This window comes from Pararhodobacter sp. SW119 (assembly GCF_017811755.1).
Classification (GTDB): Bacteria; Pseudomonadota; Alphaproteobacteria; order Rhodobacterales; family Rhodobacteraceae; genus Pararhodobacter.
In genome coordinates, this window is the sequence record NZ_JADDJF010000010.1 from 1 (window position 1) to 111,658 (window position 111,658).

104 protein-coding genes are annotated in these 111,658 nt (G+C 67.6%); 58 read left to right on the plus strand and 46 right to left on the minus strand.

The features are described from left to right. Nucleotides 1-67: 67 nt before the first annotated feature. The 3 genes from IM708_RS08265 to IM708_RS08275 all read right to left on the minus strand — a co-directional run bounded on the left by IM708_RS08265 (nt 68) and on the right by IM708_RS08275 (nt 3,494). Nucleotides 68-772: a GNAT family protein gene (locus tag IM708_RS08265; RefSeq protein ID WP_209425928.1), complete on the minus strand. Its 705-nt coding sequence runs from the start codon at nt 770-772 to the stop codon at nt 68-70. 1 nt (nt 773) lies between these two features. After that, on the minus strand, nt 774-2,552 hold the full coding sequence (gene aspS / locus IM708_RS08270) for an aspartate--tRNA ligase (protein WP_209425929.1): 1,779 nt from the start codon (nt 2,550-2,552) through the stop codon (nt 774-776). A gap of 96 nt (nt 2,553-2,648) precedes the next feature. Beyond that, nucleotides 2,649-3,494: an AAA family ATPase gene (locus tag IM708_RS08275; RefSeq protein WP_209425930.1), complete on the minus strand. Its 846-nt coding sequence runs from the start codon at nt 3,492-3,494 to the stop codon at nt 2,649-2,651. A gap of 271 nt (nt 3,495-3,765) precedes the next feature. Here IM708_RS08275 and IM708_RS08280 point away from each other — a divergent pair, with 271 nt between their 5' ends. From IM708_RS08280 to IM708_RS08315, 8 genes are all read left to right on the plus strand, one after another. Next, nucleotides 3,766-4,428, plus strand: a complete 663-nt coding sequence (locus IM708_RS08280) for a rhomboid family intramembrane serine protease (RefSeq protein ID WP_209425931.1) — start codon at nt 3,766-3,768, stop codon at nt 4,426-4,428. Between the two features lie 78 nt (nt 4,429-4,506). Next, the gene (locus IM708_RS08285; RefSeq protein ID WP_209425933.1) at nt 4,507-5,295 is read left to right on the plus strand and encodes an ATP-binding cassette domain-containing protein; all 789 of its coding nucleotides are present in this window, start codon (nt 4,507-4,509) and stop codon (nt 5,293-5,295) included. A gap of 41 nt (nt 5,296-5,336) precedes the next feature. After that, nucleotides 5,337-6,065, plus strand: a complete 729-nt coding sequence (locus IM708_RS08290; RefSeq protein ID WP_209425936.1) for a transporter substrate-binding domain-containing protein — start codon at nt 5,337-5,339, stop codon at nt 6,063-6,065. Between the two features lie 51 nt (nt 6,066-6,116). Then, on the plus strand, nt 6,117-7,001 hold the full coding sequence (locus IM708_RS08295; protein ID WP_209425938.1) for an ABC transporter permease subunit: 885 nt from the start codon (nt 6,117-6,119) through the stop codon (nt 6,999-7,001). Between the two features lie 16 nt (nt 7,002-7,017). Further along, nucleotides 7,018-7,869, plus strand: coding sequence for an ABC transporter permease subunit (locus IM708_RS08300; protein WP_209425940.1), 852 nt, complete (start codon nt 7,018-7,020; stop codon nt 7,867-7,869). 3 nt (nt 7,870-7,872) lie between these two features. After that, nucleotides 7,873-9,207: a glutamine synthetase family protein gene (locus tag IM708_RS08305; RefSeq protein WP_209425942.1), complete on the plus strand. Its 1,335-nt coding sequence runs from the start codon at nt 7,873-7,875 to the stop codon at nt 9,205-9,207. A gap of 7 nt (nt 9,208-9,214) precedes the next feature. Further along, nucleotides 9,215-9,892: a type 1 glutamine amidotransferase gene (locus IM708_RS08310; protein WP_209425944.1), complete on the plus strand. Its 678-nt coding sequence runs from the start codon at nt 9,215-9,217 to the stop codon at nt 9,890-9,892. A gap of 32 nt (nt 9,893-9,924) precedes the next feature. Next, nucleotides 9,925-11,286: a glutamine synthetase family protein gene (locus IM708_RS08315; RefSeq protein ID WP_209425946.1), complete on the plus strand. Its 1,362-nt coding sequence runs from the start codon at nt 9,925-9,927 to the stop codon at nt 11,284-11,286. 230 nt (nt 11,287-11,516) lie between these two features. On the opposite strand, the gene IM708_RS08320 is transcribed toward IM708_RS08315, so the two are convergent. The 4 genes from IM708_RS08320 to mtgA form a co-directional block, all read right to left on the minus strand. Beyond that, nucleotides 11,517-12,395, minus strand: coding sequence for an RNA polymerase factor sigma-32 (locus tag IM708_RS08320; RefSeq protein ID WP_209425948.1), 879 nt, complete (start codon nt 12,393-12,395; stop codon nt 11,517-11,519). A gap of 109 nt (nt 12,396-12,504) precedes the next feature. Beyond that, the gene (gene queG / locus IM708_RS08325; protein ID WP_209425951.1) at nt 12,505-13,551 is read right to left on the minus strand and encodes a tRNA epoxyqueuosine(34) reductase QueG; all 1,047 of its coding nucleotides are present in this window, start codon (nt 13,549-13,551) and stop codon (nt 12,505-12,507) included. Between the two features lie 99 nt (nt 13,552-13,650). After that, the gene (locus IM708_RS08330; RefSeq protein ID WP_209425953.1) at nt 13,651-14,316 is read right to left on the minus strand and encodes a glutathione S-transferase family protein; all 666 of its coding nucleotides are present in this window, start codon (nt 14,314-14,316) and stop codon (nt 13,651-13,653) included. A 56-nt stretch (nt 14,317-14,372) separates the two neighbouring features. Then, nucleotides 14,373-15,104: a monofunctional biosynthetic peptidoglycan transglycosylase gene (mtgA, locus tag IM708_RS08335; protein ID WP_209425954.1), complete on the minus strand. Its 732-nt coding sequence runs from the start codon at nt 15,102-15,104 to the stop codon at nt 14,373-14,375. A gap of 135 nt (nt 15,105-15,239) precedes the next feature. Between mtgA and IM708_RS08340 the strand changes: the two genes are divergently transcribed. The 5 genes from IM708_RS08340 (at nt 15,240) to IM708_RS08360 (ending at nt 19,082) form a co-directional block, all read left to right on the plus strand. Continuing rightward, entirely contained in the window at nt 15,240-15,524 is a 285-nt protein-coding gene (locus IM708_RS08340) for a hypothetical protein (RefSeq protein WP_209425957.1), read from the plus strand. A 2-nt stretch (nt 15,525-15,526) separates the two neighbouring features. Continuing rightward, on the plus strand, nt 15,527-16,141 hold the full coding sequence (locus tag IM708_RS08345) for a glutathione S-transferase (RefSeq protein ID WP_209425959.1): 615 nt from the start codon (nt 15,527-15,529) through the stop codon (nt 16,139-16,141). Nucleotides 16,142-16,328: 187 nt separating this feature from the next. Continuing rightward, entirely contained in the window at nt 16,329-16,892 is a 564-nt protein-coding gene (petA, locus tag IM708_RS08350) for a ubiquinol-cytochrome c reductase iron-sulfur subunit (RefSeq protein ID WP_209425961.1), read from the plus strand. 13 nt (nt 16,893-16,905) lie between these two features. Then, nucleotides 16,906-18,261 carry a cytochrome b N-terminal domain-containing protein gene (locus tag IM708_RS08355; protein ID WP_209425963.1) on the plus strand — a complete coding sequence of 452 codons (1,356 nt, stop codon included), beginning with the start codon at nt 16,906-16,908 and terminating at the stop codon, nt 18,259-18,261. A gap of 17 nt (nt 18,262-18,278) precedes the next feature. Beyond that, nucleotides 18,279-19,082, plus strand: coding sequence for a cytochrome c1 (locus IM708_RS08360; protein ID WP_209425965.1), 804 nt, complete (start codon nt 18,279-18,281; stop codon nt 19,080-19,082). Between the two features lie 376 nt (nt 19,083-19,458). On the opposite strand, the gene IM708_RS08365 is transcribed toward IM708_RS08360, so the two are convergent. From IM708_RS08365 to pobA, 5 genes are read right to left on the minus strand one after another with little or no spacing between them, the layout of a single operon-like run. Beyond that, nucleotides 19,459-20,307, minus strand: coding sequence for a 3-keto-5-aminohexanoate cleavage protein (locus IM708_RS08365; protein WP_209425967.1), 849 nt, complete (start codon nt 20,305-20,307; stop codon nt 19,459-19,461). Nucleotide 20,308: 1 nt separating this feature from the next. Continuing rightward, on the minus strand, nt 20,309-20,908 hold the full coding sequence (pcaG, locus tag IM708_RS08370; RefSeq protein ID WP_209425968.1) for a protocatechuate 3,4-dioxygenase subunit alpha: 600 nt from the start codon (nt 20,906-20,908) through the stop codon (nt 20,309-20,311). Between the two features lies 1 nt (nt 20,909). Further along, complete coding sequence (gene pcaH / locus IM708_RS08375; RefSeq protein WP_209425970.1) at nt 20,910-21,635, minus strand: protocatechuate 3,4-dioxygenase subunit beta; 726 nt, start codon at nt 21,633-21,635, stop codon at nt 20,910-20,912. Further along, nucleotides 21,628-22,011 carry a 4-carboxymuconolactone decarboxylase gene (pcaC, locus tag IM708_RS08380; protein ID WP_209425972.1) on the minus strand — a complete coding sequence of 128 codons (384 nt, stop codon included), beginning with the start codon at nt 22,009-22,011 and terminating at the stop codon, nt 21,628-21,630. Before pcaC ends, pcaH begins: the two co-directional genes overlap by 8 nt. A gap of 10 nt (nt 22,012-22,021) precedes the next feature. Next, entirely contained in the window at nt 22,022-23,188 is a 1,167-nt protein-coding gene (gene pobA, locus IM708_RS08385) for a 4-hydroxybenzoate 3-monooxygenase (protein WP_209425973.1), read from the minus strand. Between the two features lie 53 nt (nt 23,189-23,241). On the opposite strand from pobA, the gene IM708_RS08390 reads away from it, so the two are divergent. The 4 genes from IM708_RS08390 (at nt 23,242) to IM708_RS08405 (ending at nt 28,701) form a co-directional block, all read left to right on the plus strand. Then, the gene (locus tag IM708_RS08390) at nt 23,242-24,159 is read left to right on the plus strand and encodes a helix-turn-helix domain-containing protein (protein WP_209425975.1); all 918 of its coding nucleotides are present in this window, start codon (nt 23,242-23,244) and stop codon (nt 24,157-24,159) included. Between the two features lie 94 nt (nt 24,160-24,253). Next, the gene (locus IM708_RS08395) at nt 24,254-25,285 is read left to right on the plus strand and encodes a zinc-binding dehydrogenase (protein ID WP_209425976.1); all 1,032 of its coding nucleotides are present in this window, start codon (nt 24,254-24,256) and stop codon (nt 25,283-25,285) included. Nucleotides 25,286-25,471: 186 nt separating this feature from the next. Continuing rightward, nucleotides 25,472-26,644: a glutamine-hydrolyzing carbamoyl-phosphate synthase small subunit gene (carA, locus tag IM708_RS08400; RefSeq protein ID WP_209425978.1), complete on the plus strand. Its 1,173-nt coding sequence runs from the start codon at nt 25,472-25,474 to the stop codon at nt 26,642-26,644. 248 nt (nt 26,645-26,892) lie between these two features. After that, nucleotides 26,893-28,701, plus strand: coding sequence for a glycosyltransferase family 2 protein (locus IM708_RS08405; protein WP_209426109.1), 1,809 nt, complete (start codon nt 26,893-26,895; stop codon nt 28,699-28,701). A gap of 22 nt (nt 28,702-28,723) precedes the next feature. Here the strand turns inward: IM708_RS08405 and IM708_RS08410 are convergent, their stop codons facing one another. Further along, nucleotides 28,724-29,383: a GntR family transcriptional regulator gene (locus IM708_RS08410; protein WP_209425980.1), complete on the minus strand. Its 660-nt coding sequence runs from the start codon at nt 29,381-29,383 to the stop codon at nt 28,724-28,726. A gap of 99 nt (nt 29,384-29,482) precedes the next feature. Here IM708_RS08410 and IM708_RS08415 point away from each other — a divergent pair, with 99 nt between their 5' ends. The 3 genes from IM708_RS08415 to IM708_RS08425 all read left to right on the plus strand — a co-directional run bounded on the left by IM708_RS08415 (nt 29,483) and on the right by IM708_RS08425 (nt 31,737). Then, nucleotides 29,483-30,133 (plus strand): pyrimidine 5'-nucleotidase, encoded by a 651-nt coding sequence (locus IM708_RS08415; protein WP_209425982.1) that lies wholly within the window; start codon nt 29,483-29,485, stop codon nt 30,131-30,133. A gap of 94 nt (nt 30,134-30,227) precedes the next feature. Beyond that, nucleotides 30,228-30,488, plus strand: coding sequence for a hypothetical protein (locus IM708_RS08420; RefSeq protein ID WP_209425984.1), 261 nt, complete (start codon nt 30,228-30,230; stop codon nt 30,486-30,488). 58 nt (nt 30,489-30,546) lie between these two features. Continuing rightward, nucleotides 30,547-31,737 (plus strand): UbiH/UbiF family hydroxylase, encoded by a 1,191-nt coding sequence (locus IM708_RS08425; RefSeq protein ID WP_209425986.1) that lies wholly within the window; start codon nt 30,547-30,549, stop codon nt 31,735-31,737. A gap of 34 nt (nt 31,738-31,771) precedes the next feature. On the opposite strand, the gene IM708_RS08430 is transcribed toward IM708_RS08425, so the two are convergent. The 14 genes from IM708_RS08430 to IM708_RS08495 form a co-directional block, all read right to left on the minus strand. Beyond that, entirely contained in the window at nt 31,772-32,143 is a 372-nt protein-coding gene (locus IM708_RS08430; RefSeq protein ID WP_209425988.1) for a hypothetical protein, read from the minus strand. Nucleotides 32,144-32,164: 21 nt separating this feature from the next. Next, a complete protein-coding gene (gene recN / locus IM708_RS08435) occupies nt 32,165-33,826 on the minus strand; it encodes a DNA repair protein RecN (protein WP_209425991.1) in 1,662 nt (553 codons plus the stop codon). 22 nt (nt 33,827-33,848) lie between these two features. Next, nucleotides 33,849-34,709, minus strand: coding sequence for an outer membrane protein assembly factor BamD (locus tag IM708_RS08440; RefSeq protein ID WP_209425993.1), 861 nt, complete (start codon nt 34,707-34,709; stop codon nt 33,849-33,851). Between the two features lie 141 nt (nt 34,710-34,850). Next, nucleotides 34,851-35,777 (minus strand): UDP-3-O-acyl-N-acetylglucosamine deacetylase, encoded by a 927-nt coding sequence (gene lpxC, locus IM708_RS08445; RefSeq protein WP_209425994.1) that lies wholly within the window; start codon nt 35,775-35,777, stop codon nt 34,851-34,853. A gap of 447 nt (nt 35,778-36,224) precedes the next feature. Next, nucleotides 36,225-37,946: a cell division protein FtsZ gene (ftsZ, locus tag IM708_RS08450; RefSeq protein WP_209425996.1), complete on the minus strand. Its 1,722-nt coding sequence runs from the start codon at nt 37,944-37,946 to the stop codon at nt 36,225-36,227. 233 nt (nt 37,947-38,179) lie between these two features. Beyond that, nucleotides 38,180-39,514, minus strand: coding sequence for a cell division protein FtsA (gene ftsA / locus IM708_RS08455; RefSeq protein ID WP_209425998.1), 1,335 nt, complete (start codon nt 39,512-39,514; stop codon nt 38,180-38,182). Continuing rightward, nucleotides 39,511-40,761, minus strand: a complete 1,251-nt coding sequence (locus IM708_RS08460; RefSeq protein ID WP_245243078.1) for a cell division protein FtsQ/DivIB — start codon at nt 40,759-40,761, stop codon at nt 39,511-39,513. The genes ftsA and IM708_RS08460 overlap by 4 nt, the downstream gene beginning before the upstream one ends. Further along, nucleotides 40,749-41,642: a D-alanine--D-alanine ligase gene (locus IM708_RS08465; RefSeq protein WP_209426000.1), complete on the minus strand. Its 894-nt coding sequence runs from the start codon at nt 41,640-41,642 to the stop codon at nt 40,749-40,751. Before IM708_RS08465 ends, IM708_RS08460 begins: the two co-directional genes overlap by 13 nt. A 119-nt stretch (nt 41,643-41,761) precedes the next feature. After that, complete coding sequence (gene murB, locus IM708_RS08470) at nt 41,762-42,694, minus strand: UDP-N-acetylmuramate dehydrogenase (protein WP_209426001.1); 933 nt, start codon at nt 42,692-42,694, stop codon at nt 41,762-41,764. Next, nucleotides 42,691-43,125, minus strand: coding sequence for a hypothetical protein (locus tag IM708_RS08475; RefSeq protein WP_209426002.1), 435 nt, complete (start codon nt 43,123-43,125; stop codon nt 42,691-42,693). The genes murB and IM708_RS08475 overlap by 4 nt, the downstream gene beginning before the upstream one ends. Before the next feature lies 1 nt (nt 43,126). Next, nucleotides 43,127-44,524 (minus strand): UDP-N-acetylmuramate--L-alanine ligase, encoded by a 1,398-nt coding sequence (gene murC, locus IM708_RS08480; RefSeq protein ID WP_209426113.1) that lies wholly within the window; start codon nt 44,522-44,524, stop codon nt 43,127-43,129. Next, a complete protein-coding gene (locus tag IM708_RS08485) occupies nt 44,521-45,645 on the minus strand; it encodes a UDP-N-acetylglucosamine--N-acetylmuramyl-(pentapeptide) pyrophosphoryl-undecaprenol N-acetylglucosamine transferase (protein WP_209426003.1) in 1,125 nt (374 codons plus the stop codon). Before IM708_RS08485 ends, murC begins: the two co-directional genes overlap by 4 nt. Then, nucleotides 45,645-46,820: a putative peptidoglycan glycosyltransferase FtsW gene (locus IM708_RS08490; RefSeq protein ID WP_209426004.1), complete on the minus strand. Its 1,176-nt coding sequence runs from the start codon at nt 46,818-46,820 to the stop codon at nt 45,645-45,647. The genes IM708_RS08485 and IM708_RS08490 overlap by 1 nt, the downstream gene beginning before the upstream one ends. A gap of 152 nt (nt 46,821-46,972) precedes the next feature. Then, a complete protein-coding gene (locus IM708_RS08495) occupies nt 46,973-49,165 on the minus strand; it encodes a primosomal protein N' (protein WP_209426005.1) in 2,193 nt (730 codons plus the stop codon). A 94-nt stretch (nt 49,166-49,259) separates the two neighbouring features. On the opposite strand from IM708_RS08495, the gene fsa reads away from it, so the two are divergent. From fsa to IM708_RS08515, 4 genes are read left to right on the plus strand one after another with little or no spacing between them, the layout of a single operon-like run. After that, a complete protein-coding gene (fsa, locus tag IM708_RS08500) occupies nt 49,260-49,913 on the plus strand; it encodes a fructose-6-phosphate aldolase (RefSeq protein WP_209426006.1) in 654 nt (217 codons plus the stop codon). A 43-nt stretch (nt 49,914-49,956) separates the two neighbouring features. Next, nucleotides 49,957-50,670 (plus strand): DUF484 family protein, encoded by a 714-nt coding sequence (locus IM708_RS08505; protein WP_209426008.1) that lies wholly within the window; start codon nt 49,957-49,959, stop codon nt 50,668-50,670. Then, nucleotides 50,667-51,644 (plus strand): tyrosine recombinase XerC, encoded by a 978-nt coding sequence (locus tag IM708_RS08510; RefSeq protein WP_209426010.1) that lies wholly within the window; start codon nt 50,667-50,669, stop codon nt 51,642-51,644. Before IM708_RS08505 ends, IM708_RS08510 begins: the two co-directional genes overlap by 4 nt. 14 nt (nt 51,645-51,658) lie before the next feature. Then, a complete protein-coding gene (locus IM708_RS08515) occupies nt 51,659-52,396 on the plus strand; it encodes a CDP-alcohol phosphatidyltransferase family protein (protein WP_209426012.1) in 738 nt (245 codons plus the stop codon). A gap of 1 nt (nt 52,397) precedes the next feature. Here IM708_RS08515 and IM708_RS08520 read toward each other — a convergent pair whose 3' ends face one another. Together IM708_RS08520 and ileS are read right to left on the minus strand one after the other, a co-directional pair. Beyond that, nucleotides 52,398-53,234 (minus strand): EamA family transporter, encoded by an 837-nt coding sequence (locus tag IM708_RS08520; RefSeq protein WP_209426014.1) that lies wholly within the window; start codon nt 53,232-53,234, stop codon nt 52,398-52,400. Between the two features lie 311 nt (nt 53,235-53,545). Next, nucleotides 53,546-56,503: an isoleucine--tRNA ligase gene (ileS, locus tag IM708_RS08525; protein WP_209426016.1), complete on the minus strand. Its 2,958-nt coding sequence runs from the start codon at nt 56,501-56,503 to the stop codon at nt 53,546-53,548. Nucleotides 56,504-56,722: 219 nt separating this feature from the next. On the opposite strand from ileS, the gene hpaR reads away from it, so the two are divergent. Continuing rightward, nucleotides 56,723-57,235, plus strand: coding sequence for a homoprotocatechuate degradation operon regulator HpaR (hpaR, locus tag IM708_RS08530; protein WP_209426018.1), 513 nt, complete (start codon nt 56,723-56,725; stop codon nt 57,233-57,235). A gap of 5 nt (nt 57,236-57,240) precedes the next feature. Here the strand turns inward: hpaR and IM708_RS08535 are convergent, their stop codons facing one another. After that, a complete protein-coding gene (locus tag IM708_RS08535) occupies nt 57,241-57,804 on the minus strand; it encodes a YqgE/AlgH family protein (RefSeq protein WP_245243080.1) in 564 nt (187 codons plus the stop codon). Between the two features lie 121 nt (nt 57,805-57,925). Between IM708_RS08535 and IM708_RS08540 the strand changes: the two genes are divergently transcribed. Then, nucleotides 57,926-58,771, plus strand: a complete 846-nt coding sequence (locus IM708_RS08540) for a protein-disulfide reductase DsbD domain-containing protein (protein WP_209426021.1) — start codon at nt 57,926-57,928, stop codon at nt 58,769-58,771. Between the two features lie 277 nt (nt 58,772-59,048). On the opposite strand, the gene IM708_RS08545 is transcribed toward IM708_RS08540, so the two are convergent. The 4 genes from IM708_RS08545 to IM708_RS08560 form a co-directional block, all read right to left on the minus strand. After that, entirely contained in the window at nt 59,049-62,456 is a 3,408-nt protein-coding gene (locus IM708_RS08545; RefSeq protein ID WP_209426023.1) for an efflux RND transporter permease subunit, read from the minus strand. A 3-nt stretch (nt 62,457-62,459) separates the two neighbouring features. Next, nucleotides 62,460-63,920, minus strand: coding sequence for an HlyD family efflux transporter periplasmic adaptor subunit (locus IM708_RS08550; protein ID WP_209426025.1), 1,461 nt, complete (start codon nt 63,918-63,920; stop codon nt 62,460-62,462). 78 nt (nt 63,921-63,998) lie between these two features. Further along, nucleotides 63,999-64,556, minus strand: a complete 558-nt coding sequence (gene moaB / locus IM708_RS08555; protein WP_209426028.1) for a molybdenum cofactor biosynthesis protein B — start codon at nt 64,554-64,556, stop codon at nt 63,999-64,001. Next, on the minus strand, nt 64,553-65,359 hold the full coding sequence (locus tag IM708_RS08560) for a uracil-DNA glycosylase (protein WP_209426030.1): 807 nt from the start codon (nt 65,357-65,359) through the stop codon (nt 64,553-64,555). Before IM708_RS08560 ends, moaB begins: the two co-directional genes overlap by 4 nt. A 121-nt stretch (nt 65,360-65,480) precedes the next feature. On the opposite strand from IM708_RS08560, the gene IM708_RS08565 reads away from it, so the two are divergent. The 4 genes from IM708_RS08565 to IM708_RS08580 all read left to right on the plus strand — a co-directional run bounded on the left by IM708_RS08565 (nt 65,481) and on the right by IM708_RS08580 (nt 68,335). Next, the gene (locus tag IM708_RS08565; RefSeq protein ID WP_209426032.1) at nt 65,481-66,440 is read left to right on the plus strand and encodes an aspartate carbamoyltransferase catalytic subunit; all 960 of its coding nucleotides are present in this window, start codon (nt 65,481-65,483) and stop codon (nt 66,438-66,440) included. A gap of 515 nt (nt 66,441-66,955) precedes the next feature. After that, nucleotides 66,956-67,624: a CDP-diacylglycerol--glycerol-3-phosphate 3-phosphatidyltransferase gene (pgsA, locus tag IM708_RS08570; protein ID WP_209426034.1), complete on the plus strand. Its 669-nt coding sequence runs from the start codon at nt 66,956-66,958 to the stop codon at nt 67,622-67,624. Continuing rightward, nucleotides 67,621-67,872, plus strand: coding sequence for a molybdopterin converting factor subunit 1 (gene moaD / locus IM708_RS08575; RefSeq protein WP_209426036.1), 252 nt, complete (start codon nt 67,621-67,623; stop codon nt 67,870-67,872). Before pgsA ends, moaD begins: the two co-directional genes overlap by 4 nt. A 19-nt stretch (nt 67,873-67,891) precedes the next feature. Next, a complete protein-coding gene (locus IM708_RS08580; protein ID WP_209426038.1) occupies nt 67,892-68,335 on the plus strand; it encodes a molybdenum cofactor biosynthesis protein MoaE in 444 nt (147 codons plus the stop codon). A 288-nt stretch (nt 68,336-68,623) separates the two neighbouring features. Here IM708_RS08580 and IM708_RS08585 read toward each other — a convergent pair whose 3' ends face one another. The 3 genes from IM708_RS08585 to ubiA form a co-directional block, all read right to left on the minus strand. Further along, entirely contained in the window at nt 68,624-68,947 is a 324-nt protein-coding gene (locus IM708_RS08585; RefSeq protein ID WP_209426040.1) for a hypothetical protein, read from the minus strand. A gap of 24 nt (nt 68,948-68,971) precedes the next feature. Then, complete coding sequence (locus IM708_RS08590; RefSeq protein ID WP_209426042.1) at nt 68,972-70,897, minus strand: OmpA family protein; 1,926 nt, start codon at nt 70,895-70,897, stop codon at nt 68,972-68,974. Nucleotides 70,898-71,010: 113 nt separating this feature from the next. After that, nucleotides 71,011-72,027 carry a 4-hydroxybenzoate octaprenyltransferase gene (gene ubiA / locus IM708_RS08595; protein ID WP_209426044.1) on the minus strand — a complete coding sequence of 339 codons (1,017 nt, stop codon included), beginning with the start codon at nt 72,025-72,027 and terminating at the stop codon, nt 71,011-71,013. Between the two features lie 12 nt (nt 72,028-72,039). On the opposite strand from ubiA, the gene IM708_RS08600 reads away from it, so the two are divergent. The 13 genes from IM708_RS08600 (at nt 72,040) to IM708_RS08660 (ending at nt 84,785) form a co-directional block, all read left to right on the plus strand. Beyond that, nucleotides 72,040-72,801 (plus strand): 16S rRNA (uracil(1498)-N(3))-methyltransferase, encoded by a 762-nt coding sequence (locus IM708_RS08600; RefSeq protein ID WP_209426046.1) that lies wholly within the window; start codon nt 72,040-72,042, stop codon nt 72,799-72,801. 124 nt (nt 72,802-72,925) lie between these two features. Continuing rightward, nucleotides 72,926-73,459: a hypothetical protein gene (locus tag IM708_RS08605; protein ID WP_209426048.1), complete on the plus strand. Its 534-nt coding sequence runs from the start codon at nt 72,926-72,928 to the stop codon at nt 73,457-73,459. 30 nt (nt 73,460-73,489) lie between these two features. After that, nucleotides 73,490-74,860, plus strand: a complete 1,371-nt coding sequence (locus IM708_RS08610; RefSeq protein ID WP_209426050.1) for a glutamate--cysteine ligase — start codon at nt 73,490-73,492, stop codon at nt 74,858-74,860. Nucleotides 74,861-75,039: 179 nt separating this feature from the next. Next, on the plus strand, nt 75,040-75,912 hold the full coding sequence (gene ttcA / locus IM708_RS08615; protein ID WP_209426052.1) for a tRNA 2-thiocytidine(32) synthetase TtcA: 873 nt from the start codon (nt 75,040-75,042) through the stop codon (nt 75,910-75,912). 71 nt (nt 75,913-75,983) lie between these two features. Continuing rightward, nucleotides 75,984-77,525: a bifunctional diguanylate cyclase/phosphodiesterase gene (locus IM708_RS08620; RefSeq protein WP_209426054.1), complete on the plus strand. Its 1,542-nt coding sequence runs from the start codon at nt 75,984-75,986 to the stop codon at nt 77,523-77,525. Nucleotides 77,526-77,757: 232 nt separating this feature from the next. Further along, nucleotides 77,758-79,548 (plus strand): membrane protein insertase YidC, encoded by a 1,791-nt coding sequence (yidC, locus tag IM708_RS08625; RefSeq protein ID WP_209426056.1) that lies wholly within the window; start codon nt 77,758-77,760, stop codon nt 79,546-79,548. After that, nucleotides 79,545-80,303, plus strand: a complete 759-nt coding sequence (locus IM708_RS08630) for an MOSC domain-containing protein (protein WP_348524954.1) — start codon at nt 79,545-79,547, stop codon at nt 80,301-80,303. The genes yidC and IM708_RS08630 overlap by 4 nt, the downstream gene beginning before the upstream one ends. Then, nucleotides 80,297-80,941 (plus strand): CatB-related O-acetyltransferase, encoded by a 645-nt coding sequence (locus IM708_RS08635; RefSeq protein WP_209426058.1) that lies wholly within the window; start codon nt 80,297-80,299, stop codon nt 80,939-80,941. The genes IM708_RS08630 and IM708_RS08635 overlap by 7 nt, the downstream gene beginning before the upstream one ends. Continuing rightward, the gene (gene yihA / locus IM708_RS08640) at nt 80,938-81,588 is read left to right on the plus strand and encodes a ribosome biogenesis GTP-binding protein YihA/YsxC (protein ID WP_209426060.1); all 651 of its coding nucleotides are present in this window, start codon (nt 80,938-80,940) and stop codon (nt 81,586-81,588) included. Before IM708_RS08635 ends, yihA begins: the two co-directional genes overlap by 4 nt. Nucleotides 81,589-81,606: 18 nt before the next feature. Then, nucleotides 81,607-82,491, plus strand: coding sequence for an acetylglutamate kinase (argB, locus tag IM708_RS08645; RefSeq protein WP_209426119.1), 885 nt, complete (start codon nt 81,607-81,609; stop codon nt 82,489-82,491). Beyond that, on the plus strand, nt 82,475-83,125 hold the full coding sequence (locus IM708_RS08650) for a ferredoxin (RefSeq protein WP_348524955.1): 651 nt from the start codon (nt 82,475-82,477) through the stop codon (nt 83,123-83,125). Before argB ends, IM708_RS08650 begins: the two co-directional genes overlap by 17 nt. Then, nucleotides 83,122-83,628: a histidine phosphatase family protein gene (locus tag IM708_RS08655; protein WP_209426062.1), complete on the plus strand. Its 507-nt coding sequence runs from the start codon at nt 83,122-83,124 to the stop codon at nt 83,626-83,628. The genes IM708_RS08650 and IM708_RS08655 overlap by 4 nt, the downstream gene beginning before the upstream one ends. Before the next feature lie 461 nt (nt 83,629-84,089). Next, nucleotides 84,090-84,785 carry a hypothetical protein gene (locus IM708_RS08660; RefSeq protein WP_209426064.1) on the plus strand — a complete coding sequence of 232 codons (696 nt, stop codon included), beginning with the start codon at nt 84,090-84,092 and terminating at the stop codon, nt 84,783-84,785. A 245-nt stretch (nt 84,786-85,030) separates the two neighbouring features. Here IM708_RS08660 and IM708_RS08665 read toward each other — a convergent pair whose 3' ends face one another. Then, complete coding sequence (locus IM708_RS08665; RefSeq protein ID WP_209426066.1) at nt 85,031-87,691, minus strand: cation-transporting P-type ATPase; 2,661 nt, start codon at nt 87,689-87,691, stop codon at nt 85,031-85,033. 83 nt (nt 87,692-87,774) lie between these two features. Between IM708_RS08665 and IM708_RS08670 the strand changes: the two genes are divergently transcribed. Continuing rightward, nucleotides 87,775-88,326 (plus strand): thioredoxin family protein, encoded by a 552-nt coding sequence (locus IM708_RS08670; protein WP_209426068.1) that lies wholly within the window; start codon nt 87,775-87,777, stop codon nt 88,324-88,326. Between the two features lie 34 nt (nt 88,327-88,360). Here IM708_RS08670 and IM708_RS08675 read toward each other — a convergent pair whose 3' ends face one another. From IM708_RS08675 to IM708_RS08685, 3 genes are read right to left on the minus strand one after another with little or no spacing between them, the layout of a single operon-like run. Next, nucleotides 88,361-89,572: an HlyD family efflux transporter periplasmic adaptor subunit gene (locus IM708_RS08675; protein ID WP_209426070.1), complete on the minus strand. Its 1,212-nt coding sequence runs from the start codon at nt 89,570-89,572 to the stop codon at nt 88,361-88,363. Between the two features lie 9 nt (nt 89,573-89,581). Beyond that, on the minus strand, nt 89,582-91,945 hold the full coding sequence (locus tag IM708_RS08680) for an ABC transporter permease (protein ID WP_348524956.1): 2,364 nt from the start codon (nt 91,943-91,945) through the stop codon (nt 89,582-89,584). Then, entirely contained in the window at nt 91,942-92,667 is a 726-nt protein-coding gene (locus tag IM708_RS08685) for an ABC transporter ATP-binding protein (protein ID WP_209426073.1), read from the minus strand. The genes IM708_RS08680 and IM708_RS08685 overlap by 4 nt, the downstream gene beginning before the upstream one ends. A 284-nt stretch (nt 92,668-92,951) precedes the next feature. Between IM708_RS08685 and IM708_RS08690 the strand changes: the two genes are divergently transcribed. Further along, nucleotides 92,952-94,874: a D-alanyl-D-alanine carboxypeptidase family protein gene (locus tag IM708_RS08690; RefSeq protein ID WP_348524957.1), complete on the plus strand. Its 1,923-nt coding sequence runs from the start codon at nt 92,952-92,954 to the stop codon at nt 94,872-94,874. A gap of 4 nt (nt 94,875-94,878) precedes the next feature. Here IM708_RS08690 and mnmH read toward each other — a convergent pair whose 3' ends face one another. Together mnmH and IM708_RS08700 are read right to left on the minus strand one after the other, a co-directional pair. After that, on the minus strand, nt 94,879-95,937 hold the full coding sequence (mnmH, locus tag IM708_RS08695) for a tRNA 2-selenouridine(34) synthase MnmH (RefSeq protein ID WP_209426075.1): 1,059 nt from the start codon (nt 95,935-95,937) through the stop codon (nt 94,879-94,881). Between the two features lie 67 nt (nt 95,938-96,004). Next, a complete protein-coding gene (locus tag IM708_RS08700) occupies nt 96,005-96,661 on the minus strand; it encodes a hemolysin III family protein (RefSeq protein WP_209426077.1) in 657 nt (218 codons plus the stop codon). A 208-nt stretch (nt 96,662-96,869) separates the two neighbouring features. Between IM708_RS08700 and IM708_RS08705 the strand changes: the two genes are divergently transcribed. The 10 genes from IM708_RS08705 (at nt 96,870) to IM708_RS08750 (ending at nt 106,873) form a co-directional block, all read left to right on the plus strand. Continuing rightward, nucleotides 96,870-97,403: an acyl-CoA thioesterase gene (locus tag IM708_RS08705; protein ID WP_209426079.1), complete on the plus strand. Its 534-nt coding sequence runs from the start codon at nt 96,870-96,872 to the stop codon at nt 97,401-97,403. Between the two features lie 80 nt (nt 97,404-97,483). Next, nucleotides 97,484-97,657, plus strand: a complete 174-nt coding sequence (locus IM708_RS08710; protein WP_209426081.1) for a hypothetical protein — start codon at nt 97,484-97,486, stop codon at nt 97,655-97,657. Between the two features lie 125 nt (nt 97,658-97,782). Beyond that, nucleotides 97,783-98,340, plus strand: a complete 558-nt coding sequence (locus IM708_RS08715; RefSeq protein WP_209426083.1) for a hypothetical protein — start codon at nt 97,783-97,785, stop codon at nt 98,338-98,340. Between the two features lie 235 nt (nt 98,341-98,575). Further along, the gene (locus IM708_RS08720; RefSeq protein ID WP_209426085.1) at nt 98,576-100,138 is read left to right on the plus strand and encodes a 2-isopropylmalate synthase; all 1,563 of its coding nucleotides are present in this window, start codon (nt 98,576-98,578) and stop codon (nt 100,136-100,138) included. Between the two features lie 183 nt (nt 100,139-100,321). Next, nucleotides 100,322-101,359 (plus strand): rod shape-determining protein, encoded by a 1,038-nt coding sequence (locus IM708_RS08725; RefSeq protein WP_209426087.1) that lies wholly within the window; start codon nt 100,322-100,324, stop codon nt 101,357-101,359. Nucleotides 101,360-101,388: 29 nt separating this feature from the next. Then, the gene (gene mreC, locus IM708_RS08730) at nt 101,389-102,318 is read left to right on the plus strand and encodes a rod shape-determining protein MreC (RefSeq protein ID WP_209426089.1); all 930 of its coding nucleotides are present in this window, start codon (nt 101,389-101,391) and stop codon (nt 102,316-102,318) included. Then, entirely contained in the window at nt 102,311-102,850 is a 540-nt protein-coding gene (locus IM708_RS08735; protein WP_209426091.1) for a rod shape-determining protein MreD, read from the plus strand. The genes mreC and IM708_RS08735 overlap by 8 nt, the downstream gene beginning before the upstream one ends. Beyond that, nucleotides 102,847-104,796: a penicillin-binding protein 2 gene (gene mrdA / locus IM708_RS08740; protein ID WP_209426093.1), complete on the plus strand. Its 1,950-nt coding sequence runs from the start codon at nt 102,847-102,849 to the stop codon at nt 104,794-104,796. Before IM708_RS08735 ends, mrdA begins: the two co-directional genes overlap by 4 nt. Next, entirely contained in the window at nt 104,793-105,941 is a 1,149-nt protein-coding gene (gene rodA / locus IM708_RS08745) for a rod shape-determining protein RodA (protein WP_209426095.1), read from the plus strand. Before mrdA ends, rodA begins: the two co-directional genes overlap by 4 nt. Beyond that, a complete protein-coding gene (locus IM708_RS08750; protein ID WP_209426097.1) occupies nt 105,938-106,873 on the plus strand; it encodes a glyoxylate/hydroxypyruvate reductase A in 936 nt (311 codons plus the stop codon). The genes rodA and IM708_RS08750 overlap by 4 nt, the downstream gene beginning before the upstream one ends. A gap of 106 nt (nt 106,874-106,979) precedes the next feature. On the opposite strand, the gene IM708_RS08755 is transcribed toward IM708_RS08750, so the two are convergent. The 3 genes from IM708_RS08755 to IM708_RS08765 are packed head-to-tail and all read right to left on the minus strand — an operon-like array spanning nt 106,980 to nt 109,037. Further along, entirely contained in the window at nt 106,980-107,786 is an 807-nt protein-coding gene (locus IM708_RS08755) for an iron chelate uptake ABC transporter family permease subunit (protein ID WP_209426125.1), read from the minus strand. Beyond that, nucleotides 107,779-108,543, minus strand: a complete 765-nt coding sequence (locus tag IM708_RS08760) for a metal ABC transporter ATP-binding protein (RefSeq protein WP_209426099.1) — start codon at nt 108,541-108,543, stop codon at nt 107,779-107,781. The genes IM708_RS08755 and IM708_RS08760 overlap by 8 nt, the downstream gene beginning before the upstream one ends. Beyond that, the gene (locus tag IM708_RS08765; RefSeq protein WP_209426101.1) at nt 108,540-109,037 is read right to left on the minus strand and encodes a Fur family transcriptional regulator; all 498 of its coding nucleotides are present in this window, start codon (nt 109,035-109,037) and stop codon (nt 108,540-108,542) included. The genes IM708_RS08760 and IM708_RS08765 overlap by 4 nt, the downstream gene beginning before the upstream one ends. Before the next feature lie 121 nt (nt 109,038-109,158). Here IM708_RS08765 and IM708_RS08770 point away from each other — a divergent pair, with 121 nt between their 5' ends. The 3 genes from IM708_RS08770 to IM708_RS08780 form a co-directional block, all read left to right on the plus strand. Beyond that, the gene (locus IM708_RS08770) at nt 109,159-110,208 is read left to right on the plus strand and encodes a zinc ABC transporter substrate-binding protein (protein WP_209426103.1); all 1,050 of its coding nucleotides are present in this window, start codon (nt 109,159-109,161) and stop codon (nt 110,206-110,208) included. Nucleotides 110,209-110,250: 42 nt separating this feature from the next. Next, the gene (locus IM708_RS08775; protein WP_209426105.1) at nt 110,251-110,922 is read left to right on the plus strand and encodes an SOS response-associated peptidase; all 672 of its coding nucleotides are present in this window, start codon (nt 110,251-110,253) and stop codon (nt 110,920-110,922) included. A gap of 34 nt (nt 110,923-110,956) precedes the next feature. Continuing rightward, the coding region (locus tag IM708_RS08780; RefSeq protein ID WP_209426107.1) for a transposase at nt 110,957-111,658 on the plus strand (702 nt) is incomplete at its 3' end.

Genomic DNA, 111,658 nt, shown 5'->3' on the forward strand with positions numbered 1-111,658 from the left:
ACGGCGACGACTTAACGCGTGAAATCAAGCGCTTGGAAAATTGTGCACGCGTGCACACCCTTCGGTTTCAGCCGCCATTTCCGGCCAGAAGCGGGTCGCGGGCGACCAGGACGGGAGCTGTCAGCACCGCCAGGCTTTCCTTCTGCCGGCCCGCCGCGTCGAAATTCGCGGGATCGAGCCAGCGTTCATAGGCCGCCTGCAGCGCGGGCCAGTCGCTGTCGATGGCGGCGAACCAGGCAGTGTCGCGGTTGCGGCCCTTGACGACGCCCGCCTGTCGGAAGACCCCCTCATAGCTGAAGCCGAACCGCTCCGCCGCCCGGCGCGACGGCAGGTTCGCGGCGTCGCATTTCCACTCGAACCGCCGGTAGCCCGCCTCGAACGCCCAGCGCATCAGCAGCCAGACCGCCTCGGTCGCTTCGCGGGTGCGCTGCAGGCGGGGGGCGAAGGTCAGCCAGCCGGTCTCGATCGAGCCGGCGCGCGGGTCCATCCGCATCAGGCTCATCGTCCCGCCCAGCCGCCCGTCCGCCATGCGGATCGCGTAGTGCAGCGGGTCGTGCAATAGCCGCGCCGCGTCCAGCCAGCCGCCATAGGCCGCCAGATCGGCGAAGGGGCCGACCGGCAGGTAGCGCCACATCGCGCCCTCGGTATCCTTGGCGAAGGCGTCGAAAAGCCCCGCCGCGTGGTCGGGCATCAGCGGCTCCAGCCGGACATACCGCCCCGCCAGCGGCGCGCGGGGCGGCAGGGGCGGCGGGGTCCAGCCGGACAGGTCCATCTCACGCCTCGGGCGGCAGGACGCGCAGGCGCAACTCGCGCAACTGCTCGTTCGAGGGTTTGCTGGGCGCGCCCATCATCAGATCCTCGGCGCGCTGGTTCATCGGGAACATGATGACCTCGCGGATATTCGTCGTGCCGGCCAGCAGCATCACGATCCGGTCGATCCCCGCCGCGCAGCCCCCATGCGGGGGCGCCCCGTAGCGGAAGGCCTTGACCATGCCGCCGAACCGCTTCTCGACCTCCGCGCGTCCGTAGCCGGCCAGTTCGAACGCCTTGAACATGATCTCGGGCTTGTGGTTGCGGATCGCGCCCGACAGGATCTCGTAGCCATTGCAGGCGAGGTCGTACTGGTAACCGTTGACCGCCAGCGGATCGCCCGACAGCGCCTCCAGCCCACCCTGCGGCATCGAGAACGGGTTGTGCGAAAAGTCGATGGCGCCGGTGTCGGCGTCCTTCTCGTACATCGGGAAATCGACGATCCAGGCGAAGCGGAAACCGCTTTCTTCGCTCAGCTTCAACTCGCGCCCGATCTCGACCCGCGCCTTCGCCGCGACCGGCTCGAAGCTTTCGGGCTTACCGCCGAGGAAGAACGCCGCGTCGCCCGCGCTCAGGCCCAGTTGCCGTCGGATCGCCTCGGTCCGCTCGGGGCCAATGTTCTTGGCGATGGGACCGGCACCCGTGGTCTCGCCGCCCTCCTCGCGCCAGAAGATGTAGCCCATGCCCGGCAGACCCTGCGCCTGGGCAAAGCTGTTCATCCGGTCGCAGAACGCGCGGCTGCCGCCGGTGGGTGCGGGGATGGCACGGATCTCGGTGCCGGCGTTTTCCAGCAGCTTCGCGAAGATGCCGAAGCCCGAGCCGCGGAAATGCTCGCTCACCTCCTGCATCTCGATCGGGCAGCGCAGGTCGGGCTTGTCGGTGCCGTATTTCCGCAGGCTTTCGGCAAAGGGGATGCGCGGCCAGTCGGCATGGACCGTCTGCCCGTCGGCGAACAGTTCGAAAACGCCCTGGATGATCGGCTGCATCGTGGCGAAGACATCCGCCTGCTCGACGAACGACATCTCGACATCGAGCTGGTAGAAATCGGTGGGCGAGCGGTCGGCGCGCGGATCCTCGTCGCGAAAGCAGGGCGCGATCTGGAAGTACTTGTCGAAGCCCGCGACCATGATCAGCTGCTTGAACTGCTGCGGCGCCTGCGGCAGCGCGTAGAACTTGCCCGGATGCAGCCGCGACGGGACCAGGAAATCGCGCGCGCCCTCGGGCGAGCTGGCGGTGATGATCGGGGTCTGGAATTCGGTGAAGCCGGCATCCCACATCCGGTCCCGGATCGACCGAACGACGTTCGAGCGCAGCATCATGTTGGCGTGAAGCGTCTCGCGCCGCAGGTCGAGGAAGCGGTAGCTCAGGCGCGTTTCCTCGGGGTAGTCGGGCTCGCCGAAGACGGGCAGCGGCAGCTCGTCGGCCTGCCCCAGCACGCGCAGCTCGCGCACGTAGACCTCGATCGCGCCGGTCGGGATCTTGGTGTTGACCAGGCTTTCGTCGCGCGCCTTGACCGTCCCGTCGATCGAGATGACCCATTCGGCGCGCACCTTTTCCATCGCCTTGAAGGCCGGGCTGTCGCTGTCGGCCAGCACCTGGGTGACGCCGTAGTGGTCGCGCAGGTCGATGAACAGCACGCCGCCGTGGTCGCGCACGCGATGTACCCAGCCCGAAAGGCGCACGTCCTGTCCGACATGTTCGGACCTGAGGGCGGCGCAGGTGTGGCTGCGGTAGGGGTGCATCGCGGGCTCCGTTCGACTGGGTCAAGGCTCGCCGCGATACACCCCGGCAGACCGCCGGAGTCAAGCCCGGCACGGCGGGCACGGGGCGGCCCGCGCTCAGCCCTCCTCGCCCAGGGCGTCCGGTCGGAAGCCGAAGAAGACGCCATCCTGCAGGACCTCGACCACGGTGGCGCGGCGCACATCGGGCGCCTCTGCCGCCGCGGCGTAGGTCAGCGCCAGATCGCAGAGCTGGTTGACCGGCCGCGGCAATCCGCCAGTGGCGCGATGCACCATCTCGGCAGCCTGCCGGCTGAACATGGCGGGGCTGCCCCCGGCGGCCTGCAGGCGCGCGGCGATATACCCGCCCACCCCGTCCAGATCCAGCGCACCAAGGTGCCGGCCGACCGAAACCCGCTGCGCGAAGGCGGCCATTTCCGGCGCCCGGATAAGTCGGGCCAGCGGCGGCTGACCGACCAGGAGCAGCTGAATCCCCGCCCCGTCATCCGTCGCCAGGTTCCCCATCAGGCGCAAGTCCTCCAGCGCGGCGGGGCTCAGGTTCTGCGCCTCGTCGATGACGACCAGGATGCGGCGGCCGGCGCCGGCCTCGGCCTCCAGCGCCGCGCCCAGCAGGTCGAACGCATCGCCGCTGGTCGCGTCCAGGTCCAGGGCCGCGCCGACCCGGTCCAGAATTCCCGCCTGTCCGGGCCGCGGCGTCGTGATCACGCCCGCGGTCACGCTGTCGTCCAGTTCGGTCAGGAACTGCGCCAGCACCGTCGACTTGCCGCTGCCGATCTCGCCGGTCAACACCGTCACCGGCGCACCCGAGGTCAGGCCGAAGTCGAGCACCGCATAGGCCATCCGATGCGCCGGCGACCAGTACAGGAACGCCGGGTCCGGCGCGGCCCCAAAGGGCGGCGCAGCCAGGCCGAAATGGTCGATGTAGTGCTGGCCTGCCTGTCGCATCGTCCCCGGGAGCCTTGCTGCCGCCGCTCTCCGGCGGTTGCTCTGCCTTCGTGTCTATCGGACGCACTGCCGATGACAAAGCCTTGATCGCGGCGCTTTCCGCAACTTCGTGGCGGGAAGTGCCCCGCAGAACTACGTCCGGTTGCAGGCCGGCGTGCGGGTGCAAACCTTGCGCGAAAGCGGGCCTTGCGCGCGATATGTTGAGGTGATCGATTCATCCGACGCGGCGCCGCATCTTGCGCCGACCGCAAGCGCCTGTCATGGCTTGCGGATGAACCGACGCTTCCGCTCATCGGCCGACAGCCACGCCCCGATCGTGCTCTGGATCGTGGCGCTCTGCGCCCTGCCCGAGGTCGTCTTCACCCTGCTCGAAACCCCGCTTTTCGACCTGCCCGATGTTCGGCGTGCGGCGCTGCTCGCTTTCGCCTTCTGGCCGCCGCTGCTGTCCGGGGGCTGGCAGACGCTCTGGCCGGGGCAGTCGGTCTCGATGTTCGTCACCTATGCGTTCCTCCACGTCGGCTTCCTGCACCTTCTGTTCAACATGCTCGTGCTCGTGCAACTGGGCCGCGAATGCGTCGGAAGGCTGGGGGAATGGGGCTTTTCGGTCCTCTACCTCCTTTCGGCGATCGGCGGCGCGGCGGGCTTCCTCCTGCTCCCCTCATCGTCGGGTCCGATGGTCGGCGCCTCGGGCGCGATCTTCGGGCTTTTCGGCGCGGTGCAGTACTGGGACTGGCAGCGCCGGCGGGCGACGGGCGCGTCCCTGGGCCCGTTCTGGAAGGTGATGTTCGGGCTTGTGCTGATGAACGTGCTGCTCCTGCTGCTGGTCGGCAGCTACCTCGCCTGGCAGGCGCATCTGGGCGGCTACATTGCCGGATTTCTGGTCGCGCGCCTGGTCACGCCGACCCTTGGGCACCGCGCGCGCGGATTTCATTGACAAACACGGCAAAGATACGTTGCATTCCGGCAAGGAATGCGCGCTAAACAAAATATGATCAAAAACTGACGGTGCCTCTTGACCGCCCCTGCCCCCGGAACGACCCCGGTCATCGCCATTCGCGGATTGCACAAGCGCTATGGCCCGCTCGAGGTGCTCAAGGGCATCGACGTGACGGCGTTGCCGGGGCAGGTCATCTCGCTGATCGGGTCTTCCGGTTCGGGCAAATCCACCCTGCTGCGCTGCTGCAACCTGCTGGAAGACAGCCAGCAGGGCGAGATCCTGTTCGAGGGCGAACCGGTGCGCTGGCGCGGCAGCGGGCTGCATCGCCACCCCGCCGACAAGGCGCAAGTCGTCCGGATCCGCACCAACCTGTCGATGGTCTTCCAGAGCTTCAACCTCTGGTCGCACATGACCGTGCTGCAGAACGTGATGGAGGCGCCGCTTACCGTGCTGAGACAGGACCGCGCGGAAGTCGAGGCCCGGGCGCGGGAATTGCTCGACAAGGTCGGTATCGGCGACAAGGCCGATGTCTACCCCGCGCAGATGTCCGGCGGCCAGCAGCAGCGCGCCGCGATCGCCCGCGCGCTCTGCATGGAGCCCCGCGCGCTTCTGTTCGACGAACCCACCTCCGCCCTCGACCCCGAACTGGAGCAGGAGGTGGTGCGCGTCATCAAGGCGCTGGCCGAAGAGGGGCGCACGATGCTGCTGGTCACCCACGACATGCGGCTTGCAGCGGATGTATCGGACCACGTCATCTTCCTCCATCTGGGCCTGATCGAGGAAGAAGGGCCGCCCGAAACGCTTTTCGGGGCGCCACGCTCGGCGCGGCTGAAGCAGTTCCTCAGTGCGACCGAACCCGCCTGAAGAAGAAACGAAGAAAAACGCTCGAACCAAGGGAGACACACATGAAGAAACTGATCCTGACCCTCGGCGCGCTGGCGCTGGCAGCCACGACCGCCACCGCGCAGGACGTGATCCGCATGGGCACCGAAGGCGCCTATCCGCCGTTCAACTTCATCAACGACGCGAACGAACTCGAAGGCTTCGAGATCGATCTGGGCAACGAGCTGTGCGCCCGTGCCAACCTGAACTGTGAATGGATCGTCAACGACTGGGACACGATCATCCCCAACCTGGTCGCCGGCAATTATGACACGATCATCGCCGGCATGAGCATCACCGACGCCCGGCGCGAGGTGATTTCCTTCACCCAGGAATACAAGATGCCCGACCCGTCGCTCTATGCCGCGCTGGAAGGCACCGATCCATCGGTGATCGAGAATGGCGTGATCGCGGCGCAGTCGAACACGATCCAAGCGGGTCATGTCGCCGAAACCGGCGCCGACCTGCTGGAATTCCCGACACCGGACGAGACCATCTCGGCCGTCCGCTCGGGCGAGGCCGATGCGGTGCTGGCCGATGGCGACTTCCTGCGGACGATCGTGGGCGAGGCGGCGGATCTGGAGTTCATCGGCGATCCGGTCTTCGTCGGCGGCGGTGTCGGCATGGGCCTGCGCCAGTCCGACACCGAGCTGCGCGAGACCTTCGACGCGTTGATCTCCGAAATGAAGGCGGACGGGTCGCTCAACGAAATGCTGATCAAATGGTTCGGTGAAGAGACGCCGACGTTCTGATCCGTAACCGGGTGGCGGGGCCCTGCGCCCCGCCACCTGCGCAGGTGCGCGATGTTCCATTTCTGCGCCGATCCCTCGATCCTGCCCGACTGGCAGTGGTTTGCGTGCTACCTGACCAGTGGCACGCACCTTGCGTTCTACCGCTCCTTTCTGGTGGTGATCGTCCTGTTGCTGGTCGTCGCGCCATTGGCCTTGGGCATGGGCATGCTGGGGGCACTGGCGCAGCGCTCGCAAGTGCTGCCGCTGAGCCTGCTGGGCCGCGGCTACGTCAACCTGGTACGCGGCGTGCCCGACATCGTCTTCTTTCTGTTCGTGCCCATAGCACTGGGTCAGGGGATCGAGTGGGTCCTGCACCAGGTCAACTGCCCCGACTGGGACCAGCCGATCCGTCAGGGCGACGATTTCGTCGTCTGCCGCGAGGCGAAGATGCCGCCCATCGGTGCCTCGGCCTGGGTGCGCAATGTCTATGGATTTGCCATGGCGGCTGTTGCCTTCGCCCTGGTCTTCGGCGCCTTTGTCGCCAACACGCTCTATGGCGCCATGCAGGCCGTCCCCCGCGCGCAGATCGAGACGGCCGAGGCCTATGGCCTGACCCGCGCGCAGGCCTTCCGCCGGATCGTCCTGCCGCAGATGTGGGTCTTTGCCCTGCCGGGCCTGTCGAACATCTGGCAGATCCTGATCAAGGCAACGCCGCTTCTGTTCCTTCTGGGCATTCAGGATGCGGTCTTCTGGGCGCGCGAACTGGGCGGCGCCAAGACGTCCCTGTTCACCTATCCGCATCCGGACTGGCGGGTCTGGTATTTTCTGGTGCTGCTGGTCTTCTACCTGCTGCTCACCTGGGCGAGCGAGCGCGGATTCGGATGGCTGACGACCCGGGTGTCGCGCGGCCAGGCCACCGCCGAGGGCGAACGCCAACGCCGGAGGGCCGCCGCATGACGGCGCGCGCCCGTCCATGAGAACCTGCGCCGAAAGCTTCGCCGGCTACTTCCTGCGTCCGCTGGGCCGGGAGCATGGCGAGAACCTGCTGCCGCGCGGGCTCGACATCACCTTCTGCGACCAGGCCTTCCTGATCGCGGGCGGGCTGATCTGGAACCTCTATTTCGCCGGGATCGCGATCCTCGTCGGCTTCTTCCTGGCGACCGGCGTGGCGCTGGCGAAATTCTCGGAACGCGCCTGGCTCAACCGGCCGGCATCGGCCTTCGTCTTCGTCTTTCGCGGCTCGCCGCTCTTCATCCAGTTCTTCTTCTTCTACTCGGCCTTCGTGCTGCTGCCGCGGGCCGGGCTGGAAATCCCGCTGGGTTTCACGACCCTCACGCTGCATACCTCGGCGCTGACGACGGCGCAGGTGGGGGCGCTGATCGTGCTGATCCTCAACACCACCGCCTATTCGGCGGAACTCTTCTACGGCGCGTTGCGCGCCATCCCCAAGGGCGATCTGGAGGCCGCGGATGCCTACGGGCTGACCGGGCTGGGGCGCTTTCGTCGCATCGTCTGGCCGAACATGCTACGCCTTGCCTGGCCCAGCTACACGAACGAGGCGATCTTCCTGACCCATTCCACCACGCTGGTGTTCCTTTCCGCCTTTCCCGCGCGCCAGCAGTCGGGCGAGGCGTTCTATTATGCACGCTATTTCGTCGACCAGACCTTCAACCCCTTCGTGGCCTACCCCCTGGTCGCCTTCTACTTCATCCTGCTCACGCTCGCGATCATCGCCGGCTTCGGCCTTGTCAACCTGCGCCTCAACCGTCATCTGCCGCGCCCGCAGCGCGCGCGCATCCGCTTCCGTCCCCAATACATCAGGTAGATCATGCGTGACTGGTTCCGCCACCACCCCGACGTCAAGACCATCCGTATCGCCGCCGCCGACCTCAACGGCCAGGCCCGGGGCAAGCGCGTGCCGGTCCGCTTTGCCGAGAAGATCGTGAAGGAAGGCACGCGGTTTCCCTATTCGGTCCTCAACCTTGACATCTGGGGCGAGGATATCGAGGACAGCCCCCTGGTCTTCGAGACCGGCGATGCCGATGGCGTCCTGAAACCGACCGAACGCGGCTTCATGCCGATGCCCTGGCTGGAGGCGCCGACCGCCCTTCTGCCGATCTGGATGTTCCACGAGGACGGCAAGCCCTTCGCCGGCGATCCGCGCCATGCCCTGGCGCGGGTGCTGGAACGCTACGCGGCGCGCGGCATGCACCCGGTCTGCGCGACCGAGCTGGAATTCTACCTGATCGACGATTCGGGGCGCGAGCTGCGCGTCCCGCCCTCGCCCCGGTCGGGCAAGCGCCGCCCCGGCGCCGACACGCTGGCCCTGCGCGCGCTCGATGCCTTCGACCGCTTCTTCACCGACCTCTACGACGCCTGCGAGGCGATGGACATCGACGCCGACACCGCAATCTCCGAAAGCGGCATCGGCCAGTTCGAGATCAACCTGCTGCATTCCCCCGACGTGCTGAAGATCGCCGACGACACCTGGCTCTTCAAGATGCTAGTCAAGGGCGTCGCGCGCCGCCACGGTTTCGCCGCCAGCTTCATGGCCAAACCCTATGCCGAACAGCCGGGCAGCGGCATGCACATGCATTTCTCGGTCATCGACACCGAGGGGCGCAACCTTTTCGACGACGGCGGCGCGAAGGGGTCCCCGCTTCTGCACCAGGCCATCGCCGGGTGCCTGGCCTTCATGCCCGACATGATGCTGCTTCTGGCGCCGCACGCCAACAGCTACGAACGCATGCAGCCCGGCGCCCATGCCCCCACCGGCGTCAGCTGGGCCTACGAGAACCGCACCGCGGCGATCCGCGTGCCCTCGGGCAGCCACAAGGCGCGGCGGATCGAGCATCGGGTTGCAGGCGGCGACATCAACCCGTATCTGATGATGGCCGGCGTTCTGGGCACGGCGCTGATCGGCATCGAGGACGAAATGACCCCGCCGCCGCCGATCACCGGCAATGCCTACGACCTCGACCTGCCGCAACTGCCCACAACCTGGGCCGGCGCGCTGGACAGCTTCGAGCAGAGCGCCGCGATGAAGCGCATCTTCGCGCCGCAACTGATCGATAACCTGGTCCGCACCAAGCGCCAGGAGATTCACTACATGGCCGAGCTTTCCGAAGCGGAGGTGCTCGACCTCTACCTGGAAACCGTCTGAGGCCAGAATGCTGATCGGAATACTGCAGACCGGCTACGCCCCCGACGCGCTGCGCGCGCAGGGCGACTATCCGGACATGTTCACCCGGCTGCTTGCCGGCAAGGGGTTCGACTTCCGCACCTGGCCGGTGGTCGATGGCGAATTCCCCGAAAGTGTGACCGACGCCCAGGGCTGGCTGATCACCGGCTCGAAGCATGGCGTCTACGAGGGTCACGCCTTCATCGCCCCGCTTGAGCAGTTCGTGCGCGACGCCTTTGCCGCCGGCGTACCGGTCGCGGGCATCTGCTTCGGCCACCAGATCATGGCGCAGGCGCTTGGCGGCAAGGTGGAAAAATACGCCGGCGGCTGGTCAGTCGGGCCGACCGAGTACGATTTCGACGGCGAAATGCTGACCCTCAACGCCTGGCACCAGGACCAGGTGGTGGCACCCCCGCCGGGGGCGCGCGTCATCGCATCGACCCCGTTCTGCGCCTACGCCGGCTTCGCCTATGACGACCACGGGATCTCGGTCCAGCCGCATCCCGAATTCGCCGACGATTTCGTCGCCGGCCTGATCGAAACCCGCGGCCGCGGCCTCGTCGAGGACGACCTGCTGGACGCCGCCCGCGCCCGGCTCGGCCGACCGCTGGACGCCGACCGGATCGCCGACCGGATCGCCACTTTCTTCCGGGCCAGCCGCAACTGACCGACCCGCCCCACCGGGCCAGAGGACCGACCATGTCAAACTGGACGAACAAGATCCCCGAAGCCGCGCGCGACTATCTTGCCGGCCGACGCCTTGATGAAATCGAATGCATCCTGCCCGACATCGCCGGGGTTGCCCGCGGCAAGGCGATGCCCGCCTGGAAATTCGACAAGCAGGCCAGCTTCTACCTGCCGACCACGATCTTCCTGCAGACCATCACCGGCGACTGGGCCACGTCGCCCAAGGGCGAGGACGAATACAAGGAACCCGACATGACGCTGGTGCCCGATTTCGGCACCGCCACCGCGGCGCCCTGGACCGCCGACGTCACGCTGCAGATCATCCATGACGCCAGGGATACCGCGGGCGATCCGATCCCGACCGCGCCGCGCAACGTCCTCAAGCGGGTGATGAAGCTCTATGCCGACAAGGGATGGCGCCCGGTCGTCGCGCCCGAGATGGAGTTCTTCTTCGTCGCCCGCAACACCGACCCGAACAACCCGATCATCCCGCCGGTCGGCCGCACCGGCCGCCGCGCGGCGGCCAAGCAGGCCTATTCCATGTCCGCCGTCGACGAATACGGCAAGGTGATCGACGACGTCTACGATTTCGCCGAGGCGATGGGACTCGAGATCGACGGCATCCTGCAGGAAGGCGGCGCCGGCCAGGTCGAGATCAACCTGGCGCACGGCGACCCGGTCGCGCTGGCCGACAACATCTTCTACTTCAAGCGGATGATCCGCGAGGCCGCGCTGCGCCACGACTTCTTCGCCACCTTCATGGCCAAGCCGATCGAGGGCGAACCGGGCTCGGCCATGCACATCCACCATTCGGTGGTCGGCATCGAGTCGGGCGGAAACATCTTCACCGGCGCGGACCAGGCCGAGACACCGGCCTTCATGCAATTCATCGGCGGCATGCAGCGCTATCTGCCCTCGGCGGTGGCGCTGATGGCACCCTATGTGAACAGCTACCGCCGCTACGTCCCCGACTTTGCCGCGCCGATCAATCTGGAATGGGGGCGCGACAACCGCACCACCGGGCTGCGCGTTCCCCTCTCCACACCCGAGGCCCGCCGGGTCGAGAACCGCCTCGCCGGAATGGACTGCAACCCCTATCTCGGCATCGCGGCCAGCCTTGCCTGCGGCTATCTCGGGCTGCTGAACGACAGCAAGCCGCGCGCGGAATGCGTCACCAACGCCTACATGGGCAACGACGAACTGCCGCTGACCCTGGGCGACGCGATCGACCTGCTGGACGAGGATCAGGACCTGCGCGAGGTGCTGGGCGGCGAATTCGTGGACCTCTACGTCGCGGTGAAGCGCCACGAGTACAAGGAATTCCAGCAGGTCATCAGCCCGTGGGAACGCGAGCACCTGCTGCTCAACGTCTGAGCGCGCGCCCCGAACGAGCCCCGTCGCGCACTCCGGCCAAACGCCACGCCAGGGCATGACCCCCGGTATCCTTGCGCCGGGCAGAAGTTTCGTTTCGGTTAACGACGGTCGTTTATGCGTTAAAATTCAACGCCTTGGGGGGGGGCTGCACAAATTTGTGCGCCCCTCCGGCCAAGCTAGGGTCCTGACCGTACCGGGGGCGCCCCCGCCCTCCGACCGGATTGCACGCCTCAAGCCAGCAGCGTCTGCACCTCGCGCGACTGACCTTCCAGGTTCTTGCGCATCTTGGCAAAGGCCGCGGCCTCGATCTGGCGGATGCGTTCCTTCGACAGGCCCAACTCGTCGCCCAGCGATTCCAGCGTCCGCGCCTCCTCGCGCAACTTGCGCTCGGTGACCACGTAGCGCTCGCGCTCGCTCAGCGCCATCATCGCCTTCGCCAGCCAACTCCGCAGCGTCTCGCGATCATGGCTGACTTCAACACGGTCGGCGGCTTGCGTGGCGTCGTCCTCGATCGTCTCGATCCACTCGCGCCCGTCCTCGTCGTGCGACTGGACCGCGTTCAGCGACAAGTCCGATCCCGCAAGCCGGCCCTGCATCATCTCGACATCCGCCAGCGGCACGCCGATCGACTGCGCGATTCGCTGGCGCAACTGGTGCCCGTCCAGTTCCTCGCCCGTGCCCTGCGCCTCGCGCAGCAACTGGGCCTGAACGCGGCGCATGTTAAAGAAAAGCGACTTCTGGCTCGAGGTCGAGCCGGTGCGCACCATCGACCAGTTGCGCATCACGTAATCTTGGATCGAGGCCTTGATCCACCAGACCGCATAGGTCGAAAACCGCACGCCACGGTCGGGGTCGAACTTGTCGGCCGCCTTCATCAGGCCCAGCCCGGCCTCCTGGATCAGGTCGTTCATCGGCGCGCCGTAATGGCGGAACTTCGACGCCATCGAAATCGCAAGCCGCATGTAGGCCGTGATCAGCCGGTGAAGCGCCGCCTCGTCGCGCTCGTCGCGCCAAGCGTAGGCAAGCCGCAATTCGGTCTCGGCGTCCAGAAGCTCGGCGCGCATCGCGGACCGCGAAAAACGGCGCTGTTCGATCCCGTCAAGTGCCATCTCGATCTCCCCGTGTTTCCCAAGAATACGGGACGCAGCGCAGATCGGTTCAAAAAGCTGATTGAATTATTCGTGAACGATCCTCACGCGCCCTTGAAGCGACACCCGCCTATCCCGAAACCGCCGAAAGCCGCGCGACGGCCCAGTGGGCCGCATCTGCGACCGCGGAATCGGGATCATCGCGCAGCGCCAGGGCGGCGGGCAAGAGCCGCGCACTGCCGGAATTGCCGATCGCGTAAAGCACGTTGCGCACGAAGCGGTCGCGCCCGATCCGCTTGATCGGCGAGCCGGAAAAGCGCGCGCGAAACGCCGCATCGTCCAATCCCGCCAGTTCGGCCAGATCCGGACCGACAAGATCGGGCCGCGCGGCATAGCGAATTTCGGAGGAGGTGCGGGCGAACTTGTTCCAGGGGCATATCGCCAGGCAATCATCGCAGCCGTAGATCCGGTTGCCCATCATCGGTCGCAACTCGGGGTCGACGGGGCCGCGCTGCTCGATCGTCAGGTAGGAAATGCAGCGGCGCGCATCCAGCTGGAACGGCGCGGGAAAGGCCCGCGTCGGACAGATGTCCAGACAGGCCGTGCACGACCCGCAACGCTCCCTCGCCGGTTCATCGACCGGCAATTCGAGCGTGGTGAAGATCGCCCCCAGAAAGAACCAGTTGCCCAGATCGCGCGACAAAAGGTTCGTGTGCTTGCCCTGCCACCCCAGCCCGGCGACGGCCGCAAGCGGTTTCTCCATCACCGGCGCGGTATCGACGAAGACCTTGATCTCGCCCCCCGCCGCCGCGATCAGCCAGCGTCCCAGACGCTTCAGTCGCTTCTTGACCACGTCGTGATAGTCGCGACCCATCGCATAGACCGAGATCGCGCCGGCCTCGCGCGCCTCCAGCAGCTTCAGCGGGTCGACCTCGGGCGTGTAGGTTTCCGCCAGCATGACGACCGACCGCGCCTCGGGCCACAGCGCGCCAGGGTCCGCGCGCCAATCGATCCTGTCTTCCATCCAGCCCATCTGCCCGTGTCGGCCCTCGGCGACGAACCGGCGCAACCGCCCGCCCGCCTCCGGGATCGCATCGGGCCGGGTCACGCCGATCGCCGCAAAGCCCTCGGCGCGCGCCTGTTCGGCCAGCGCCGATTTCAGCGCCGCGCCGTCCATGATCCATTTTCTGTCGTCAAGTATCCTCGGGGGGTGAACGGGCCGCAGGCCCGGAGGGGGGCAGACAGCCCCCCTGCGCCCTCGCGGCAATGCGCCACCTCAGAAATCCAGATCGGCATAATGCCGCGCCGGCTGAAACCCCGGCACCTGGTCGGCCAGAAGCGTGCGAAAGCAGGGGCGCGACTTGATCTTGGCATACCACTCGCGCACCACTGGCTGGCGGTCCCAGTCCACGTCTGCGATGTAGTCCAGACAGGACAGATGCGCCGCGGCGGTGAAATCGGCCAGCGACATCGCATCCCCGGCCAGCCAGCGCCGATGCTCCAGCAGCCAGCCCATGTAATCGAGGTGGTACTTGATGCGTGAGGCCCCGGCCTTGATCTTCTGCGAATCCGGATAGCCGCGCCCCATCAGCTTCTTGTTGACCCGCTCATAGAGCAGGTTGGCCGTCACCTCGCGGTGGAACCCGTCGTCGAACCAGCCGCAAAGCCGCCGCACCTCGCACCGCGCCAGCGGCTCGGTGGGCATCAGCGGCGGTTCGGGATGGGTCTCCTCGATGAACTCGCAGATCGCCTGGCTTTCGGTCAGGGTCCGCCCGTCGTAGCGCAGGACCGGCACCTTGCCGGCGGGATTGCGGCGCAGGAAGTCGGCGCTGGGTTCCCAGTAGCGTTCTTCCACCAGTTCCACCTCCAGCCGCTTTTCGGCCAGCGTCAGGCGGATCTTGCGGCAGAAGGGCGACAGGGGAACGTGGAACAGGCGCAGCATGGGCGACGATCACCAAAGGAAAACTGTGTCCGTTCTGCACGCACCGCGTGCAAAGTTCAACCGCCGAAGCAGGCGGCGCGTCCATCCCGCGCAATGGTCGCGGCGCCGTCCTCGATGGCGCGCGCGCGCCGCGTGACGCGGTCGGTCGGCCGCGACGCGCTGCGCGCCTGCGGCGCGGGCAGGATCGCGGCCAGAAGCGCGGCCTGGCGCGGGGTCAGATCGGCCGCCGCGCGGTTGAAGTAATGCTGCGCCGCCGCCTCGATCCCGAAGACGCCGGTGTCGAACTCGGCCACGTTCAGATAAACCTCCAGCACCCGCTCCTTGGACCACATCAGCTCCATCACCGGCGTGATCCCCGCTTCCAGAACCTTTCTTGGCCAGCTGCGACCATGCCACAGGAAGACGTTCTTCACCACCTGCTGGCTGATGGTCGAGGCCCCACGCGTCCCCCCCGCCTCGATCGCCGAGCGGATCGCCACAACATCAAAGCCCCAGTGGCGGCAGAAATTGGCATCCTCGGCGGCGACGGCCGCGCGCGCCATCACCGGCGCGATCTGCAGCATCGGCACCCAGCGACGCTCGATCGCGCCGAGCCTGCGCCATTCCTGCCACATGTAAAGGCCGCCGGGCGGATCGACGAAGCGGTAGACCCCGATCCAGGCGATCAGCAGCAGTACCAGCGCCACCGCCGCGACCACCATCCAGCGCAGCGTCCGCCGGATCGCGCGGGCGAGCCGGTCGATCGGGCCGCCGCGCGGCGATTTGCGAGAGGTCTTGCGTCGGGGCATGGCGGCGCTCAAACCATGCCGCGCAACCGATGGTCAAGCGAATTGCTCCCGCACAGCCTGTGCCTCGCCCGATCGCGCCTTGATTGCGGCGCCCGCTCCGGTATCCTCTGCCCGAACGCGCCAACGGAGAAGCCCATGCCCCTGCCCCTCGTCCCCCTCGCCGGCACGGCGCTGAAGATCGGCGGTGTCGCCCTCGCCGCCTGGTTTGTCACCCGCCATGTGCAACTCGCGCGCATCGACCAGCGCGCCGAAGACGCGCTCGACGACCTGCCCGACGGGTTGGCCGCGCGCCACGTCGCGGACCGCGAGCAGGCCAACATGACCGGCCGCCTGCGCCGCACCATCCGCCTCGCCCGGTCCGGCCGCGCGATCGAGATCGATGCCGCCTTCATGGCCCGCCTGCGCACGCGGAGGGTCTGAGCATGTACACCCTGCATTACAGCCCGACCTCTCCCTACGTGCGCAAGGTCATGATCGTGCTGCACGAAACCGGGCAGCTGGACGCGGTCACGCTGGCCACGGCAAGCGGCACGCCGCTCGCGCCCGGCTCCATGCCGGTCGGCCACAACCCGCTGGGCAAGATCCCCGCGCTGGAACGTCCGGACGGCTGCACGCTCTACGACAGCCGGGTGATCTGCCGCTTCTTCGCCGAAAGCGCCAAGGACGGCCCCGCGTTCTACCCCAAACCACCCCGCCTGTGGGAAGTGCTGACCCTCGAGGCCACGGCCGACGGCATCCTCGATGCCGCGATCCTGATGCGCTACGAGACCGCCCTGCGACCCGAGGAAGGCCAGCTGCCCGACTGGATCGAAGGGCAATGGGCAAAGATAGCGCGCAGCCTCGATGCGCTCGAATCGCGCTGGATGGGGCATCTCAACGGCCCCCTCGACATGGGCCAGGTCGCCGTCGCCTGCGCGCTCGATTATCTCGACCTGCGCCACGACGCGCGGCGCTGGCGCGCGGGTCGCGACACCCTCGCCGCCTGGCATGCCACCTTCGCCGAACGCCCCTCAATGCAGGCAACGCGACCCGAGTGACCCATCAGCCAGACCACGCCACGCAGGCGCCTTATCGCGCCCATCCGCCCCCCAGGTGCGGCTTTTTGCCCGAGATTGCGGCTGGACGCCCCCAATATTCACCGCTAATTACCCGCAGGGGCCGCTTTCGTTTTGCGCGGCACTTTCGGGCATTGCGCCGGAAACCTAACTGGAATGGAGAAGATCCGTGTCCCACGCAGAAGACAACGCAGGCACTCGCCGGGATTTTCTGTACTACGCCACGGCCGGCGCCGGAGTGGTGACGGCGGGCGCGGCGGTCTGGCCGCTCGTCAACCAGATGAATCCTTCCGCTGACGTGCAGGCGCTCTCGTCGATCTTTGTCGATATCAGCGGTGTCGAGGAAGGCAGCCAGTTGACCGTGAACTTCCTCGGCAAGCCGGTCTTCATCCGGCGCCGCACCCCCGAAGAGATCGAAGAAGCGCGCGCCGTGTCGCCGGACGATCTGTCCATCGACCGCCAGTCGCGCAACCCCAACCGCCCCGGCTCGGACGCCAGCGACGCCAACCGCTCGCTCGACGAGGCCGGCGAATGGCTGGTGATGACCGGCGTCTGCACCCATCTCGGCTGCGTGCCGCTGGGCAATGGCGCGGGCGATTTCAACGGCTGGTTTTGCCCCTGCCACGGGTCGCACTACGACACGTCGGGGCGCATCCGCCGCGGCCCCGCGCCTGAGAACCTTCATATCCCGGTGGTCCAGTTCGTGGACGACACCACCATCCAGCTCGGCTGATAGGGAGTAGCCCATGTCCGGAATTCCGCACGATCACTACGAGCCGAAATCCTCGGGTGAGAAATGGCTGCACCGTCGGTTGCCGGTCGTCTCGCTGCTTTATGACACGCTGATGATCCCGACCCCCAAGAACCTCAACTGGATGTGGATCTGGGGTGTGGTTCTGGTCTTCTGCCTGGTGCTGCAGATCGTCACCGGCATCGTGCTGGCGATGCACTACACGCCGCATGTCGACATGGCCTTCGCCTCGGTCGAGCATATCATGCGCAACGTCAACGGCGGGCACATGCTGCGCTACATCCACCAGAATGGCTCGATGCTGTTCTTCCTCGCCGTCTATCTGCACATCTTCCGCGGCATGTACTACGGCAGCTACAAGACCCCGCGCGAGGTGACGTGGATCATCGGCATGCTGATCTACGTGCTGATGATGGCCACCGCCTTCATGGGCTACGTGCTGCCCTGGGGCCAGATGTCCTTCTGGGGCGCGACGGTGATCACCGGGCTCTTCGGCGCGGTTCCCGGCGTCGGCGAGGCGCTGCAGACCTGGCTTCTGGGCGGCCCCGCGGTGGACAACGCGACGCTCAACCGCTTCTTCTCGCTGCACTACCTCTTGCCCTTCATCATCCTCGGGCTGGTGATCGTGCACGTCTGGGCGTTCCACACCACGGGCAACAACAACCCCACCGGGGTCGAGGTGCGCCGCGCCTCGAAGGAAGAGGCCGAGAAGGACACGCTGCCCTTCTGGCCCTACTTCGTGATCAAGGACCTCTTCGCCCTGGCCGTGATCCTGATCATCTTCTGGGCCGTCGTCGGCTTCATGCCCAACTACCTGGGCCATGCCGACAACTACATCGAGGCCAACCCCCTGGTCACGCCCTCGCATATCGTGCCGGAGTGGTACTTCCTGCCCTTCTACGCCATCCTGCGCGCCTTCACCTCGGACGTGTGGATCGTGATGGCCGCCAACTGGGTCAGCTTCGGCATCATCGACGCCACCTTCTTCGGCGTGCTGGCCATGTTCGGCGCGATCTTCGTGCTCGCGCTGCTGCCTTGGCTCGACACCTCGGCGGTCCGCTCGGGCCGGTACCGGCCGGCGTTCAAGATGTGGTTCTGGCTCTTCATCATCAACTTCGTGGTCCTGACCTGGGTCGGCGCCATGCCGGCCGAGGGGATCTACACCACGATCGCGCTGATCGGGACCACCTACTGGTTCGCCTACTTCCTAGTGATCCTGCCGCTTCTGGGCGTGCTCGAAAAACCCACGGTGCCCCCCTCGACCATCGAGGAGGATTTCAACCAAACCCTGGGCAAGCCCGCACCGAAGGGTGGCAAGCGCCTCGATCCCGAACCGATCCCGGCCGAATGAGAAAGGACATGCCCATCATGACCATCAGACAGCTTGCCCTCTCGGCGGTCGCGGCGCTCGCGCTCGGCACGGGTCCGGTGCTTGCCGCCGGCGGCGATGGCGATATCACGGACTTCTCCTTTCCGTTCGAAGGGCCATTCGGCAGCTACGACCGGGCGCAACTCCAGCGCGGGCTTCAGGTCTATACCGAGGTCTGCTCGGCCTGCCACGGCCTGCAGTATGTCCCGTTCCGCACTCTGACGCAGGAAACCGGCCCTGCGATCTCGCCCGAGGCGATGCGCGCCTATGCCGGCACGTTCGAGATCTTCGATGCCACCCTTGACGATTGGCGCCCGGCCGACGGCCCGGATCACTTCCCCGGCTCGCAGATGGAAACGGCCCCCGACCTCAGCCTGATGGCCAAGGCCAGGGTCGGCTTCTCCGGCCCCTACGGTCTCGGCATCAACCAGTTTCTTTTCGGCATGGGCGGCCCGGAATACATTGCCTCGTTCCTGCTCGGCTTCGATGGGCGCGAGGAAATGCAGGCGGGCACGATGTTCTACTACAACACCGCCTACGACGGCTGGGTCTCGATGGCCCCGGTCCTGTGGGAGGATGGCGTGGAATACGCCGACGGCACGCCGGCCACGGTCGAGCAGCAGGCCCAGGACCTCGCCGCCTTCCTGATGTGGACGGCCGAGCCGCATCTGACGGAACGCAAGCGCGCGGGCCTCGTCGGCGTCGTCTTCCTGACGCTGCTCGCCTCGCTCCTCTACCTCACCAACAAACGCCTCTGGGCGCCGGTCAAATCGGCAGCCAAGGGCAAGAACCGGGAAGCCTGAGACCCCGGCAGCGCCTGATCCTGGAAACGCGCCCCCCTCGGGGCGCGTTTTGCCTTGGCGGCGGCAGGCAATCCGCCCCGGACGCCGGACGCCAGCGCGAGCGAGATCCCGCGCGCCGCCCTGGCCGGCCCCGAGCTGAAAACGGCCGATCGGCCCCCCACCGGCCTTACCCCGCCCCTTCAGGCGCGGCGCCTTGCACCAGGTTTCCATCCGGTTAATTATTTGACCGAGATCCCATGATTTCAGATACTTGATCGGCGGTCCACGCGTGGACCGTGCATCGCGCGACCTTCCCAACCCCCGCTTGAACGAGATCCAGAACGCTTATCCCGCGCATGAGCCGCGCCGCGCAGGCTCCCTCGGCAGAGCGGCCGGTTCACTGCCGCAGCGGCAGCGCCAGTATCTCGCGCGCCTGCTGCCAGCTGGCGACCGGACGGCCATGCTTCTCGCACAGTTCGACCGTCCGGTGCACCAGCGCCGCGTTCGACGGCGCCAGCGTCCCGCGGTCCAGCCGGACGTTGTCCTCCAGCCCCGTGCGCGCATGACCGCCCGCCCCGATGCACCAGTCGTTGAGCAGGATCTGCCCCGCCCCGATGCCCGCCCCGCACCACTGCGCATCGGGCGCCAGCCGCTTCAGCGTCGCCACATAGAAATCGAAGACCTCGCGGTCGATCGGCATCGCGTTCTTCACGCCCATCACGAACTGCACGTAGAGCGGCGACTTCAACCGCCCGTCCTGGCTCATCTTCACCGCCTGGAAGATGTGGCTCAGATCGAAAGCCTCGATCTCGGGCTTCACCCCATGCGCAATCATCTCCTCGGCCAGCCAGTCGACCAGATCGGGCGCGTTCTCGTAGACGCGCGTCGGAAAGTTGTTCGACCCCACCGCAAGCGACGCCATGTCGGGCCTCAAGGGCAGCATCCCCCCGCGCGCCGCCCCCGACCCCGACCGACCACCGGTCGAGAACTGGATGATCATGCCCGGGCAGTGCTTCTCCAGCCCTTCCTGCAGCCGCGCGAACCGCTCAGGGTCCGAGGTTGGCTTGCCCTCGTCGTCGCGCACATGCGCATGCACGATCGTCGCGCCCGCCTCGAACGCCTCCTGCGTGCTCTCGACCTGCTCGTCGATCGTGATCGGCACGGCGGGGTTGTCGGCCTTCGTCGGAACCGACCCGGTGATCGCGACGCAGATGATGCAGAGGTCGGATGTGTCAGTGCTGGGCATGTCAGAGATCCAGAAAAACGGTTTCGGTTTCGCCTTGCAGGCGGATGTCGAACCGATACTGGCCCGGCGCGGTCTTCTTCGCAACCAGCGTCTGGACGCGCTGGCGTTGCTCGATCCGGTTCAGAAGCGGATCGGCGCTGTTGTCGGCGTCCTCGAAATAGATCCGTGTCTGCAGCCCGATGTTGATCCCGCGCGCGACGATCCACAGCGAGATGTGCGGCGCCTGCCACCTCCCGTCCGGCAGAAGTACCGACCCCGGCCGGATGGTCCGCAGGGTGAATTCGCCCGTGTCGGCATCGGCGGCGAACCGGGCGAAGCCCGTCACTTTCGGATCGGCCCCTGCCTGCCCCGGAAAGCGGCCGGCGGCATCGGCCTGCCAGCTTTCCAGCATCGCGTCGCGCATCGCCCAGCCGGTCCCGTCGAAGACGGACCCGGTGACCGTGGCGACTTCGCCCTCGGCACCCTCCGCGAAGGGGCTTCGGCCCAGATCCTCGGGGTAGATGCCCGTCAGCCCCGCGAAACTCGGGATGCAGCCGATATGCACATAGGGCCCCGCGGTCTGCGAGGGCGTCTCGTCCAGCCAGTCGAGTTTCTGCACCATCTCACATCCCCTCGGGCCGGTTTTCGAACATCGTCTGCCGCAGGCCGCGCAGCACGATGTCGAACTTGTAAGCCAGAAAATCCAGCGGGCGCGCCTGCCCCATGTCCAGCGGCGCCACCAGCCGGTCGATCTGCGCACGCGACTTGATCGTGTGGACGATGGGGCAGCGGTCGATCAGCGGATCGCCCTCGAAATACATCTGGGTGATCAGCCGCTGCCCGAACCCGTGCCCGAAGACCGAGAAATGGATATGCATCGGCCGCCAGTCATTGCCACGGTTGGGCCAGGGGTAGGCACCAGGCCGGATGGTCAGGAACTGGTAGCGCCCCGCCTCATCGGTCAGCGTTCGCCCGCAGCCCCCGAAATTCGGATCGAGCGGCGCCATATAGCTGTCCTTCACATGCCGGTAACGCCCGCCGGCATTGGCCTGCCAGATCTCGACCAGTGTCTCGGGCACGCCCCGGCCGGTCTGATCCATGATCCGGCCATGCACCAGGATCCGCTCGCCGATCGCCGGCGCCGCGCCCTTGGTCCAGTTCAGGATCAGGTTGTTGTCCAGAGGCCCGATCAGCGACGCCCCGAAGCGCGGGCCGGTCTCCTCGGCCGGGGTCGCGTCCATCGACAGAAGCGGCAGGCGCGGCGCACGCACGACACTGGTCTTGTAGTCCGGATCCAGCGGCACCGGGTGCACGCTGCGGTCCCGCGGGATCAGCGGGCCGTCAGCCATCGGCCTGTTCCATCTCGGCAAAGACCGCCTTGGCGATCTTGATCGCGCTGTTGGCGCGCGGCACCCCGGCGTAGATGGCGACGTGCTGGAACGCCTCCATCACGTCGCGGGGGCTGGCGCCGGTGCGCGCGGTTGCGCGGACATGCATCGCGATCTCCTCGGTATTGCCGGTCGCCGCCAGAATCGCCAGCGTCAGCATGGAGCGTTCGCGCGCGCTGATCGCGTCCGAGGCCCAGAGGTTGCCCCACGCCGCCTCGGTGATCAGCACCTGGAATGGCTTGTCGAGCGCGGTCATTGCCGCGTCGGCGCGGTCGACATGCGCGTCGCCCAGCACCGCCCGGCGCACCTGCACGCCCTTCAGGTATCGGTCGTTCATCGCTTCCCCCTCAGTACGGCAGCCCCGTGTAGTTGCGTGCCATGGCGGCCTGCGCGCTGGCAAGCGTTTCCAGCTGCCGCAGTTCTGCCTCCTGGATCTTCTGATCGAAATCGGTCTGGTCGGGAAAACGGTGCAGGATCGAGGTCATCCACCACGAAAACCGCATCGCCGCCCAGATCCGCGTCAGCGCCCGGTCGGAATACGCCTCCAGCGCCGCGCCGTCGCCGGCAAAGGCCGCGATCAGCCCCTCGGACAGGTAATGCACATCCGACGCGGCCAGGTTCAGCCCCTTGGCCCCCGTCGGCGGCACGATATGCGCGGCATCCCCGGCCAGGAACAGCCGTCCCCAGCGCATCGGCTCGGTGACGAAGCTGCGCAGCGGCGCGATGGACTTCTCGATCGACGGGCCGGTTTCCAACCCCTCTGCCACCTCGGCGGGCAGGCGGCGGCGCAACTCGTCCCAGAAGGCCGCGTCCGACCAGTCCTCGGCCCGGTCGGTCAGCGGCACCTGGATGTAGTAGCGCGACAGCGTCGGGTTGCGCATCGAGGCCAGCGCGAAGCCACGCGGGTGGTTGGCATAGATCAACTCCTCCGCCGCCGGACGGGTGCGCGACAGCACGCCCAGCCAACCAAAGGGATAGACGCGCTCGTATTCGGTTCGCTTGTCGCGCGGGATCGCCTGCCGGCTGGGCCCGTGGAACCCGTCGCAACCGACGATGTAGTCGGCGTCGATCCGCTGCGCCTCCCCGCCCCTTTGAAACGTGACATAGGGCGCCTCGGTCGTCAGGTCGTGCAGTGCCACCTCGGACACCTCGTCCAGGATCGTCGCGCTCGCCGCATCCTGCGCGGCATACAGATCGCGCGTCACCTCGGTCTGCCCGTAGACGGTGACCACCTCGCCGATCCGCGCCTTGAAATCGACGCGGAACATGCCGCCGGCGGTCGACAGCATCGTGCCCTCATGCACGATCCCCTCGCGGTCCAGCCGCGCGCCCACGCCCGCGCGGCGCAACAGCTCGACCGTGCCCTGCTCCAGCACCCCGGCGCGGATGCGGCCCAGCACATGCGCCCGCGTCTGGCGTTCCAGCACGACTGTCGCGATGCCGGCGCGCATCAGAAGCTGTGACAAAAGCAGCCCCGAAGGCCCGCCGCCGATGATCGCGACCTGAGTCCGCATGCGCCCCCTCCCCTGCATCAAGGGGGAAGATACGCCATCGACCCGCCAATTGAATGGATGATCGCCGCAATCGCTGGTACTATCCGAACATGACGCAGCCCGCCGCGATCCCCGCCTTCGGCCTTTATGGCGAGGGGCAGAGCCTGCCCGACGTACTGCATTGCGAGCGCATCCGCGAGCGCGCCCGCCTGCACGACTGGCAGATCGCGCCGCACAGCCACCCCAACCTGCACCAGACGGTATTGATCCGGCGCGGCGATGCACGGATCACGGTCGACGGGCGCACGCGCGAACTGGCACTGCCGGTCCTGCTGAACATCCCCCCCTGGGTGGTGCATGGCTTCCGCTTCGCCGCCCGAACCGAAGGCTATGTCCTGACCCTGCCCGCCGACGCCTTCCCCGAGCTTCTGGGCGAACACGCACTGCTCGCCCAGGCTTTGTCCACCTGGGGCGCGGTCGCGGCCGATGCGGACCTCGACCCCCTGTTCGAGGCCTTGCTGGACGAACAGGCCCGCGACGATCCCGCCCGCGCCCCGATGCTGCGGGCGCTGGCGACGCAAGTCCTCTGCCGGGCGGCACGAAGCCTTTTCGCCACCGCGCCCGGTGCAGTGCCGGCGCGCTACGCGGGCTACATGCAGGCGTTCGACGCATTGGTGCAGCGCCACTTGGGCGAGAACAGGCGCGTGTCCGACCATGCCGCCGAACTGGGCCTGACCGCCACGCATCTCAACCGCATCTGCCGCGCGCTGGCCGGTATGTCCGCCGGCCGCTACATCGAGGCGCGGCGCCTGCACGAGGCGCAACGCCTTCTCGCCTACACCCGCCAGCCCGTGGCCGAGGTCGGCTACGCGCTGGGATACGACGACCCCGCCTATTTCTCGCGCGTGTTCCGCCGCCAGATGGGCGAGACCCCCTCGGCCTGCCGGTTGCGCCTCGCAGGGTCGGATCTGCCGCCGCTGACCCCGCGCTGACCGGCTGCCGTCGCGTCGCGCGCCAAACGGCGTTGCCGCGCCGCGCGCGCCTGATAGGATCGCCCGAAACAGGACCGATCAGAAGGACGCCCCGATGACCCTGCCCCGGACGACCACCGCGCTGGCGCTGCGCGACGGCGGCTTCGCCAAGACCCCCGTGCCCCAGGTACCCGAAACGCTCTCGCCGCATCTGGAACTGCGCGAGGTGCCGCTACCCGACCTGACCGATGGTCAGGTCCTGATCGAGGTGACGTTGGCGCCGGTAAACCCCTCGGACCTGTTCTTCGTGCAGGGCGGCTACGGCCAGCCGCGCACCGCCGGGCTCGCCGCCGGGTTCGAAGGCGTGGGCCGGGTGGTCGCCGGCAAGGGCAAGACAGCCGAGGCGCTGGTCGGGCAGCGCGTGTCGTTTCTGGGCACGCGCACCGGCACCTGGGCCGCGCATGCGATCAGCGACGCCGCGCTCTGCATCCCCCTGCGCAAGGACCTGCAGGACACGGACGGCGCGGCGCTGATCGTCAATCCGCTGACCGCCGTCGCGCTTCTGGAGACGGCGCGCGACAGCGGCGCGAAATCCTTCATCGTCAACGCTGCGGGCTCGCAACTCGGTCGGCTGATCCTCGGGCTGGCGCGCGACGAAGGTCTGCAACCCATCGCCTTGATCCGCCGCCCCGGTGACCGCGAAGCGCTGCACGGCCTCGGCGCCGCCGAGGTGCTGGTGTCCGGTGAAGGCGACTTTGCCGAGGCCGCGCAGAAGGCGCTGAAGGACCACAAGCCGCGCGTCCTTCTCGACGCGGTGGGCGATCAGATCACCGCCGATCTCTTCTTCGCGATGCCCCGCGGCGCGGTCTGGGTCAGCTACGGCAAGATGGGGTCCGAAGCGCCGCAGCTCACACAGATGGGGCAGTTCATCTTCATGGACAAGCGGATCGAGGGGTTCTGGCTCTCGACCTGGCTGCCGGCGAAATCGGCTGCGCGGCGCGCAGAGCTGATCGCCCGCGTCCAGAACCGCTTCGCCAGCGGCGCCTGGTCGACCCGTATTGCCGCGACCCTGCCGCTGCCCGACGCGATTGAGGGGATTCTGCCGGCCTACCGCAAGAGCGCGGGCAAGGTCTTGCTGGCGCCCTGATCCGACCCCGATCCGAGCTGCGGGGGCGTTCATGAAAGGTTTCCGGGGGCTTTCCAGGCTCCTGCTCGACGGTTACGGGGCATGAACGTGATCCCTAGGCGGTCGCCCACGCCCCAGCGGCAACGGGCGCGCTTGATTCCGCCCCCCACAAGGCATAGTCAGTGCCCGACAACGCCGGAGACGCCCATGCCCGCCCCCCTTGTTTTCAACGCCCAAGCCCGCCCCACTGCCTGCCTGGCGCTTGCCGACGGCACCGTCTTCTACGGCCGCGGATTCGGCGCGACGGGTGAGACCGTTGCCGAACTCGTCTTCAACACCGCCATGACCGGCTACCAGGAAATCATCACCGACCCCTCCTATGCCGGGCAGGTCGTGACCTTCACCTTTCCGCACATCGGCAACGTCGGCGTCACCCCCGAGGACGACGAAACCGCCGATCCCTTCGCCGCCGGGATGGTGGTGAAATGGGACCCGACGGCTCCTTCAAACTGGCGCGCCGCGGGCGATCTGGCGGATTGGCTGGCGCGCAAGGGGCGCATCGGCATCGGCGGAATCGACACCCGCCGGCTGACCCGCGCCATCCGCCAGCAAGGCGCCCCGCACGTCGCCCTGTCCCATGATCCAGAAGGGAAATTCGACATCGAAGCCCTGATCGCCAAGGCCCGCGAATGGCGCGGACTTGTCGGACTCGATCTGGCAAAGGATGTCTCCTGCCGACAAAGCTATCGCTGGGACGAGATGCGTTGGGCCTGGCCCGAGGGCTATCGCCCGCAAACCGCGCCGCGTCACCGGGTGGTGGCAATCGATTATGGCGCGAAGCGCAACATCCTGCGCTGCCTCGCGTCGGCCGGCTGCGAAGTGACCGTGCTGCCGGCCACCGCCACCGCCGAGGACGTGCTGGCGCTGAACCCCGATGGCGTCTTCCTGTCGAACGGGCCCGGCGATCCGGCCGCGACCGGCGACTATGCGGTGCCGATGATCAAGGGGGTCCTGACACGCGACATGCCCGTGTTCGGCATCTGCCTCGGCCATCAGATGCTGGCGCTGGCCCTGGGGGCGAAGACGGTCAAGATGAACCACGGCCATCACGGCGCCAACCACCCCGTCAAGGATCTGGAAACCGGAAAGGTGGAAATCACCTCGATGAACCACGGTTTCACCGTGGACAGCCAGACCCTGCCTAAAGGCGTCATCGAGACGCATGTCAGCCTTTTCGACGGCTCGAACTGCGGCATTCGGCTGGCGGATCGTCCGGTCTTTTCGGTTCAGTATCACCCCGAAGCCAGCCCCGGCCCGCAGGACAGCTACTACCTGTTCCAGCGTTTCGCGGCGGCGATGGAGACGCGCAAGGTTGCCTGATCGCCGCACGCCCCGTTAACCTTGCGTTAAAGTCCTGCACGACAGCCTGAGCGTCCTCCGCTAGCTTGGCGAGTATTGTTTCCGGGGCGTGCAAGACGATGGGATTTGGCCGGACAGGCACGACGCAACAGACCGTCTGGCAAGCGGCCACGCCGGCCCGGCCGGTCCCGCTGGACGTTCCGCGCGCGCCGCCTGAGCCGCCGCGACTCGATCCGCCCCAACCGCCGGCCTGGAAAACCCCATTGGGCATGTTGCTGGTGAAAGCCGGTGATCTTGGCCCAGCCGACCTGATGCGCGCCCTCAAATCCGCGGATGGGGACGAGGTGCGCCTGCGCGATATCCTTCGGCTGGAGGGGCTTGTCGGCGAAAGGTCCCTGACCCAGGCCTTGGCCACGCAATACCGTACCACCGCGATGGACCCCGATCTGACGCCACCGGACCCAAGGCTCTTTGACCGACTGGACGCGTCGGAATGGCTGCGCCGTGGCTATCTGCCCTGGTGCCGTATCGGCGGGGCGACGCTGATTGCCACAACCCGCCCCGAGGCCTTCGCGGCGGAAAAGGAAGGGCTCCAGCAGCTGTTCGGCCCGCTGGCGATGGCGCTGGTCAGTGAACGCGATCTGCACCGTGCCATCGCCGAGATCAGGGGCGGTAGCCTCAAGCAGAGCGCCGAAACCTGCGTCGCGGCGCGCGAAAGCTGCCGGACCTGGAAGGCCAGTCGCTTCGGCTTGGGCCTGTGGTCCTTGATTGCCGCCGGCCTTTTGGCGACAGCGCTTGCGCCCCTCGCGGTCTTCCTGACGCTGCTGGCGATCGTCGGCCTAGCCCTTTTGGCGGGAACCCTGCTGAAGATCGTCGCGGCGGCCACCATGCTACGCGCGCGCGCCCGGCCGCGCCCGACCCCGCCCCTGCCTGGCCGGGAACGCCCGGTGATCTCGATCCTCGTGCCGCTTTATCGCGAACCCGACATCGCGCCGCGACTGGTTGCCCGATTGGGCGCCCTGACCTGGCCCCGCGAAAAGCTCGACGTGCTGCTGGCCATCGAGGAGAACGACCACCTGACGCGCAATGCGCTGCGCCGGGCGCGGCTGCCGGCGTGGATGCGCGTGATCGTCGTCCCCGATTCGAAGCTGAAGACGAAGCCCCGCGCGATGAACTACGCGCTCGATTTCGCCCAGGGCAGCATCGTCGGCGTCTACGATGCCGAGGACGCCCCGGCCCATGACCAATTGCACCGCATTGCCGCGCGCTTCGCCGAGGCCGGACCGGACCTCGCCTGCATCCAGGGCGTGCTCGACTACTACAATCCTCGCACGAACTGGATCGCACGCTGCTTCACCATCGAATACGCCTCATGGTTCCGCCTGATGCTGCCGGGTTTCCAACGCCTCGGTCTGGCGGTGCCACTGGGGGGAACGACGCTCTTCTTCCGGCGCGAAATCCTTGAGAAACTGGGCTGCTGGGACGCCCACAACGTGACCGAGGATGCCGATCTCGGCATACGCCTCGCACGCCACGGCTACCGCACCGAACTGATGGAAACCGTCACGCTGGAAGAGGCGAACTGCGGGATCGTGCCGTGGATAAAGCAGCGCTCGCGCTGGCTCAAAGGCTACGCGATGACCTACGCGGTGCACATGCGCGATCCGGTCCTTTTGTGGCAGCAGTTCGGCTGGCGGAAGTTCCTGGGCTTTCAACTGGTCTTCCTCGGAATGCTCATCCAGTTCCTTTTCGCGCCCGTTCTCTGGACTTTCTGGCTGCTCCTTGTCGGCTTCGGTCACCCACTCTCCGCGGTCGTGCCGGTTCTCGCGCTGACCGGGCTTTTTCTGGTGGCCGAACTCACCAGCCTGACGGTCAATCTCTGCGCGCTGCACGCGCGCGACCACCGCGGCCTGCGCCCTTGGGTGCTGATGATGCCGCTCTACTTCCCCCTCGCGACGTTCGCGGCCTGGAAGGGACTGTTCGAGATGGGCGCGCGTCCGTTCTACTGGGACAAGACCACCCACGGCCTGCATGACAGCGCGCTCCAGCCGGCGCTGGCCGGCGGTCAGGGCAGCTGATACCCTTCCCCCCTGTGCCCCCTTAGGCGTCGCCCAGCCGACGCAGGTCCCCTGACTCGAGCTTCAACCTTGTTTCGAACGCACGCGAAATATGCTGCTTGAGCGCCTGCGCCGCCGCATCGCCGTCCGAGCTGGCGATCGCTTCGACGATCGCGGCATGCTCATCCAGCGTCTCCGCCCCCCGCCCCTCCGCCGCGAGCGAGGTCGAGGCCAGCAACGCCATGGAGCGATGAACCAGATCGAGTTGCCGAACCAGAAACCGGTTGTGCGAGGCAAGGTGGATCTGGCGATGAAAGCGCTTGTTCGCCCGGCTCAGCGCGCTCGGCTCCGCGACAAGCGCGCGGTCGGCCGCCACCATGTCGCGCAACAAGCGTACTTCCTCTATCGTTGCGTGCCGCGCGGCCAGTCGCGCGGCCAGCCCCTCCAGTTCCGCGCGCACCACGTACAACTCCGCCAACTGGTTGTGATCGAGTGAGGCCACGATCAGCGAACGCCCGTCCCGCGTGAGAAGTGACTGTGTTTCAAGCCGCTGCAATGCCTCCCGGATCGGGGTTCGTGAAACGCCGAAACGTTCCGCCAGCTCCGATTCGACCAGTCGGTCGCCGGGCCGGTAGACCCCTTCGTCGATTGCGGCCAGGACCATCGAATAGGCGTCAGCCTGTGTCGGGCGGGTTTCCGTCATGTGCAACTCCATCGCACCAGCTTAGCCCCGCACCGACCTGCCGCAACCGCTTTTCACGCCAAACTTGCGACGATCCCGTTTTCGCACTAGCTGTCGGGCATGGTTGCCGATGCCTTTACACATGTCCGGGCCTGGGTCTTCGATCTGGATAACACCCTCTACCCGCCCCAGGCGCGCCTCTTCGATCAGGTCGATCGGCGGATGACGGACTATGTCATGCGCATGCTCGGTCTCGACCACGCCGAGGCCGACCGGCTGCGCAAGCAATACTGGCTCGACTATGGCACCACGCTGGCGGGATTGATGATGCACCACGGTATCGACCCCGCCCCCTATCTGGTCGACGTGCACGCGATCGACTTCTCGGTCCTCAGCCCCGATGAAAGCCTGCACGCGGGCATCTCGCGCCTGCCGGGTCGGCGGATCGTCTATACGAACGGCTCGGCCCCCTACGCCGAACGCGTGATCGAGGCGCGCGGCCTTGCCGGTCTTTTCGACGCGGTCTACGGGGTCGAGAATGCCGGATTTCATCCCAAGCCCCGGCGCGAGGCCTTCGACACGGTTTTCACCGCCGACGGCCTGAACCCGCGCGCGGCCGCGATGTTCGAAGACGATCCGCGCAATCTGCGCGTGCCACATGAACTGGGCATGCGCACCGTCCATGTCGCGCCCGAGGCCCTGCCGGCTGCGGACGCCGCGCATATCCACCACCACACGAACGATCTGAGCGGGTTCCTCCACCGGCTGTGACCCCGGCGCGACGCGTTGCCGCATCGCCGCACTCCCGACTTCACCCCGAGTAGGGAAAACCTACATCAAATACCAGAGTTTACCGGAGGCCGAGATGAGCGTTCAAACCGATCCGCAGACCCGTTCCCCGAGCCGCAGGCAGCGCGAACCCTTTCTGCGTCGCATTCCGCTGATCGGCCCCATCGCACGCGAACTGGCCGAAGGGCATGCCGACTTCCCCTTCTACCTGCTGCTCGCCTTCGGCACCGCCTGGGCAAGCGCGGTCCTGATCTGGGGCCTGCCGGCGCTCTACCTGCCGGCGCTCGGGCTCGCCCCGGCGGTGATGCTGATGCTCATTGCCATCACCCGCGGCTGAATGCACCCTCGCCCCGCCTGTCGCCCCAGACTATAACGCGACCAGACGGAGGATCGGCATGCGCGCAACAACGGATATCCTGGTTTCGGGCGGCGGAGTGGCCGGACTTGCCGCGACCGCGGCCTTCGGCGCGGCGGGCTACCGCGTCATCTGTGTCGACCCGGTCGCCCCCGTTACCGCGCAGGACGCCCCCGACGCCGATCTGCGCACGACCGCGTTTCTGCAACCCTCGGTGCGGGTCCTGCAGGCAGCCGGCCTCTGGGATCGACTTGCCCCGCATGCCATGCCGCTGCAAACCATGCGCATCGTCGATGCCGGTGGCGACATGCCGGTGCCGCGCGTCGCCCACGACTTCGACGCAGCCGATATCTCCGACCAACCCTTCGGCTGGAACCTGCCGAACTGGCTGCTGCGGCGCGAATTCCTTTCCCGCCTGAACGAGCTGCCGACAGTCGACTTCCGGCCCGGCGTCGGGACGGCGCGACTGTTCACGCGCGAAGGCGAAGCCCGTGTCACGCTCAGCGACGGAACCTCGGTCTCGGCGCGACTGCTGATCGCCGCCGACGGGCGCAATTCACCGATGCGGCAGGCGCTGGGGATCGGCGTCAAGACCACGCGCTACCGGCAAAAGGCGCTGGCCTTCACCGTCACGCATCCCCAACCGCATCAGATGGTCTCGACCGAGATCCATCGCTCCGGCGGGCCTTTCACGCTGGTTCCGTTGCCCGATCGGGACGGCAAGAACGCCTCCGCGGTGGTCTGGATGGAAACCGGCACCGAGGTCGCGCGCCTTCAGACCCTGTCGGTCACCGCGTTCGAGGCCGAGATGACGCAACGCTCCGGCTCGGTCTTGGGTGCGTTGTCGCTGGATTCGCCGCTGACTGTCTGGCCGATCATCAGCCAGATCGCCGATCGATTCTCCGGCGAACGGACCGCGCTGATGGCCGAAGCCGCGCATGTCGTGCCACCCATTGGGGCGCAGGGCCTGAACATGAGCCTTGCTGACCTGAACGTCCTGCTCGACCTTGCGACACCCGACACGCTCGGCAGTGCCACGATGCTCGACGCCTACCACCGCCGCCGCTGGCCCGAGGTGAGGATGCGGATCGCCGGAGTGGACGTGCTGAATCGCGCCTCGATGCTGGGGGCGCGCCCCCTGCGCGACATGCGCGCCGCGGCGCTGAACCTGCTTTATGGCGTGGCGCCGGTGCGCCGCGGGATCATGAAACTCGGCATGGGACTGCGCTGAACGGCGGCACGAGGTGCCAGGCGGGGGTTTCCCGTCAGAGTGTCATGATGCGGGCTGCGGCGCGCGCGTAATCATAGTTGCAGCGCACATCGAAGACCTGCTGGCCGCGCGCGATCCGCAACATCACATCGCGCGAAGCGGGCTGGCCATCGCTGCCGGACACCTCGCGCGTGCCGACGACCGATCGCACATTCATGCCCTGCGATTCGCCCTGCGCGACACAGGCGGCTTCCGCTGCGCCAGCGGCGCGCCGGATCCCGATATCGCCCATCGGCGACATCGGCGCGGGCGCGGACTGCACCGGCGCCACGGCGCGGGGTTGTGTCTGGCGCAGATCGGGAAAATCCGCGCAGCCGGCCAAGGCGAACGCCCCGCCGAGTACCGCAAGCGTGATGGATCGCCGCATATGTCCCTCCTACTTCTTTTTTCAGGCCGCCGCATCGGGTTCGATCAGCGCGCGGGCGGCTGCGCGGGCCGCCTCGGTCACGGTGTCGCCGGACAGCATCCGCGCGATTTCATCAACTCGCGCCGCGGCGGATAGTTCCGTCACGCGGCTGAATGTCGCGCTATCGCGGACCTGCTTCTCTACCCGCCAGTGATGCGCGCCGCAGGCCGCGACCTGCGGGCTGTGGGTGACCACCAGCACCTGCCCGTCGGCGGCCAGCGCGCGCAAGCGCCGGCCGACCGCGTCCGCCGTCGCGCCCCCGACGCCGCGATCGATCTCGTCGAAGATCAGGGTCCGGTCATTCCCTGCCCGGCTCAGGCAGACCTTGAGGGCAAGCAGAAACCGCGACAACTCCCCGCCCGAGGCGATGCGGTTCAACGGTCCCGCCGGCGCCCCGGGGTTGGTCGCAACCTCGAAGGTCACCGCATCGCTGCCCTCGGGCCCGGGTTCGGCATCGGTGAGCTGCGTGGAAAACACCGCGCGCTCCATCTTCAGCGGCGCGAGCTCGGCGGCCATCGCCGCATCCAGCGCCCGCGCCGCGCGCGCGCGGGCCTCACGCAGCGCCCGGGCCGCGTCACGATATGCGGCCTCGGCGTCGGTCTCGGCGCGGGCAAGGGCGTCGTCGCGACTGTCCGAGGCATCGAGAAGCGCAAGGCGTTCACGCAGCACCCCGGCATGCGCGCCCAGATCGTCGGGCAGGACCCCGTGCTTGCGGGCCAGCGCGCGCAGGGCGAAAAGCCGCTCCTCGGCGGCTTCCAGCGCCCGCGGGTCCATGTCCAGCGCGTCCAGGCAGCCGTCGACCTCGACCTGGGCGTCACCCAGTTCCGTCAGCGCGCGTCCCAGCGCCGCGATAGCCGCGTCAAGCCGTCCGTCCACACCCTCGGCGGTGTCCTCCAGCCAGCGCATCGCATCCAGGATCTGCCGTTCCGCCCCGTCCTCGCCCATCGCGGTGCGCGCGCGCTCGACGTCGCCGCGCAGCCGTTCCGCCGCCTGCATCAGGCGACGGCGCGCGTCCAGTTCGGCCTCCTCGCCGGGTTGCGGGTCAAGCTTGTCGAGTTCGCCGACCGCGTGACGCAGCCAGTCTTCCTCGGCGCGCAGGGACGCCAGCCGCTCCCCGGCTTCGGCGCGCGCCTTCCGCGCCGCCTGCCAGTCCCGCCACGCCGCCCGCGCGCGAGCCAGAAGCGCCTCGGCGCCGGCAAACGCGTCCAGAAGCTGGCGATGCCCGCGCGGGTTCAGCAATCCGCGATCGTCGTGCTGACCGTGCAGCTCGACCAGCGTGTCCGACAGCCCGCGCAGCACCTCGCCCGATGCGCGGCGGTCATTGATCCACGCGGTCTTGCGTCCGTCGGGGGTGTTGATCCGGCGCAGGATCAGCTCATCCTCGGCCTCGATCCCCGCCTCCAGCAGGATCGCGCGCCCGGGGTGATCCGGCTCCAGATCGAAGACCGCCTCGACCTCGCCCTGCGCGGCCCCGGCGCGCACCAGTTCTGCGCGCCCCCGCCAGCCCAGCACGAAGCCCAGCGAATCGAGCAGGATCGACTTGCCCGCCCCGGTCTCGCCGGTCAGCACGTTGAGCCCCGGTCGAAACTCCAGTTCCAGCCGATCGATCAGCAGCATGTCCCGGATTGCGAGGGTTCGAAGCATCTCCCTGCCCTGGCCGCGGCAGTCAGAGCCACTCGCCGCGGATGGTCTGACGATAGATCGTGCGCAGCCATCCTTCGCCGCGCGCCTCGGGGGCCAGCCCGGCGCGGGTCAGCAGGCGGAAGCTGTCCTCGTAGAACGGATTGGCGCGGAAGTTGTGCCCCAGGATCGCGGCCGCCGTCTGCGCCTCGTCGCGCAGACCGAGCGCGAGGAAGGATTCGACCAGCCGGTGCAGCGCCTCGGGCGTGTGGGTGGTGGTCTGGAAATCCTCGATGACCACGCGGAACCGGTTGATCGCCGCCGGGTAGTTGCCGCGCCGAAGGTAGTAGCGCCCGATCTCCATCTCCTTGGCGGCCAGATGGTCGAAGGCCAGATCGAACTTCAGCACCGCAGAGCGGGCGTATTCGGTGTTCGGGTATTCCTCGATCACGCGGCGCAGATGCACCAGCGCCTGGAACGTCAGCCCCTGGTCGCGGCCGACATCCTCGATCTGGTCATAGAATGTCAGCGCCAGGATGTAGGCCGCCCAGGCCGCATCGGGATCGCCCGGATACTGGTCCAGGAAACGCTGCGCGCTGGCGCGCGCCTCCTCGTAGTTGCGATCGCGGTGATGCGCGTAGGCCTGCATGATGATCGCCCGACGCGCCCAGTCGGTGAAGGGATAGATCCGCTCCACTTCCTGGAAGTAGCGCAACGACGGCTCCGCGCGCGATCCGGTCTCCAGCAGGAATTCACCGCGTCGATAGATTTCCTCGGCGCTGAAACCGTCCAGCGGCTCGCCGCGTCCGACCCCGTCGCCGCAGGCGGCCAATGCCATCACCAGCGCCGACGCCAGAATTGTGGCCCGCCTTGCGGTCCTGCCGCGTCCCGCCCCCGTCCCAGTCATTGCACGCACCCTGCCTGACACATCTGCTCCACCTGCGCGGCCTTTTCAGGTGGCCTGCGGCATGCGGTTCGAGGTTCTCGTAGCACAGAAAAATCGGACACGCAAAACGCCTTTGCGCCCTTGTGCATAGCTGTGGCGGCTTCAGGCGGCAGCGTGCAAGGCACCATGATCGATGCCGATTCCGGGCAGGATCGCCGCGGTCTTGGCATCGACAGGCATGCGCTCGTAATTTGCGGGGTCGGCAAGCAGCGCGCGAACGAGTCGCCCGGTCAGCGTATGTCCTGCCCGGTGGCCCGTGTAGCGCCCCAGGATCGGCGCGCCGGCCACGGCCAGGTCGCCCATCGCGTCCAGCATCTTGTGGCGCACCGGTTCGTCCGGGTGCCGCAGGCCACCCGGGCTGAGAACGCGCGCGCCGGAAACGACCACGGCGTTCTCGTAGGTTCCGCCAAGTGCAAGGCCCTGCGTCCGCATGGTTTCGACATCCGACTGCCGGCAGAAGGTGCGGCTGTCGCTGAGTTCACGCACGAACGCACCATTGCGCAACGAAAGATCCAGGACCTGCCGACCGATCGCGCGGTCTGGAAAGTCGATCTCGAAGGCAATCGACAGCTCCGGCGCCGGGTCCAGCCGGGCGCGCGCGTCGCCCATCCGCACCTCGACCGGTCGAAGGACGCGGATCGCGGCCAGCGGCGCGGCCAAGCGGCGAATGCCGGCGCGCAGGAAGCTGTCGACGAACGGGCGGGCCGAACCGTCGAGGATCGGCACTTCCGGCCCGTCGAGCGTGATCAGCGCATTGTGGATGCCGCAACCGGCCAATGCCGCCATCAGGTGCTCGATGGTCGACACGGTCACGCCGTGCGCGTTCCCGATCCGCGTGCAGAGGTTCGTCTCGATCAGCGCGTCGATCGAAACCAGGACGCGGCGCGCAGCGCGCGGCATCGCCAGGTCGAGGCGTTCGAAAACGATCCCGGTATCGGCCGCCGCCGGACGCACACACAGCGTCACGGTTGCGCCGGCGTGAAGCGCCACGCCCGAGAAGCTCACGGCTGTCTGAATGGTTGTCTGCACGGCGGACCTGCTCTTTGTTACGGCCCCTGCTCGTTGCGGACCGGGAAATGCTGCGCGGCGTTTGGCCGTCGCCTGGCGGGGTTCATCCCCTTCTTCTTGACGAATATGTAAACATCCCCCGTTCGGGGCTCAATTCACGCTTTGCGACAGGCTGAAATACGTCGCCTGCCGGCTACAGCGGTACGTTCGCAGGGGCATGAAGCGCACAATTGACGCCCCCCGGCAGAAAGTTTCATTGCGGTTAATTCGCGCGATTCCGAATTCAATTTCAAGTGGTTAGGAAAGTGTCCACGCGTGGACGCTTCGCTATTTTCTGCCTCACGCGCGCCTACACGGGGGCCGGGGCAGTCTGCCTGCATCCCCGCGGACCGGATTGAAACAGTCGCCGGAAAAAGAAGAAGCCGGCTTTCGCCGGCTTCAGTCAGGCGGTTTCGCTGCTCGAACGGCTCAGTTCGCCTGGCGGCGGAGGAAGGCCGGAATTTCGATCCGGTCCTCGGCCTCGCGCATTTCCGGGTCCTCGTCGTAGGAACTGACCGGCGGCTGGTGCCTCGGGGCGGTCGCCTCGGCGCCGGTGCCGGCCATCTTGTTGATCAGCGCCCCCAGCCCGAAACGCGAGCTGCGCTCCCCCGCGTGCTGCGGATGCTGCGGGGGCTCGGGTGCGCGGCGCTGATAGCCCTGCGCCGGTTGACGCGACACCGCCTCACGCAGGCGGGCCAGCGTCTCAGGCGAGGGGGTGCCGGGTGTGCGCGGCTGGCCCTCGGCGACCGGCGCCGGCTGCACGCGCGGTTGCGGTGCCGCGGGGCGCTGCACGTTCTCGCGCACCCGCGCGATCGCGGCTTGATGCGCATGATGGTGGTGCAGATCCAGCTCGTCCTGCACAGGCTCCGGGGCGTAATTTTCGTAGACCTCCGGCTCCTGCGCGACCGGGCGCGGATCGGCCGCGGGCTGCGGGCGATGATAGCCCGCCGCCGGGCGCGCCGCCGGGCGTTCGCGCATCGGCTCGGGCGGCACGCTGGCCGCCGGCGCGGCTTGCGCAGCCGGGGCATGACGCGGCTCGTGCCGCGGTTCCGGCCGCATCTCGGGCTGCATCTGCGGGCGCGGCTCATGGCGCGGCTCGGGCTGGTGCGCCTGCTCGGCCTGGGTCACGGGCACAAGCGGTTCGGACAGCTTGCGCCGCGGCACGTCCAGGGTCAGGGCGTCGGCCTGCGCCTCGATGCCGGTCGCGACAACCGACACGCGGATCGCGCCTTCCATCTCGGGGTCCAGCGTGGAGCCGACGATGATGTTGGCGTCCGGATCGACCTTGTCGCGAATGATATTCGCGGCCTCGTCCAGCTCGAACAGCGTCATGTCGTAGCCGCCGGTGATGTTGATCAGCACGCCCTTCGCGCCGTTCAGGCTGATCTCGTCCAGCAGCGGGTTGGCGATCGCCTTCTCGGCGGCCTGGCGGGCGCGGTCCTCGCCCTCGGCCTCGCCGGTGCCCATCATCGCCTTGCCCATCTCGTCCATCACCGCGCGCACGTCGGCGAAGTCGAGGTTGATCATGCCCGGCCGCACCATCAGGTCGGTGACGCCCTTGACGCCTTGGTAGAGCACATCGTCGGCCATCGCGAAGGCCTCGGTGAACGTGGTTTTCTCGTTCGCCAGTCGGAAGAGGTTCTGGTTGGGAATGATGATCAGCGTGTCGACCACCTTCTGCAGCGCCTCGACGCCTTCCTCGGCTTGGCGCATCCGCTTCGCGCCTTCGAACGCGAAGGGCTTGGTGACGACGCCGACGGTCAACACGCCAAGTTCGCGCGCGGCCTGGGCGATGATCGGCGCGGCGCCGGTGCCGGTGCCGCCGCCCATTCCGGCGGTGATGAAGCACATGTGCGCGCCGGCCAGGTGATCGACGATCTCCTCCAGCGTCTCCTCGGCGGCCGAGGCGCCGACCGACGGCCGCGCGCCGGCGCCCAGCCCCTCGGTCACGCGCACGCCCAACTGGACGCGGGCCCGTGACTTCGACTGCTGCAAGGCCTGCGCGTCGGTATTGGCCACGACGAACTCGACCCCTTCGAGGTTCTTCTCGATCATGTTGTTGACCGCGTTGCCACCGGCCCCGCCCACGCCGAAGACCGTGATCCGCGGGCTCAGTTCGTTCGTCTGGTTCTCAATGAAGTTCAATGCCATCGCTATGTCCGCCTGTCTCTTTTCCGCCTGGTCTCGCGCCTGCCGTCCGTGGCCGTTTCGGCCGTTTTCCGGTTCTCCCAAGGACGGCGCCAAGGTTGTCCGGTGATTTGCCTAATTTCCGATCCTACCCGCTGCCCGGGCAGTCGTCACCAGAAAAAGGGTAAACGCCACCATATCTGGAGCACTTTTTCGCAACTTTCCGCTCATCTCGGTCGCCTCCCCAAGGGTTGTGGTTACCAATTGTCCCGGAACCACCGGATCGCCCGGCGCAACGGCCGCGCCGCGAAGCGATCGGCAGGGATGTCGAAGTCCCACCATTCGTCCTGCGGATGCGCCGCGAACATGCAAAGCCCCACCAGCGCCGAGAAGGCCGGCCCCGTCGTCACTTGCGGAAGACCGTGCACGCGTATCGGACGGCCCAGGCGCACCTGCTGGCCCAGGATCCGCGTCGCCAGACCGTCGAGGCCGGGCACCTGGCTCGCGCCACCGGTCAGCACGATCTGCTGACTGGGCAAATGGTCGAAGCCTGCCGCATCGAGGCGGGCGCGCACATCCTCCAGCATCTCCTCGACGCGCGGACGCATGATCCCGATAAGCTCCGAGCGCGTGATCCGCCGGCGGTCCTTTTCCCAGTCGCCCGAATCCGCCCCGATCTCGATCAGTTCACGGTCGTCCTTGCCCGTCGCGTGCACCCCGCCGTGCAGGCACTTGATCCGCTCGGCCGTGGAATGCGGGATCTGCAGCCCCTTGGCGATGTCCGAGGTGACATGCGCGCCGCCCAGACGCACCGCATCGGCATAGATCATGTGCTTCTTGATGAAGACCGAAACGCCGGTCGACCCGCCGCCCAGATCGATCAGCGCCGCACCCAGTTCCTGCTCGTCCTCGACCAGCGCCGACAGCCCCGCGACATAAGTCGAGGCCGCAAGGCCCGCCACTTCGACATCGCAGCGCTTCATGCAATGGACCAGGTTGCGCACCGCGTCGGCCTCGACGCTCAGAAGGTGCATGTCGCTGCTCAACCCCTGTCCGGCCTGCCCCCGCGGGTCCGCCAACCCCGATCTATGGTCGAGCGTGAAGTTGACCGGCTGCGCGTGCAGAACCTCGCGCCCCTGGCCGATATCGGGCAGTTCGCAGGCGGCCAGAACGCGCGCGATGTCCTGTTCGCTCACTCGTTGGCCTTCCAACTCGACCTGTCCCTCCAGCCCGTAGGATCGCGGCTCGCCCCCGGCGAAGGCGACGATGGCGTGATCGACACGGACCTGCGCCATCTTCTGCGCGCTCTGCAATGCGGTACGCACCGCGCGCTCGGTTTCGGCCATCGCGGCAATCTCGCCGAAGCGCACGCCCCGCGACCGCGTCGTCCCGGCGCCGATCACGCGAAAGCGGGCCTGCCCCGCCATCGCCCCCACGCCCGATCCCTCGGCGGGGGCCGCGAACTCGTCGAACTTGAGGATCAGCGCGGCGACCTTGAAGCTGCCGATGTCCAACACCGCTATGACACCGCGCTGCATGGCGATCCGCCGCAGGTTCCGCATGGCGCGCTGTGTCTGGTAAAGGTCGGTCATGGGCGGGAAGCTCCGGTCGAGACACCCCGGATCTGATGGAGGGCTTCCATCGCGGCCGGGGTCATGCGGATGGTGGGGCGCGACGGGTTGCGCAGATCGACGATCTCGATATCCCGCGACAGAAGGTCCTGCGCGGCATGCAGCGCCAGCACGCGCTCGAGCGCCTGAAGCGCGCCGCTTTCGGGCAGCATGATGCGCTGGTCGCGATCCAGGACCAGGTCCCAGCGCCGCTCTCCGACGCGCAGAAGGCCCCGCACGCGATGCTGGATCGGCCCTGCCGCGGTCAGCAGGATGCGCGCCTCGGAAATTGCCGCCGTCGCCCCCTCGCCGGCGATCAGCGGCAGATCGGGGCGCGCGGCGCGCGTCGTCAGCAGCGCCACCCGGTGGCCTTCGGCATCGACCAGTTTCAGCCCGTTCCGGCTGCGCCAGACCATGACCGGCACGCGCTCCTGCGCGGCGACCTCCAGCATGCCGCCACCGCGAATGCGCAGCCGCGCGCTTTCGACCGCGTCCAGCGCCTCGGCGCGCGCGCGCAGATCTTCCATGTCCAGATGGAAGGAGGAAATCGGCAACTCCAGCGCCAAACGTTCGGCGATCGCGCTGGCGACAGCCGGCGTCTCGCTGTGCACACTCAGCGTGCGGACCTGAAACTCGGGGCGGTTTTCGAAGGCCAGGCGCATCTCGCGCAGGCTTTCGGCGATCGCCAGGCGCCGCCCCTCATCGGCGAAGGTGACAACGATCAGCGCCGCCAGGGCAAGGGCCGGCACCCCTGCCTTCAAGGCTATACGCACCGCCGGCGTCAGCCAGAGCCGGTGCATCCGGTAGACCAGCCGGCTGGGTGAGGGATCGCGCGGTGTCGCAGTGTCCTTTGGCGCAGGGTGCACACGCCGCCGTGAACGCGGCCCGGAGGGCCTCGATCCGGGCACGACGAGCGGGGGGTCGATCCTTGCAGGCGCGCCAAGCGCGGCGGGGGCGCTGCTGCTGCGCAGGCCCTCGGCCGGGCTTGTGACCGGTGCGTCCTGGCTCAAGCGCATCGCATCCGGCAACGGCCCGTCGACCGGCTCCGGGGCGAGCCCGTCCCAGGGCCTCACCGGGTTGTCGTCCTCGTCATGGATCAGGCGCAGGTCGACCGGCGTGTCGAAGGGCCGCGGCGGCGGCGCGGCCGGAAACGGAATGGTCGCGGCGTTGCCCTCGGCGCGCTTGCGCGGGGGCTCGGTCGAAAGCGGCGGCTCGCTCAGCGGTCGCATGAGGCGTCCTCCACCAGGCGGCGACAGAGATCGGGAAACGAAATGTCGCAATGCGCCGCCTGCTCGGGCGTCAGCGAGGTCGGCGTCATCCCCGGCTGGGTATTGGTTTCCAGCAGCACCAGACCTTCCATCCCGCGCGCCTCGTCCCAGCGGAAATCGGTGCGGGACAGGCTGCGGCAGCCCAGCACCCGATGCGCGGTCAGCGCGTGATCCATGCAAGCGTCGAAGATCCGCTTCGGCAATTCGGCCGGCAGGACATGCCGGGATCCCCCCGGGCGGTACTTGGCGTCATAGTCGTACCAGCCGTCGGTCACGATGTCGGTCACGGTCAGCGCCCGGCCGTCCAGCACGCTGACGGTCAGTTCCCGGCCCGGCGCGTAGGCCTCGACCATCACCGTCGCGGGCATCTCGGCGGCAAGCCGGGGCGGGCGGTTCGCGCCCTCCATCACCAGGTAGACGCCGACCGAAGAGCCTTCATTGTAGGGCTTGACCACATAGGGCGGGGCCATCGGATGCGCGGCCTCGACCTCGGCGCGGGCGGCAAGCCGGCTCTCGGCGACCGGCAGGCCCGCGGCGCGGTAGACGGCCTTCGTGCGCTCCTTGTCCATGGTCAGCGCCGACGCCAGCACGCCCGAATGCGTATAGGACAGGCCCAGCCATTCCAGCACCCCCTGCACGCAGCCATCCTCGCCCCAGCGGCCATGAAGCGCGTTGAAGACGACATCCGGAGAATGCTTGAGCAGAACATGTGGAAGATCGCGGCCGGCATCGACCTCGACCACCGGGTATCCGGCCTCCCGCAGGGCGGCGGCGCACATGCGCCCCGAAGACAGGGACACCTCGCGCTCGGCCGAGATGCCACCCATCAGTACCGCCACCATGGGGGCTGTCCTGCTCGACCTGCCCGCCACCTTTGCCTCATGCGGCCCATTCGGGCCAATGGGGGCTTTGCGCCCCGCTTTCGTTGCTTGCGCCCGGGTTGGCCCCGGTGCGTCTTTGTTTATCCGCGCGCCGGTTCACCAACGCGCATGATTTCCCATTCTAGCGAAATCCCACGCTTTTCCAACACCCTTTTTCTTACCAATTCCCCAAGACCCTCCAGATCGGCGGCCGTCGCCCCTCCGGTGTTGATCAGAAAATTCGCGTGCATTTCCGACATCTGCGCCCCGCCCAGCCGCGCGCCGCGCATGCCCGCGTCCTCAATCACCTTCCAGGCCTTCAACTCTTGGGTGTCGTCGGCGTGCCCGGTCGAGCTGAACCCGGCCGGATTGCGGAAGGTCGAGCCCGCGGTGCGTTCCTTCGTCGGCTGGGTCGCATCGCGCTTGGCGAGCTGGTCTTCCATCCGCGCGGCCAGTTCGGCCGGGTCCCCGCGCGGCGCTTGAAACGTCGCGGCGGTGATCACCCAGCCCTCCGGCAAATCCGACTGGCGGTAGCGCAGGTTCAGATCCGCGGCGGGAAGCGTGAGGATGCGCCCGTCGCGGGTCACCGCCCTGACCTCGACCAGCCGGTCGGCGACATAGGTGCCGTAGCAGCCGGCGTTCATCCGCACCGCGCCGCCGATGGCGCCGGGGATGGTGCGCAGGAAAGTCAGGTCCAGCCCGGCTTCAGCCGCCTTGCGCGCCACATGCGCGTCGAGCGCGGCAGCCCCGGCCGTGACGCGGTTGCCTGCGATCTCGATCGCGTTGAACCCGCGGCCCAGTCGGATCACCACCGCCCGGATACCGCCGTCGCGGACGATCAGGTTGGATCCGACGCCCATCGGAAAGACCGGACACTCCGGCGGCAGCGCGCCGAGGAACCCGGCCAGATCGGCCTCGTCCGCGGGCTGGAAGAGCCAGTCGGCCGGCCCGCCCACGCGCAGCCAGGTCAGACCGTCGAGCGGACGGTCAGGGATCAGCGTGCCGCGCACGGGAATGTCGGAAGGCAGGGTCATGCGGGGGAGCTATCCTTCACCCAGCGGTCTGTCCAGCGGTGCGCGCGCCCGCGGCAGCCGTCATCGGAGCGTGACGGCAGCACCCCGGAGCAATGCCGGGCCGCAGGGTCCACGCGTGGACCATCGGCCAAGGCACTGATTTCAATAAACAAGGTATTTTCTGTCAACCGGATTTTAACCGGCCGAAGGGCCTGTTCGGTCACCGCCGCCACTTGACCCATATCCCGGCCAACGCCGCGCCCAGGCCGGCCGGCGCGGCCATGAAGACCCTGCGCCGCGCGCGCCGCCACGATCAGCGCAACCGCCGCCACTGCCAGGGCGGACGCGAGCCACCAGGCAGCCCGCGCCCCCCGCCACCGCGCAATGACCCAACCCACCGAAAAGCCGATCAGCGCCGCGACGGTCGGGATCAGCCAGATCCGCCATTCCACCTCAGCCCCCGAGCCGCGAGACGAGGCCCTGCGCCCAGCCACTGATCGAGCCCGCGCCAAGGCACATGACGATATCGCCCGGCCGCACCTCGGCGCGGACGAAGGCTTCGAACGCGGCCTCGTCGTCCAGCGCATGGACCGAAGCCTGCCCGGTCGCCCGGATGCCGCGCACCAGATCGTCGCGGCTGGCGCCGGGGATCGGGTCCTCGCCGGCGGCGTAGACCTCGGCGATGGCGACGATATCGGCATCGGCGAAACAGCGGCGGAAATCGTCGAACAGCGCCGAAAGCCGCGAATAGCGATGCGGCTGGTGCACCGCAATCACCCGCCCGCCGGTCGCGACCTGCCGCGCGCCGCGCAGGGCGGCGGCAATCTCGACCGGGTGATGGGCGTAGTCGTCGATGATCCGCACCCCGCCGGGACTGCCCAGATGCGTGAAGCGCCGCCCGACGCCCTGAAACCCCGCCAACCCCTGCCGGATCGCCGCGGGCGCGATGCCCAGGTGCAGGGCGACCGCGACCGCGGCCAGCGCATTCGACACATTGTGATCCCCGGGCAGGGGAAGAAAGCAGTCCGGGATCGAAGGGCCTTCACGGTGGAAGATATCGAAGCGCATGCCGCCCGCCTCGCCGCGCAGGTTGGTCGCGCGCAGATCCGCGCCATCGCCCAGCCCGAATGTCACGACGCGGCGCCCGGTGACCTGACCCGCCAGCGCCCGCACCTCGGGGTGGTCGACGCCAAGGACGGCAAGACCGTAGAAGGGAACGCCCTGGACGAAGCGCCGGAAGCCCGCGCGCAATTCGTCGAAGTCGCGCCAGTGATCCAGATGTTCGGGGTCGATGTTGGTGACGATGGCCACGGTCGTCGGCAGGCGGTTGAACGAGCCGTCGGACTCGTCGGCCTCGACCACCGTCCAGTCGCCAGCGCCCAGACGCGCGTTTGACCCATAGGCCCCGATGACGCCGCCGTTGATCACCGTCGGATCAATTCCGCCGGCATCCAGCAGCGTCGCGACCAGCGTCGTGGTCGTGGTCTTGCCATGCGTGCCGGCAACCGAGACCGTGCGCTGCAGGCGCATCAGTTCGGCCAGCATCTCGGACCGGTGGACTACCGGCAATCCGCGCCGACGCGCCTCGGCCAGTTCGGGATTGTCTTCCCTGATCGCGGTCGAGGCGACGACGACACCGGCCTCGCCCAGATTCTCGGCCCGGTGGCCGACATGGACCGTGACGCCCAGACCCGACAGCCGTTCGGTCAGAGCCGAGCCCTTCGCGTCCGACCCCTGCACCTTATGTCCCAGCCCGGCAAGGATCTCGGCGATTCCCGACATGCCGATCCCGCCGATGCCGATGAAATGGATCGGCCCCAGGCGTGCCGGCAACAGCGTGCGCGCCATTATTCCCATACCGCGTGCGGAAGGCCGGCGATGTCGCATACCAGATCGGCCAGACACTCGGCGGCATCGGGAATGCCGATCGACAGCGCGCCCTCGGCCATACGCTCGGCGGCCTCGGGATTGGTCAGGATCGACTCCACGTTTTCGGCCAGCGCCTCGGGTGTGAAGTGACGTTCGGGGATCAGGATCGCCGCCTCGGCGCCCAGCAGGGCGCGGGCGTTGGCGGTCTGCTCGTCGCGGATCGCCGCGGCCAGCGGCACCAGGACGGAGGGACGCCCGATCACCGCCAGATCCGCCACTGTCGAGGCACCGGACCGCGCGATCACCAGCTGCGCCTCGGAAAAGCGGCGCGGAATGTCGTCGAAGAAGGGCGCCACCTCGGCGCGGATCCCCGCCGCGTCATAGGCCGCATCGACACGCTCCAGATCCTCGGGACGGGCCTGGTGCGCGACGCGCAGATGCGCGCGCAACCCCTCGGGCAGTAGCGCCAGGGCGTCGGGTACCACGTCGGACAGGATGCGCGCGCCCTGGCTGCCGCCGATCACCACAAGGCTCATCGGGTAGTCGCCGGGCGGGATGTAGGGCGATCCGGCGCGTTCGCGGATCGCGTCGCGCACCGGGTTGCCGACATGCACGCCCTCGACGCCCGCGGGCAGTTGCGTGGGCCAGGCGCCGCAGGCCACCGCCTGGACGCGCCCGGCAAAAGCCTCGTTAACGCGGCCCAGCACGCCGTTCTGTTCGTGAATCACGCGCGGAACCCGCAACAGCCACGCCGCCCCCAGCGCCGGGATCGCGGGATAGCCGCCAAAGCCCACCGCCACGCGCGGCCGGTCGAACACCATGCCGGCCGCCGACTTCAGCACGCCGCCCGCGATGCGCAGCGGCACCATCAGCTTTTCCGCCGCCCCGCCGCGCGCCGGCGTGGCCGAGGAGACGACGCGCCGCGCGACCGCCGGCGGGAAGTTGCCGGCATAGCGTGCGCCCCTTTCGTCCGTCGAAAGCTGGACGCGCCAGCCACGCGCCAGCAGGGCCTCGGCCAGCGCCTGGGCCGGGAACATGTGCCCGCCCGTGCCCCCCGCGGCGATCACCGCGAGTGGCGCGCGCCCGCTTCGCTCGCCTGCCATCATCCCCTCCGTGCGGCGCCCTGGGCAAGGATCTCGCCAATCTCGCCCTGCGGGCGGGTGCGCGTCAAGGCAAGCAGCATCCCCACCATGATCCCCATCGCCACCAGCGAGGAGCCGCCATAGCTGACGAAGGGCAGCGTCATCCCCTTGGCCGGCAGCAGCCGCACCGCGACGCCCATGTTGATCATCGCCTGCGCCGAGAAGACCGCGACAAGCCCGGTGCCGGCGATGCGGGTGAACGGATCGCGTTCCCGCGTCAGCCGCGACAGCGCGCGCAGGCAGATCACCGCGTAGAGCATGACGATGAAGGCGACCAGCAGGAAGCCGTATTCCTCGGCCGCGACGGCGATGATGAAATCGGTATGCGCGTCGGGCAATTGCCATTTGACCTGCCCCTCGCCCACGCCCATGCCGAAGAGCCCGCCCTCCTGAATCGCCGAGGCGGCGAAGCCGAGTTGCGAGCGGGCGTCGACCTCGGCGGCCAGGAACCCGTCGATGCGGCGGGCGAAATGCTCGGAATGGTTATAGGCGCCCACCCCGCCGGCAATCGCCAGCCCGGCCAGCGTCAGGATCAGCACGATCGGCGCCCCGGCCGCGAAATACATCACCCCCCAGCCGAAGAGAACCAGCGCCGCCTGGCCGAAGTCCGGCTGCAGGACCAAGAGGAAGACCACGGCCAGCGTCACGCCCAGCGACAGCGACTTGCCCGGCGGGCCGTTGATCTCCTGCCCGGCGGCCAGGAACCAGGCGGCGAGCACCGCAAGGCAGGGTTTCATGAACTCGGACGGCTGCACGCTGACGAAACCGAGGCTGAGCCAGCGCACCGCGCCCTTGCCGAAGTCCGTGCCGATGACCGGCAGCGCCATCAGCGTGAGGAAGGCGCCGACGAAACCCACCACCGCCCAGCGACGGATCGCGGCGGGCGACATCATCGACACCAGGAACATGATCGCCAGCGCGACCAGGCCGAAGACCACCTGCCGCTCGAAATAGAAGAAGGGCGCGAGGTTGTTCCGCGCGGCCAGCGGCGGCGAGGATGCCAGCGCCAGCAGCAGCCCGGCGCCGAAAAGAACCAGCACGCAGGAGATGGTCCATCGATCCACCGTCCGCCACCAGCGTGAAAGAACCGCCTCGCCCGCCTGTGCGGGCAGGGTGCCATGAACCATTTCCGTCATGGATGCACTGCCTTTGCCTCTGCTCTGCCCGTTTTCCGGGTCTGGCGCGCAGGATAGCGGCAAAGCCCGCGCAAAGCCAGTGATTTGCGCGCGGGCCTGTGCGCGCCGGCGAACCGGCGCGCAACACCCGACACCGGGCCCAGACGCCGCCGCTACCAGAAGCTCTGCGGGTCGATGTCGAGGGCAACACGCAGGTCGTGCGGCGGCTTGAGCTGCGCCACCCAGGCGCGCAGCGCCGGTTGCAGGGCCGCGCCCTTCGCGGCCTTGACCAGCATCCGCACCCGGTGGCGGCCGCGCACCCGCGCGATCGGGGCGGGCGCGGGCCCGAATACCTGCGCGCCGATCCGGCGCAGCGGCGCGTCGCGCTCGGCCAGCGCCATGGCGAAATCCGACAGCTCTTCCAGCTTCGGCGACGACAGGATGATCCCCGCCAGCCGGCCATAGGGTGGCATCCCCAGCGCCTGTCGCTCGTTCGCTTCGGCGCGCCAGAACCCCTCGTCATCGCCCGACAGGATGGCGCGGATAACCGGGTGGTCGGGCTGGTGCGTCTGGAGCAGCGCCACCCCCGGCTTTTCGGCCCGGCCCGCCCGGCCGGCGACCTGGCGGATCAGCTGGAACGTGCGCTCGGCGGCGCGCAGGTCGGCACCATGCAGGCCCAGGTCCGCGTCGATCACACCAACCAGCGTCAGCAGCGGAAAGTTGTGCCCCTTGGCGACCAGTTGGGTGCCGATGATCAGATCGGCCTCGCCCGCCGCGATGGCGTCGATCTGCGCCTTCAACGCGCGGGACGAGGCGAAAAGGTCCGAGGAGAGGACCGCGATGCGCGCCTCGGGGAAAGTCGCGCGCGCTTCCTCCTCCAGCCGCTCGACCCCCGGGCCGATGGCCGCCATGCGCCCTTCGACGCCGCAGGCGGGGCAGACGGTCGGGATCGGCGCGGTGGCCCCGCACTGGTGGCACATCAGCCGCTTGAGGAAGCGATGCTCGACCATCCGCGCGTCGCAATCGGCGCACTGGATCTGGTGGCCGCACCCACGGCAGACGGTGATCGGCGCGTATCCTCGCCGGTTGATGAACAGAAGCGCCTGTTCCTTCGCCTGCAACCGCGCGTCGATGGCACGCCTCAAGGTGGGCGAGATCCAGCGCCCGCCCGGCATCTCCTCGGCGCGCAGGTCGATGGCGCGCATGTCCGGCAGTTCCGCCACGCCGAACCGCGCCGGCAGGTCGATGCGGGCGTATTTGCCGGCCTCGGCATTGGCCCAGCTTTCCAGCGACGGCGTGGCCGAGGCCAGCACCACCTGCGCCCCCACGATGGACGCCCGCAACACCGCCATGTCGCGCGCATTGTAAAGGACGCCATCCTCCTGCTTGTAGCTACTGTCGTGTTCCTCATCGACGACGATCAGGCCCAGGTCGCGGTAGGGCAGGAACAGGGCCGAGCGCGCGCCGACGATCAGCTGCGCGCCGCCCTGCCCGACCATCCGCCAGAGCCGCCGGCGTTCGGTCAGCGTCACGCCCGAATGCCACTCGGCGGGCCGCGCGCCGAAGCGTTCCTCGACCCGGCCGATGAACTGCGCGGTCAGCGCGATCTCGGGCAGCAGGACCAGCGCCTGCCGCCCGGCGGCCAGGCAGGCGGCGACGGCTTCCATGTAGACCTCGGTCTTGCCCGATCCGGTGACCCCCTTCAGCAGCGTCACGCCAAAGGCGCCCGTCCCGGTACACAGCCGCTCGGCCGCCGCGCGCTGGTCGTCCGACAGCGCCTTGCCCGGCAGCCCCGCGTCCAGCCGGGGATAGGGCGCATCGACCGGTGCCGCCGCCTCGATCAGCCCGCCCTGTGCTGCCAGCGTCTGCACGACCGAGGGGCTGACGCCGGCGGCGCGCGTGATCTCGGTCATGGTCAGCGCCGCGCCGCCATAGGCGTCGAACGCGTCCATCACGCGGGCGCGGGCATCGGTCATCCGCGCCAGCTCCTCGCCCGCCAGATAGACCTTGCGCATCTTCGGCGCGTCGAACAGCCCCGGCGCGCGCGTCGCCAGCCACAGCATCAGCGCCATCGGCGTCAGCGTGTAATCGGCCGCGCGGGTCAGGAAGGCGCGCAACTCGTCGCGCATCGGCGGCACGCCCAGAACCCGCAGGACCGGGCGCAGCTTCGCGCGCGGCAGGTCGCTCTCAGGCCCGCCCCAGACCACGCCCAGCACCTTGCGCGGGCCCAGCGGCACCTCGACGAAGTCGCCGGTGCGCGCGCCGCCCTCGGGCGCGCGGTAGTCCAGAAGCCGGTCGATCGGCTGCGTGGTCAGCACGGCAAGGGCGGCGTCGGCGGGAAAGAAGCGGACCTCGTCCAGGGTCATGCGAGGCTCAGTCTCTGCAAAGCTCGGGGCTTTCGGGATGATCGGAGTTCAGGTATGACGCCGCCCGAACCCCTCTGCAACCCGAGAGCGATCCATGAAATTCTTTGTCGATACCGCCGACGTGCAGGCGATTGCCGAACTCAACGACCTGGGCATGGTCGATGGCGTGACCACCAACCCCTCGCTGATCCTGAAATCCGGCCGCGACATCGTCGAGGTCACGAAAGAGATCTGCGATATCGTCTCGGGCCCGGTTTCCGCCGAAGTCGTGGCGACCAAGGCCGAGGACATGATCGCCGAAGGCCGCCGCCTGGCCGAGATTGCGCCCAACATCGCCATTAAGCTGCCGCTGACCTGGGACGGTCTGAAGGCCTGCAAGGTGCTGACCGGCGAGGGGCGGATGGTCAATGTCACGCTCTGCTTCTCGGCCAACCAGGCGCTGGTCGCGGCCAAGGCCGGCGCCTCGTTCATCTCGCCTTTCATCGGCCGGCTCGACGACATCAACCTCGACGGGATGGAGCTGATCCGCGACATCCGCCAGATCTACGACAACTACGGGTTCGAGACCGAAATCCTCGCCGCCTCGATCCGCACGGTGAACCACGCCGCCCAGGCCGCGCTGATCGGCGCCGACGTGATGACCGCCCCGCCCGAGGTGATCCGCAAGCTGGCCAGCCACCCGCTGACCGATGCAGGGCTGGCACAGTTCCTGAAGGACTGGGAAAAAACCGGTCAGAAAATTCTCTGACCTGGTGTAGGCTCCGCCGACAAGAAGAAAACACGAGGCAGAAATGGCAGTCACAGAACACGCCGAACCGGCGCGTGTCGTCAAGGATTGGCGCACGCGCGTCCTGGCCGACCCCACCCTGATCCTGGACGACCGCGCGCTCATGCGCGCCCTCGTCGACGCGGCCGAGGGCCAGGTCGCGAGCAACGTGGTCGACCTGCGCGCGATGGCCATGGCCCGGCTCGAAGCGCAACTGGCCAAGCTGGAAGACACCCACCGCGCCGTCGTCGCCGCCGCCTATGAAAACGTCGCGGCCACCAACCAGATCCACCGCGCCGTCGATGCGATCCTGTCGGCGAGCGAATTCGACCGCTTCGTCCAGGTGCTGGAGGGCGAACTGGCCGACATCCTGCAGGTCGATACCGTCCGCCTGGTGCTGGAGGATGCCGGCGCCCCGGCCCCCGGCCAGCGCGACACGGTCGTCGCGATGCAGCCGCCGGGCTTCGTCGTCGACTACATGCGCCAGGGCCGCAACGCCCCCGCCCGCCGCATCGTGCTGCGCCAGGCCGTCCCTTTCGAGGGCGACCTCTACGGTGCCGCCGGCGCCTCCGTCCGGTCCGAGGCGCTGATGCGCATCGACCTCGGGCGCGGACGGGCCGCGGCGATGCTGGCGCTGGGATCGACCGACCCGCAGCACTACAAGCCCGGCCAGGCGACCGATCTGATGGCCTTCTTCACCGGCGTGGTCGAGAAGGTGCTGCGCCGCTGGCTGGGATGAGCCCGGATCAGCCGGCGATCAGCCCCGCGCTGCGCCAGGCACTCCACGACTGGCTGCAAGGAATGGCCGCGTTGCAGGACGCGGCCGACCACACGATCACCGCCTACCGCGCCGATGTCGCGGGCTTTCTTGGCTTTCTGGCCCGCCATCACGACGGCGCCGCCGGCATTGCGCAACTGCGCGCCGTGACGCAATCGGACCTGCGCGCCTTCATGGCGGCGGCTCGGGCGCGCGGCGTCGGCGCCCGGTCGCTGGCGCGCGGCCTCTCGGCGCTGAAATCCTTCGCCCGCTGGCTGGCCGAGCGGGAGCCGGGCTTCGACCCCGACGTCTTCCTCGCCGCCCGCGCGCCGCGCCACGCCCGCCCCCTGCCCCGTCCGCTCAGCGAAACCGACGCGCGCGAGATGCTGGACACCATCAGCGACGACCACGCCCACCCCTGGATACAGGCGCGGGACGCGGCGGTGCTGACGCTGCTCTACGGCTGCGGGCTGCGTATATCCGAGGCGCTGGCGCTGACCGGCCGCGACCGCGACCTCGCCGGCAGCCTGCGCGTCCGCGGCAAGGGCGGCAAGGAACGCGTGGTGCCGGTGATCCCCGCCGCCGCCGTCGCCGTCGCCGAATATGCCCGCCTCTGCCCCTGGCCGCTGGACCCCGGCGCGCCCCTCTTTCGCGGCGCCCGCGGCGGGCCGCTGAACGCGCGCCTGATCGCCCGCGCGGTCGAGGGGGCGCGCCTGCGCCTGGGCCTGCCGGCGACCGCGACCCCGCACGCGCTGCGCCATTCCTTCGCCACGCATCTGCTGGCCGCCGGCGGCGATCTGCGCGCCATCCAGGAGCTTCTCGGCCACGCTTCGCTGTCCACGACGCAGATCTACACCGGCGTCGATACCGTGCGGCTGATGCAGGCCTACCGGGCCGCCCACCCCCGCGCCACCTCCACGCCGCCCCCGGGGCGGTTGCACGACAGCCAGAACTGAGCAACAACGGCACGATGTACGAAATCTGGCGCGCCTACTCGGTCCATCTCTTCACCGCAACGGGCGCGGTGTTCTCGATGCTGGCCATGCTCGCCGCGGCCGAAAACGCCTGGAGCCTGATGTTCCTCTGGCTGGTCGTCGCCTTCATCGTCGACGGGATCGACGGGCCGCTGGCGCGCCGCTACCACGTCAAGACCCGCGCCCCGATCATCGACGGCGCCCTTCTCGACCTGATCATCGACTACCTGACCTATGTCTTCATCCCGGCCTTCGCGCTCTTCCAGTCGGGCCTGCTGCCGGGCTGGACCGGCTGGGTGGCGATCATCGTCATCACCTTCGCCAGCGTCCTCTACTTCGCCGACACCCGGATGAAGACCGCCGACAATTCGTTCTCGGGCTTCCCGGCCTGCTGGAACATGGTCGCGCTGGTGGTCTTCGCCACGCGCCCCGACTTCTGGATCATCCTGGCGCTGGTCGTGGTTCTGGCGCTCTCGATGTTCGTGCAGGTGAAGTTCGTCCATCCCGTGCGCACGGTCCGCTGGCGCAACCTCACGCTGCCGATGGCCGTGGTCTGGACCCTGCTCGCCGGCTGGGCGGCGCTGGCCGATTTCACGCAGCCGGCGCTGGTCACCTGGGGGCTGATCGTGACCTCGGTCTACCTGCTGGTCGTGGGCGTGGTGCAGCAGGCAACCGAAAAGGCGAACACCATGCGCCCGCGCCGCAGCCTGTTCGTCCGGCGCCAGAAATACTGAGCTACAGCCGTGTCAGCGCCACGCCGGTGACGATCAGCGCCGCCGCCAGGATCTTGCCCCGGTCCATCCGGTCGCCGAAGACCAGCCAGCCCAGCAGCACCGCGAACAGGATCGAGGTCTCGCGCAGCGCGCCGACCAGCGGGATCGGCGCCTGCGTCATCGCCCAGACCGCAATCGCATAGGCCAGGAACGACGCCGCCGCCGCCCCCATCCCCAGCGCCCAGGCACGCCCGTCGGCGCGCAGCACGGCCCGCCCCTTCAGCGCCAGCGCCGCGGGCGTGTAGAACACCGCCGACAGCACCATCAGCCAGGCGACGTAGGCGACCGGCTCGCCCCAGACCCGCGCGCCCAGCCCATCGGCCAGCGTATATCCCGCCGTGGCGCAGGCGGCGCCCAGCGCGAACGGCAGCAGCCGCCGCGATTCGCCGTTGTGAAAGACCCCGCGCGCCATCAGCGCAATGCCGAAGCCCAGCACGACGATCCCGGCGATCTCGGCCGTCGTCATCGGGTCGGACAGCGCGACGATCCCGACCAGCAGCACGATCATCGGCGCCGCGCCCCGCGCGATCGGATAGACCCGGCTCAGATCGCCCTGCTCATAGGCGTAGGCCAGGAACAGCTGATAGGCCATGTGGATCAGCCCCGAGGCCAGTAGCCACGGCCAGACCTCGGCCGGCGGCGCGGGAAAGAAGGGCACGATCGCCAGCCCGATCAGCGCATGGCCGACCGACAGCAGGAACATCGAGGTCTGCTTCGACAGACCCGTCTTGACCACCGCGTTCCAACCGGCGTGCAGCACCGCCGCCAGCATCACGGCAAGGAAGACGGAAAGGCTCATGCGCTCGGCTCGACAACGGCGGGGATCAGCGCCTCAGATCACAGTTTGATGACAGAGCCAAGGGCGCACCAAAGCGGCGTCGGACAAGGCCGAAGCGCGCCAGGCGCCCGCCCGCGCCGCAGGCGCGGAGAAGGCCAGAGACGCCCCATTCACATGCCCCTTTCGGCGGCCGATCCGGTGGTTAACAAATTCTTTCAATCACGGATTTTATCTCTTTCTGTCAGCCACTTGATACACGGTCCGCTAGCGGACCGCCCGTTTCTTGACGAAAAGAACCCCGGAATCAGGTCCAGAAAGCCGCCGGAATCGCCTCAACCCAGCGCATCGTTGCACCGCTTGCAGGTGCCGGGATGGGCATGGGTGCCCACGTCCGGCAGGATCTTCCAGCAGCGCAGGCATTTCGTGCCCTCGGCCTTCTCGAACTCGACACCGACGCCCGACACCTCGGGTAGCCGGAAGGCCTCGGCCGGGATCGGGTCCGGGGTCAGCGTGATGTCCGAGGTGATGCAGATATCGGCAAAATCGACCGTCTTCAGCACCGCCAGCACCTCGGCGTCGCGGACATGCACGACCGGCGCCGCCTCCAGGCTGGCGCCGATCACCTTGTCCCGGCGCTGCACCTCCAGCGCCGCCGTCACCGCGCGCCGCGCGGCGCGGATGCCGGCCCATTTCTTCGCCAGCGCCGGGTCGCGCCAGTCGGCGGGCGTTTCGGGGAAGTCCTGCAGGTGGACCGAACCGTCGTCGCCCGGATAGCGCGACAGCCACACGTCCTCCATGGTGAAGACCAGAAGCGGCGCCAGCCACGTGGTCAGACGGTGGAACAGCAGGTCCAGCACCGTCCGCGCCGCCCGCCGGCGCCGGCTGTCCGGCGCGTCGCAGTAAAGCGCGTCCTTGCGGATGTCGAACCAGAAGGCCGACAGGTCCGAGGTGGCGAAGGTAAAGAGCTTCTGGAACACGCCTTGGAAGTCGTAGGCCGCATACCCTTCGCGGACCTGCACGTCCAGTTCCGCCAGCCGGTGCAGCACCCAGCGTTCCAGTTCCGGCATCTCGGCCGGGTCCAGCCGCTCGCCCTCGTCCCAGTCCTTCAGGTTGGCGACCAGGAAGCGCAGCGTGTTGCGCAGCCGGCGATAGCTGTCGGCGGTGCCCTTCAGGATCTCCTTGCCGATGCGCAGATCGGCCGTGTAGTCCGCCTGCGCCACCCACAGCCGCAGGATATCGGCGCCGTACTGGTCGATCACCTCCTGCGGGGCGACGGTGTTGCCCAGCGACTTGGACATCTTCATGCCCTTCTCGTCCAGCGTGAAGCCGTGGGTCAGCACCCCCCGATAGGGCGCCCGCCCCTTGGTCCCGCAGGCCTGCAACATCGAGGAATGGAACCAGCCACGATGCTGGTCCGTGCCCTCAAGGTAAAGGTCGGCGATGCCGTCCTCGGTCCCGTCTTCGCGGTCGCGCAGCACGAAGGCGTGGGTCGAGCCCGAGTCGAACCACACGTCGAGGATGTCGAAGACTTGGGCATAGGCCGCGGGGTCGTGCAGGCCGTCGAGCATGCGCTCCTTGAAGCCCGGCTCGTACCAGACATCCGCGCCGTCGGCCTCGAACGCCGCGACGATACGGGCGTTCACTTCCGGGTCGCGCAGCAGGAAGTCGGGATCGGTGGGCTTGGCGCCCGTCTTCACGAAACAGGTCAGCGGCACGCCCCAGGCGCGCTGGCGCGACAGCACCCAGTCCGGCCGGTTCTCGATCATCGAATAGAGCCGGTTGCGCCCCGAGGGCGGGGTCCATTGCACCAGCTTGTCGATCGAGGTTAGCGCCCGCTCGCGGATCGTCGCGCCATGTGCGCCCATCCCGTCATCCAGCGGTCGGTCGATGGCGACGAACCATTGCGGCGTGTTGCGATAGATGACCGGCGCCTTGGAGCGCCAGGAATGCGGGTAGGAATGGCGGAACTTGCCCTTGGCCAGCAGCGCGCCGGCATAAGCCAGCTGCTTGATGACCGACACGTTCGCCGGGCCTTCCTTGCCCTCGGACGTGATGATGTGCTGCCCCCCGAACAGCGGCAGGTCGGCGCGAAAACTGCCATCTTCGGTCACGTTGTAGGTCATCGGCAGGCCGTGCTTCTGGCCCAACACATAGTCGTCGTCGCCATGGCTTGGCGCGGTATGCACGAAGCCGGTGCCGGCCTCGTCGGTGACGTGGTCGCCGGGCAGCATGGGCACGTCGTAATCCCACTCACCCTGCGCGCCCTCGACGCCGCGGAACGGATGGGCGAGGGTCAGGGCCGAAAGTTCCTCGGCCGACACCGCGCGCAGCTTCTCGTAGGCCGCGCCCTTGGCAGCGGCAAAGACGCTCTCGGCCAGATTGTCGGCCAACACCAGCGTCTCCCCCACCTGCGCCGTGCTGCCCTCGGGCGCCTCGGTCACACGGTAGAGGCCGTAGTCGATCTCGGGGTTGAAGGCGACGGCGCGGTTCTGCGGGATCGTCCAGGGGGTGGTGGTCCAGATGAGGACGTGCGCCTCCATCAATTGGTCCGCGCGACTCTTCATTTCCGAGAGATCGGTTCCGCCGACACCGAGGACTGATACCGAAAACCGCACCCAGACCTGGTGGCTGGTGTGCTCGTGATACTCCACCTCGGCCTCGGCCAGCGCGGTCTTTTCCACGGGCGACCACATAACCGGCTTCGAGCCCTGATAGAGCGTCCCGTTCATCAGAAACGTCATGAACTCGGACGCGATCACCGCCTCGGCGTGGTAGTCCATCGTCAGGTAGGGCTTTTCCCAGTTGCCGATCACGCCCAGGCGCTTGAACTCCTCGCGCTGCACCTCGATCCAGTGTTCGGCAAAGCGGCGGCATTCCTGGCGGAAATCGACGACATCGACCTCGTCCTTGTTCAGCCCCTTGGCGCGATACTGCTCCTCGATCTTCCATTCGATGGGCAGGCCGTGGCAGTCCCAGCCGGGCACGTAGCGCGCGTCATGCCCCATCATCTGGCGCGAGCGCGTGACGAAATCCTTCAGCACCTTGTTCAGCGCATGCCCGATATGAAGTTTGCCATTGGCATAGGGCGGGCCGTCGTGCAGCGTGAAGGGCGTGCGCCCCGGCTTTTCGCGAAGGCGATCATAGACCCGCATCTGCGCCCAGCGGGCCAGCCAGTCGGGCTCGCGCTGCGGCAGTCCGGCCCGCATCGGAAATTGCGTGTCGGGCAGAAAAAGCGTGTCGCGGTAGTCGATCGTGTCGGAACGGGTGTCGGCAGGCGTCTCGGCGGGCATCGGAAAACCTTCGCAGAAATTCGGGGGCGGCGGCGGCGGTGCGGGCATACGGCACCTGGTCCCGGCGACTCGGTCAGAGCGCCGGGCAGCTAATTCGGGGGATCGCCACGCAGAGTGTCCACATGCCCCGCCTTATAGGGTCCCGCCGCGCGCGGGTCCAGAGGGGCGCAGGACACCGAATCCGCTTGCATTCGTTGCGGATGCGGCGACTATTACCACATGGAAACAAGCTCTGATTCACCCCGGTCGATCCTGTGGGACATCCCCTCGGGCAAGGAGTATTACGAGCGTTCGCTCACCGTGGCGCTGCTGCGCGCGCGCGAGGTCACGATGCGGCGCTTCAAGCGCTTTGCCGACGCCCATGACCTGACCCTGCCGCAATGGCGGGTCCTGCGCGCGCTGGCCGATGGCGACCCCCTCGATGCCGGCACGCTGTGCCAGCGCTGCGTGATCCTGCCGCCGTCGCTGACGCGCATCCTGCGGGCATTGAGCGAGCGCGGGCTGATCGCCCAAGTGGCCAGCACGGATGCGCGCCGCCACACGGTGACGATCACGCCCAAGGGCAAGGCGCTCTTTGAGACGCTGGTCGTGCAGTCCGACGGCATGCGCCGCGAGATCGAGGACGCCTTCGGCCCCGAGCGGATGCAGCATCTGCTCGACCTTCTCAACGATCTGCGGATCATCACCGAAGCGCTGCCGCAACCCGAACCGGGGCTCAACGGCCACTCCTGACGGGGTCAGGCCCGCCCGGCGGTGGCCGAAAGCGTGCGCGAGTCGACCCCGATCGAACGCAGGGCGGCGTGCCATTGCGCTTCGCCGGGGGCATCGGTGAAGATCAGCGCCTCTTGCGCGTCGCAGGTCAGCCAGGCGTTTTCCGCGATCTCGCCTTCCAGCTGACCCTCGCCCCAACCGGCATACCCCAGCGCCAGCATCCAGGCCGAAGGCCCCTTACCCTGCCCGATCGCCGTCAACACCTCGGTCGAGGCGGAGAGTGCAAGCCCCGCGGGCAACGGCTGCGAGGCCCCGGGCTCAGTCAGGTCGTTGCGGTGAAGCACGAAACCGCGCGCCGGCTCGACCGGGCCGCCCAGCAGAACCGGGCGATCCTCGTCCAGCCCGGCATCGTCGATCGACAACTGATCCAGCACTTCGCGCACCCGCAGATTCGGCACCGGGCGGTTGACGACCAGCCCGAAGGCCCCCTCGGCCGAATGCGCGCACAGATAGATAACGCTGCGCTCAAACCGCGGATCCGCCATCGCGGGCGTCGAGATCAACATCTTGCCGGTGAGATCGAATGCCATGGATCGAGTGTGCAGCGGCAGCAGCCGAAAGCCAAGGGGGGACGCGGCCGGAACGCGACACCCGGCGCGCTTCCCCGAGATGTGACTTCCCCCCGCGCGCAAGCCTGCTAAGCAGACGGTCATGCACAGGATATCCCGCCCTTCCCCCCTTGCCCTGATCGCGCTCCTGGCGTTTTGCATCGTGCAGTTCGGCGCGCCGCGCGCGGCGGCGCAGGTCCTGGGCGGGCTGCCGCCCCAGATTCTGCACGCAGAACTTCGGCCGGGTTGGCAGACCGCGGAGGGCGTGCATGTCGCCGCCTTGCATCTGCAACTGGCCGAAGGCTGGAAGACCTATTGGCGGATTCCGGGCGAAGCCGGCATCGCGCCGCAGTTCGACTGGTCCCGCTCGCAGAATGCGGCGTCGGTGCGCGCGCGCTGGCCGCGGCCGGTGGTGTTCGATCAGAACGGCTATCGCAGCATCGGCTACGCCAACGAACTGGTCCTGCCGCTTGAGGTCACGCCGCGGCGCGCGGGCCGGCCGGTCGCACTGCGCGGTGAATTCACGATCGGCATTTGCAGCGATATCTGCATTCCGGTGGACCTGTCGCTGGCGCAGGTCCTGCGCGGCGGCACCGCCCCCGACCCGCTGATCGCCGCCGCCCTGACGCGCGGGACCGAACCCGCGGCAGGCGCCGGACTTGGGCGTGTCGTCTGCAGCGTGCGTCCGGGCGACGGCATGGTCGAGCTGGAGCTTCGCGCGCAATTCCCCCGGCAAGGGGGGGACGAGACGCTGGTGATCGAGTTGCCGGGCACCGATTACTGGATGACCCAGGCCACAAGCCGGCGCGAAGGCGGTGAACTGGTGGCGCGCGCGAACGTCCGCGGATCGAACGGGGGGGCAGTCGGAATAGAAAGAAGCGTCGTGGCCTTCACCATCCTGACGGAAACCCGGATGCTGGCGCATCAGGGCTGCAACGCCGCCGATTGAAGCCAGCGCCCCGAGTCTGCGGCCCGGCGCTTCAGCAGTATTCGCCACCGAACGCTGAGGTGCCACACGCGTAGGCCGCAAAGGTCGAAGCGGGCCGCCATGTTTCGGAAAAGACCATGCCCGGCGGAGGGGTTTCGATAAGGTTAAGAAAAATTCCCTTATCGCTTAGAATCAACACCTTGGAAGTTTGTCCAAGCTTGGACACTGCCCTGAGGCACCCTCCCGTCGTTCCCTCGACCGGAAAATTCCTGCCAAGCCTGTACCGGTGGTGCCCCGCTCATCCTGCCCGACGCTGCAGTCGAAAGAACATCGCGGCACTGCCCACCCCCAAAAGCAGGAGCCCGACCGTCGCAGCCCCGGCGAACGCGACAAGTTCGGCCAGGGGACCCGTCCAGCCGGGCAACAGCACCACAGTCAGCACCCCCGGCGCGCCGGTCACCAGATGCCAGCCCAGCGTCCCCGCGAAGGTCGCGGCGACCAGCGCCAGCGCCGCGCGCGGCACCCAGCGAAGCCCCGGCCCCACCGATGTCCCAGCCATGCCAAGCGCCCGGCGGAACGACCGGCCGGCGCGCGACAGATCGTGCCCGACCGCGAGCAGCGCCGGCACGATCAGAAGCACCAGCAACATGCCGAAGCCCAGACCGTAGACCAGCGTGACCACCGTCGGCTTCAGGAACTGCGCCTGGCTCGCCCGTTCGAACAACAGCGGCGCCAGACCCAGGATCGTGGTCAGCGTCGTCAGCAGCACCGGCCGCAACCGGTCGCAGGCCGCGTCGACAATCGACGGGATCAGGCCGCGCTCCCGCGCATACTGGTCCACCGTGGTCACCAGAACGATCGAGTCGTTGATGATGATCCCGGCCATGCCCAGCATCCCCACGACCGAAAACATCGACATCGCCATGCCCCAGCTCAGGTGCCCGTAAAGGACACCGATCAGCCCGAACGGTATGACCGCCATGACCACGAGCGGCCTCATCCAGCTAGAGAACACCCAAGCCAGCGTCAAGTAGATCACCAGCAGGCAGGCAATCAGCCCGACAAGCGCGTCGCTCAGAAAGTCCCGCTCCTGCTCGGCCAAGCCCGAAAGCCGCGTGGCGATACCGAAATCCTCTTCCAGCCGCGGCAGGATAGTGCGGCGCAGATCCTCGGTGATGGCGCGGGCGCGTGCCGCGTCGTCCTCGGATATGGCGCCCGAGACGGTGACCACCGGAACGCCGTTCTCGCGCTGGATCGACGAGAACCCCCGCCGGGTCTCCATGCGGACGATATCGCCCAGCGGAACATACTGACCGCTCGCGCTGCGCAGCAGCGCGGCTTCCAGAAAATCGGCGCCCCGCTCGGGTTCGGGCAATTCGACACGGATCGCCCCCGACCGCATCCCTGCCGGGAAGGTCGCGGCCTCGATCCCGCTCAACCGGTGGCGCAATTCACGGGCCAACCCGTCGGTGGTGAACCCCAACGCACGGCCTTGCGGCGTCAGTTCCAGCACCGTCTCTTCCTTGTCATAGGGCAGGCTGTCCTCCAGCCCCGAGATCTCGGGGAAGGGGGCAAGGCGGGTCTTCAGCGTCTCGGCGGCGGATTTCAGCGTCACGGCATCCGCACCAAAGAGCTGCACCGAAAGCGAGTCGCCCCCCGGCCCCATGCCGAAGCTGCGGAAGCTGATCTCGTCCAGAAGCGGGTGACGCTTCACCTCGTCCTGCAGGGCGGTCGTGAATTCGAAGGCGGACCAGTGGCGCGAATCGGCGTCGATCAGCTCGATCGTCACCGACCCGACAAGCTCGCTCCGGCGATTGGCCGCGCCCGCAAGCTGCCGGCCGGCGTTGCCGCCCAACTCAGCGATGACATGGGTCACCGGCCAAGTGCCGTGCTCGGCCTGAAGGTGGGTCGAGACGGCATCGGCGGCGCGCTGAATCTCCCGCAACTGGGTCAGGGTGTCGGCGCGCGTTGCGTCCTGCGCCATGACGAAGTTGCCGCTGAGCGTGCCCTGTTCGGGCGGAACGAAGAAGCGCCAGACCACGTCGCCGCGGATGACATTCGCCGCTTGGACCGCGAGTAAAAGCACCAGCCCGGCAAGAACGGCATACCGGCCCGCAACAACCATGCGCATGAGCGGCCGGAACGCACGCTCGCGCACCCACCCGAACCCCCGGTTCACCTGCCGCGAGGGCCAGTCGTACCAATGCTCCCGCGCGGCGCCGATCAGGGCGTGGTGCATATGGTGCGGCAGGATCAGGAAGCACTCGATCAGCGACGCCGCCAGCACCGCGATCACCGTCAACGGGATGTCTGCGATCATGTTCCCGAAACGGCCGCCAATGACCATGAGGCCGGCAAACGCGGTGATCGTGGTGATCGTCGCCGCGAAGACCGGCAGGGCCATGCGCGTTGCGGCATTCTCGGCCGCCGCGGCGGGCGGCTCGCCCAGGTCGCGGTGGCGATAGTCTGCGTGTTCGCCGACCACGATGGCATCGTCGACTACGATTCCGAGGGTGATGATCAACGCGAAAAGCGAGATCATGTTGAAGCTCATGCCAAGGGCATACATCGCGGCGATGGCAGCCAGCATGGCGACCGGAATGCCCGCGGCGACCCAGAAGGCGGTGCGCGCATTCAGGAAAAGGAAAAGCAGCAGCACCACCAGCCCCAGGCCGATCGCGCCGTTGACGAGCAGAAGTTGCAACCGTCCCTTGATCAGATCGGCGCGTGCCTGAACGAGTTCGATCCGTACCCCTTCGGGAAGGGTTGTGACAAGATCGGCGGCAAGGCGCTGAACCTCGGCCTGGATGCCGATCGCATCGCCCGACTGCGAACGATCCACGCGCAGCGAGATGGCCGGGTCGTCGCCCACCCAATAGGCGCGGTCACGGTCGATGCTGCCCGCTTGCACACTCGCAACGTCCCCTACACGCAGCGTGGTGCCATCCGGCCGGGTGTGCAACACGATCGCCCCGACCGCCTCGGCGCTCCGCCGCTCGACCCCGGTGCGCACGCGGGCGGAGCCGTCGGCGAGATCCCCGGCGGGGTCGGCTGCAACCGATGCCGCGATGGCCTGAGCGATCTGCTGAAGTGAAAGGTCGTGTTCCACCAGCTTCAGGAGCGGCACTTCAACAGCGATTTCGGGCGCGGCAACGCCCTGAATCGTCGTGCGCGTGATTCCGGCGTCGAAAAGCCGCGCAGCAACTTCATCCGCGAAGCGCGCGAGTTGATCGACACCGACAGGACCAGTGATCACGACATTGGTCACCCGGTCGGCCCAGGTCGAGCGCAGGATCCGGGGGTCCTCGGCATCCTCGGGCAGGGTGCGGATCAGGTCCAGCGCGTCCTGCACGTCCGACACCGCGCGGGTCATGTCCCAGCCAGAGTCGAATTCCAGCGTGATGCGCGCGCTGCCCTCCGAAGCCCGGGCAGAGCTCCCCAACACACCCTCGAGCGCCAGAAGTGCCGGCTCCATGACCTGGACGATCCCGGCATCTACATCCTCTGCCCCCGCCCCGGGCCAGGCGACCGAAACCGAGATGCTGTCGACGACGATGTCAGGAAAGAACTGCGCGTGCATCCGCGGCAAAGCCAGAAGGCCGGCTGCCAGCATCAGCACCAACAGAAGGTTGGCGGCCGTCCGATGACGTGTGAAGTATCTAAAGATCCCGACCGCCGAGACCTTCAGAAGCGCCTGCCGCCCCATCGCTCAGCCCCCCTGATGGCCCTGTTCAAGCCGCTCGATCAGCTGCGCCGGGACGGATTCGGCTTCAAGCTGGTTCAGAATACGGCTGCGCACCGGATCGGGCAGGGTTGCGTTCTCGGTCACGCGCGCCACGAGCGCGGCACGGCGCGCGGTATTCAGCGCGACCATCGGCGCGGGGGCACGGGCCTCGCCGGTTTCATCCCGTTCTGGTCGGATGCGAATGCCCGCACCAAGAAGCGGTGTGCGGGCGGTAACGACCTCTTGTCCGTTCAACCCGTGGGCACGGATCAGGACCATGTCGTCCTGCCGGCGCAGCAGATCGACCTGCCCCGTTTCCAGCCGGTCGCCGGCCCCCAGAACCAGGACGCCGCCATTTGCGTCCACCGCGGTGGCAGGCACAAGCGCCACGCCCTGCAGCGGCGGTTCGGCCACGCGCACCGTGACAAAGTCGCCGGGACGGAATCCGCGCGGCGCCTGAAGCTCGGCATAGAGCAGTCGCCCGGTTTGGCCTTCGCCCACCGCGGGGCTTGCGCGGACCAGTCGGATCGGTGATGTGATCGTTTGTCCGCCCAGATCGATCGTCGCTTGGCCCGCGGAATCGATCAGGTTCCCATCGTCATCAAGCAGCCGCAGATACTGTGCGGTCGAAAGCCTGAAGGCCACTTCCAGCGCGTCAGGGTCGATCAGTTGAGCGAGCCGTTCATTGGATCCGACCAGACCGCCAGCGACCACCGTGACATCCGAAAGCACGCCGGTGAAGCCGGCAGTGATCGCGGTCTCGGCGAGCCTGCGCTCTGCCTCGGCGAGGTTGATGCGCTGGCGTTCCAGCGTGGTTTCGGCGGCTTCCAGACGTGCTTCGGCCTGGGCCTCGGCCTGGAATCGGGCGATTACTGCCGCACGGGAGGCCGCGAAGGCCAGTTCGGCCTCCTCGATCGCCGCTTCCGTGCCGACGCCGCGTTCCGACAATGTGCGCCGACGCTCGAACGCGCGACGCCGCAGATCAGCCTGCGCCTGAGCTTCGGCAACGTCGGCGCGGGCCAGATCCAGGCTGCGGGCGGCATCGCGCAAGTCGGCCTCGGCGCGGCGCAGATCCGCGCCGGCCAGATCGCGCACGGATTCGGCATCTGCCGGATCGAGGCGGATCAGGACCTGTCCGGCGGTCACCGCGGCACCATCCTCGACCCCCTGAGCGATCTCGATTACGCGGCCAGCGAAGGGCGCACGCATCTCCAGCGTGCGCCGCGCGCGCACTTCGCCATAGGCCACAAGGTCTGGCGCAATCTCGCCGGGCTGGATCGTGACGACGCGGGCGGTAAAGATGCGTTCGCGGGCCGTGCGTTCCGGTGCATCCTGCGCGGCGCGATCCGAGAATGCGCCCTGCACGATCAAGCCCGCCAATCCCAGAAGGCCAAGCGTCATCGCCGCAAGAAACACGGCGATCAGACTGCGGGAGAGGAAACGCATCGGCGCGGGCCTTTGGCTATGATCGAAACGAATACGTCGGGAACGCGACGGCGGTTCATGCTTGCACGCGCCGATAGGTCATTTCCGTCGCAGGTGTTCGTCAAGCCGCGGCATGATCTCGACGAAGTTGCAGGGAAGATGGCGGTAGTCGAACTGCGGGGCAAGAATCTCGTCCCAGGCATCGCGACAGGCGCCGGGGCTGCCAGGCAGCGCGAAGAGGTAGGTGCCGCCGGCGACGCCCGCGCAGGCGCGCGATTGTATGGCCGAGGTGCCGATCTTCGCGGCCGAGATCAGGGTGAAAAGCGTGGCGAAGGCATCAATCTCCTTCTCGTAGATGGCCCTATGCGCCTCGACCGTCACGTCGCGGCCAGTCAGGCCGGTTCCCCCCGTGGACAGGACCGCGTCGATTCCCGGATCGGCGATCCACTCGCGCAGTTGCGCGGCGATGGCGTCGTCCTCATCGCGGACCAGACCACGGGCGACAAGGTTGTGCCCCGCGTCCACGATCCGTTGGGCCAGCGTGTCGCCAGATCGGTCATCGGAAGCCTGCCGTGTGTCGGAAACGGTCAGGACCGCAAAGCGCACCGGCAGGAAGTCGCGGCTCTCATCGAAGCGGCGGGGCAGGTCATAGGTCATGAGAGTTTCCGGAGCCGCGCCTTGATCTCGAGAAGGTCCGACCAGACCTCGCGCTTGTTCTCGGGCGAGCGCAGAAGGTTGGCGGGGTGCAGGGTCGGCATGCAGGGGCGGCCGATGGCATCGGTCCAATGGCCGCGCAACCGCATGATTCCGCGCCGGCCCAGTATCGCCTGACACGCGGTGTTCCCCAGCAGCACGATCACGGCGGGATCCGCCAATTCCACATGACGGACAAGAAACGGGCGCAGCATGGCCAGTTCCTCGGCCGTCGGCTCGCGGTTTCCGGGCGGGCGCCAGGGGACCGCGTTGGTGATATAGAGCGCCGAACTGGTGTCCGGACTGGTGCGCGACAGGCCGATTGCGGCGAACATCCGATCGAGAAGTTGCCCGGCGGCACCGACGAAAGGCAGGCCGCGCTGATCTTCCTCGCGCCCCGGGCCCTCGCCGATCAGCATGACGCGTGCGGCCGGATTTCCGTCAGAAAACACGGTGTTGCGCGCGCCTTTGCGCAGGTCGCAATGGGGATAGGCCGCGACCGCCTCGGCCAGCGCGGGAAGGTCTGGCGCGGCGGCCGCCATTGCCTCGGCGGCCGAGACGGGATCGACGCCATTGGCGAGCGTCGTTCGCGCTGGGGCGGCGCGGGTCGGCGTGGGCGTGGTGGACGATTCAGGGGGCGCGAGAGTCGGGTCTGCCCGCGCGGTGAAACGGTCTATCGGTGCATCGGCGATCGCCTCGGTCGCGCCAAGCTCGACCTGCCATTCCAGAAGCGCGCGTGCGAGGTGCCAGTCCATACCTGCGGTCATGGCGCAAGATTACGCGATCCCGGCGCGGGGGGGAATGGGCGTGATGTCGCGCTGACCGCTTTGTGCTTGCCGTACCGGACGCGGCTTCCTATACCGCGACGCGAGCGATGCGGAGCCGCCGATGAGTTTCAACCAGCGCCATCTCCTAGGTATCGAGCCCCTGCATCCATCTGAAATCACGGCGCTTCTCGACCTTTCCGAACGCTATGTCGAGCTTAACCGGTCCAGCGCCAAACACGCCGAAGCGCTGGCCGGACTGACCCAGATCAACATGTTCTTCGAGGCCTCGACCCGCACGCAGGCCAGTTTCGAACTGGCCGGCAAGCGGTTGGGCGCGGATGTGATGAACATGTCCGTGGCGCATTCCAGCGTGAAGAAGGGCGAGACGCTGATCGACACGGCGCTGACGCTCAACGCCATGCATCCCGACCTCCTGGTCGTGCGGCATCCTTCGTCGGGGGCCGTCAACCTGTTGGCGGAAAAGGTGAATTGCGCGGTACTGAATGCCGGCGACGGACGCCACGAGCACCCCACGCAGGCGCTGCTGGATGCGCTGACGATCCGGCGCAAAAAGGGTCGGCTGCATCGGCTGGTGGTGGCGATCTGTGGCGATATCGCGCATAGCCGTGTCGCGCGCAGCAATCTGATATTGCTGGGGAAAATGGAAAACCGCGTGCGCCTGATCGCCCCCCCGACGCTGATGCCCGCCGGCGTGGCCGAGTTCGGCTGCGAGGTCTTCGACGACATGCAGGCGGGGCTGGAGGGTGCCGACGTGGTGATGATGCTGCGCCTCCAGAAGGAGCGGATGGACGGCGCCTTCATCCCGTCGGAGCGCGAGTTCTTTCACCGCTACGGGCTTGATTCCGAAAAGCTTTCCCGCGCCAAGCCGGACGCGATCGTGATGCATCCGGGGCCGATGAACCGCGGGGTCGAGATCGACGGGCTGATCGCCGACGACATCAACCGCTCGGTCATCCAGGAGCAGGTCGAGATGGGCGTGGCGGTGCGTATGGCGGCGATGGATCTGCTGGCCCAGAACCTCCGGCGCGAGCGGCTGAAGGCGGCGCTGCGCGAGGCCTGATTGCGGGTCCGGCGGGCAGCGGCAAGGGTGCCGGAAAGTGTATGGCAAGCGGCTGGCAAGCGTATGGCAAACGTATGGCAGTTCCGAACGCTGCGGCAAGGATCTGGTAATGCCTGAACCTGCGGGTTTCGGGCTGTTACCGGGGCCGTGAAGGGGGCGCTGCCCCCCCTCTTGGCTGCGCCAATTCACCCCCCGGGATATTTTCGGACAGATGAAATCGGTGGGGGCGGGGACTGCCCGCCCTCGGCGGCGGGGCCTCTTTTCGCCGCGCGCGAAGCGCGCGGCGCCCGGCCCAACGCGAGGAAGGTTGTGCGCAACGCGCACAGCCGCACGAGGGGCGGGAGCACCTCCGGGACCCTTTCGCGCGACGTCAGAGTCGCCCGGGCGCCGCCGCCCCGTCTCGTCCGCCGGGAAACCTGCGGGTCGAACAGGAAGACCGGCGTGGCCCACCGCCTGCGATGGCGGCAGCCCTGACCCCCCTTTCCCCGGCCAGCGGTTTGGGCCATGTAGAGTTCATGCGCTGGACCGTGCCGAACATCCTGACCACCCTGCGCCTGCTGGCCGCCCCCGGCGTTGCGGTGATGTTTCTCTACTTCCATCGGCCCTGGGCCGACTGGCTGGCGCTGGTGCTGTTTCTGGGCGCCGCGATCACCGACTATTTCGACGGCTACCTGGCACGTCTGTGGAAGCAGGAAAGCCGTGTCGGCGCGATGCTGGACCCGATCGCCGACAAGGCGATGGTGATCATCGCGCTGCTGGTGCTGACCGGCTATTCGGGGATGAACCCTTGGCTGATCCTGCCAGCGACGGCGATCCTGTTCCGCGAGGTCTTCGTGTCGGGGCTGCGCGAATACCTGGGCAGCACGTCGAAGCTGCTGGCGGTGACGAAGCTGGCGAAATGGAAGACCACGGCGCAGATGGTGGCGATTGCGGTCCTGTTCGCCGCGACCGGGCTCGAATACATCCGCGAGCAGGCGCTGGCGCGCAACCGCGAACTGATCGCCGAGATGACGGCCGCCGGGCTGGACGAGGATATCAACCTGCTGACCGTCGCCTTCCACGGCGGCGAGCTTGTCTGGACGCTGGGGCTGGTGCTGATCTGGATCGCCGCGGTGCTGACGCTGGTCACCGGATGGGACTATCTGCGCAAGGCGGCCCCGCATCTGAAGGAGCCCGCGCCATGAAACTGACGATTCTCTACTTCGCCTGGTTGCGCGAACGGATCGGCCAGCCGCGCGAAACGCTGGAAACCGGCGCGACGACGGTCGCCGACCTGGTCGAGGAACTGCGCGCGCGCGAGGAACGCTACGCGCTGGCGTTTTCCGACCTCAGGGCGGTGCGCGTGGCGCTGGACCAGGAACTGGCCGATTTCGACGCCCCGCTGGACGGTGTGCGCGAAGTGGCCTTCTTCCCGCCGATGACCGGCGGGTGACAGGGAAAGGAGCCGCGCGATGCGCATCCGCGTCCAGCCCGAACCTTTCGACTACGGCGCCGAGGCCGGCGCCTTCGCCCACGGCGCGCAGGGCGCCGGGGCGGTGGTCAGCTTCGCCGGGATCGTGCGGGACCGCCCCGGCGGCGGCCTGATGCGCCTGGAGATCGAGCATTATCCCGGCATGACCGAGAAGGCGCTGGCGGCAATGGCCGACACCGCCCGCGACCGCTGGAACCTGACCGACGCAATGATACTGCACCGTCACGGCGCCATGGCCCCGGGCGAGGCGATCATGATGGTCGCCACCGCCGCGCCGCATCGCGCCGACGCCTTTGCCGCGGCCGAGTTCCTGATGGACTACCTGAAATCGTGCGCGCCCTTCTGGAAGAAGGAAATCACCGCCGAGGGCGCCGACTGGGTCGCCGCGACCGAAGCCGACGAGGATGCGCTGTCGCGCTGGTAGACGCGCCGACTGTCGCGCTGACGGCCACGCCGTTTCCCGAACCGCGATGACCGGCGCTTGGCCCCCCTGGCCGCACCCGCCTGAACCTGACGCCCGCCCTCTGCGGCGCGCCCTCTCGCCGCGCGCACCGCGCGCGGCGCCCTGCCCAACGCGAGGAAGGTTGTGCGCAAAGCGCACAGCCTGACGAGGGGCGGGAGCACCTGCCGGGTACCCCGGTCGCGCAGGGGGCGCAAGGACCTGCCGGCCTCGGGGCGTCGCGCCGGGGAAACGCGTGGGCCTTCCGGCCGTTCAGCGCGGGCGCGCCTCGGACTGGCGGCGCAGCATCTCGTTCTCGTGGCGGGCGGCGCGCAGGCCGTCCATCGCGGCGGAAAGTTCGGCGCGGGTCTGGGTCAGTTCGCGCGTCAGTTCCGCCTCGCGCGCATCGAGATAGGCGATGGCCTGGTCGCGCAGTTCCTCGGCTTCGTGCAGGGCCTGGGCCATGCCTTCGAGCTCGCCCAGATCGGCCTGGCTGACGCGGGTGAAGCGCTGCATCAGCCACTGCGCCGCCCAGCCCAGGGCGAAGGCCAGAAAGAGGATCGCGGCGGTCACCAGAATGAAGGCGAAACGGGTCATACGGCCTCGGTCCTCGTTGTCGGATCAGTTGGGTGCCGGGCGCGCCCGCGGACGGGTATCGTCGGCATCGGGTGTCTGTACCTCGAAAACGAGCTGGGCTTCCAGTTCGGCATCGCGGGCCGCGGGTTCGGGCTCGGGCCGGATCAGCGAGATCTCGATCCGGCGGTTGGCCTCGCGCCCCGCCGCGGTGGCGTTGTCGGCGATGGGATTGTCCTGGCCGTAGCCCTGCGCGACCATCCCGGCGACCAGCACGCGGCGTTCCAGCAGCCCGTTGATCACCGCCTCGGCACGCTCCTGGCTGAGGCGCTGGTTGGTTTCGGCGCGGCCCTGGCTGTCGGTATGGCCGGCGACCTCCAGCGGCAGTTCGCCGCATTCGCGCAGGATCTCGGCGATCTCGTCGAGGACGGCGCGGGAATCGCTGTCCAGTTGCGCCGATCCGGGCGCGAAGGTGATCTTGCGTGCCGCCAGCACCGCCTGCACGCGGCTTTCGCAGCGCTCGGGCGTCGGCGCCTGGGCGACGGGGTCGAGTTCCTCGTCATAGCGCACGCGGACGGCGAGGCGCGCGTCGGCGCCCAGCCCGTCGGAGAGGATCCGGGTGACCCGGTCCGAAGCCTCGGGATTGCCGGAGATGCCGGTCAGGTCGACCCGGTCGGCGCGCATCAGGACGCTGCCGGAGTTGAGTTCCGCCAGCGCCTCGAGCGCGGTGAGCGCGCGCACCGACCAGCCCGAGGGCAGTTCGGGGTCGAGGCGCGCCTCAAGCGTCACCGCCTCGGAGCCGAAGCGGGCATTGGCGAAGGCGGTGACGGCGCCGCGAATACGCTCGTCGGGCAGGCGGCCAGCGATCAGCACGCGCCCTTCGGTATCGAGCGTGGCGCGCAGTTCGGGCAGGGTGTCGTCCTCGGCCACGCTGTCGGGATCTGGCTCGCGCCGCTCGGCGGTCAGGGTGAAGGCCTCGGGCAGGCGGGTCTCCAGCCGGCCGACGGCGCGGTCGAACTCGGCCTGGGCGACAGTCGCCGGCACGCGGAGCGCGACATCGGTGTCGGAGAAGCCGAGCGTACCCGCGCCCAGCCCGGCCAGCGTTTCGACACCCAGTTCCACCGCCTGCGCCCAACGCGGGGCGGGCATGCCCATGCCGATCGTGCAGGTCAGCCGCTCGTTTGCGCCGGCGCGGCGCACCGCACTCAGGATCCTGTCGCGGTCATCGTCGTTGTCGGCGGCGCAGGCTTCCAGCCGCGTGCCGTCCTCGTCCAGAACGAAGCGGAAGGTATAGGGCGAGAGGATCGGGCGCGGAGCCTCCAGGTCCAGGATCACGACCTGACCGCGCGGGGCGGCGGCGCGTAGTTCCGACTCGAGCTGCTGGCGCGCCGCGTCGCTGGCCACGAGCGCCTGCACCTCGATCCGGCCGGCGGTGACCGAAACCTGCGCCACCGGCAGCGCGGTCAGCACGCCGAGCGCATAGTCGACGGCCTGTTCCCAGCCCGGCGGCACCGGGTGATCGGCGCTTTGCAACATGTCGGCGACCGCGATCTCATCCTCGATCGCGGCCATCCGCTCGACGATCGCGCCGGCGCCCTGCACCGCGGGGACAAGTCCGATGACCGAGATGCGGTCGTGATTGCGCAGCGCCTCGATCCGGAAAACCGGCGAGACCACGCCGGCGGCGCCTTGCGCCTCGATCGTGTCGCGCAGGCGTGCGGAATGGACGACGCCACCGGCCAGACGCAGCGCGGTGAGGCGCGCGCGTTCGTCGGGCGCCGTGCCCGAAAGATGCACGCGCAGGCCGTCGGTTGCGACTTCGACCCAGTCCATGCGGGCCTCGGCGAAAGCGGTTTCAAGGTCGGCGCGGGTCTGCCGTTCCAGCGTGCCGGCCAGAAGCGCCGCGGCCAGTACCGCGACAAAGGCGGCGACGGCAAAAACCGCCCAGGGCAGATAGGGGATCAGTCGCGGCATGGGAGTCCTGTCACACCGGGTCCGGCAGATCGCGTCCCGTGGCGGCGGCGATCGCGGATCGGACCTGTCTCTTGCATGGGCCCTGCCCTAGCGAGTCGCCGAGCGGGATGCAATCAGAGCAGGAAGGCGGCGGCGAAAAACAGCACAACGATCAACCCTGCGTCGCGGTTGGAGCGGAAGATGGTCAGGCAGACATCCGGGTCGTGGATGTTTAACTTGCCAAGCTGCCAGTTGAGATGCGCGCCGAAGGCCCAGGCCCCGGCCAGCGCCAGCGACATGGCCAGCGGATCGGCCAGCGGCGCCAGCGCGAAGATGATGGCCAGCGACATCAAGAGGATCGCCGCCACCAGAAAGCCGCGCAGCCAGTTGTCGGTATGCGCGCCGAAGAGCCGCGCGGTCGATTTCACGCCGATAAGGGCGTCATCCTCGCGGTCCTGATGGGCGTAGATCGTGTCGTAGAAAAGCGTCCAGGCGATCCCGGAAAGATAGAGAAACACCGCCGGCAGCCCCAGCGCGCCGGTCTGCGCCGTCCAGGCCAGAAGCGCCCCCCAGTTGAAGGCCAGCCCGAGAAACACCTGCGGCCACCAGGTGAAGCGCTTGGCGAAGGGATAGATGGCCACCGGCACCAGCGCAAGGATGCCCAGCCCGATCGCGGCCCAGTTGAAGGTCATCAGGATCAGGAACGCGACCGCCATCTGCGCCGCCATCCAGGCCAGTGCCTGGCGCACGCTGACCGTCCGCGCAACCAGCGGGCGGTTGCGGGTGCGCGCCACGCGGCCATCGATGTCGCGGTCGGTGATGTCGTTCCAGGTGCAGCCCGCCCCCCGCATCAACAGCGCGCCGATGGCGCAGCCGAGCAGGATCCAGACCGTCAGCCAGCCGCGCAGGTCGGGCACCGCCAGCCCGCCCAGCAGCGCCCCCCACCAGCAGGGCAGCAGCAGCAGCCAGGTGCCGATCGGCCGCTCGACTCGCGAGAGGCGCAGATAGGGGTGCCAGCCGGGTAGGGTGAGCCGGGTGAGCCAGGTGTCGTGAACGCTGTCGGCAACGCCCTCGGCCGCGGAATCGGGCGTGGCCTGGTCGCCGCCTTCGGGCGACGCGCCGGGCTCTGGCCTTCGATCCGATCCGCTCATACATTCGGTCCCATGTCTGAAGGCCATCGCCGCTCCGCCGAACCCGAGTCCCCTGCCCGACGTCCTCGCGTGCGCCTGTTTCTAGAGCAGCCGCTGGGCGAAGGGCAACCGCTTAGCCTGCCGGCACCGGCGGCGCATTACCTCGGCTCGGTCATGCGCCTGCAACCGGGCGCCGAGATCGCGGTGTTCAACGGCCGCGACGGCGAATGGCGGGTGCGTCTGGAGGAACTTGGCAAGAGGGGGGGCGCGGCGCAGAGCCTGACGCGAACCGCGCCGCAGCGCGATCCGCCGGACCTGTGGCTTCTGTTCGCGCCGTTGAAGAAGGCGCGTACCGACTTCATCGTCGAGAAGGCGACCGAGCTGGGCGTGGCCCGCCTGCTGCCGGTACAGACCGATTTCACCAACGCCGAGCGGGTGCGCCGCGACCGGTTGCAGGCCCATGCCGTCGAGGCAGCAGAGCAGTGCGGCGCCACGCACGTGCCGCAGGTCGAGGATCTGCGCCCGCTGGCCGCGATGCTGGCGGACTGGCCGGAAGGGCGGCACCTGTGGTGGGCGGACGAGACCCGCGCCGGTGCGGCGGCACGGCCCGACCTGGGGGGCCCCGCGGCCATCCTGATCGGTCCCGAGGGGGGCTTCGCGCCCGACGAGCGCGCCCGGATCGCCGGGCTGCCCTTCGCCCGGCCGATGGCGCTGGGTCCGCGCATCCTGCGGGCGGAAACCGCTGCGCTGGCGGCGATCACGCTCTGGCAGGCGACGCAGGGGGATTGGCGGTGACCGCGCCTGGCGCAGAGATGGCGCGGGCGCGCGTTGCGGGGGCCGGTCCGGTCGGATCGAGGTACCTGCCGGGTGCTGTGCTGCGCATTCGGAGCATGGCGGTCGGCGCCGTGGGAACCGGCCCATGCCGTTGATCCGGCCCGAGGCGCGGCGCCTGATCCGGCACTGGCGCGACGCGCTGATCGGGTTGGGGTTGCTGGCGATGGGGGTCTGGTTCACCGCCCAGCCCGGGCCGGTGCTCAAGGGCTTGGGCGCGGTCGTGGCGCTGGCGGGGCTGGCCCTGACGATCCTCGGCACGCGGCGGGCGCGGTTTTCCGTTCAGGCGGGGGCACCGGGCGTGGTGCAGGTGCTGGAGGGGCAGATCACCCTTTTCGGCCCCGAGACCGGCGGCTTCATCGCGCTGCGGGAACTGGAGGCGCTGGACCTGAGCGCCGATGGCGCAAGCTGGCGGCTGCGCGCGTCGGATGGCACGCGGCTGGACATTCCGCGCGGCGCGCGCGGTGCCGAGGCGCTGTTCGACGCTTTCGCGCAACTGCCCGGCGTCGACATGGCGCATCTGCTGCGCCGCATCGACGCCGCCCCCACGCCGGGCGACCAGCCGATCTGGCGGCGTACGGCGCCGGTGCCCTTGACTCGGCCGGCGCCGCGGCACAGGTGAAGGCGACCATAACCAGCCGGAGCGCGGCCCATGTCCATTCCCCAGTCCGGCGGCGGACAGATCGAACACGCGGGCCAACTGGCCGAGTATCTGGCCGCCGGCTGCAAGCCGCAGTCCGACTGGCGCATCGGCACCGAGCACGAAAAGTTCGGCTATTGCCAGAACACGCTCGAGCCGTTGCCCTACGAGGGGCCGCGATCGATCAGGGCGATGCTGGAGGGGCTGCGCGACCGTTTCGACTGGGCGCCGATCGAGGAAGGCGGCAAGATCATCGGTCTGGAAAAGGACGGTGCCAATGTCAGCCTGGAACCCGGTGGGCAGCTGGAACTGTCGGGCGCGCCGCTGGAGAATATCCACCAGACCTGCGACGAGGTGAACGAGCATCTGCGCCAGGTGAAGTCGGTCGCCGACGATATCGGCGCGGCGTTCATCGGGCTGGGGGCGGCGCCGGTCTGGTCGCACGCGCAGATGCCGATGATGCCCAAGGGGCGCTACCGGCTGATGACCGACTACATGCAGAAGGTCGGCACCCACGGGCTGCAGATGATGTACCGGACCTGCACCGTGCAGGTGAACCTGGATTTCGGGTCCGAGCCCGACATGGTGCAGAAGCTGCGCGTGGCGCTGGCGCTGCAGCCGGTGGCGACGGCGCTCTTTGCCAACTCGCCCTTCTTCGAGGGCAAGCCGAACGGCCACAAGTCCTGGCGCGCGCGGATCTGGCGCGATCTGGACCCCGACCGGACGGGGATGCTGCCCTTCGTCTTCGACGAGGGTTTCGGGTTCGAGCAGTGGGTGGACTACGCGCTCGATGTGCCGATGTATTTCGTCTACCGCGACGGCCGCTATATCGACGCCACCGGCCAGAACTTCCGCGACTTCCTGAGGGGCGAGTTGCCGGCGCTGCCCGGTGAAGTGCCGACGCTGTCGGATTTCGCCGACCATCTGACCACGATCTTCCCCGAGGCGCGGCTGAAGCGCTTCATCGAGATGCGCGGCGCCGACGGGGGGCCGTGGCGGCGGCTGTGCGCGCTGCCGGCGTTGTGGGTCGGCTTGATGTACGACCAGGCGGCGCTGGATGCGGCCTGGGATCTGGCGCGCGGCTGGGACGCCGAGACGCGCGAGGGGCTGCGGGTCGCGGCCAGCGTCGAGGGGCTGGCGGCGCGTGTCGGCACCATCCGGATGCTCGACCTGGCGCGCGAGGTCGTGGCGATCGCCGAGGCAGGGCTGAAGTCCAGGGCGCGGCCGGGCGCGGGCGGGATGCTGCCCGATGAGACACATTTCCTGAACGCGCTGAAGGAAAGCCTGGAGACCGGGCAGACCCCCGCGGACGAGATGCTGGCGCGCTATCACGGCGAATGGGCCGGGGATCTGAGCCGGATCTATGCCGAATACAGCTACTGAGGGGCCTGTGTCCAAATTTGGACAATCGACCAAGTAATTGATATGAAAGTCGTTACCGCTAACAAATTAACCTGATCGTAACCGGTTTCCGGGGCCTTGGCGGCGTCCCGGCGACGCGTTCTGGCCACGAGCCGCGGTTTCTGGCATATCGCGCCTGTTCCTTCCCCGGCGAGGCCCCCATGCTGGACGAGAGCGACGACATCCACCCGCTGTTTCACGGCGCGCCCAAGACGACCGAGTTTCGAAAGCTGCGCAAGCGACTTGTCCAACAGGTGCGCGAGGCGCTGGACACCTATTGCATGGTCACGCCGGGGGCGCGCTGGCTGGTCTGCCTGTCGGGCGGCAAGGACAGCTACACGCTGCTGGCGGTGCTGCACGAGTTGCAGTGGCGGGGCCTGCTGCCGGTCGATCTGCTGGCCTGCAACCTCGATCAGGGCCAGCCGGGGTTTCCCGCGACGGTCCTGCCCGAGTTCCTGGCCCGCATGGGCGTGAAGCATCGGATCGAATATCAAGACACTTATTCGATCGTGATGGACAAGGTCCCGCAGGGGCGGACCTATTGCGCGCTCTGTTCGCGGCTGCGTCGCGGGAACCTTTATCGGATCGCGCGCGAGGAAGGGTGCAGCGCGGTGGTCCTGGGCCATCACCGCGACGACCTGCTGGAGACCTTCTTCATGAACCTCTTTCACGGCGGGCGTCTGGCGACCATGCCGCCGAAGCTGCTGAACGAGGACGGCGATGTGCTGGTCCTGCGCCCGCTGGCCTTTGTGGCCGAGGCCGATTGCGACCGATTCGCCCGCGACATGCGCTATCCGATCATCCCGTGCGACCTCTGTGGCAGCCAGGACGCCTTGCAGAGGATGCAGGTCAAAGCGCTTCTGGACGAATGGGAAAAGCGCAGTCCGGGGCGCCGGCAGGTGATGTTCCGCGCCCTGATGAACGCCCGCCCGTCGCATCTGGCGGACCCCACGCTGTTCGACTTCGCCGCGCTGCAACCTGCGGTCGAGCAAGACGACGCGGACAATTCGACGGAATTTTCCGGCCAGGGTTAAGGCTTCGGTTAAGGCTTGCGGCGAGTCCTGTCTGTGGAAACGGGGTGCCACCGGGTCAGGAGCCTGTCGAAATGCGCTTTCAGGCGGTGCGGATAGATACGCCTTCAGAGTGGGCGCGCCGGGCGTCGAACTGGGCGCGCCGGCCGCACACGCTGGCGCTGGTCCCGGCGGTGTCGTTGCTGGCGTATTTCTGGGGCGGCGAGCTTTGGCTGGTGGCCAGTGTCGTGGCCCTGCAGTCGGTCTGGCTGATCGTGGCGACGCGCGACGACCGGCGCCCCTCGGAGCCGCGCCGCGCGCCCTGCCGTCCGGTGCCGCGTGAGACGGTCGAGGCGACGCTGAACGAAGGCAGCGGCGGCGCGCTGACCTCGGCGGCGCTGCTGCTGCGGCTGGACGATTTCGACACGCTGACCGCGCATCACGGCGAGCTTTTCATCGGCGCGCTGGCCGAGGCGCTGACCCTGCGCCTGGGCCAGGGGCTGCGCACGCAGGATGCCTATTGCGTTCTTTCCGATGCGAAGTTCGCCATCGCCCTGGCCCCGCTGCGCGGCACGGCGGTGGAGACGGTTCTGGCGGTTGCCCAGCGTCTGCAGGCGGATCTGGCGAAACCCTTCCGGTATTCGGGCGTGACGGTCTGGCCCAGCGTTTCGGTCGGGATCTGCCTGAACCCCGCCACCGCCCGCGCCGCCGGGCTGGGCATGATCGAGGCCGCCGAACGGGCGGCGCGCATCGCGCTGAATTCCGGGCCGGGCGGCGTGCACAGCTTCAGCGCGACCGATACCGCCGCCCCCTCGGCCCCGGCCTTGCGCGCCGAGTTGCGGCGCGCGCTGGACAATGGCGAGATCTGCGCGTTCTTCCAGCCGCAGGTCGAACTGGCCTCGGGGGCTGTGTCGGGGATGGAGACGCTGGCGCGTTGGCTGCATCCCGAGCGCGGGTTGATCCCGCCCGCCGAATTCCTGCCGCTGATCGAGGCCGAGGGCCTGTCGACGCGCCTTGCCGAACGGATGCTGCGCGACGGTCTGGCCACGCTCAACCGGCTAGATGCGCAGGGGCTGGTGGTGCCGAACGTGGCGGTCAACCTGTCGGCGCCCGAACTGGGCAACCCGCAGCTTGCCGATACCATCGCCTGGGAACTCGACCGCCATGACCTCGCGCCCGAGCGGCTGGTGCTGGAGATCGTCGAAACGGTGGTGACCCACACCGACGACGATGTGCTGGTCAAGAACGTGGCGCGGCTGGCCGCGCTGGGATGCGGCATCGACCTGGACGATTTCGGCACCGGGCATGCGTCGATCGCGAATATCCGGCGCTTCGCGGTGAGCCGGGTCAAGATCGACCGGTCCTTCGTCACCCACATGCACCGCGATCCCGACCAGCGCCGCATGGTCGCCGCGATCCTGTCGATGACCGGCGAGCTGGGCCTGCAATGCGTGGCCGAGGGGATCGAAGCACCCGAGGAAGCGTCGCTCTTGGCCAAGATGGGCTGCGAACACGGACAGGGCTTCGGGATTGCCCGGCCGATGCCCGCGACCGATCTGGCCCGCTGGCTGCGCACGCAGGCCGCGATCCGGGCCGGAACCGGCGCGGCCGCCATCGCCGAGGGCGAGCGCGGCTGAGCGCGGCGGCGACCGCCGGTCTGCCGTCGGGCGTGCCGGTTCGCGCAGCATCCAACCGAAATCGAGGCTACCGCGCCCGGTGCCCGGCCTGCGTCCGCGGACGCGCTGCGCGACTGGGTCGTAGATGAAAAACCGGCGAGCGGGCCGGACGGTGCCGGGAATCCGCTTGACCTTTGGGGGCACAGTCTGTTGAACCGGCCCAACCTGAACCTAGGCTGCCGGAATTCCCCTGATGGACAACCAGAACAAGAACCTGATCCTGGCCTTCGCGCTGAGCCTGATGGTCATTCTGATCTGGTTCGCGCTCTTTCCGCCGCCCGAGCCGGAGCCCGCGCCGACCGTCCAGCAGACGGAACTGGTGCCGCCGCCCGCCTCCGATGAGGTGCCCGCCGAGGTGACGCTGGCCGAGGAGGCCGAGCCGACCGCCGCGCGCATCGACATCGACACGCCGCGCCTGAGCGGCACGATTTCGTTGACCGGGGGGCGCGTCGACGACCTGCAACTGCGCGATTATTTCGAGACGACGCGCCCGGGATCGGACATCGTGCATCTGTTCAACCCGGTGGGCGGGGGGCGCGAGCCGTTCTACGCGCTCTACGGCTGGAGCCCGCGCGGTGCCTTGGGATTCGAGCAGGTGCCGGGGCCGAACACGGTCTGGGAGCAGGTCGGCGACAATGCCCTCTCCCTCGAGACGCCGGTCACGATACGCTGGGACAACGGTGAGGGCCTTGTCTTCCAGCGCACCTACGAGATCGACGCGGACTTCATGTTCACCGTCACCCAGTCGGTCGAGAACAACACCGGCGCGCAGGTTGCACTCGACCCCTACGGTATTCTTGCGCAGCATGGGCTGCCGTCGGACCTGGAGAATTTCTTCATTTCGCACGAGGGTCTGGTGCAGATGGCCGATGGCCAGCTGACCGAGGACAGCTACAAGTCGATGCGCGGCTACAACGTGCATGAACGCGAGCGGACACCGGCCACCGTCACCGAGGTGGTCGAGAACGGCTGGATCGGCCTGACCGGCAAGTACTTCATGGCGACGCTGATCGGCGCCCCCGGTCAGGCGTTCACCGCCGTGGCGCAATACGTGCCCGGCGCGGACATCTACCAGACCTCGATCCGGCAGAGCACCGTGACCGTCCCGGCCGGCACCAGCGCAAGCTCCCAGTCGATGCTGTTCGCCGGCGCCAAGGAATGGTCGCTGATCCGCAGCTACGAGCGCGAAGCGAATGTGGACCGTTTCACCGACGCCATCGACTGGGGCTGGTTCTTCTTCCTGACCAAGCCGATCTTCGCGCTGCTGCATTTCATCAACGGCATCATCGGCAACATGGGCTGGTCGATCCTGGTGCTGACCCTGATCATCAAGGCCGTGCTGCTGCCACTGGCGTGGAAGTCCTACGTCTCGATGGCGAAGATGAAGGACCTGCAGCCCGAGATGATGGCGATCAAGGAGCGCGCGGGCGACGACCGCCAGAAGCTTCAGCAGGAGATGATGAAGCTCTACAAGGAAAAGAAGGTGAACCCCGCCGCGGGCTGCCTGCCGATCCTGCTGCAGATCCCGATCTTCTTCTCGCTCTACAAGGTGATCTTCGTCACCATCGAGTTGCGACACGCGCCGTGGCTGTGGGTTTTCAACGACCTTTCGGCGCCGGATCCGACGTCGATCGTCAACCTCTTTGGCCTGTTGCCCTGGGCGGCGCCGGATCCGAACAGCATCGCCGCGCTGATCCTGATCGGCATCATGCCGTTGATGTTCGGCTTCACCATGTGGCTGCAGATGCGGCTGAACCCCGCCCCCACAGACCCGATGCAGGCGACGATATTCAACTGGATGCCCTGGGTGTTCATGTTCGTACTCGGCGGTTTCGCCTCGGGCCTGCTGCTCTACTGGATCGGGAACAACATCATCACCTTCTCGCAGCAGTACATGATCATGCGGTTGAACGGATCGAAGCCCGACCTTTTCGGCAACATCAAGCAGACCGTGCGCCGCAAGAAGGGTGATGCGACGAAGTGAGCGACCTGCGCCTGGCCCATATCTGCCGCCACCCGATCAAGTCGGTCGGCTTCGAGGAGATCGCGCGCGCGGCGCTGACGCCGGGCCGCGCCCTGCCCTTCGACCGGGCCTGGGCGGTCGCGCATGAGGCCGCGGATTTCGGCGATCAGCCGCAGGGATGGGAGCCGAAGCTGAAGTTCCTGCGCGGCTGGGCTGAAGGGGCGCTGATGGCGATCCGCGCGCAGTTCGATGACGCCACGCAGACCGTCACGCTGTCGCACCCTGCCCGTCCCGACCTGATCGCCCGCCTGCCCGACGAGGGCGACGCCGTGGTCGAATGGCTGCGCCCCCTCTGGCCCGAGCGTCGGCCGGCGCCCCGGCGACTGGTCGCGCGCGCCGATGGCGGGGCGCTGACGGATGTGCCCGATCCCTGGATCTCGATCCTCAGCCTGACCTCGAACCGCATACTCGGCCAGCGGCTGGGGCAGGAACTGTCGATCCACCGCTGGCGCGCCAACCTCTGGGTCGAGGGCCTGGCGCCCTGGGAAGAATTCGACCTGATCGGCCGCGAAATCGAGATCGGTGGCGCGCGCCTGAAGATCACCCAGCGCATCACCCGTTGCCGCGCGACCTGCGCCAATCCCCGGACCGGACAGCTGGACGCCGACACGCTGGGCACGCTGGAAGACGGTTATGGCCATCAGGATTTCGGCGTCTATGCCGAGGTCATCGCGGGCGGGCAGATCGCCGTCGGCGATACGGTCCGGCCATGCTGACCAGCCCCGATCCCGACCGGCTGCATCCGGTGCCCGAATTTCCGCGCGTGGTGGCGCTGAAACCGCTAGCGGCGGGACGGGCGAATGTTACGGTGGGACCCTACAGCTACTACGACGACCCCGAGCACGCGACCGAGTTCTTCGACCGCAACGTGCTGCACCATTTCGACTTCGTCGGCGACCGGCTGGTGATCGGCGCGTTCTGTGCTTTCGCGACCGGCTGCCGGATCGTGATGAACGGCGCCAATCACGCGATGGGCGGCTTTTCGACCTTTCCGTTCAACATCTTCGGGGGCGACTGGGAAAAGGGTTTCGACCCGGCGAGCTGGGAGGCCGAGAAGCGCGGCGACACGGTTATCGGCGCCGATGTCTGGGTGGGCTCCGAGGCCTGGATCATGCCCGGCGTCAGCGTCGGCGCGGGCGCCATCGTCGCGGCAAAGGCCGTCGTGACGCGCGATGTCGCGCCCTTTGCCGTCGTCGCGGGCAACCCTGCGCGCGAGGTGCGCCGCCGGTTCGACCCCGAGACGGTGGCCGCGCTCCTGGACATCGCCTGGTGGGACTGGCCGGTGGAACGCATCACCCGCAACCTCGATGCGATCCGGGGCAGCGACCTTGCCGCCCTGAGGGCGGCGTCATGAAACTTCCCTTCCCGATCGCCGAGCCGCCCGATCCGCTGGCCGAGGAAGCCGGGCGCAAGCTGTTCGCGGGGCCGGTCGATTTTGTGAAGGGGGTCGTGGCGATGGACGGCCTGCCGCCGGCCGACCGGCTGGAAGTCTGCTTCGCCGGGCGGTCGAACGTGGGCAAGTCGAGCCTGATCAACGCGCTGGCCGGCCGGAAGGCGCTGGCGCGAACCTCGAACACGCCGGGGCGCACGCAGGAGATCAACTTCTTCGACCTGGGCGGGCGGGTCTATCTGGTCGACCTGCCGGGATACGGTTTTGCCGAGGCACCGAAGCCCGTGGTGGCGCGCTGGCAGGAGTTGCTGAAGGCCTATCTGTCCGGCCGCCAGACCCTGCGCCGGGCCTTCGTGCTGATCGACATGCGCCACGGAGTGAAGGCCGTCGATCACGAGATCATGGACCTGCTGGACCGCGCCGCGGTGACCTTTCAAGCGGTGCTGACCAAGGCCGACAAGATCGGCGCCGGCGCACGGGAAAAGACGCTGGCGCAGGTGCGCGAAGCACTGAACCGCCACCCCGCCGCCTATCCCGAACTGCTTGTCACCTCGTCGGAAAAAGGCGAGGGTATCGCCGCGCTGCGGGCGATCGTCGCCACGATGGACTGAACGATGAGACGTCAGAAGATGGACCGAGACTGGATCGCCACCGCCCGCACGCTGTCCGAGGCGCTGCCCTACCTGCAACGCTATACCGGCGCCATCGTCGTCATCAAGTTCGGCGGCAACGCGATGGGCGACGACGACGCGATGGCCGAGTTCGCCCGCGACGTGGTGCTGATGCGACAGGTCGGGGTGAACCCGGTGGTCGTGCACGGCGGCGGGCCGATGATCAACGAGGTGCTGGCCAGGCTGGGGATCAAGTCGGACTTCGTGCGCGGCAAGCGGGTGACCGACAAGGCCACAATCGAGGTGGTGGAGATGGTGCTCTCGGGCCTGGTCAACAAACGCATCGTGCAGGCGATCAACGACCAGGGCGGGCGCGCCGTGGGATTGTCGGGCAAGGATGACGACCTGATGGTCTGCGTCGCCGACGACCCCGAACTGGGCTTCGTCGGCCGCCCGGTCGAGATGAACGTGCAGGTGCTGCGCGACCTGTTCCAAGCCGGGATCATCCCGGTCGTGGCCCCGGTCGCCACCGGCATGGAGGACAACGAGACCTTCAACGTCAACGGCGACACCGCCGCCGGCGCCATCGCCGGCGCGCTGCAGGCCGACCGGCTGCTGCTGCTGACCGATGTGGCCGGCGTGAAGGACGAAAGCGGCGCGGTGGTGACCGAACTGCACCCCGACCAGGTCCGCGCGATGACCGAGGAAGGGATCATCGCAGGCGGGATGATCCCCAAGACCGAAACCGCGCTGGCCGCGATCGACGCCGGCGTGCGCGCCGTCGTTATTCTGGATGGCAGGGTGCCCAACGCCTGCCTGCTGGAGCTTTTCACCGAACACGGCGCCGGGTCGATGATCCGCGCGACGCAGCCGCGCGTGACGCCGCGTGGCCAGCGCGTCTGATCTGCACGCCGCACTTGCGGCCGAGGCGCTGGTCGCCCTCGGCACCGCGCCGCCCGATCCGGCCTTTTGCCCGGCGGGTAGCCGCGCGCTGGTGCTGGTCGGCACGCGGGGCGGATCGGCCTGGTGGGATCGACTGACGGCCAGCGCCGAATGGCGCGATGGCGCGCCCGATCCGGTCGACCGCTGGTCGAAGCGTATCCTCGGTGCGCTGGCGCGGCGCTTCGCGGGCGGGGCGGTCTTTCCCTCCGACGGGCCGCCCTGGCCGCCGTTTCAACGCTGGGCGCGGGAGACCGGCCGCATCTGGCAAAGCCCGGTGCAACTGCTCGTCCATGCCGAGGCGGGGCTGTGGGTGGCGTTTCGGGGCGCGCTGGCGCTGCCTTTCGCGGTGTCCCTGCCCGCCGCCGAGAAGCCCTGCGACCGCTGCGTCGGACGCCCTTGCCAGACCGCATGCCCGGTCGGTGCGCTGACCTCGGATGGCTATAACCTACCGGAATGTCATGCCTTTTTGGACACTCTCGCGGGGGCGGAATGTCTTTCGCTCGGTTGCGCGGTACGGCGGGCTTGCCCGGTGTCGCAAAGCCATGCAAGAGTGCCGGCTCAATCTTCTTATCACATGAGCCGGTTTCACCCATGACCAAGCGCCTGATCCTGACGCGGCACGCGAAATCCAGTTGGGACGACCCGGTCATGTCCGACCACGACCGCCCGCTCAACGACCGGGGGCGGGCGGCGGCCGTGGATCTGGGCGCCTGGCTGGCCTCGCGCGGGTATCTGCCCGACGCGGTGCTGTGTTCGGACGCGGTGCGCACCCGCGAAACCTGGGAAGGGATCGCGCCGGCTTTCGCGGCGCCGCCGGAAATCATCTTGAAATCAGCGCTTTACCACGCCGGGGCAGTGGTTATGCTGGCCGTGCTGCGGCATGCCACGGGCGATACGGTGATGATGATCGGGCACAACCCCGGCATCGCCGATTTCGCCGAACGGCTGGTCGCGCAGCCGCCGGCGCATGCGCTGTTTCGCCGCTATCCGACCGGCGCGACGCTGGTCGCCAGCTTCGAGGTCGCGACCTGGCAGGAGGTCGACTTCGGCATGGGCGCGGCACGCGATTTCATCATCCCGCGCGAAATCAACGCCTGAAAACGCCCGCCGGCAGGGTGCCGGAAAGTGTATGGCAAGCGGCTGGCAAGCGTATGGCAAGCGTATGGCAGTTCCGAACGATGCAGCAGGGATCTGGTAACGTCTGAGCCCGCGGGTTTCGGGCTGGGACCGAGGCGAAAAGGGGGGCGCTGCCCCAAGCCCGTTGCCGGAAATGGTGCCGTCGACGCTGAGGATCGGGGCTCAATGTCCCGACAAAGGAAGTGTCCGTGCGAAACCCTTCAAAGTGAAGGGAGCTATGCGGCCTTGCGTTTCGTGTGTTCGGCGCGATTGTTGGAAAAAGGGTGACCCGGGTGGAACGGGGTAACGGCCGAAGACGTTATGGGCGGAGCGGAGAATGCGTCATGTCGCATCGTCTTTCTCGTCAAGGCCTGAATCTTTCGAGCCATTACAAGAGATGTCCGACCGGGATGTCCATGACACCTACTTGAGAGGATCGCTACATGACCGTCGTGCTTGCCACCGTGTGCCGAGATGGCGTTGTGCTCGGCTCGGACTCCCAGATCACCGACAAAGGGCGCGGCATGACCTATCCCGCCGACAAGCTTCACCCCCTGGGCAAGTCGGCCGCCTGGGGCGGCAGCGGTGCGCGATCGGTGCTGACGGACGTGGAACGCTGCTTCAATGAAAACAGCGCCGCAATCCTGGAGGCGCCCGACATCGGGCGCGCGTTGCAGGGACAGGTCCTGCCGATCCTTCGCCATCACTACGACACGTTCATCACCGACGTACCGGGCGACGAAGGCGGCGGGACGCCATCGGCCTACGTGATGGCCGCCGGATGGCGCGACGGCGAGCCCTGGATACTGGAAATAACACCCTCGGGCATGATCGGGCACTACGGCGATATCGGTTTCCATGCAATCGGCAGCGGTGCGGCCATGGCCCAGCAGGCGGGTTCGCTGCTGTCCCACTTCCACCTGGCCGATCGGCCGGTACGTTTCGGTTGCGCGGCGGTCCTGCGAGTTCTGCGAGCGCTCGACCTCACCTCTGCCAGCGTCGGCAAGCCGTTCAACCTGTGTCGGATCGACGCGGAAGGTGCCCACCACTTCAGCGAGGAAGAAATCGAGGAGTTGGGCGACGTCGTCGGCCGATGGGAGGACGCCGAACAGGCCGTCATAGCCGACATGTTCGACTGATTACCGCTGGTCGCGCGCGGCCCCCCTCTTGGATGCGCCAGTTCACCCCCCGGGATATTTTCGGACAGATGAAGGCGGAGGGGGTCCGAGTTGCCGGCCCTTTGCGGTGGGGCCTCTTTTCGCCGCGCCCGCAGGGCGCGGCGCCCGGCCCAACGCGAGGAAGGTTCGTGCGCGGAACGCGCACAGCCTGACGAGGGGCGGGAGCACTTCCGTCGCCCTCGCCTCTCGGCAGCGGTGCGACGGGATCAGTCGCGGTGGCGCAGGGCGAGGCGGATCTGGCGTTCGATCTCGATCAGCAGGTAGAAGACCGCACCCAGCCCGAGGATCACCAACCCCTCGGTCAGCGGCACCGGCTGCGTGCCGAAGGCGAACTGCATCACCGGCAGGTAGGTCATCGCCAGCTGCGCGCCGACCGCCACCGCCAGCGTGATCCAGACCGCGCGCGTGCCCCGTATTGCCGCCCAGGTGAACGAGGTCCCGTGGATCGAGCGGATGTGGAACAGGTAGAAGATCTTCAGCACCACCAGCGTGTTCATTGCCATGGTCTGCGCCAGGTCCGTCGCATGACCGCGATCCACCGCCCAGGTGAAGATGCCGAAGATCGCCGCGGCGTAGATCGCGCCGACCAGCAGCACATGCCACAGCAGGTCCCCCGAGAGCAGCGGCGCGGTCCGGGCGCGCGGCGGGCGCTGCATCGTCTCTCGCTCGGTCGGCTCGAACGCCAGCGCGATGCCCAGCGTCACCGCGGTGATCATGTTGACCCAGAGGATCTGCAGCGCAGTGATCGGCAGCGTCACGCCGATCAGCAGCGCGATGATGACCGAGGAGGATTCGCCGGCATTCGTCGGCAGCGTCCAGCCGATCACCTTGCGGATGTTGTCGAAGACCGTGCGCCCCTCCTGCACCGCGGCGGCGATGGAGGCGAAGTTGTCGTCGGCCAGCACCAGGTCGGCGGCCTCCTTCGCGGCTTCCGAGCCCGAGAGCCCCATGGCGATGCCGACATCGGCGCGCTTCAGCGCCGGCGCGTCGTTCACCCCGTCGCCGGTCATCGCCACGGTCAGCCCGTGCGATTGCAACGCCTTGACCAGACGCAGCTTGTGTTCGGGCGTGGTGCGGGCGAAGACATCGGTGTCGCGCACGGCATGGGCCAGGTCGGCATCGTCCATCGCGTCGAGTTCTGCGCCGGTCAGCACGCGGTCGGCATGCGCCAGCCCGACCTGCGCGGCGATGGCCTGCGCGGTGCCGCCATGGTCGCCGGTGATCATCTTGACCGAGATGCCGGCGGCGCGGCAATCGGCCACGGCCGCGATCGCCTCGGGCCGCGGCGGATCGATCAGGCCGACGAGGCCGAGGAAGGTCAGCCCGCCATCGAGCGCGCGCTCGTCGATCTCGTCGCCCTCGGCTCGCATGGTGGCCAGCGCCAGAACCCGGTGCCCCTCGGCGGCCAGCGCATCGGCCCGCGCGTGCCACTGGTCCGGGTCGAAGCCGTCGTCGCCCGCCATCTCGGTACACATGCCCAGCACGCGTTCGGGCGCGCCCTTCACATGCACGGCGCGTTCGCCGTCACGCTCGGTCAGGACCGCCATGTAGCGATGGCGGCTGTCGAAGGGGATCGCGTCTCGGCGCGCCCAGTCGGAGCGGGTCGCGCCGTTCGCCAAGGTCTTGCCGGCAAAGGCGAGAAGCGCGCCCTCCATCGGGTCGCCCTCGACCTCCCAGCCGGAGTCTCGGTCGTGCAGTTCTGCGTCGTTGCACAGAAGTGCGGCTTCGGCGAGCGGCGCAAGGTCGGCGATCTCGCCCGCCTCGGCCTCGATTTCGCCCTTGGGCGAATAGCCCTCGCCGGTGACGGTGAAGCGACCCTTGGGGGCGAGGGCCGCGGCCACGGTCATCTCGTTGCGGGTGAGCGTGCCGGTCTTGTCGGTGCAGATGACCGAAACCGCGCCCACCGTTTCGATCGCCGGCAGGCGGCGGACGATGGCGTGGCGGCTGGCCATCGCCTGCACGCCGATGGCCAGCGTGATGGTCAGGACCGCCGGCAACCCCTCGGGGATGGCAGAGACGGCGACAGCGACGACGGCCATGAACAGCTCGTCCATCGGGTAGTGGCCAATGACGTAGCCGAAAACGAACAAGAGGGCGGCCACGATCAGGATGAACAGGCTGAGCCAGCGCGCGAACCGGTCCATCTGCGCCACCAGCGGCGTGGTCAGTTGCTCGACCTCGGCTAGCATGCGGCCGATGCGGCCGATCTCGGTCGCCTCGCCGGTGGCGGTGACGAGGCCGCGCGCCGCGCCTTGGGTGATCAGCGTGCCCGACCAGAGCATCGAGGCGCGGTCGCCGAGGGCGGCGTCCCCGGCCACCGGGTCGGAGCCCTTGTCGACGGGGACCGATTCGCCGGTCAGCATGGCTTCCTGCGCGGCCAGGCCCTTGGCCTGAAGGATGCGCAGATCGGCCGGAACCTTGTCGCCGGCCTCCAGCAGCACGACGTCGCCGGAAACCAGGTCGGCGCCATCGACGGTGACGCGGCGGCCGTCGCGCAGGACCGCGGCGCGCGGGGCGAGCATCGAGCGGATCGCGGCCATCGCGGCCTCGGCGCGGCCTTCCTGCACATAGCCGATGATGGCGTTGATCAGGACCACGGCGAGGATCACGCCGGTGTCGATCCAGTGGCCCATCAGCGCGGTGACGACGGCGGCGATCAGCAGGACGTAGATCAGGACATTATGGAATTGCGCCAGAAAACGGATCAGCGGGCTGCGGCGGGCGCTTTCGGGCAGGCGGTTGGGGCCGTGCCGCTCCAGCCGTTCGGCGGCTTGCCGGGCGCTGAGCCCCTCTGGCGCGGCGTCGAGCGCGGCCAGCGCATCCTGGTCCGACAGGGCATGGAACTGGTGGGGCTGGGTGTCGGTCATGGCGTCCTCGAAGGGGCGGCGCGGTTGACAACCGGGGCGGGGCGCGCAGGATGGTTCGGCATGATAGCCAAAGGAGGGCGCGCATGGCCGCCAAACCCCCTGTTTGCGATTTTGGCTGGAAGGCGCCCGATTTCAGCGTGCCGGCGACCGACGGTCGGACCCTGTCGCTGGGCGACATCGCCGGACCGAAGGGCACGCTGGTGATGTTCATCTGCAACCACTGCCCCTACGTGCTGGGCGCGCTGGACCGGATCGTGGCCGAGGCGCGGGCGCTGCAGGAGATCGGCATCGGGGTGGCGGCGATCTGTTCGAACGACGCGCGCGCCTATCCCGAGGACGGGTTCGACCGGATGCGCGAGATGGCCGAGCGGCACGGCTTTCCCTTTCCCTATCTGCACGACGAAAGCCAGGAGGTGGCGCGGGCCTGGGACGCGTCCTGCACGCCGGATTTCTTCGGGCTGAACGCGGCGGGCGAGTTGCAGTATCGCGGCCGGCTGGACGAGGGCGGGCGCAATCCCGGCCCGTCGGGGCGGCGCGAGTTGTTCGAGGCGATGAGCCGGATCGCCGAGACCGGCGAGGGGCCGACGGAGCAGACGCCCTCGGTCGGCTGTTCGATCAAGTGGCGCGCGGCCTGAGGCGCGGGGCGGCCGGGTTTCGCTGCGCACCGCCCTACTCCGCCCGCGGGCGGACGCGGGCGCCGTCGTCCAGGGCCGAGGGTGGATAGAGGACGACCTGCGCCCCCGGTGCCAGCCCGTCCAGCAGTTCCGCCTGCCCGCCGGACTGATGCCCGATCTCGACCGGGGTCAGGCGGGCGCGACCCTCCTCGAGCGCGAAGACCGCCCAGCCGCCGGCGTGGCGGAAAAGCGCGGCCTGCGGGAGTTGCAGCACCTCCTCGCCCTCCCACAGCACGACGCGGACATGGACGCGGAAGCGGTCGCCCAGACCGTTGCGGCCTTCCGGCGGGGTGTCGAAGTCGAGCCGCAGGCGCACGCGCTGTTCCTCGATCCCCAGGGCCGAGACGCGGGTGAAGGCGGCGGGTTCAATCCGGCGCACGCGGGCCTCCAGCAGGCCGTCGCCGCCCCAGCGGTCGACCAGCGCCCGCGCGCCCGGCGGCACGCGCACCGCGTCCGAGGACAGCAGATCGAGCTCGATCTCCAGATCCGTCAGATCGCCGATCACCAGAAGCGGGCTGCCCGCCTGCACCAGACGAGCCGACAGGTCCGACACCTCGAGCACGGTGCCGGTGTGGGGGGCCACGATCTCGACGCAGCAATCGCCGGGGTCCGCGCCGGGTAGCAGGCGGGTCGCCGGGCCGACGAGCTGCGCGCGGGTGCGCGCCAGCGTCGCGCGGTGCAGGTCCAGTTCGGATTCCGCCGCCGACAGCCCCTGGCGCGCCGAGACGTGCTGGGCCTCGATATCCTCGAGCATCCGGCGCGGGATGGTGCCGCGTTCGGCCAGCGCGCGGTCGCGGGCCAGTTGCGCGGTGACGTGATCGAGGGTGGATTGCGCGCGCTCCAGATTGGATTCGGCCAGGCGCACGGCGGCCTCGGCCTCGGTCACGGCGGCTTCGGCCTGAAGGCGCGTGCGCACGTCCAGCAGCGCCGGGTCGGCGGGCTGGATGATGGCGACGACGGTGTCGCCCTCGGTCACCGGGTCGCCGACCTGCACGGGCGAGCGGGTGGTCATGCCGGTGATCGGCGCGGTGATCGCGTAGGGCTCGCGCACGCGGGTGATGCCCTCGGCCCCGACGGTGACCTGCAGTGGCGCGCGGCTGACGCGGGCCATGTCGACCGCGGTGGGTTCCGGCCAGACCGCCCAGACGACGGCGCCGGCCAGCGCCAGCGCGCCGACCCCGATCCCGATCATGCGCAGACTTGCCATCGCATCCCCCTATTGTCGCGCCTTCAGCGCCATTGTCAGGTTTACCCGATCGAGCCGCCGGCGCACCAGCAGCGCCGCGCCGAGGCTGGCCAGCACCACGACGGCCGCCGCCGCCGCGTAGGTGCGGCGCGACACGACATAGGGCAGTTGCACGACATCGGTCGAAACGGCCTCGACCATGCCGGCGGCGAACCAGCTGCCCAGGACCCAGCCCAGCGGAACCGCCAGAAGCGCCAGCAGCATCATCTCGCCCACCAGCACGAAGCCCACCTCGGCGCGGGAAAAGCCGAGGACGCGCAGACTGGCCAATTCGTGCGCGCGTTCGGAAAGCTGGATGCGCGCGGCATTGTAGACGACGCCGATGGCGATGAGCACGCCGATGATCGTGTAGATCGCGACCATGGTCAGCAGGTTGTCGGACATCGTCGCGTCGAACTGGCGGCGGACCTCGGCCCAGTCGGCCAGACCGGCGACGGCGGGCGTGCGCTTGATCTGCGCGTTGAGCGCGTCCATGCGGTCGGTATCGACCAGCAGATGGATCTGGTTGACCCGGGGCGACATGCGCAGCGCCATGAACAGCGCCGGGGCGGCGACATGCGCCTCCTGCCCCAGGCCCTGGCGGATGATGGCGGCGACGGGCAGGTCCAGAACCTCGCGCGGGGCGGCCAGAAGCTCGATGCGCAGCCGGTCGCCGGGGCGGACATCCAGCGCGCGGGCCAGAAGCGCGGGCAGGACCACGCCCTCGGCCGGGAGGGCGACGGCGCCGTCGACATCGTCCATCAGCCGCGCCAGTTCGGCCCCGGCGAAGTGCCCCTGCAGCGCGCTGAGCCGGTCGCGGTGGCCGTTGACCAGCCGGACCGGCACGGCAAAGGCGCCCTCGACCGCGCGCACGCCGGGCAGCGCCAGCGCATCGTCCAGCACCGCCAGCGGCTGCGCCTGGTTCAGGGTCAGCGTGATCTGCTGCCGGTTGCCCTGGCCGAAGGTGCGGTCGGTCACCACCTGCATCGCGTCGAAGAGAAAATACGACGCCACCAGCACCGCGACCGAGGCGGCGACGCCGAAAAGCGTGATCGCCGCGCGCCCCGGCCAGCGGATGATGGAACGGAAGATCATCATCGTCGTCTGGCGCAGTCGGATCGCGCCCAGCACGCGGTCGAGCCAGCCGCGGGTAAAGACCGGCGGCGCGGGAGGCGACATCGCCTCGGCCGGGGGCAGGCGCAGCGCGGCAAGCACCGCGCGCGCCGCGCCCAGAAGCACCGCCGCCAGCCCCAGCCCGGCAGAGACCGCCGCCGCCGCCGTGCCGGGGTTGCGCAGAAGGAAGGGGAAGCGGAAGAAATCGCCATAGAGCGCGAGCATCGCGTTGCCGATCCACCAGCCGAAGCCCCAGCCGAGCAGGATGCCCAGCAGGCCGATCACCCCGGCGAGCTTCAGGTAGTGCAGCGCGACCTCGGCCCGGGTGTAGCCGACGGCGCGCATCAGGCCGATCTGCGGGCGTTCGATGGCGATCAGCCGGCCCAGCACCATGTTGACCAAAAAGGCCGCCACGATCAGGAAGATGGGGGGCAGAAACCGCGCCAGCGCGCCCAGTTGTTCGAGTTCGCTGTCGAGAAACGAATGCGAGCCCTGTCGGTCGCGGCCGAAGGCGCCGGTGCCGCCATAGGGGTCGAGCAGGCGGTCGAGCGCGTCGATCACCGCGCGGCGGTCGGCGCCGCGGGTCAGCGAGAGCGCGATGTCGTTCATCGCCCCGTCCATGCCGGCGGCGCTGGCGGCTGCCGCCGCGTTCATCCAGATCAGGCCGAAGCGGCGGTCGTCGGGCATCACCGCGCCGGGGGCGATGGTGTAGACGAATTCGGGCGAGAGGACCCAGCCGGTGACGGTGAGTTCGCGCAGCTGGCCGTCGAAGATGCCGCGAAACCGGCTGCCGGGCACCAGATCATGCGCGGCGCCGAAGGGTTCGTTGATCAGCACCTCGTCGGGGCGGCGGGGGTCGGGCAGGCGGCCGCTGCGCAGAAGCGGCACGTTCAGGAGCGGCGCACCATCCGCCGGCAGCGAAAGGACCTGTGCACTGGCGGGCTGGTCCATTCCGGCGACATCGAGGACCGCGTGAAAGGTGACCCGCCCTTCGGCCAGTGCGACGCCGTCGAGCGCGCCGATCTCGGCCAGAAGCGCGCGGGGGGCGCGGGTGGCCTGGGCGAAGATGTCGGCAAAACGGAACCGCTCGTAATAGGCGGCGCGCGTTTCTTCCAGCGAGCGTTGCGTGCCCTGGGCGCCGACCATCAGCATGATGCCGCAGCCCAGCACCAGCGCGATGGCGACGGCCTGCGCCCAGATCTGGCGCAGGTCACGCAGCATCTTGCGGTCCAGCGCCCTCACCACGACACCTGCGAGGGGGCGATGCGGTCGGGGTTGGCCTCGTCGCGAATGACCTTTCCATCGGCCAGCACGACGACGCGTTCGGCGATGCGCTGGATGTCGGCGTTGTGGGTGATCAGGATCGTGGCGGTGCCGAGGTCGCGGTTGACCTCGTCCAGCGCCTCGAGCACCTGGATGCCGGTCTTGCTGTCGAGCGCCCCGGTTGGCTCGTCGCAGAGCAGCACCTCGGGCCGCTTGGCGATGGCGCGGGCGATGGCGACGCGCTGCTGCTCGCCGCCCGAGAGTTCTGCGGGGAAGTGGTCCATCCGGTGCTTGAGGCCGACGCGGTCCAGCGCTTCTTCCGGCGACATCGGATTTCTGGAAATCTCGGTCACGAGGGCCACGTTTTCACGGGCGCTGAGACTGGGCACGAGGTTGTAAAACTGAAAGACGAAACCGACGTGGTCGCGCCGGAACGCGGTCAGCCTGGCATCGCTGGCGCGGGTCAGGTCCTGATCGCGGAAGAGGACGCGCCCCTCGGTCGGCTGGTCGAGACCGCCGAGGATGTTGAGCAACGTCGACTTGCCCGAGCCTGAGGCGCCGAGCAGAACGATCATCTCGCCCTCGGCCAGTTCCAGGTCGACGCCGCGCAGGGCGTGCACCTCGACCGTCCCGGTCCGGAAGACCCGTGTTATGCCTTCGACCCGGAAGACCGGGCCATGTTTCAGCGATTCGTCGCGCATGGTGTCTGATAGCCGCACGGCGCGGACCCCTCCTTGACACAGCGCAAAGTCATCGAGCCGGTTGTGCGACCGATGCAGCGCACGCGGCAGCGCCCATCCACGCAACGGCCTGAAGCGAGATATGGTGCCGGAATGCACCCCCGACGCAACATCTTTGACTGGTTAAGGGAAAGCATAAAACAGCTTGAAATTCCGTGCTTTTCGGGTGTCGACCACTGTGCTATTCTAACACGATACAAAAGCCCCGCGACAGACTGGGGCACCCAGAGGCAAGGACAGGCAAGGTGGCAGCGCTTTACAGGCGTCCCCCCAACCAATGCGGCACCGCAGTCTTCGCGGTGTTCTGGTTGCTGGCGACATTCGTGGTGTATTCGGAACGCGCAGCAGCGGCGCCCTTCGCAGCGGTCGTCATGGATGCGCGAAACGGCGAAATCCTGCACTCAGTCAACGACCGAACGCGCCTGCACCCGGCCTCTCTGACCAAGATGATGACGCTCTACATCGCGTTCGAGGCTGTGCAGCGCGGCGAGATCTCTCTCGACACGCAGGTCACGATCAGCCGGCGCGCCGCATCGGAAGTTCCCTCGAAGCTTGGCTTGCGGCCCGGCCAGCGCATTTCCCTGCGCTACCTGATCCGCGGCGCGGCGCTGCGATCGGGCAACGATACCGCGACTGCGATCGCCGAGGCGATCTCTGGCTCGGTCGAGGCTTTCGCGGCGCGCATGACGCGCACCGCCGCGGCGATGGGCATGACGCAGACGACATTTCGCAATGCGCACGGCCTGACCGAGAACGGGCATCTTTCGTCGGCGCGCGACATGGCGATCATGGCGCGGCAACTCTACTTCGATTATCCGCAGTACTATAATCTCTTCTCGCGCCGGACCGAGGATGCGGGCATCGCGCGCGTCCGCAACACCAACTGGCGTTTCCTGGACGGCTATCGCGGTGCGGACGGGATCAAGACCGGCTACACGCGCGCCGCAGGCTACAACCTTGCGGCCTCGGCGGAACGGGGCGGCACGCGGATCATCGTTGTCGTGTTCGGCGGTCGGTCCACGATCGACCGCCACAACCGGATCGTGGAACTGATGGACCGCGGCTTCCGGCAGGCACCCTCGCGGGTGGCGGTGCGTCGCCCTGCCCCGCCCGACTACACGAACACCCGCCCGGTCGCGGTTGCCGACGCTTCCGCCGGAAGCGCCGCCCGGCGCAACCTGGCCCCGACCCGCAGCCCGACACCGCAGCGTCGGCCCGACCCGAGCGTGCCCGATGTTCCGGATGCGCTGATCGCAAGCCTGCAAAGCGGTATCAGCGAAGCACTTACAGCGGCCGCCGCGCCGGAAGCCGCGGCCGATCCCGCACAGGGAAGCGCGGCCGAAGCCGTCAGCCCGCCGCCACCCCGGCCCGAAGCGCCCGAGACGGCCCTGGCCGCACTGGAAATCGAAGCCGCGCCTGACGCGGCCGAAGCTGCCGGCTTTCGCGTGATCGACGCGGATCGATACGCTGCGCTGACTGCCGATGTGGCCGTGCCGGAAGACGCTTTGCCGTCAGACAGCGACTCCGCACTCGACGATGCGCCGGAGGCTGAAGAAGCCTTGGCGGCCGTCACACCGGAGCCGCGGCCGGTTGAACTGGTCGCCACAAGCGAGGACGCCGCAAGCGAAAGCGATGCGCGTGAAGAAACCGCCCAACCCACCGACATGATCGCGGCAACCACCGAAGCGCCTGTCGAAATCGTGGCCGCGCTTGCCCCGGAAATCGAAGAGGCGCCCCCGACGAGCGAAGTCGCCGGCGCGACGATCCTTTGGCGCGACGAAGCGCCGCTGGCCGAGGTCGCAGCCCGTGCAGCCACCGTGACGGAGGGCCTGATCCTGCTGACAACGACCGAACAGGCCGACACGCCCGACGCGACGCAGATTGCCGGACGCGCTGCCCTCCCCGAGGTGGTGACGCGCGTCTCGACTTCGGGCGGGCGGATCTGGTCGATCGATCTGGGTCTGCATCCGTCGCGCTACGATGCCGAACGCGTCGCCATCCGCGCCGCCCTTGCGGAAACCGCGATCCTGAGCACGGGCCTGCGTCGTGTGAACCAGCGCGCCGGTCGGTTTGTCGCCGGAATTCACAGCCTGACCGAGGAAGAGGCCGAAATCGCCTGCCTGCGGCTAAGCGCCCGCGGCCAGGCCTGCGAAGTGATCCACCCCTGAGGCGTCATCGAAGCCGGGCGCGCAGTTTCGCTGCCACCCGGTCGATGGTGTCGGGGGTCAGATCCTGGGTGGACAGGACTTCCTCGGTCCCCGCGTCCTTGCCGGGGCGCAATCGCGCTCGCGTATAGCGCGGGTCGTAGTGCGCCTGCATGAGTTCCGCTGCCAATGCCTCGAATGCGCCGGCCCGCGCAAGGCCCTGCCATTCCGAAATGCGCGTCCTGGAATGGAACGGGGCGAGCGCGTCGATCCGTGTACGCAAGGCATCCCGATCCGCCACCAGATCGGCATAGGCATGCGCAAGCCAGCGCGCACGCGCGGCGAGCGGCGCCTCGATCCGGATCCTAGGGGCGGCGCACATGGCCAGCCACAGCTTGGGCGGCAGACGCAGCTTGCCGATCCGGCTCGATTCGGCCTCGATCAGAACGGGGCGCGACGGGTCGAGGCGGCCGAGCACCTGGGCCAGCGCGCTTTCGAAGCGTTTCTGGCTCGGCTGAACCCTGCCCGGCGCCTGCCCGAAAAGCGAGCCGCGATGCGCCGCCAGACCCTCGAGGTCGATGACCTGCCCGCCAAGTTCCGCGACACGCTGCAGAATGGCGGTCTTGGCGGTGCCGGTATTGCCGTCGAGCAGCCAGACCGGAGCGGGAAACGGGGTCTCGTAAAGCTGTTGCACCACCAGCCGGCGGTAGCTGCGCCAACCGCCCTCGAGCACGCCCACCTGCCAGCCGATCTGCGCCAGGATCGTCGCGAAGGCGCCCGAGCGCTGACCGCCGCGCCAGCAGTAGATCAGCGGCCGGTACCGCGCAGGCTGGTCCGCCAGCCGGGTCTGAAGATGTTGCGCCACGTTCCGCGCAACCAGTGCCGCACCCAGCCGACGCGCGGCAAAGCGGCTTTCACGGGTATAGATCGTGCCCACCTGCGCGCGTTCGGCATCGCCCAGAACTGGCAGGCTGATCGCGCCGGGCAGATGGTCCTCGGCGTATTCGGCGGGCGAGCGGGCGTCAATCACCTCGTCGAACGGCAGGTCGTCGAGATCGGAAAGCGCTGACAGGCGAACGGTTTTCATGGAGTGGGCCGGTTTCGGATGCGTCGCGCCCTCTTATCGTGCGCGGCGTGCGGCCGAAACCAGCTTCTCAGGTTCTGCCGAGAACGACCAGCGTGACGACCGCAGCGTAGAACACAAAGGTCGCAGCCAGCACGAAGACATGCCAGATGGTGGTATGGAAAGGCAGCCTTTCCCAAAGGTAGAAGACGACGCCGCCCGAATAGAGCAGCCCGCCGATGACCATCAGGACGAGTACCGGCATGGGAAGGACCGCGATCAGCGCCTGCCCGGCGACAAGGCCCGCCCAGCCCATTCCGAGGTAGAGCGAGAGAGCCAGCCACCGGAACCGTTCGGGCGCGACGATCTTCAGCGCGACGCCCAGCGCCGCCGCCGCCCAGACCCCCGCGGTCAGCGTGAACCCTTGGCCGGAGATCAGCGTGAAGGGCGTGTAGGTGCCGGCAATCTTGACATAGATCGCCGAATGATCGAGCCGGCGGTAAAGCCACGCCAGCGCCGTGCCCGGCGTCATGTTGTAGAGCGCAGAGCAGGCGATCATGGCTAGCATGGCCGCGCCGTAGATGCTGACACCGACGATCGAGGAGGTATCGCCACGGAGCATGGCGGTCACCACGATCAGCACCGGGATCGCCATCAGCACCAGCGCCAGCCCCGCCACATGGACCACGGCGTCCGAGATGAACTCGGCGCGGGAATAACCGGAACGCGGGGTGGGCACGAAAGGCATGGTACCATTTCCTGAAACGCCATCATTCTACCCCTCGATCGCCGGGTCCGCAACGCAGGCGACAGGGTTTATGCAGGTTGGCACGACATGGTGAACCGTTCGTTACATTGGCCGGAGGCAAGGCAATCTGGCTGGCGAAGGCGCGCACCGGCTTGACCTGAGGCAGGGTGCATGGTCCACGCGGCGGAGGAAAGAACTGGGGGGCGCCATGTATCCGGTCATTCGAATGGTGAAGGAGGCGATGCTCGCCCGTCGCATGCCGAAGCTGGAGCTTTTCGGCACGCATGTCTCGCATCACATCTGCTGGCCGTGGGATCTGGATGTCTGGTGGGAGTTGAACAACGGCCGCACCCTGACCCTCTACGATTTGGGCCGAATCCCCCTGACCGTTCGCCTCGGATTGCCCGCTGTCCTGTCCCGTAAGGGTTGGGGCATGACCGTGGCGGGATCAACCGTGCGCTACCGGCGTCGCGTGCGGGTCTTTCACGAGGTGAAGATGCATTCGCGTCTAGTCGGTTGGGATGCCCGCTTTCTTTATGTGGAACAATCGATGTGGCGCGGCAACGAGGCGCTGAACCATGTACTGCTGCGTCAGGCGATCACCGGACCTGAAGGGATCGTCGCGCCGGCGCATCTGATCGCGGCGTTGAACGGGCCGGAACACGCCCCCGCCCTGCCCGCCTGGATCGCCGGCTGGATCGATGCCGACGCGAAACGGCCTTGGCCACCGATGCAGGACTGAACTGGTCCGGGGTAAATCGCAGCGCATTTGCCCTCGAACTGACACTTATCAATTCACTTCCTTGACCTGAATTATGGCGCTTGGCGCCGAAGGTGGTCACGCTTGCGCAACGCAGTCAGGCGGATGCGGTGAATCTGATGGGCCAGCAGATCCTGGGGCATGACTTCGAAGGGCACGAACTCGACGATCAGGTTGCTTTTCTGGATGCGCTGACCGGTGAAATGCCGCGGATCGAAATTCCGGCCCTGCCATAAAAAGCAGCAGAACGTCACTGCCGCCCGCCCCCGTAGCCTGCTGCGGGGGCGGTTCTGCGTTTCGTGCCTTCCGCGACCGCGCGAATCCCGTAGCCTTTGGGGGCAACGAACAGGGATCGCGGAATATGCTTGGTCATAATGGCGGGCCGTCGCTGGAGCGCGGCTTTGGCTGGCGGCACCACTGCTGGAAAACGTCGCGCGAGGCGCTTTTGCCAAGCCTGCCGATCGAGGTGGTCCGCCTGCGCGTGAAGCGGGCCACGGAGATCGGGCTTGATTATCGCACTTACGCCTCGATCCGCGCGGCGTCGGGACACGATGTCGTAGCGTTCCTCTTTTCCAGCAATGCGCTGCGGCTTTTGCCGCCGCATCCGGCGCTGCCCGCAGACCGGAGAACCCGTATGGCCGATTTGCATCGTGCCGGCCGTGCCGCCCTCGCGCGCGCGCCGCTGGCCCCCGCACAGGTGACGAGAGCCGCAGAGGGGCTGCTTGATCACGCGACGTCGGCCCCGCGCGCCTTCGCCGCCTGGCCCGAGATCGCGCGGGCGATGGCGGATGCGCGGAGCGCTGGTGGCTGGTCGCGCGCGGGCACGGTCCTTGTCGGCGACACCTGGGAAGAACGGGAATGGGTCGCGGCCGCACGGCTCGCGTTCTACCTGCCGGCAGAACGGCTCTTTCCCGCTTGATCCTGAGCTGACGAATTTGCCCTTTTCTTTCGCTGGCACCCGCGTGTAGACTGACCTTCATGGTTCAGGACCGTCCGCATATCGCCTCTCGTGGCGTCGCACATCGCGCGGCGGTCGCCCGCCTGTCCGGACTTCTGCTCCTTAGCGGCCTCTGAGCGTGCCTACGGGCGCGACCGCTCAGAGGTAGCCAGCGCCCATCGCCCGCTCAAGGATCCAAAGCTGAACGAGACACCCCATGACCATGACTTCCGAACAGGACCGCGTTCTGATTTTCGACACGACGCTGCGTGACGGCGAGCAGTCGCCCGGCGCGACCATGAGCCACAAGGAGAAGCTGGAAATCGCCACCCTTCTTGACGAGATGGGGGTCGATATCATCGAGGCCGGCTTCCCCATTGCCTCGGAGGGCGATTTCGAGGCGGTGAAAGCCATTGCCCAGGTTGCGAAGAACGCGGTGATCTGCGGCCTGTCGCGCGCCAATCTGACCGATATCGACCGCAGCTGGGAAGCGGTGAAGCACGCGCGCAGACCGCGCATTCACACCTTCATCGGCACTTCGCCACTGCACCGCGACATCACCGCGCTGGACCAGGACGGCATGGTCGAGCGCATCCATGCCACCGTGACGCACGCGCGCAACCTTTGCGACAATATCCAATGGTCGCCGATGGATGCGACGCGGACCGAACACGATTTCCTGTGTCGTACGGTCGAGACGGCGATCAAGGCTGGCGCCACCACGATCAACATCCCCGATACCGTTGGATATACCGCGCCACGCGAGTCGGCCGATCTGATCCGCATGCTGCGCGAGCGCGTGCAGGGGGCCGAAGAGATCATCTTTTCGACCCACTGCCACAACGACCTGGGCATGGCGACGGCGAACTCGCTGGCCGCGGTGGAGGCCGGCGCCCGGCAGGTTGAGTGCACGATCAACGGCCTGGGCGAGCGCGCGGGCAACACCGCATTGGAAGAGGTGGTGATGGCGCTGCGCGTACGCAACGACATCATGCCCTACCAGACCGGGATCGACACGACGAAGATCATGCAGATCAGCCGCCTCGTCGCGGCGGTCTCGGGCTTTCCCGTCCAGTACAACAAGGCCGTCGTCGGCAAGAATGCTTTTGCGCACGAATCCGGCATTCACCAGGACGGGATGCTGAAGAACAAGGAAACCTTCGAGATCATGCGCCCCGAGGATGTGGGGCTGGCCTCCACAAGCTTGGTGATGGGCAAGCATTCGGGGCGCGCGGCGCTGCGCTCGAAGCTGAGCGAACTGGGCTTTGAGTTGGGCGACAACCAACTCAAGGATGTCTTCGTGCGGTTCAAGGCGCTCGCCGATCGCAAGAAAGAGGTCTATGACGACGACCTGATCGCGCTGATCCAGGACACCGCATCGACGGGCGAGGACGATCACATCCAGTTACGCCGGCTGCGTGTGGTCTGCGGCACTGACGGCCCCCAGGAAGCCGAGATGTCGCTGCAGATCGGCGAGACGGAAAAGACCATCGACGCCACCGGCGACGGCCCCGTGGACGCGACCTTCAACGCAATCAAGATGCTCTACCCTCACGGGGCGAAACTGGAACTCTATCAGGTCCACGCGGTGACCGAGGGCACGGATGCGCAGGCGACGGTGTCGGTTCGGCTGGAACAGGACGGGCGAGTCTATACCGGCCAATCCTCGGATACGGACACCGTCGTTGCCTCGGCCAAGGCCTATGTGAACGCGCTCAACAAGCTCTACCTGCACCGGAACCGGGCCGACAATTCCGCGCTGATGCAGTCGGCAAGCTGAACCGGCGCACGCCCTCGGCGGGCGAAGGTCGGGCGCGCGGCGTGTCGGGACCGGACCACCCGGCAGAGAAGCGCCGATCGTCCGTCCCCCGCCCCTTTACGCCCCAGCCCCCGGACGCCTATAAGGGCACGATTCTTGCCCCGCGACCCGCGGGGCGAGTCGTATTTATGGGACTTTCGCAACATGTTCGGACTCACCGGCCTGTTTTCCTCGGATATGGCCATCGACCTCGGGACAGCCAACACGCTGGTCTATGTCAAGGGACGCGGGATCATCCTCAACGAACCCTCGGTCGTCGCGTATCACGTGAAGGACGGGCGCAAGCAGGTGTTGGCGGTGGGCGAGGATGCGAAGCTGATGCTTGGCCGCACCCCCGGCTCGATCGAGGCGATCCGGCCGATGCGCGACGGCGTCATCGCCGATTTCGACGTCGCCGAAGAAATGATCAAGCACTTCATCCGCAAGGTGCACCGGCGCACGACCTTCTCGAAGCCCAAGGTCATCGTCTGCGTGCCTTTCGGCGCGACCCCGGTGGAAAAGCGCGCGATCCGGCAGTCGGTGCTGTCAGCGGGCGCACGGCGGGCGGGTCTGATCTCGGAACCCATCGCGGCGGCGATCGGGGCGGGCATGCCGATCACCGATCCCACCGGCTCGATGGTCGTCGATGTGGGCGGGGGGACGACCGAGGTCGCAGTCCTTTCACTGGGCGACATCGTCTACGCACGCTCGGTGCGTGTCGGTGGGGACAGGATGGATGAAGCGATCATTTCCTACCTGCGTCGCCAGCAGAACCTGCTGATCGGCGAGTCGACGGCCGAACGGATCAAATGTACGATCGGTACCGCACGGATGCCCGATGACGGACGCGGCATGACCATGACGATCCGCGGTCGCGATCTGCTGAACGGCGTGCCGAAGGAACTGGAAATCACCCAGGGCCAGATCGCGGAAGCGCTGTCCGAGACCGTTCAGGTCATCTGTGAGGCGGTGATGATCGCGCTTGAGGCGACACCGCCGGATCTGGCAGCAGATATCGTCGACCGCGGTGTCATGCTCACGGGCGGCGGCGCGCTGCTGGGCGATCTGGACCTTGCACTGCGTGAACAGACCGGCCTAATCATCACCGTCGCCGATCAGTCGCTCAATTGCGTGGCGCTTGGCACCGGGAAGGCGCTTGAATACGAAAAACAGCTGCGTCACGCGATCGACTACGAGAGTTGACCGGCTGACAGCCGATCGAGGTCAGTCCTTTGGCGAGCGATCGAACCAACGATCCCGATTATGTCCGCCCGGTTCGCCGGCTGGTGCTGGCGGTACTTGTCATTCTGCTGGGCGGGCTTTTCCTTGTGTGGCGCATCGACAGCCCGCGGGTCGAGGGGTTCCGTACCGCCTTCATCGACACTGTAGTCCCGAACATGGACTGGGCCATGGCCCCGGTTACCCGCGTCAGCCGAATGGTCGAGGATTTCCGATCCTACGCCCGCATCTACGAACAGAACCAAGAACTCAGGCGCGAATTGCAGCAGATGCGCGCCTGGCGAGAGGCCGCGTTGCAGCTTGAACAGCGGAACGCGCAGCTTCTGGACCTGACCCAGGTCCGCCTGGACCCGCAGCTGACGCATGTGACCGGCGTTGTCATGGCTGATTCCGGTTCGCCGTTTCGAAAGTCGGTGCTGATTAACGTCGGTGGGCACGACGGGATTGTGGACGGCTGGGCGGTTATGGACGGCCTTGGGCTTGCGGGACGGATCGCCGGGGTCGGTCAACGCTCCTCCCGGGTGATCCTGCTTACAGACTCGAACAGCCGCGCACCCGTGATCGTTCAGCCCTCCGGGCAGCGAGCAATCGTGAGTGGGGACAACGGTCCCATGCCGGTTCTGGAGTTTCTTGAAGCACCGGAGGAAATCCGCCCCGGAGACCGCGTGGTCAGCGCTGGAGATGGTGGCGTCTTCCCGGCGGGACTGCTGGTCGGAGAAGTCTTGGAGGGCACAGATAGACGCTTGCGGGTCCGACTGGCCGCGGATTACGGGCGGCTGGATTTCCTGCGTGTGTTGCGGTCGCGCCCGACAGAACGGATCGAAGCGCCGGGTACGCTTCTGCGTCCCCTGGACGCCGAGGGACGACCGCTTGACCCGTCCGAGCAGCCCGAGCCCCTGGCAGGAACCCTACCGAATGACTGAGGTCGCGCGCCTCGACATACTCGGCCATCTGGCCCTTTGGCTGCTGCTGGTCGGTTTGGCGCTTTTCCTGCGCATTCTACCAATCGACCTGTCGCCGGGAGGCCATCCCGGGCCCGATGTGATCCTGGTGCTGACCATGGCATGGGTGCTTCGCCGGCCCGCGCATCTTCCGGCACTGGCGATCGCGCTTGTCTGGCTGGTCGAGGATCTGATGATGCTCCGCCCGCCCGGCCTTTGGGCGCTCCTCGTTCTGGTGGGGACCGAGTTTCTGCGCGCACGCCATTCGGTCGTGCGCGAGATCACGTTTATGCTGGAATGGGCGATGGTGACAGGTGTCCTTTTGGCCATGACGCTGGCTTATCGTCTGGTCATCGCGATTGTGATGCTACCGCAGGATCCACTGGACTTGAGCCTGATGAAGCTTGGCCTCACAGTAGCGTCATATCCGGCGGTGGTGCTTGTGCTGCATTTCGTGCTTCGCATCCGAAAGCCGGCAACCGGCGAAGTCGACGAGTTGGGACGCAAGCTGTGAAGCGGCCGAAGAAGGATACGGAGGAGAGCGTCCGCGTCATCTCGCGTCGCGCGGCGATGATTGGTGGCGCGCAGCTTCTTTTCGCGGGTGCGCTGGTCTTGCGCATGCGCCATCTTCAGGTTGCGGAATCCGATCAATACCGTCTGCTCGCCGAAGAAAACCGGGTCAACATCCGCCTCCTGCCGCCGGCGCGCGGCCTGATCCAGGACCGCAACGGTGTGATTCTGGCGGGTAACGCACAAAATTATCGCGTCGTTCTGATCCGTGAGGAGGCGCTCGATCCGCGTGCCACATTGGAGCGGATCGCACAGCTCATTCCGCTGACCGAAGAAGAAATAGAAAGGGCAATGCGCGACATATCCCGGCATCGCCCCTTTGTGCCGGTTACCATCGCCGACCGGCTGAGTTGGGAAGAGGTGGCGCGCGTGGCGGCCAATGCGCCCGCCCTGCCCGGCGTCACGCCGGAGGTCGGCCTGACCCGCCATTATCCTTTCGGCGAAGAGTTTGCCCATTCCGTAGGATATGTCGGCCCGGTTTCCGAAAATGATCTGGCCGCGCTGGATAACCCCGAGCCGGTCCTGATGATCCCGCGCTTCCAGATCGGCAAGGTCGGCGTCGAGCGCGAACTGGAGGACAGCCTGCGCGGCAGCGCCGGCCATCGGCGCGTGGAGGTCAACGCGCTCGGGCGCGAAATGCGCGAGCTTGATCGCCAGGAAGGTGATGCCGGGTTGAATGTCCAGCTTACGCTCGACCGCAACCTTCAAGCCTTCACCCTTGCCCGACTGGAGGGTGAAAGCGCGGCGGTGGCAGTCATGGAGATCCCGACAGGCAATGTCCTGGCGCTGGTTTCGGCGCCGTCATTCGACCCGAACCTGTTCGTCCGTGGAATCTCGGTGCCTGACTTCAATGCCCTGCGCGAAAACGATTACCGACCGATGTCGAATAAGGCGGTTCAGGGTGCCTATCCACCCGGTTCGACCTACAAGATGGTCACCGCGCTCGCAGCGTTCGAGGCCGGCCTCGCCTCGCCCGACGAGCGCGTCTTCTGCCCCGGCCACATGGATGTCGCCGGTCGGCGGTTCCATTGCTGGCGGCGTGGCGGACACGGAAGGATGAGCCTGATCCCGGCGCTGTCGGAATCCTGCGACGTTTACTTCTACGAACTCGCCCAACGTGTTGGTATCGACCGGATGTACGCGATGGCGGAAAAGCTCGGCATGGGCCAGCGCTTCGAAATCCCCGTCTCGGCCATGTCGACCGGCCTCAATCCCTCGCGCGAGTGGAAACGCGCGCGCCGGGGCGCGGAGTGGCTGGTCGGCGATACAGTCAACGCCTCGATCGGCCAAGGGTTCGTACTATCGACGCCCCTGCAACTTGCAGTGATGACGGCACGTCTGGCCAGCAACCGAGAGATTGTGCCGCGCCTGTTGCATGCCATCGACGGCGTCGAGGTGCCGACGCCCGAGGCACCGCCGTTGGGCCTCCAGGGCACCGCACTGAACCTGATCCAACGTGGCATGTCCGAATGCACCAACCATCAACGGGGCACTGCATATTCCTCCCGCGTGGTACAGACCGATCTGCGAATGGCCGGCAAGACAGGCACCAGCCAGGTGTTCTCGATTACAGCTGCCGAACGGGCGGCGGGCGTGCGGCGACAGGACCAGTTGCCGTGGAACCGGCGAAACCACGCTCTGTTTGTCTGTTTTGCGCCCGAAACCGCGCCGCGCTATGCCGTGGCAGTGGTGGTCGAGCACGGCGGCGGTGGCTCCTCGGCCGCGGCCCCGATCGGGCGCGACGTCGTCCTCGCCGCGCAGACCGGCGGGTTGCCACCGCTTGAAGCCTACCCGCAGCCCCAGCGCAACCGGATCGAAGCAATGCTCCGCGAACTAGCCGCCAAGGTTGGCCCGCTGACCGGTCCTGCCACTACCAGCAGTCGCGCATGAGCTATCTGGAATATAACGTCAAGATCACGCCGACCGGGCTGCGCAAGGTGCTGCACCTCAACTGGCCGCTGGTTCTGTTGCTGGTGGCGGTCGCCTGCGTCGGCTTCCTGATGCTTTATTCGGTAGCGGGCGGTGACCTCTCGCGTTGGGCCGAACCGCAAATGAAGCGCTTTGCCGGTGGCTTGGCGCTGATGTTCGCCATCGCGTTCGTTCCGCTCTGGTTCTGGCGCTCGATGGCGGGGCTGGCCTATGCCGTTTCGATCCTGCTGCTCCTGGGGGTCGAATTCTTCGGCTCGCTCGGCATGGGCGCCAAACGCTGGTTGGAGTTGGGACCGATCCGGCTGCAACCATCGGAAATGGCGAAGATCACGGTCATCCTGGCAATGGCCGCCTATTATGACTGGCTGGATATCCGACGCACATCGCATCCGTTCTGGGTCCTGGTCGCGGTGATGATCGTACTGATCCCTGTTGGTCTGGTGCTTCGTCAGCCAGATCTTGGAACCGCGCTGCTGATCCTGGGGGGTGGCGGGCTGGTGATTTTCTTCGCGGGCGTCAGCCTCTGGTACTTCGGCGTCCTGGTTGCCGCTGCGGGGGGGCTCGTTTCTGCCGTCGTTGCGTCGCGCGGGACTGAATGGCAACTCCTGAAGGACTACCAGTATCGACGCATCGACAGCTTCCTCGACCCCACGCTGGATCCATTGGGCGCGGGCTACCATATCAACCAGGCGATGATTGCACTGGGTTCGGGCGGCTGGTCCGGACGCGGGTTCATGCAGGGCACACAATCCCGGCTGAACTTCCTGCCGGAAAAGCATACCGATTTCATCTTCACCACACTGGCCGAGGAGTTTGGGTTCGTCGGCGCGATATCGCTTCTGGTGCTATATCTGGCAATTCTGGTGACCTGTGTCGTCGCCGCACTCCAAAGTCAGAATCGCTTCGCTTCGCTGCTGATTCTCGGGGTCGCCGGCAACTTCTTCCTGTACTTCGCTGTCAACATGGCAATGGTCATGGGGCTTGCACCGGTCGTGGGTGTACCGCTGCCGCTGGTATCGTTCGGCGGCTCGGCGATGCTGATGATCCTGATCGGATTCGGCCTTGTGCAAAGCGCCTGTATCCATCGCCCGAAGGAGCGCGGATGAACACAACGATCCTTTTTGCCGGTGGTGCGGCGCGCTGGCCAATATGGGAGGCGCCGCTTCGCCGCGCCCTTGAAGAATCCGGTATCCATGCTGATCTGACGACCTCGGCAGCGCCCGAAACAGTCGATTTCATTGTCTACGCCCCGAGTGGCGACATCCCTGCCGACTTCACCCCGTTCATTCGATGCCGCGCTGTCCTCAGCCTCTGGGCAGGAGTGGAGCGGATCGCCAGCAACACCACCTTGACCCAGCCGCTTTGCCGTATGGTCGACCCCGGACTGACTCAGGGAATGGTCGAGTACGTCACTGGCCACGTGCTGCGTCATCACCTCGGGCTGGATGCCATCCTTCGTTCGCAGAACGGGCGCTGGAATCCGGTGGCGCCACCGCTGGCAACCAAGCGCCCGGTCGGCATCTTGGGTCTGGGCGAATTGGGCGCGGCTTGTGCAAACACATTGGCGACAATCGGTTTTCCCGTCATGGGATGGAGTCGGAGTGAAAAGACGCTACAGGATGTAGATTGCTACCATGGGGATGAGGGCCTAAGCGCAGTGCTGAGGCGTGCGAAGATTGTCGTGACATTATTACCTGCGACCACTGCCACCGAGAACATCCTCGATGCAAGGCGACTCGCACTGCTGCAGCAGGGTGCGACAATCATCAATCCCGGTCGCGGGTCACTGATCGACGACGACGCGCTCCTGGGCGCGCTCAATTCCGGCCAAGTCGGGCACGCCACGCTTGACGTGTTCCGAACCGAGCCCTTGCCCATCGAACATCCCTTCTGGAGTCATCCGCGCGTCACGGTAACCCCACACATCGCTGCCGACACGCGACCGGAAACCGCCTCACGCGTGATTGCCGAAAATGTCCGCCGCGGTCTTGCCGGCGAGCCGTTGATGCACCTTGTGGACCGCGAAGCCGGGTACTGAAACGGATGATGTCGCGGTTCTTTGCATCGGTATCATCGGCATGCACATAACCGGACTTGCGCCGACGCGGACATTCGCAAAGATCGTGATCGTGAAGTCGGACCGATCAATCATGCCGGCGCAACCGCTGCCAGATACCGGCGCCCGCAACCGAGCCAGTGAAAATCGCCGCAGCAGCGGTCACGATGCTTGGCCCAGCGGGCGTGTCGAGGCTCAGCGAGAGACCCAAGCCGGCGGAGACTGCAATCCAGCCAAGCAAGACCGCGAGGATCGCCATCCCCTCGGGGGATCGGGCGTAGACCCGCGCCGCCGCGGCCGGCACGATTAACATCGCCGCGATCAGCAGCGCGCCCACCACCCGCAGCGAGGCCGCAACCGTGATCGCCAGTGCGAGTGTCAGGACAAGCCGCTCCAGATCGGGGCGGATACCATTGCTTTGCGCCAGTTCCTCGCTGATCGTCGCGGTCAGGAGACTGCGCCATCGCCAGAGGAGCAAGCCAAGGACGGCCATGGCTCCAGCCCCGATCACCCAGAGTTCGGACCAGGAAACTGTCAGGATATCTCCAAAGAGATAGGCCGTCAGATCGACGCGCACGGCAGGCAGAAATGATACCGCGACCAATCCCAGCGCCAGCGCCGAATGCGCCAGAACGCCCAAGGTCGTATCCATCGCCCAGCCGCGCCCAGCCAGCGTGGAGACGAGGACCGCCATCAAGAGCGCAGTTGCCAGCGTGCCGAGAAAAACTGAAATCGAAAAAGCAAGCGCCAGTGCAACGCCGAGAATGGCGGCGTGTGCCGTCGCATCCCCGAAGTAAGCCATCCGCCGCCAGATGACGAAGCAACCCAGCGGTCCAGATGCCGCTGCGACCATCGCCCCCGCCAGGAGCGCGCGCAGCATGAAGTCGTCAAGGATCATGAACATGCACCTCATGCGCCGCGGCATGGTCAGGGTGGTCGTGCGCATGGTCATGATTGTGCTGATAAAGCGCCAGCGCCCCCCCGGTTCCCAGGCCGAAAAGCGCCCGGTACTCTGGAGCGGCCGAGACGGCGCTTGGTGTTCCTTGGCAACAGATATGCCCGTTCAGGCACAAGACCCGGTCTGAGGCGCTCATGACGACGTGCAAGTCGTGGCTGACCAGTAGTACCGCGCAGCCCAGTTCCCGTCGGACGTCTTCGATGAGGCGGTAGAAGGCGGCGATGCCGGGTTGATCGAGTCCCTGCGTCGGCTCATCCAGGGCCAGAAGCTGAGGCTTGCCTGCCAGCGCCCGCGCCAGCAACACCCGCTGGAACTGGCCGCCGGAAAGTGTCGCCAGATCCCGATCGGCGACACCTGGCACACCGACACGGCTGAGCAGCGAATCGATGCTGTTACGGTCGAGAAACTGACCGAGCTTCACGAAGCGCGCAACTGTCAAGGGCAGGCTCGGGTCAAGGTGAAGACGCTGCGGCACATACCCGATACGCAAACGATTTTCCCGCTCAACCGTGCCGACCAATGGCTTCGTCATTCCAAGCGCGGCCTTGAGAAAAGTGGACTTTCCTGACCCGTTCGGGCCAACGATCGTCACGATTTCGCCGACATTTAACACAAAATCGATGCGGCTCAAGACAGGGGCGGCATTCCCGTAAGCCACGGAAACGCCAGCCATGCGGATCAGCGGTGCGATCATTCGACACCCTCGTCCGATACGTCCTGACCTTGGCAATCCGCGCATAGACCACTGGCTTCCAGACTCGTGCGCTCCACGGCGAATCCCGCTGCATGAGCGTCTTGAACCAGCATCTGTCGCAAGTGCCCGGCGTGGAGTTCATCGACGCGGCGACATATCCGGCAGATCAGAAAAGCTGCGTGATGTGTCTCGCCGGGGTGACTGCAGGCGGTAAAGGCATTGATCCGACGCAAGCGATGGGCGAGACCATGCTCGACCAGAAAATCAAGCGCGCGATAGGCAACGGGGGGCTGACTGCCGAATCCGTCGGCAGCCAGCCGCGCCAGCACGTCGTAGGCGCCTATCGCGCCCGAGGCTTCCAACAGGATTTCAAGAGTGCGTCGGCGGACCGGCGTCAACCGCAGACCCTGCGCGCGCAGCTGAACTTCGGCGCGCGAAATCGCCGGACCAGGTCCGACTTGCGCGCCGTGATCGGATTCGAGCGGTTTGCTCATTTAGATCTTTCCCGTCGACGAGCGGAACATCGGCGACATTGCCGATCAGCTCGCAATTGACATGTAATAATATTACCATTAAATCCCATGGCAACCACTGCCAAACCACGGAGAACTCAAGATGCGTTACCGCAGCTTGCGCCGTAGCGCTAGCCTCGCCGCCATATTCGTCGCGATCGGGCCCCATGCCGCCTTTGCCGGCCCGCCTGAGATTGTCACCGACCTGCCGGTGACGCATTCACTGGTCGCGACGGTGGTGGGCGAACTCGCCACCCCTTCGCTCTTGCTGGACCGCGGCGGTGACCCGCATCACTTCCAGCTTCGCCCGTCCCAGGCGCGGGCGGTATCGCAAGCAGGATTGGTGGTATGGATGGGTCCCGACCTGTCGCCGTGGATGTCGCGTACCGTGGACGCGTTGTCGGGCGGCGCGGCGCTTGAGTTGCTGGAAGTCGGTGGGATCGAACTGCAGGACTTTCGGGAGTCGCGATTGACTGGTGCGGAGGCGTCTGTGGCGCGTGACCACGACCATGGGCATGACGATCACGGCGAACATGATGTGCATCATCAACACGGCCATGACGACAATCATGACCATGAAGCGCATGATCGTGCCGATGAAGACCACGCCGGACATCATCATGAGCACGTGGGGCTTGACCCGCACGCATGGATGGCGCCGCAGAACGCCGTCGTCTGGCTTGATGCGATTGCGGCGACGCTTGCGGATCTGGACCCGCAGAATGCCGAGATCTATCGCGCGAACGCCGATGCGGGCAAGGATCGCATTCTCGCCATGCAGGCAGAGATTGCCGAGAAACTGGCCCCGGTCGGGGATGCCGGGCTGGTGATGTACCATGATGCCTACGGATACATTGCGACCGCATTCGGTCTGAATATCCTCGGCACGATCGCGCTGGGAGATGCCGCAGATCCCGGTGCCGCGCGGTTGTCGGCGATCCGCGCAAGCCTGTCCGACATTGGCGCCGTCTGCGTCTTTCCGGAGGTCAATCATGCTGATGCCTATGTGAACCTTGTCAGCGAGGGCAGCGGGCTGAAAATCGGCGATCCGCTGGACCCTGCCGGGGTGATGCTTGAGCCAGGCGCGGAACTCTATCCGAGCCTGATGCGCGAGATGGCCACCGCGATCGCGAGCTGCGTGACCGAAGACTGAGCGCAGCTTGACCCGGGCGGGTCGCTATGGCCTGTTGCCAGGATGTGCGGCCGGTTCGCGATCACGCTGCCTGACGAGGCGATGGTGCAGCTCTTCGGCGCGGCGCCGGCGAACGATCTGCCGCCGGTGCCGCGCTACAATGTCTGTCCGACGCAACCCGTGGCAGCGGTCATCAGCCGCGAGGGCACGCGGCATTACGGGCCGATGCGCTGGGGGTTGATCCCGCGCTGGTACAAGCACCCGACCGACGGTCCGCTGCTGTTCAACGCCCGGTCCGAGACGCTGGCCGAAAAGCCCGCCTTTCGCGAGGCGGCACGCGCGCGGCGGTGCCTGATCCCCGCCACAGGCTTCTACGAATGGACGAAGGAGGGCGAGGCGCGGCTGCCCTGGTTCATCCAGCGTGCCGACGACGCGCCGCTGGTGATGGCGGGCGTCTGGCAGGTCTGGCACGGACCCGAGGGATCACGGGTGGGGACCTGCGCCATCGTGACTTGCGCCGCCGTGGGGGGTATGGCCGAGTTGCACGACCGCGTGCCGGTGATCCTGGAGCCCGGGGACTGGGCGCTGTGGCTGGGCGAGGAAGGGCACGGCGCGGCCCGACTGATGCGCCCCCTGCCCGACGGGGCGCTGGCTTTCCATCGGGTCGGGACGGAGGTCAATTCAAACCGGGCAGAGGGGCCAGAGCTGATCGAGCCCGTTTCAAGCCCGAGTTGAGGGGAGCGCACGCGCGCGGGGGGCAGAAGCGGCCGTGCGCGCATGCGCGCATTTCTCTAGTTTTATGATTTTGCTGTATAAAATCGGCGGTGTCTGCGTTCCGAAAGACCTCTGCATAACTGAGGATTCCCGCTGGTTTTCTGCTTTGGTATGGTTTGCCAGCATGATTTCCGGGGGGACGATGGACCTTTTCCTACGCGAAGCGGCAGATCGGATTGGTGATGACCATGTGCTTTCCAAGATCGATGCGCTGATCGACTGGCGGGCGGTCTCACCGATTCTGACACGTGGTCTGGGGCGTTCGGGGATCGGGCCGCAGGGCTTCGATCCGCTGGTGCTGTTGAAGTGCCTGCTGATCGGCCAGTGGCACGGGCTGTCGGACCCGAAACTGGAACGTGCCCTCAAGGTGCGGCTGGATTTCATGATGTTTTGCGGGCTCGGCCTGCATGCGCCGGTGCCGGACGAGACCACTCATTGCCGGTTTCGCAACGCATTGGTCAAAGGTGGGGTTTACGATGATCTGCTGGCCGAAGTTTGCCGCCAGCTCGAACATCACGGGCTCAAGCTGAAGGCCGCAGAGACCGCAATCATCGACGCCACCTTGGTTGAAAGCGCCGCGCGGCCGCGCAGCCATATCGACCCACCACAGGACCGAGCCGAGGGGGACGCCGCGGATGCTCCGGACATGCATTTCAGCGCCGATCCCGATGCACGTTGGGTGAAGAAGGGGTCGAAG

What these genes read in the sequence shown, in the direction of transcription:
- IM708_RS08265 (WP_209425928.1), bottom strand. Translation starts at nt 772, where the DNA reads ATGGACCTGTCCGGCTGGACCCCGCCGCCCCTGCCGCCCCGCGCGCCG.
- aspS (WP_209425929.1), bottom strand. Translation starts at nt 2,552, where the DNA reads ATGCACCCCTACCGCAGCCACACCTGCGCCGCCCTCAGGTCCGAACAT.
- IM708_RS08275 (WP_209425930.1), bottom strand. Translation starts at nt 3,494, where the DNA reads ATGCGACAGGCAGGCCAGCACTACATCGACCATTTCGGCCTGGCTGCG.
- IM708_RS08280 (WP_209425931.1), top strand. Translation starts at nt 3,766, where the DNA reads ATGAACCGACGCTTCCGCTCATCGGCCGACAGCCACGCCCCGATCGTG.
- IM708_RS08290 (WP_209425936.1), top strand. Translation starts at nt 5,337, where the DNA reads ATGAAGAAACTGATCCTGACCCTCGGCGCGCTGGCGCTGGCAGCCACG.
- IM708_RS08295 (WP_209425938.1), top strand. Translation starts at nt 6,117, where the DNA reads ATGTTCCATTTCTGCGCCGATCCCTCGATCCTGCCCGACTGGCAGTGG.
- IM708_RS08300 (WP_209425940.1), top strand. Translation starts at nt 7,018, where the DNA reads ATGAGAACCTGCGCCGAAAGCTTCGCCGGCTACTTCCTGCGTCCGCTG.
- IM708_RS08305 (WP_209425942.1), top strand. Translation starts at nt 7,873, where the DNA reads ATGCGTGACTGGTTCCGCCACCACCCCGACGTCAAGACCATCCGTATC.
- IM708_RS08310 (WP_209425944.1), top strand. Translation starts at nt 9,215, where the DNA reads ATGCTGATCGGAATACTGCAGACCGGCTACGCCCCCGACGCGCTGCGC.
- IM708_RS08315 (WP_209425946.1), top strand. Translation starts at nt 9,925, where the DNA reads ATGTCAAACTGGACGAACAAGATCCCCGAAGCCGCGCGCGACTATCTT.
- IM708_RS08320 (WP_209425948.1), bottom strand. Translation starts at nt 12,395, where the DNA reads ATGGCACTTGACGGGATCGAACAGCGCCGTTTTTCGCGGTCCGCGATG.
- queG (WP_209425951.1), bottom strand. Translation starts at nt 13,551, where the DNA reads ATGGACGGCGCGGCGCTGAAATCGGCGCTGGCCGAACAGGCGCGCGCC.
- IM708_RS08330 (WP_209425953.1), bottom strand. Translation starts at nt 14,316, where the DNA reads ATGCTGCGCCTGTTCCACGTTCCCCTGTCGCCCTTCTGCCGCAAGATC.
- mtgA (WP_209425954.1), bottom strand. Translation starts at nt 15,104, where the DNA reads ATGCCCCGACGCAAGACCTCTCGCAAATCGCCGCGCGGCGGCCCGATC.
- IM708_RS08340 (WP_209425957.1), top strand. Translation starts at nt 15,240, where the DNA reads ATGCCCCTGCCCCTCGTCCCCCTCGCCGGCACGGCGCTGAAGATCGGC.
- IM708_RS08345 (WP_209425959.1), top strand. Translation starts at nt 15,527, where the DNA reads ATGTACACCCTGCATTACAGCCCGACCTCTCCCTACGTGCGCAAGGTC.
- IM708_RS08355 (WP_209425963.1), top strand. Translation starts at nt 16,906, where the DNA reads ATGTCCGGAATTCCGCACGATCACTACGAGCCGAAATCCTCGGGTGAG.
- IM708_RS08360 (WP_209425965.1), top strand. Translation starts at nt 18,279, where the DNA reads ATGACCATCAGACAGCTTGCCCTCTCGGCGGTCGCGGCGCTCGCGCTC.
- IM708_RS08365 (WP_209425967.1), bottom strand. Translation starts at nt 20,307, where the DNA reads ATGCCCAGCACTGACACATCCGACCTCTGCATCATCTGCGTCGCGATC.
- pcaG (WP_209425968.1), bottom strand. Translation starts at nt 20,908, where the DNA reads ATGGTGCAGAAACTCGACTGGCTGGACGAGACGCCCTCGCAGACCGCG.
- pcaH (WP_209425970.1), bottom strand. Translation starts at nt 21,635, where the DNA reads ATGGCTGACGGCCCGCTGATCCCGCGGGACCGCAGCGTGCACCCGGTG.
- pcaC (WP_209425972.1), bottom strand. Translation starts at nt 22,011, where the DNA reads ATGAACGACCGATACCTGAAGGGCGTGCAGGTGCGCCGGGCGGTGCTG.
- pobA (WP_209425973.1), bottom strand. Translation starts at nt 23,188, where the DNA reads ATGCGGACTCAGGTCGCGATCATCGGCGGCGGGCCTTCGGGGCTGCTT.
- IM708_RS08390 (WP_209425975.1), top strand. Translation starts at nt 23,242, where the DNA reads ATGGATGATCGCCGCAATCGCTGGTACTATCCGAACATGACGCAGCCC.
- IM708_RS08395 (WP_209425976.1), top strand. Translation starts at nt 24,254, where the DNA reads ATGACCCTGCCCCGGACGACCACCGCGCTGGCGCTGCGCGACGGCGGC.
- carA (WP_209425978.1), top strand. Translation starts at nt 25,472, where the DNA reads ATGCCCGCCCCCCTTGTTTTCAACGCCCAAGCCCGCCCCACTGCCTGC.
- IM708_RS08405 (WP_209426109.1), top strand. Translation starts at nt 26,893, where the DNA reads ATGTTGCTGGTGAAAGCCGGTGATCTTGGCCCAGCCGACCTGATGCGC.
- IM708_RS08410 (WP_209425980.1), bottom strand. Translation starts at nt 29,383, where the DNA reads ATGACGGAAACCCGCCCGACACAGGCTGACGCCTATTCGATGGTCCTG.
- IM708_RS08415 (WP_209425982.1), top strand. Translation starts at nt 29,483, where the DNA reads ATGGTTGCCGATGCCTTTACACATGTCCGGGCCTGGGTCTTCGATCTG.
- IM708_RS08420 (WP_209425984.1), top strand. Translation starts at nt 30,228, where the DNA reads ATGAGCGTTCAAACCGATCCGCAGACCCGTTCCCCGAGCCGCAGGCAG.
- IM708_RS08425 (WP_209425986.1), top strand. Translation starts at nt 30,547, where the DNA reads ATGCGCGCAACAACGGATATCCTGGTTTCGGGCGGCGGAGTGGCCGGA.
- IM708_RS08430 (WP_209425988.1), bottom strand. Translation starts at nt 32,143, where the DNA reads ATGCGGCGATCCATCACGCTTGCGGTACTCGGCGGGGCGTTCGCCTTG.
- recN (WP_209425991.1), bottom strand. Translation starts at nt 33,826, where the DNA reads ATGCTTCGAACCCTCGCAATCCGGGACATGCTGCTGATCGATCGGCTG.
- IM708_RS08440 (WP_209425993.1), bottom strand. Translation starts at nt 34,709, where the DNA reads ATGACTGGGACGGGGGCGGGACGCGGCAGGACCGCAAGGCGGGCCACA.
- ftsZ (WP_209425996.1), bottom strand. Translation starts at nt 37,946, where the DNA reads ATGGCATTGAACTTCATTGAGAACCAGACGAACGAACTGAGCCCGCGG.
- ftsA (WP_209425998.1), bottom strand. Translation starts at nt 39,514, where the DNA reads ATGACCGACCTTTACCAGACACAGCGCGCCATGCGGAACCTGCGGCGG.
- IM708_RS08460 (WP_245243078.1), bottom strand. Translation starts at nt 40,761, where the DNA reads ATGCGACCGCTGAGCGAGCCGCCGCTTTCGACCGAGCCCCCGCGCAAG.
- IM708_RS08465 (WP_209426000.1), bottom strand. Translation starts at nt 41,642, where the DNA reads ATGGTGGCGGTACTGATGGGTGGCATCTCGGCCGAGCGCGAGGTGTCC.
- murB (WP_209426001.1), bottom strand. Translation starts at nt 42,694, where the DNA reads ATGACCCTGCCTTCCGACATTCCCGTGCGCGGCACGCTGATCCCTGAC.
- IM708_RS08485 (WP_209426003.1), bottom strand. Translation starts at nt 45,645, where the DNA reads ATGGCAGGCGAGCGAAGCGGGCGCGCGCCACTCGCGGTGATCGCCGCG.
- IM708_RS08490 (WP_209426004.1), bottom strand. Translation starts at nt 46,820, where the DNA reads ATGACGGAAATGGTTCATGGCACCCTGCCCGCACAGGCGGGCGAGGCG.
- IM708_RS08495 (WP_209426005.1), bottom strand. Translation starts at nt 49,165, where the DNA reads ATGACCCTGGACGAGGTCCGCTTCTTTCCCGCCGACGCCGCCCTTGCC.
- fsa (WP_209426006.1), top strand. Translation starts at nt 49,260, where the DNA reads ATGAAATTCTTTGTCGATACCGCCGACGTGCAGGCGATTGCCGAACTC.
- IM708_RS08505 (WP_209426008.1), top strand. Translation starts at nt 49,957, where the DNA reads ATGGCAGTCACAGAACACGCCGAACCGGCGCGTGTCGTCAAGGATTGG.
- IM708_RS08510 (WP_209426010.1), top strand. Translation starts at nt 50,667, where the DNA reads ATGAGCCCGGATCAGCCGGCGATCAGCCCCGCGCTGCGCCAGGCACTC.
- IM708_RS08515 (WP_209426012.1), top strand. Translation starts at nt 51,659, where the DNA reads ATGTACGAAATCTGGCGCGCCTACTCGGTCCATCTCTTCACCGCAACG.
- IM708_RS08520 (WP_209426014.1), bottom strand. Translation starts at nt 53,234, where the DNA reads ATGAGCCTTTCCGTCTTCCTTGCCGTGATGCTGGCGGCGGTGCTGCAC.
- ileS (WP_209426016.1), bottom strand. Translation starts at nt 56,503, where the DNA reads ATGCCCGCCGAGACGCCTGCCGACACCCGTTCCGACACGATCGACTAC.
- hpaR (WP_209426018.1), top strand. Translation starts at nt 56,723, where the DNA reads ATGGAAACAAGCTCTGATTCACCCCGGTCGATCCTGTGGGACATCCCC.
- IM708_RS08535 (WP_245243080.1), bottom strand. Translation starts at nt 57,804, where the DNA reads ATGGCATTCGATCTCACCGGCAAGATGTTGATCTCGACGCCCGCGATG.
- IM708_RS08540 (WP_209426021.1), top strand. Translation starts at nt 57,926, where the DNA reads ATGCACAGGATATCCCGCCCTTCCCCCCTTGCCCTGATCGCGCTCCTG.
- IM708_RS08545 (WP_209426023.1), bottom strand. Translation starts at nt 62,456, where the DNA reads ATGGGGCGGCAGGCGCTTCTGAAGGTCTCGGCGGTCGGGATCTTTAGA.
- IM708_RS08550 (WP_209426025.1), bottom strand. Translation starts at nt 63,920, where the DNA reads ATGCGTTTCCTCTCCCGCAGTCTGATCGCCGTGTTTCTTGCGGCGATG.
- moaB (WP_209426028.1), bottom strand. Translation starts at nt 64,556, where the DNA reads ATGACCTATGACCTGCCCCGCCGCTTCGATGAGAGCCGCGACTTCCTG.
- IM708_RS08560 (WP_209426030.1), bottom strand. Translation starts at nt 65,359, where the DNA reads ATGACCGCAGGTATGGACTGGCACCTCGCACGCGCGCTTCTGGAATGG.
- IM708_RS08565 (WP_209426032.1), top strand. Translation starts at nt 65,481, where the DNA reads ATGAGTTTCAACCAGCGCCATCTCCTAGGTATCGAGCCCCTGCATCCA.
- pgsA (WP_209426034.1), top strand. Translation starts at nt 66,956, where the DNA reads ATGCGCTGGACCGTGCCGAACATCCTGACCACCCTGCGCCTGCTGGCC.
- moaD (WP_209426036.1), top strand. Translation starts at nt 67,621, where the DNA reads ATGAAACTGACGATTCTCTACTTCGCCTGGTTGCGCGAACGGATCGGC.
- IM708_RS08580 (WP_209426038.1), top strand. Translation starts at nt 67,892, where the DNA reads ATGCGCATCCGCGTCCAGCCCGAACCTTTCGACTACGGCGCCGAGGCC.
- IM708_RS08585 (WP_209426040.1), bottom strand. Translation starts at nt 68,947, where the DNA reads ATGACCCGTTTCGCCTTCATTCTGGTGACCGCCGCGATCCTCTTTCTG.
- IM708_RS08590 (WP_209426042.1), bottom strand. Translation starts at nt 70,897, where the DNA reads ATGCCGCGACTGATCCCCTATCTGCCCTGGGCGGTTTTTGCCGTCGCC.
- ubiA (WP_209426044.1), bottom strand. Translation starts at nt 72,027, where the DNA reads ATGAGCGGATCGGATCGAAGGCCAGAGCCCGGCGCGTCGCCCGAAGGC.
- IM708_RS08600 (WP_209426046.1), top strand. Translation starts at nt 72,040, where the DNA reads ATGTCTGAAGGCCATCGCCGCTCCGCCGAACCCGAGTCCCCTGCCCGA.
- IM708_RS08605 (WP_209426048.1), top strand. Translation starts at nt 72,926, where the DNA reads ATGCCGTTGATCCGGCCCGAGGCGCGGCGCCTGATCCGGCACTGGCGC.
- IM708_RS08610 (WP_209426050.1), top strand. Translation starts at nt 73,490, where the DNA reads ATGTCCATTCCCCAGTCCGGCGGCGGACAGATCGAACACGCGGGCCAA.
- ttcA (WP_209426052.1), top strand. Translation starts at nt 75,040, where the DNA reads ATGCTGGACGAGAGCGACGACATCCACCCGCTGTTTCACGGCGCGCCC.
- IM708_RS08620 (WP_209426054.1), top strand. Translation starts at nt 75,984, where the DNA reads ATGCGCTTTCAGGCGGTGCGGATAGATACGCCTTCAGAGTGGGCGCGC.
- yidC (WP_209426056.1), top strand. Translation starts at nt 77,758, where the DNA reads ATGGACAACCAGAACAAGAACCTGATCCTGGCCTTCGCGCTGAGCCTG.
- IM708_RS08635 (WP_209426058.1), top strand. Translation starts at nt 80,297, where the DNA reads ATGCTGACCAGCCCCGATCCCGACCGGCTGCATCCGGTGCCCGAATTT.
- yihA (WP_209426060.1), top strand. Translation starts at nt 80,938, where the DNA reads ATGAAACTTCCCTTCCCGATCGCCGAGCCGCCCGATCCGCTGGCCGAG.
- argB (WP_209426119.1), top strand. Translation starts at nt 81,607, where the DNA reads ATGGACCGAGACTGGATCGCCACCGCCCGCACGCTGTCCGAGGCGCTG.
- IM708_RS08655 (WP_209426062.1), top strand. Translation starts at nt 83,122, where the DNA reads ATGACCAAGCGCCTGATCCTGACGCGGCACGCGAAATCCAGTTGGGAC.
- IM708_RS08660 (WP_209426064.1), top strand. Translation starts at nt 84,090, where the DNA reads ATGACCGTCGTGCTTGCCACCGTGTGCCGAGATGGCGTTGTGCTCGGC.
- IM708_RS08665 (WP_209426066.1), bottom strand. Translation starts at nt 87,691, where the DNA reads ATGACCGACACCCAGCCCCACCAGTTCCATGCCCTGTCGGACCAGGAT.
- IM708_RS08670 (WP_209426068.1), top strand. Translation starts at nt 87,775, where the DNA reads ATGGCCGCCAAACCCCCTGTTTGCGATTTTGGCTGGAAGGCGCCCGAT.
- IM708_RS08675 (WP_209426070.1), bottom strand. Translation starts at nt 89,572, where the DNA reads ATGGCAAGTCTGCGCATGATCGGGATCGGGGTCGGCGCGCTGGCGCTG.
- IM708_RS08685 (WP_209426073.1), bottom strand. Translation starts at nt 92,667, where the DNA reads ATGCGCGACGAATCGCTGAAACATGGCCCGGTCTTCCGGGTCGAAGGC.
- mnmH (WP_209426075.1), bottom strand. Translation starts at nt 95,937, where the DNA reads ATGAAAACCGTTCGCCTGTCAGCGCTTTCCGATCTCGACGACCTGCCG.
- IM708_RS08700 (WP_209426077.1), bottom strand. Translation starts at nt 96,661, where the DNA reads ATGCCTTTCGTGCCCACCCCGCGTTCCGGTTATTCCCGCGCCGAGTTC.
- IM708_RS08705 (WP_209426079.1), top strand. Translation starts at nt 96,870, where the DNA reads ATGTATCCGGTCATTCGAATGGTGAAGGAGGCGATGCTCGCCCGTCGC.
- IM708_RS08715 (WP_209426083.1), top strand. Translation starts at nt 97,783, where the DNA reads ATGCTTGGTCATAATGGCGGGCCGTCGCTGGAGCGCGGCTTTGGCTGG.
- IM708_RS08720 (WP_209426085.1), top strand. Translation starts at nt 98,576, where the DNA reads ATGACCATGACTTCCGAACAGGACCGCGTTCTGATTTTCGACACGACG.
- IM708_RS08725 (WP_209426087.1), top strand. Translation starts at nt 100,322, where the DNA reads ATGTTCGGACTCACCGGCCTGTTTTCCTCGGATATGGCCATCGACCTC.
- IM708_RS08735 (WP_209426091.1), top strand. Translation starts at nt 102,311, where the DNA reads ATGACTGAGGTCGCGCGCCTCGACATACTCGGCCATCTGGCCCTTTGG.
- rodA (WP_209426095.1), top strand. Translation starts at nt 104,793, where the DNA reads ATGAGCTATCTGGAATATAACGTCAAGATCACGCCGACCGGGCTGCGC.
- IM708_RS08750 (WP_209426097.1), top strand. Translation starts at nt 105,938, where the DNA reads ATGAACACAACGATCCTTTTTGCCGGTGGTGCGGCGCGCTGGCCAATA.
- IM708_RS08760 (WP_209426099.1), bottom strand. Translation starts at nt 108,543, where the DNA reads ATGATCGCACCGCTGATCCGCATGGCTGGCGTTTCCGTGGCTTACGGG.
- IM708_RS08765 (WP_209426101.1), bottom strand. Translation starts at nt 109,037, where the DNA reads ATGAGCAAACCGCTCGAATCCGATCACGGCGCGCAAGTCGGACCTGGT.
- IM708_RS08770 (WP_209426103.1), top strand. Translation starts at nt 109,159, where the DNA reads ATGCGTTACCGCAGCTTGCGCCGTAGCGCTAGCCTCGCCGCCATATTC.
- IM708_RS08775 (WP_209426105.1), top strand. Translation starts at nt 110,251, where the DNA reads ATGTGCGGCCGGTTCGCGATCACGCTGCCTGACGAGGCGATGGTGCAG.